The following is a 115343-nucleotide window of genomic DNA, read 5'->3' as shown; positions in this document are numbered from 1 at the left end:
GGCATGCCATTTTTAAAAGAGAGGGGAACTAAAATGTTTGTACAAATCCGTAAATGGATCGTAACAGAAGGCAACTCTGATAAAATTATTGAGCGCTTCAGCAAAAAACCAGGTCAAGGACCATCAATGCTTGAACAACGTGAAGGCTTTATTGGACGTGAACTGCTAGTAAAAAATGTTCGACGTGGTGAAGAGGAAGTTGTAATGATTATTCGTTGGGAATCAGAAGATGCATGGAAAGCCTGGGAAAAGAGCCCGGAGCATATTGCAGGCCATAAAGCGAAAATCAAAGAGCATGGCGGTAAACCACCAAAACCGGAATTCGTGATTTCGATGGAGCACGGAAATTATACAGTTGTGGAATAATGGATGCTTAAAGAGTAATCTACTTTGCAGTTTTTTTGCAAAGTGGATTTTTATTTTTTTGTCTATTACATATAATAATAGGGTAAGTAAAGTAACAGTTTGACTGAAGAAAGTAGGTGTTTATTTGAAAAAGGGATTTTCTATTTTGGCAGTTGTTACATTCATAATATTTATGATTATTGCACTGAATTTTGATACAGCAAGCTTTGAGGCATTCGATTTAAAAATCCGTTCATTATTATTTGGGAATAGTTTCGTTATTTTATTTCATAATTTAGGAGAAACAAAATTTATTATAGTGGCAACCGTCATTATACTGCTGTATTTAGCGATCTTTAAAAAAGATTTTCGCGGTGTGCTTTTTGTCCTACTTACAGTTGGTGTTGGAAATGGTCTAAACCAGCTTTTAAAGCGTATTTTTGCAAGACCACGTCCGGAAATTGAAGATCAGCTTTCGTCGTTTAGCTTTCCTTCCGGCCATGCGCAAATTAGTGTCATGTTTCTATTGACGCTGGCATACTTGATTTCGAAATGGCTGAAAAACAAGAGATGGGATTTTATTACATACACTATAATGCTGATTTTAATTTTTTTAGTAGGATTATCACGTATAGCGGAAGGGCGCCATTATGCAACAGATGTTTTAGCAGGATGGAGCATCGGGTATACTTGGTTTATGGTATGCGTATTATGGTATGAGTCAAAAAAACATAAATAGAAGTACCGGGATTCCTGATAATTAGGAATCCCTTTTTTAGTAATATTGATTTGGTTTCCTGCATAAGATGTTTCCTTATTGAAAAAAGTTGCGCAAAGGAAACATTGTGCGTATAATGTGAGAAAAGAATTATAAAGAAGGAGAATAGTATGGATGAGAATGTATTATTAGCGCTTGGCTTAACATTATTTGCAGGGCTTGCTACCGGTATTGGCAGCCTAATCGCATTTTTTACAACACGCACAAATAAGAAGTTTCTTTCGATTGCATTAGGATTTTCGGCGGGCGTTATGATTTATGTATCGCTTGTAGAAATTTTTGTGAAAGCGAAAGATGCTTTAGTAAACGTACATGGTGAAACAGTAGGGTATTGGTACACAATCATCGGCTTTTTCGGAGGGATGCTTGTAATTGCCTTAATTGACCGCTTTATTCCGAAAGGGAAAAATCCGCATGAAGTAAAGTCTGTAGAAGATGTTCAAAAGGCTCAACTGACCGGAAATGAAGATGTAGAAGCGGACCGCCTCATGAAAATGGGATTATTTACAGCGCTGGCAATCGCAATCCATAACTTTCCGGAAGGTATTGCAACATTCATGGCGGTACTTCAAGATCCGAATGTCGGAATAGCGATAGCAATTGCGGTAGCTATTCATAACATCCCGGAAGGTATTGCGGTAGCCATTCCTATTTTCTATGCAACAGGGAAGCGTATGAAGGCATTTAAATGGTCTTTCGCCTCTGGTTTGTCAGAGCCGTTAGGTGCATTGATTGCCTACTTAGTACTAATGCAATTTATGACAGATACATTGTTCGGTATAGTTTTTGCTGGTGTTGCAGGGATTATGGTATTTATTTCGATTGATGAACTGTTGCCCGCTGCTAAAAAATATGATGAAGCACACTCTTCTATTTACGGATTAATAGCAGGTATGGCAGTAATGGCCATCAGTTTAGTAATGTTAACTTGATTTCCTCACAAAAAAGCCAGCATCTCTCCTACAAGGGGCATGCTGGCCTTTTAGGTATTAAAGCTTCGGTGCCTATTGGCGGAATAGAAGCTTTAACCCTTTTTTATTAAGATGCGGCTGTTACATTTTCGGATGCAACAGTAAATGTTGTATTTGGATATTCACTTTTTTCGATTTCATCAAGCAATGCGACAGCAAAATCAGCATAACTGATATAACTGTTAAATTGCGAGTTTACTAAAATTTTCTCTTCGCCTTTAATATAATGGCCGGTACGTGGTCCATCTGAATCGAACATAGCAGACGGGATAGCAAAGGACCATTGAATTGAAGAATTTTCTAAATCACGCAGGTTCTGCAATTGAGCCTTTGCTGCGACAGCAAGGTCTTCTGGATAATCCTCGAGATCCATAAGACGAACTGTTTTTTCACGGTCAACAAAAAGGCAGCCTGAACTACCGATAACAAATAATTTTTTTTCTGTACCTTCCAATAAGGAAATTAAATGTTCACCGGCATCTACATGCAGATGTTCCTCTCCTGGTAGTGGAGCAAAAGCATTAATTAAAATATCGAAAGGAGCGATTTGTTCCTTTGTTAATTTAAATAGGTCGCTTTCAATGATATTAATATTATTTTCTTGGACTGTTGCTTTATTTTTTACAATCGCTGTCACATCGAACTTTCGCATGATTGCTTCTCGTAATATATGAGTCCCTGCCTTACCCGCAGCCCCAATAACTGCAATTTTCATAAACATTACCCCTTTCTAACAGTAGATTTATTAATATACCCATATTTAACGGGAATTATGCATAAAAGACAAAATTACATATAAAAAAACAAAAAATGTACGCTATTCGAAATTGAATAACGTACATTAACTATCATTATGAGCTTGTTATCTATAACTTTGTAAATTAATTAACTGTGACAGTTGAGCCCGATGGTGATGCAGTTGTTGCTACCACTTGGTGATCCGGGAATTGCTGTTGCATTGAAGCGACAAATTGTTCGGAAATAGCGGACGGAATCATCGAGATTAAAGTTGGCCCAGCACCGCTTAAAGCTGTTCCATATGCGCCAGCTTTTTTTGCTGCTTCGCGAATCTCATTATAAGAAGGAATAAGATTTGCTCGGAAAGGCTCATGGAAAAGATCTGCTTCCATATAACGCCCGATTCGTACATAATCCTTCGCAATAAGGGAAGCGGCGAGCATATTTGCATTGGCACTTGCCCGCACTGCATAACTTCGCTGCAGCTGTTCCGGTAAAACACCACGTGATGCCGCAGTTTTAAGTTCAACGTTCGGAATGAAGACAACGAATGCTGCATCCATTTCCCGAATATGAAGTGTATCGACAATTCCTGCTTCATCCATTGAAGAAATCGTCAATCCGCCTAAAACCGAAGCGGTCGCATTATCAGGATGACCTTCAATCTGAGAAGAAATATTCAGTTTATCCTGTTGCGATAATTTCAGATTTCCTAAAATATCGGCTAATTCTATAGCACCGACAATTGCAGCCGCACTGCTGCCGATTCCACGTGCAAGCGGGAGCTCACTCGTCATTTCAATTTTACATGGAGGCAGCACGGCATGATATTGCTGTGCCACTTGCTGCGCTATCGTATAAATTAAATGTGTTTCGACTGTCGTATCAGAGGGCACATTGTCACCAATATGCACAAATTCCCACTCGTCTTGTAATGTGACATCCAATGTTAAATAAAGTGAAAGTCCAAGACCGATGGAATCAAATCCAGGACCTAAATTTGCTGTACTGCCAGGAACTTTGATTTGCCACTTCTTACTCATAGACTAAATACGCCCTCGATGTAATTACGGATTTCCTGCTCATCATTTTGAAGTGAGACAAGGTCTACTGTCGAAACATTCATCGCTGTATCTGGGTCCTTTAAGCCGTTTCCGGTAAACACTGTAACAACACGACTGCCAGCAGCAATTTTACCTGCTTTTACAGATTTAATGACACCAGCTAATGATGCTGCCGAACCAGGTTCAACAAAGATCCCTTCTCTGTTGGCGATTAGTTTATAAGCATCTAAAATTTCATCATCAGTTACTGAGTCAATTAAACCGCCTGACTCATCACGGGCATTTTCAGCGAACTTCCAGCTTGCAGGGTTTCCGATACGAATCGCTGTTGCTACCGTTTCCGGGTCTGCAATTGGTGCTCCTTGCACGATAGCAGCGGCACCCTCTGCTTCAAAGCCGTACATTTTAGGAAGACCACTTTGTTTTGCTTCATTATATTCTTTGAAGCCTTTCCAGTAAGCTGTAATATTCCCCGCGTTCCCTACAGGAATACATAAGTAATCAGGAGCTTGACCTAGTTGATCAACAATTTCAAAAGCCGCTGTTTTTTGACCTTCAATACGATATGGGTTTACAGAGTTCACAAGTGCAATCGGAGTATTTTCACTGATTTTGCGCACAATATTTAATGCATCATCAAAGTTGCCGTCAATTTCAATAATTTTTGCACCATACATGCAAGCTTGTGCCAATTTACCGAGTGCTACTTTGCCTTTGGGAATGACAACGATTGACTGGATGCCTGCACGAGCAGCATATGCAGCCGCTGCCGCAGATGTATTGCCTGTCGATGCGCAAATGACAACTTTAGAGCCTTCTTCGATAGCTTTAGCAACAGCAAATACCATCCCGCGGTCTTTAAATGAACCGGTTGGGTTAGCGCCTTCAATTTTTCCGTATAACTCAATTCCAAGTTCTTTAGATAAATTTACTAATGGAATCAATGGTGTATTTCCTTCGTTTAGTGATAATGCAGGTGTATTTTCAGTAACAGGTAGGTACTGTTTATATTCTTCGATAAGACCTTTCCACATAGATAATAAACTCCTTCTGTTCTCGCTAGGTGAACATTTGTTTTTGTATACAAGACATTTTATACCTATGTGTTCCTTATTTCAATAGGAATTGTTAAATTGTCGGAACAATTCGTTAAGTTAAAAAAATGTTGTCACTTTTAAGAAATAAATGTATGATAGTAACGTTGTTAAGTCAAGTGTAAAGACACATGGAAGGTGGAAAAGTAATGTCGGTGGAAACAAAGGAACAAAAGCCCCTATCACGTAATAAACTTCTACGTATAGCAGGGGTTGGATGGATGTTCGATGCAATGGATGTCGGAATACTTTCTTTTATCATTGCAGCACTTGCCGTTGACTGGGGATTAAATAGCAGTCAAATGGGTTGGATTGCAAGTGTAAACTCGATCGGAATGGCTGTTGGTGCGTTGTTTTTTGGTGCACTCGCAGATAAAGTTGGACGTAAACAAATTTTTATGTGGACACTCATAATATTCTCCGTTGCGAGTGGTTTATCCGCATTTACAACAACTTTGACACTATTTTTAATTTTACGGTTCTTTGTTGGCATGGGGCTTGGCGGGGAATTACCTGTCGCATCAACACTTGTATCTGAAAGTGTAAAAGCTGAAGAACGCGGAAGAGTTGTCGTTTTACTAGAAAGTTTTTGGGCTGGAGGCTGGCTAATCGCCGCACTTATTGCCTATTTCGTTATACCGGCTGAATTTTGGCCAATTGAAGGATGGCGAGTTGCATTATTAATTACGGCAATCCCTGCATTTTATGCAATTTATATAAGAATAAAATTACCGGACTCTCCACAGTTCAGGGTAAAAGAAGAATCGAAAAAACGTTCAGTTTTTCAAAATATCGCCACATTATGGGAGAAAAAGTATGCACGTTCTACACTAATGCTTTGGATTTTATGGTTTGCAGTTGTATTTTCTTACTATGGCATGTTTTTATGGTTACCAAGTGTAATGGTTGGCAAGGGGTTTGATCTAATATCTAGTTTTAAATATGTATTAATCATGACTTTGGCCCAATTACCAGGTTATTTTACAGCTGCTTGGTTCATCGAAAGGTTTGGGCGCAAATTTGTATTGGTTACATATTTATTAGGAACGGCAGCAAGTGCATTTGTATTCGGTGGTGCAGAAACGATTGAAACATTATTAATTTCCGGTATGTTGCTTTCCTTCTTCAACTTAGGAGCATGGGGTGCCTTATATGCGTATACACCTGAGCAATATCCGGCAATTGTACGCGGGACAGGAGCTGGTATGGCGGCAGCAATAGGTCGTGTAGGAGGTATTTTCGGACCGTTATTAGTTGGGACACTGCTGACAAAAGGCTTTGATATTAGCTATATTTTCGCGATTTTCTGTGTAGCGATTGTCATTGGAGTGCTAGCTGTTATTTTTTTAGGAAAAGAAACGAAGCAAACAGAACTACTATAGTTGTAAATTATGCGTATTAAAATGCTTTTTATAATAATAAATAGGAACCTGTGCTAATAAACAGCGCAGGTCTTTTTTTATATCTGCAAGCTGTAAAAAAATACCTAATAGATAAATGAATATAACAGTTTTTTAATAAGAGTTTATTTATAAATTATAAATTTTACAAATGTATGTCAATTTCCTATCCGAATTTTTATATTCTTTAGTATGCTAAAGTTTTTTCAGAAAACTCGTTGAATTCTATTATTATTCATGATAATGTATTTTTTATTATTAAGAATTTAGCGCACGTAAAGTTACATGAATGAGTGAGGTATTATTTTAAAAAAAATATAAGAAAGGGAGATGGAGAGTTTGACTATTTGCGAAAATATTAAGAAGAAGTATATTCGTCTTTCTAAGGGGCAGCGAAAAGTTGCACAGTTTGTTATGGATAATCCGAATTTAGTTGGGACACATACCGCCTCCGAAGTAGGAAGGTTAGCAGATGTAAGTGAATCAACTGTAATCAGATTTTGCTATTCAATGGATTTAGCAGGTTTTAGTGAGCTCCAAGATAAATTGAAGGAATACTTAATGGAAAAAGGTGAAGCAACCGAATCTAAACAAGCGATGCCTGTAAAAAAAATCCGTAATCATATTGGAGCGGACATTGTAAAAAAAGATATCGCCAACATTTCAAAAACATTCAACCAGCTAAAAGAGCAGGATGTTGAAGAAGTCGTACATTTATTACATACAGCGAAGAAAATCCACTTTTTAGGTTTCAGACAATCGACACCAGCTGCATTTTGGATGTACAGCAATGTCAACAGATTGAGAAATCATGTTCATTTTATTCCCCATGAGGCAGATAAAATTGCACAACAACTGGCATATATGGACGAAGATTCATTGCTTTTCGTTATATCGCTTGATGAAGAGTATGAAGATATGGCAACAACAGTAGAAATCGCTAAAAGAAAAAATGTGAAAATTGTTGCAATCCGTAACGAAGAGCTTACATCTCAAGCGGAACCGGCTAACCCCGTACTTATTGTTCCAAATACAAAAGAAGACGGAGTTACATGTACAATTGCTATTTTCTCTCTTTTGCATATATTGGTAGAATCAATGGTAAGCCAAAACCCGCAGCAATATGAGCAATATACTAAAAAGACAAAAATCGCGGTCAGTGCGTCTAATTTAATAGCAATCAGCTAAAACTGTAATGGCTAACTCACAGCCGTTACAGTTTTCTTTTTGCTAAACAATATTGGTAAATCTTCTGTTTTTCACTTTCTGAACATTATGTTAAAATGAAGAGCGAAAAGCATTTAATAGGAGGCTCACTCATGAGTAAAACATTAGTTTTCGGACATAAAAATCCAGATACAGATACAATCACTTCAGCGATTGTTTATGCATACTTAAAACAACAATTAGGTGTAGATGCAGAAGCAGTTCGACTTGGTGAATTAAATAACGAAACAAAGTATGCACTAGAAAAATTCAACTTTGAAGCACCGCGTCTAATCGCTAACGTAAAAGATGAAGGAGCACAGGTAATTTTAGTGGATCATAATGAGTTCCAGCAATCAGCAGATGGAATCGAAGAAGTACAAATCACGGAAGTTATCGATCATCACCGAGTTGCAAACTTCCAAACAGCTGACCCGGTATATTTCCGTGCGGAGCCTGTAGGTTGTACAGCAACAATCTTAAATAAATTATATAAAGAAAATAACGTGGAAATTCCGGCTAATATTGCTGGTTTAATGCTTTCTGCGATTATTTCGGATACATTACTATTCAAATCGCCAACATGTACAGAGCAAGATGTGAAAGCTGGTGAAGAACTGGCGGCAATTGCAAATGTTGATACGGCACAATATGGTTTAGCTATGCTAAAAGCAGGTGCAGACCTTTCGGATAAATCATTGGAAGATTTATTATCATTGGACGCAAAAGGCTTTGAATTTGGTGAGTATAAAGCGACGGTTGCCCAAGTAAATGCGGTTGATATCGAAGACGTTCTTGGACGCCAGGAAGAGCTTGAAAACTTATTGAACAAAAATATAGCTGATAACGGCCTGGATTTATTCTTCTTTGTCGTAACAGATATTTTAAACAATGATTCAACAGCAGTTGCAGCTGGACAAGTTGCAGAAGAAGCTGCGAAAGCTTTCGGTGCAACAATTGTCAATGGCCGCATCAGCTTACCAGGCGTTGTATCACGTAAAAAACAAATCGTTCCCGTTTTAACTGAAAACTTAAAATAAAAAATGATCCGGTAACTCTTTTAAGAGTTACCGGATTTTTTCATTTTTAACGGGTAGACGGCAGGACCTTCAATAACCTCGCCTTTTGCGTTATAGCGTGATCCGTGGCAAGGGCAATCCCATGTATCATCTGCAACATTCCATCTTGTTTTACAGCCAAGATGTGTACATTTCGGTGCATCCGGTCTGTCGATATAGCCTTTTACAAGCTCTTTTCCAATCATCCCGCCCGTTTGCAGCATAAAGTAAAAGGTCTTCCCGAAATTCGAACGATTCGGTGAGTATAAAGCAGTTGCCGGGTTTGCAATTCTTTTAATAAGATCTGTAAGCAATGTTCCGGCAACAAGTGAAGAAGAAAGCCCCCATTTGTTGAAACCCGTTGCAATGTACAAACTGTCATCACTTGGGGATAGTTGGCCGATATATGGAATCTGATCTGCAGTCATAACATCCTGTGCACTCCAGCCGTATTCATATGGCGGAAGCTCAAAGTCTTTTGTTAGCTCATGCTGCAATGTTTCGTAAAACGGGTCTGTATCGCTCGTCGATCCGGCTGTATGTGATTGTCCGCCGTAGATGAAGTAGGGCTGATTATCGATCAGTGCTGTTCTGATAGTACGGCTTTGCGCATCGATACTTAAATATTGGCCTTCCAACAGCTGTGAATATTTAGTTGCTGTCAGGTAAGAACGTTTAATTTGCAGCTTCATCGAATAAAGCTGACGAATCGATTCAATCGGATAATGAGTGCATAAAATCAGCTTTTTATAATGCACAGTATGGTCATTGCTTGTATGAAGGCAATTTTTGGACATCTCTAATTTTGTAACCCTCGTATTTAAATAAAGTTGAGCTCCATGTTTTCTTGCTAAATGGACATACGTATTTGTGAACTGTACTGGATTGATCTGACCTTCATTTTTAATGCCGAGCGCAAGTTCTACAGGAACCGAAAGTTCGATTTCTTTTGTGGCTTCAAAGGGAATGCCGATTTTTTTATAGCTTTCCGCCTCATTTAACAGCTGCTCTTTCCCTTGTGGGGTAGCTGTATATACATAGGAAGTAGCACGGGAAAAGCTTGTGCTATTTTCGGAGGCGGCTTGTTCAATAGCTCGCTTATTCGCCTCGTAGTAAATTTTCCCGTCTTCTTCACTTAGTTTTGAGTAAATGAGGTTATGCTGCACTGTCAATTTTCCAGTCGAATAGCCGGTTGTTCCTTGTGCAAACTGAGGCATTGCTTCGATAAGAACGACACTAAGCCCCTCTTTAGCAAGCGAATAGGCAGTATAAATGCCACTAATCCCTCCTCCGATTATGCATATGTCGCAGTTGATCGATTCTTGAAGGGTAGGGGCAGCAAAATCTGAATGTGTTGGGAGCCAGAGCGATTGTTTCAAAATATCACCTTTTTATTTTTTAGCATTGGGCATTTGACGAGGATTTATTCAGGAGTTGTCACATATTAAATATTTCCGGGCCAGAGGGGTAGTTTCAAACATTGTACTTTTGTATTGTTGCTCGCTACAATACAAGACAAGGAGAGTGATTAGCATGAAAATCGAAGTATGGTCCGACTATGTATGTCCTTTTTGCTATATCGGCAAAAAACAATTGGAAATCGCATTAGATGAACTTGGGTATGGAGAGGCGATTGAAGTATCATATAAAAGCTATTTATTAGATCCTTCTACACCTGTTGATACAACAAGCTCTGTATACGAAGAATTGTCCCGAAAGTATCAAATTTCATTAGATGAAGTGAAGAAAATGACAGCAAATGTTACAGCACGTGCCAAAGAAGTTGGGCTTGAGTACAATTTTGATGATATGAAAAGTGCAAACACTGTAAAAGCGCACCGTTTAGCAAAATGGGCTGAAACGGAAGGGAAAGAACAGCAGTTCACAGAGCGCGTTTTAAAAGCCTACTTTTTAGAAGGTGAAGCAATTGGGCAAACTGATGTATTGCTGACATTGGCAAAAGAAGTCGGCTTATCTGCAGAAAAAGCGCGTCAAGTTATTGAAAGCGATGAGTATATGGAACAGGTACAGCAGGATATTGCGGTAGCTCAAAATCTTGGTGTACGCGGTGTACCTTTCTTTGTCATTGATAATAAGTATGGAATTTCAGGTGCACAGCCACAGGAAGTATTTGAACAAACAATTGAAAAGGCAGCGCAGGAAAGTGGTTTGCGTAAGCCCTTGAAAATGCAAGGGGTAGACGGGGCTGCGTGTACTGACGATTCTTGTGATATTTAACAGGAGTTCACGTGGTGTTAACGGGAAATTTTACCTAGATTCGTATTTTTATATAAAAGTGAAATAGGAATTCAGACTAAAGTATGAGGGCAATCTAATTGATTTTTTTAGGTTGTTCTTTTATTATATATAAGTACCTCGAATTTGAGATATTTTAAAACAAGATAAAAATATTCAAAAAATAAATAAGATTGAAATAGTAGGGAGAAATGAAAATGACAAACGTATTAGTAGTAAAAGCAAATAACCGTCCGGACGGCGTATCAACAAAAATGTATGAAACATTCATGGCGGAAGTAGCGAACGTTGAAGGTTTAAACGTAACATCTTTTGATGTATTTGAAGAAAATATGCCATATTTTGGCCAAGAACTATTCAATGCATTCGGTAAAGCACAAGCAGGCGAAGAATTATCAGCAATCGAAGCAGGTTCATTAGCTGCTTTCAATAAATCTCGTGAAGCATTAACAGCTGCAGATGTAGTAGTATTTGCATTCCCATTATGGAACTTAACAATTCCAGCAGCATTACAATCATTTATCGATTACACTTATGGCGCAGGTTATTCATTCAAATACAATGAACAAGGTCAATTAGTAAGCTTAATGACTGACAAAAAATATATCGTATTAAACGCTCGCGGCGGTATTTACTCAACACCACAAGCATCTGCTTCAGAAATGTCTGTAAACTACATTAATGCAGTTATCGGCGGCGTATATGGTATGGAAAAAATTGATGAAGTTATTATCGAAGGTCATGCTTCGAATCCAGCTGGTGCTGAACAAATTATTGCTGATGGCTTAGAAAAAGTAAAAGCTGCAGCGCAAAACTTGGCAAAAGTAACAGCTTAATTTAATTATTCATATAGTAGAGAAGGGTTGCTCACAAAGTTGTGGGCTCCCTTCTTTTTTTAGTCGGATAACAGCGTGTCTTAAGGTAAAATGTCACTTGGCAGTAAGCTACTTACTTTTCGTAATTAATGAGAAGTGGTAATATAATAAGTAGCAGTTAAATAAATTTAGTTTTAGAGTAGTGAATATGAGGTGAAGAAAATGAAAGAATCAGCACTATGTCCGCGCCTGTCAAAAGCAATGGAGCTTGTAGGAAAACGCTGGACAGCTTTAATTATTTATCAATTGTTGGAAGGGCCTCAACGTTTCAATGCAATCGAAGCAGCATTACCGATTAGTGGACGCTTACTGTCGGAGCGACTAAAGGAACTCGAAAAAGAAGGTATTGTTGAACGGAAAGTGTTTTCAGAAGTACCGGTTCGTGTTGAGTATAATTTAACCGATAAAGGGCGTTCACTTGAACAAACTGTGAGAGAAATTGAAATATGGGCGAAAACTTGGTTATAAATCTTGCTGTTTTACTTGTAAAAAGCGTTATAAAAACAGATACTTAAAAAGTACGTCAGCTTTACAGGAAAGGAAAATGTTTTTTATGACAATTCAACAGTGGGAAAATGATTTATTACAATGGATTCCTTCAACTAATATAAAAAAAAATGAAACATTAAAAAAATATACGATGACAAAACTTGGCGGTAAGGCAGATATTTTAGTACTGCCGAAAACTGAAGAGCAAGCAGCAGCAGTCGTTAAGTATGCATACGAAAATAATGTACCGCTACTCATGCTGGGGAACGGCTCCAATATGGTCGTACGTGATGGCGGGGTACGTGGTATCGTCCTGCATTTTGCTTTACTGGACGAAATTCGCATTGAAGGTGAAACGGTTTATGCTCAAAGTGGGGCATTGATAAAAGAAGTATCCAAACAAGTTGCAGCTCAAAGCTTAACCGGTTTTGAGTTTGCATGTGGTATTCCAGGTTCAATAGGCGGAGCAATGGCAATGAATGCAGGTGCGTACGGTGGTGAAGTTAAAGACATCGTCACATCATGTAAAGTATTGACACCGGAAGGAGAGGTTCTTGAGTTGAACAATGAGCAACTAGAACTTTCTTACCGTAAAAGCATCATTGCTAAAAAAGGCTATTTTGTACTGTCTGCTACGTTCCAATTAGCACATGGTGATCAAAAGCAAATCGATGAGAAAATTGCCGATTTAACATTCCAGCGTGAATCGAAGCAGCCGCTTGAATACCCTTCAGCAGGCAGTGTATTCAAGCGCCCGCCAGGTTATTTTGCAGGTAAGCTTATTCAGGATAGTGAATTGCAAGGTAAAGGTGTCGGAGGGGCAGAAGTTTCTACAAAGCATGCAGGATTTATCGTCAATAAAAACAATGCCACGGCAAAGGATTATATTGATACAATTCAAATGGTACAGCGTGTTGTAAAAGAGAAGTATGATATCGACTTGGAAATGGAAGTAAAAATTGTCGGTGAAGACTAATCTTGGATGATATAAAATGACTTCAACTCGTGCTAGTTTAGCGCGGGTTCTCTTTTTTTAATGGATAATTTTAATATGAGTTACATAAAGGGAGTAGGATAGATGAAATTTATTTCGTGGAATGTAAATGGGATTCGTGCATGTGTAAATAAAGGGTTTTTGGATTATTTCCGTGAAATGGATGCGGACTTTTTCTGTATCCAGGAAACAAAATGCCAGGTAGGACAGATTGATCTTCAACTGGAAGGATATTATCAATATTGGCACTCGGCAGTGAAAAAAGGTTACTCTGGTACAGCTGTCTTTACGAAACATGAACCGTTAGCAGTGTATTACGGTATCGAAAATGAAATAGCGGCAGATGAAGGACGTATCCTTACATTGGAATATGAAAATTTTTATTTAGTGAATACGTACACACCGAATGCCAAAAGGGATTTAACTCGTTTGGAAGAGCGGTTGCAATGGGAAGACCGTATGGCACTCTATTTGAAGGAACTTGATGCGAAAAAGCCCGTCATTTATTGTGGAGATTTAAATGTTGCACATAGCGAATTGGATATTAAAAATGTGAAATCCAATATCGGAAATTCCGGATTTACATATGAAGAGCGCGGGAAAATGACAGATTTGCTTGCAAGCGGTTTTACAGATTCGTTTCGGCATTTCCATCCGGACCTAACCGACCACTTCACATGGTGGAGTTATATGGCGAAAGTACGCGAAAGAAATATCGGCTGGCGCATTGACTATTTTATCATCTCCGACCGGCTTGTAGATAAGGTTGAGGAAGCATCCATACATTCAGAAATTTTAGGTAGCGATCATTGCCCTATCGTATTAAAATTAAAAACGGTGTAAGATGAATAGACTAATAGAAACAGAACTTTTGCAGCATATTAAAGCTTTGTGAAAAAGAGAAAAAAAGAGGTGGAATTTATGGCACAACAGGCGAAAAAGTCAAAATGGCGCAAATTTATAAACATCGCCATTTGGGCAGTCGGGATTTTAATTATTATAGGTGGTGCGGCGGTAGCAGGATTGCACTTATACGTATCCAATTCTAAACCTGTCATTGAAGGTGAACTTGCAGTATCCATTTTAGATGATGATGTGGAAGTTACGAGAGATGGTGTAGGAGTACCGCATATTGTGGCCAAGTCCGATGCAGATCTTTATCGTGCTCAAGGCTATGTCCAGGCACAGGATCGTTTATTCCAAATGGATTTGGCACGCCGTCAAGCAAGTGGTACTTTAGCTGAGGTAGTAGGGGAATCTGCGGTAAATACAGATAAGTTTTTCCGTACATTCAGTTTACGACAGGCTGCAGAGTTATCATGGGATGACTATGATGCACAGTCAAAACAAATTCTTGAATGGTATGCGGATGGGGTAAATGCTTTTATCGATGAAGTAAAAGGTACAAGCAAACTTTCATATGAATTCAAATTACTTGGGTATACACCTGAAGCTTGGTCACCGATTGATTCATTGACAATCGGAAAATACATGGCATATGACTTAGGCGGAAACTGGAATCAGCAGGCTTTCCGTTCATGGGCAATGCAGAATTATACAAAAGAACAAGCTGAAGAATTATTTGTAGAATACCCTGAAAACGCTCAATCAATTATTGAGGCAAATTTAAATCTTGAAACGGATATTGCAAGCGCCATTCCAACGGATTATTTGCCGTCAGAACATAACGGCAGTAATAACTGGGTTATAAGCGGTGACCTGACAAAATCAGGTAAACCATTACTTGCAGATGATCCGCATCTAGGATTAAGCACGCCATCTGTATGGTATCAAATGCATCTGCAATCACCTGAACAAAATGTTAGTGGTGTCATTTTTGCAGGGATTCCTGGAATTATTCTTGGACATAACGAAGAGATTGCATGGGGTGTAACAAATGTGAACCCGGATGTGCAAGATTTATATATTGAAACACCAAACCCGGAAAACCCGTATGAATTTGAGTATGACGGTGAATGGGAAGAGGCAACTGTACGACAAGAGCCGATCAAAGTAAAAGACGGTGAAACGGTTGACTTTGAAGTTGTGGAGACACGCCACGGTCCAGTCATCTCTAATATTATGCTGAAAGATACTGAGATGAAAGAGCAATTCTCTATGCAGTGGACAGCACTGCAATCAACACAGGAATTAAAAGCAGTTCTAGGCTTCAATAAAGCGACAAATTGGGAAGAGTTCGAAGTTGCACTAGAAGACTTTAAAGCACCGGCACAAAACTTTGTGTTTGCTTCAACTGATGGAACAATTGCATACAAAGCAAATGGTCTAGTACCAATCCGTAAACAAGGTACAGGTTCATTACCGGTACCAGGTAACTCTTCGGAATACGGCTGGGAAAGCTATATTCCATTTGATGAGCTGCCAACGGTTATTAATCCGGAAGAAGGCTTTATTGCAACAGCGAACAATCAAGTGGTAGGCGAGGAATACCCTTACCATATTTCGAATCTTTGGGCACAGCCTTATCGATATGAGCGAATCGTAGAGATGATTAAAACACCGATGTATGATGAGGAAACAGGTGAATTATTAAAGCTTTCTGTTGCGGAAATGAAAGGTATGCAAATGGATAAGAAGAATTTGCATGCAGTAGAATTTTTACCAGACTTGCTTGAAACGATTAAAGCTCAAGATCAAGATGGTAAGTACAAAAATGTCATTACGCTTCTGGAAGAATGGGAGTATTACGATGACAAAGACCAAGGCGCACCACTTGTGTACCATTTCTTAATCGAAAACATGGAAAAAGCATTGTTCCAGGATGCAATGCCGGAAGATGTGTATAAATTAATGCCTGGCAAATCGCAAATTACAGACCAAATGCTGCGTGATGCATATGCAGGTAATTCGGGTGTCTGGATTACAGAAGAAGGCGGACTGGATAAATTCGTATATACTGCCTTCGAGGATGCTGTAACGAAGATTAAAGGTAAATACGGGACATCCGTTTCAAAATGGAAATGGGGCAGCTATAATCAGCTTACATTTAAACATCCATTAGCAAGTGCGTCGGACTTTTTAGCGGACTATGTCAACCCTGAAAAACTGCCGGTTGGCGGGTCTAGTGTTACCGTACAGGCAGCTTCCGAAGATGGCAGCGGAAATGTAAATCACGGTGCATCGTGGCGTTTTGTTGCAGACTTGGATAATTTAAATACAGCACATCACATTGTAGGTCCAGGACAAAGTGGACATGTGAAGTCAAAATGGTACGACAACCAAGTTTCAAACTGGGTATACGGCCGTTACCATAAAACAAATATTAATGGCGATATTAATACGAAGTACGAGTTAATTTTAAAAGCCGAATAGAAGTAAAACACCCTTTTTCAACGAGAAAAAGGGTGTTTTAATTTCTGGATGCATTTTTTGCGCTTAATTTGATGAGTTTACTAAAGGCAGAAAGTAGTATACTGATATTTATAAAGTAAGCTAAAATATAGAGGTATAGTTTTTAATTCAAAAGTAAAAAAGTCACATATTCTAATCGAAATGTTTGAGTTAAATTACTTTGCGTTATATGATTATAGAAGAGAATCCAGTTTTATAAATGAGGCGAAAGATGACAATGTCAGGTATTATATTAGTAAATGTAACAGAAGAAATTGTAAAAGGGCTTGTAAGTTTTCTGCTGCATGGCGTTGAATATCAAACATTTTGTCATTGTGAACAATGTGAGATGGATGTGAATGCAATTGTTTTAAATGTATTGCCGGCTCGTTATGTTACTTCAAACGAAACGAGAGATGCTGTATTTAAACAAATGAGCACACCGGAAAATCTTGAGGAAATCAACAAACAGATTATCCGTGCCCTTCACATTGTTAAACAATATCCTAAACATCCATAAGAAATGATTCAATGCATTCTTTATGTATATAAGTAGTTACGAGCAAGTTTTATAAAAGGTAAAAGGAAGAGGTTATTCAATTAGGGGCATACTAATTGCAATAGCCTTTTTCTTTTAATGCCTTTTAGCGTAGGAAGCTGTTTGTATAAGCCGTAATTCACGGAAATGACGGACTAACCTGCTTCCTGTCTTGCGATAGCCGAATCGTTATGGAATGAGTCAATGTAATTTAAGCGTTTACTGTTTTCAGTTAACTTTTTGCGTGAAATTGTAGTAAACTGAAAGAAGCAATTGGAAAGAGAGGGAACAGCTATGCCAACACCTAGCATGGAGGACCACATTGAACAAATTTATCTACTAATTGAACATAAAGGGTATGCACGTGTGTCCGATATTGCTGAAGCTTTATCTGTTCTACCTTCCTCCGTTACAAAAATGGTGCAGAAATTGGATAAAGACGGCTATTTAATATATGAAAAATATAGAGGCTTAACATTAACGCCAAAAGGGCAAAAGTTAGGAAAGAGACTTGTTCAGCGACATGATTTGCTGGAACAATTTTTGCGTTTAATAGGGGTTGATGAAGAACGTATATATGAAGACGTTGAAGGTATTGAACATCACTTGAGCTGGAATTCCATTGATCGCATTGCAGATCTGGTCCAGCTTTTAGAAGAAGAGCCTCAATTGACCAAGAAGCTGGAAGAAATGAAATCAAATCATAGTATGTAATGATTGACTAGAAAAAGGAGAATATGATGAATCAATTAATAAAATCAGGACAAGTTGTGGAATTAACGGTATTGGAAGAGCAAGGGTCACGTTATATTTTAACGAATGGTGAGTTGGAAATTCCTTTAAATGCATCAGATGTAATAGAAGAAATTGCAATCGGCGATGTTTTAAAAGTTTTCCTTTATACGGACCGTCGTGGAGACCTTCAGGCAACGACAGCCATTCCGCATATTACAGAAGCGGATTATGGTTGGGCACGAGTGTTGAAAGTGACAAAAGAAGGGGCTTTCTGTGATATTGGTACTTCCCGCGAAGTATTAGTGCGTGCTGAAGACTTACCTGCAATTGAAGAAGTGTGGCCGGAAGCGGGAGATCATTTGTATATTACATTACGAACAGATCGCAACGGGGATTTATTCGGTCGTTTAATTACAGAAGAAAAGGTTAATGACATGTTTGAAGGCGCAGCAGAAGATATGTTCAATAAAAACATTACAGCTCGACCATACCGTCTATTACCGGTAGGTTCGTTTTTATTAGGCGTTGAAAACCCTTATCGTATTTTCGTACACGAATCGGAAATGAAAGCTGAGCCACGTCTAGGACAAGAAGTGCAAGTGCGCATTATTGATGTGAAGGAAGATGGCTCGTTGAACGGCTCATTCTTACCCCGAAAACATGAGCGTTTAGGTGATGATGCGGAAAAAATCTTCGCCTATTTGGAAAGTGTCGGTGGAAAGATGCCATTTGGCGATAAGTCAACACCAGAGGAAATATCCGAAATGTTCAATATGAGTAAAGGTTCGTTTAAACGTGCACTAGGTACTTTAATGAAAGCACGCAAAATTACGCAAAAAGACGGCTGGACAGAAATCGTTTAGATACAAATATAAGTAAAAGGGGAAATACATATGAAACCTTTTACTTTTTTTATTCGTATTATTTAAAGAATGTATAGCAAAGTTGGACAATATATACATTCGCAAAGGGGGATATACAAATGAGACAAAAATGGATGGCAGTCATCGCAGCATTCGCTTTATTGATTTCTTTCGTTTTACCAATGAGCGCTTCTGCGGCTACTACAGAACAAAAAAATCCAATCAATGAAAAGCTCGGTGTACCAATCGTTGTTTATGGAAGCAATTTATCTGCTGATGAAAAGGAATTAGTGAAAACTGCTTTACGTGTAGATCAGGAATCAGAAGTAGATGAAATTACAATTTCAGGACAGGATTTAGCTAAATATATAAAAGATAGTAACCCAAGTTCACGCATGTTTTCATCTGCTAAAATTACGCGTCAAGATGCTGGTAAAGGACTTACGATTAGTATCGTAACACCAGATAATATTACACAGGTAACATCGGAAATGTATGCAAATGCCATGTTAACAGCAGGTATTGAAGATGCGATTGTGGAAATTGCTGCACCAAAACCGGTAACAGGTCACTCGGCATTAGTCGGGATATACAAAGCATATGAAGCAAAAACAGGTGAGACATTAGATATCGAGCGTACAGATGTTGCAAATGACGAATTATCCGTTGCTACATCAATTGCTGAATCGGCAGGCGTTTCAGATGCACAAGTTTCTGAATTATTAACAGAAATTAAAAAAGCTATTGCAGAAAATAAACCGGGAACAAAAGAAGAAGTTCAGCAAATTGTTGAAGAACAATTGAACAAACTGCAAATCAATTTAAGTGAAAAAGACCGTCAGCTTTTAGTGGATTTAATGAACCGAATTAGTAATTTAAATATCGACTTCGGTAAATTATCATCACAGCTTTCGGATTTAACGGCAAAATTCGATGAAAAGTTCGGGGCGATATTAGAGGATGAAGGATTTTGGCAAAGCGTCAAAAACTTCTTCAATAATTTAATCAATACCATTTCATCCTGGTTCAAATAAAATAGTCGTTCAGTGAAAGCACTCATAAATTCGGGTGCTTTTATTTTTATTGAAAATTCAAATTATGGTATATTGTGAAGTACAGAAGGAGGGAGAAATATGGAATTTATTTATAAAGACAAAGGGAACAACTATGGTGCTTTGGAATATGAAAAGGACGGTCAACGTGTTGCTGAGATTACCTGGTTTTTACGTGATGGTGTCATGAATATGGATCATACGTATGTTTCTGATGTACTGCGCGGTCAAGGGGTAGCCAAAAAGCTTTTAGATGCTGCTGCGGATTATGCACGGGAAAACAATTACAAAATGAATGCCCTTTGTTCATATGTCGTTTCTTCATTCCAAAAAAGCGATGCGTATGACGATGTAAAAGTATAGCAATATACAAAAAACACGATTTTCTTTTTTTAGAAAATCGTGTTTTATTATGGAATTATAACTTTATTTTGTTTTAATAGCATGTTAATTAAAAACCTACAAATAATGAAATCAGAGCTGTAACTACTGCGGAAACACCGAGAAGCGAAAGGATTTCGGTACCTTTATATGTAATTTCTTTGTTGTGGAACATAGCGACCACTCCTTTATTTTTTTATTTATATATATTTATCCAATTCAGGTAGTTTTTAATCCTATAACACCGAATGTTTTAAAAGAATTTCGCAGGGTATATTAATTTATATGAAAAGGGAAATTAAATTCCGAAATAGGAGGTAATATTATTATGGCTAAATTAAAAGGTAAAGGCGTTGTAGTTGCAGGATTATTAGCGGGTGCCGCTTCATTTTTAAGTAAAAAGGAAAATCGTGATAAAGCAATGGATTATTTGAATAAAGCAAAAGGAAAAGTAAACGAAAGCGGTGGCGTGCAGGGCTTGATGGAGAAAGTTCAAGGCAAATCTGCTGGTTACAGTAATGAAGATGCACATCCATCATCAACTGGTGATTTGGATACAAATGTTGCGAAATCAGCTTCAGTCGGGAAAGATGATTACAAGAAAGAATCACTGGAGGAAGTTGCATCGACAGCTGGAGAAGTATCAGACCATACTTTAGAGGGTAACCAAATGGTTGAAGAAGGCGGTCAAACAACACTGGAATATTACAACCATGAACAGGACAAACGTGCATAAGCAGTCCGATCCTTTATATAAAAACAAGGCAGGCGGGAAATTAGCCGCCTTTTTTTATATTTTTTGTGGTTAGCAATTAAAAAGGGTTTGTCTTGAAACGTTAATAAATCGTTTCAGACAAACCCTTTAACATATATAAAGATTAAGCGTTAGCTGTTTCTTTTTTCATTGTTTTGTTTTTAGCAAGGTTAACGTGCCAAGATAAAGCTTCCTCTAAGATATGAGGAGTGTGCGCGCCGCCAGTTGCTTCGTAAGCGCGGTTATAGTAATCCCATAACTGCTCTTTGAAATCTGGGTGAGCACAGTTTTCGATGATTAATTTTACGCGCTCTTTTGGAGCAAGTCCACGTAAATCAGCGATACCTTGTTCAGTTACAATTACGTCTACATCGTGTTCAGTATGGTCTACGTGAGAAACCATTGGTACGATTGAAGAAATCGCGCCGCCTTTTGCGTATGATTTCGTTACGAAGATACCAAGACGAGCGTTACGTGCGAAGTCACCAGAACCGCCGATACCGTTCATCATTTTAGTACCTGAAACGTGTGTAGAGTTTACGTTACCATAAATATCTAACTCAAGAGCAGTGTTGATTGAGATTAAGCCCAAACGACGGATAAGCTCTGGGTGGTTAGAGATTTCTTGTGGACGTAAGCAAATTTTATCGGCATACTTTTCTAAGTTGCCGTAAACTTTTTTCTGTAATTCTTCTGTAAGTGTAATAGAAGTTGCAGCAGCAAAGCGTACTTTACCAGCATCAATTAAGTTGAATACTGCATCTTGTAAAACTTCAGAAGCAACTACCAAGTTTTCGAATTCTGCATCAGCAAAGCCGTCTAATACTGCGTTTGCTACAGAACCTACACCTGATTGTAATGGCATTAATTCATTTGTTAAACGACCCGCTTTGATTTCAGAACGGAAGAAGTCTAATAAAATGTTTGCCATTGTTTGTGTTTCCTCATCTGGAGGAACGATTAATGAAGGAGCGTCTGGCTCTTCAGAAATAACGATTGCTTTAATTTTAGCTGGATCAACTTTAATACCGATTTCACCGATACGTTGCTCAGCATTTGTCATTGGGATCGCGTCACGCTTACCTTGTTCACCTGGAACATAAATGTCGTGAATACCGATCAATGCTTCTGGATGAGAGATATTTAATTCGATAATAATATTCTCTGCATACTCAGCGAAGATAGGAGAGTTACCTACAGAGTTAGATGGGATAATTAAGCCATCTTCTGTAATAGCAACTGCTTCTAAAATTAAGTGTTTAATAGGACCGATAATTCCTTGACGTACTAACTCAGCGTTGTGAGAAAGGTGTGCGTCTACATAAGAAATTTCGTCTTTGTTAACTAAACCGCGCATTACCGCATCTCCTTGGAAAGGACCGCGTTTGTTAATAACGCCAGCAGCAGCCAGGTAGTTATCAACTTCAGGACCTAATGAAGCCCCTGTATATACATCAATTTTGAATTTTTCATTTTTAGCGCGCTCTACTAATGCCATTGGTACAACTTTAGCGTCACCTGCGCGAGTAAATCCTGACATCCCTACTACTGTGCCATCTTGGATTAAAGCAGCAGCTTCTTCAGCAGATACAACTTTATCTACTAATTGTTTTAAACCTAAACGTTTCTCAACTCGTGGATCCATTAATAAATCCTCCCCTAATAAGTTATTTAATCGTTTGATAAACAGAAAACTTTTTTAATTTTCTGTGTATTTTACCAGGTAGTAAACCGGCATTTATGCTAATATTATCATCAAATTGTCACATTTACTTCACGCCCAACATAAAAGCGCTTAAAAGGTGAATAATAGAGAAATTTAGTGTAAAAAAGAGATAAAAAAGATTGGTTGTGAAGTGTAGAGTAGAATTTGTTCAGCAAATTTGCACAATTAAAATCAGGGAAATAGGTCAAAAGACTAAATGGGGAAATGAAAAAGCGACTCGTGTATGTACGAGTCGCTTTTAAATGATTTTAGAACCCTAAAGAACGGCGGAAGTAGCTTGCATAGCGTTGGCTTACAGGAATACGCGTACCGTCTTTCATAATTAATAGGAAAGTTGAGTGTGAATCTGGTTGGATTTCATCGATATAATCGATATTTACAATGTAAGAACGGTGGCAGCGGATGAACGAATCAGGAGCTAAAAATAACTCTAGGTCACTTAAGTTCAAGCGGTGATACCCTTCACGGTGCATCGTTTTTACAAATGTTTTACGCAATTGTGTCTCCAAATAAATCACTTGGTTGTGTTTAATTGGATACCAGCAGTCATCAATTTTTACTGTGATATAATTTGTTAAAAATGGAGAAGGTTTTTGAGGGAAGATTGCTGTAATAGCACCTTTTGTTTCACCTTCTTCAATGAGAGGAATACTCATTCCGTAATACGGAACTCCGAATACGTCCGATTCAATGTATGAATTGATTTTTTGACCATACGTTAACGCTTTGTACGCAGCAGAACCTTCTTTGATCGGGTCACCTGCTTTGATTTTCAAGTCTACCTTTTTGCTTGGCTGGTAATATAAATACTCATTGGTATCTGAAATAGCAATTGATGTATTCTCAGGGAAAAATTCTTTAATGACTTCCATAATTTCTTCTATTTGTCTTGGATCCACTTTATAACACCTCTTTATAAGCATTTTATACAATTATGAACTATTTTACTACATATTTAAAGAAATTGGGTTGGGAAGATTTTTTAATTTGAAAAATATTTATTAGAGATAATAAAAGGAATTATTTTCATAAAAAATTTAGTGAAAAAATAGCGTGAAAATTACTATGCTAAAAGAGTATGATTAGGTGAAATATGCATTTTTTAAATTCCATTATTTCTATAATTGGAAGTAACCTAATAATTTTGTCCTAGAGTAATTGTTAAAATTAGGTTGAAAGCAAATCTTGTAATATGGTAATATTCACTATGGTTACTAATAAAATGTACTATTGTGCGGAAAACAATGCATATTATAATAGTATAAATAATTACTTTGCTTAATATAAGAAATTTCCTATGGACAATTCTTATGATTAATATAATGATATCACTTATTATGAAGTGCAGACTGGCTCGTGAAAGGTACATAACCAATCTGCGCAATTATGACAAATTCTTGTACATTTTGTATAAGGCTTGTTTTTTTAATAAGTAATAGAAGGTCATTCTGAAGAAAGATGGGGTAACTTATGCAACTACATCAATATTCAATCTCGGAAACAATTTCAAAACGATATTTTCAAGAGATTGACAATATCAATCAATATGCTGGTATCGAAGATTTTTTTGTTCTGGAATCTCGATTGATTTTTGAAGTCTATCATTTAGAAGTAGCGAAAGCAAAGAAGACATTACATGAAATTATAGACATATTATCCGCACGCTTCGGAAAACAAGTCATTAAAGTAGTGCGCTCGTACTTTGTTACGTTATCCTCAATTGTTGCGCGTAAGCTTTTAGATAATCAAGTTCCTTCTAAAAAAGCCTTTGCCTTCAATTTAGCATGTGCAGATATGATTGAAAACAAGATGAAGGATGCCGAGTTTCTGCAATTTGCAGATGACTTAATTGACTTTTATGTGTACTTTATTGCGGACCGTAAACAGCCAACGTTCCGTCACCAAACAGTAAACAAAGTAATTATGTACATAAATGATGAGCTGGAAAATGATTTGACAGTTGAAAGTATTGCAGCAAACTTCCATATTAGTACGAGTCATTTATCGCGTATATTCCGTGAGCATGTTGGTATCACGTTAGTGGAATACTTAAATGTTCGCCGTGTAGAGGAATCTCAATATTATTTACGTCATACGAATAAAAGTATTACGTCAATTTCAGATCAGTTCCATTTCTGTAATCAGAGTTATTTCACTAGAATCTTCAAGAAGTACACTGGTGTGACACCTAAACATTTCCGTGATGAGCTGCATCATGAATTTTTCCGATTTGAAATTCCGGAAGTCGAGTACGAAAGTGTTTAATATTATAAAGCTTGCGTATTCTTAAGTGTAGGGCAGATTGGTTAATTGTATTTCCTTATTCTTCTTACACCTGAAAGTTTCAGAAAAAAAAGAATAATATATGAAAACTCTGCATGGTATATATTATTACATGTAGAGTTTTTTATTTGGAATCTAGTTTATTCTAAAAGATTTTCAAAATTGCATTATCATTTACGCTAGTTTTATACTAAACAAGGATTGAAAATTAGATTGCTTTTACATGCAATCATCATGTAAGGAGAGAAAAATGAAAAAATACGAAAGAGCGATTTCACTCATTTTAGTTGCAGGGGCTAGTTTAACCGCACTATTTTTCATTGTGAAGCAAAATATGGAAGCGGCCATTTTAGCAATGACAATTATGTTTACGTTTACGAATTTTTTCCGTTCACGTACCTTCAAAGAAAAGGGACATGAAAAAGAAGCTAAATGGATGCAGAGGATGTCGATGATTTTTGCGGTTTTATCAGTAATTGTATTATTGATTATTGTCACAGGATAAAAATAGAAAAAGAAGGCGAAATGGAATGAACAGAAAAGCAAACAGAAAAAGTCCGATCGCAATGATTGTATCCATTTCAATTATTATTTTAATCGCGATCCTAGGATCTATTTATTATAAATTTGAAGTAGCACAAACAGCTACAGAAGAAAAATCTGTTGAACCAAATGAACTGGAAAATAAAGAGACACAAAATACAATAAACGAAAAAGAAGAACCATTGAAGCCACAAAGTGGAAATGGCGATGAACCGGATAGCGCTGAAGACCCTTCTTCAAGTTCGGAACAGCCAATTAAAGAACGGGCTAAAGAAACACCACCTGCTACAGAAGAGGTAGAGCTGGAAAATGGGTACATTGTTGGCCAAAAACCTGCAACAGAACCTACTTTTGTGAAAGGGGTTTTAATTGCGAATAAGAAAAATCCGCTCCCTGCCACATACAATAAGGGGGAAGATCCTAAAGCGCGTGCCGCTTTTGAAAAGATGGCAAAAGCTGCGAAGGAAAATGGGCTAGAGCTTGTTGCTTTTAGTGGTTTCCGTTCTTACGAATATCAACAAACGCTATATGACCGCTATGTGAAGCGAGACGGGAAAGAAGCGGCTGATCGCTATAGTGCAAGACCGGGATATTCCGAACATCAAACTGGACTTGCTTTTGATATAGGGGAAAAAGGTCGTGAAGAATTATGGCTGACAAATGAGTTCGGCGACACCGAAGCAGGGCAGTGGTTGGCGCAAAATGCCCATAAATACGGGTTCATTTTACGATATCCAAAAGGAAAAGAAGAAATCACAGGTTTCATGCATGAATCTTGGCACTTCCGCTATTTAGAAGGGGAATTGGCCACAAAGGTATATGAAGCAGGCGTAACGTTGGAAGAATATTTAGGGATTCAATAATATAGGGATCAAAAAAACCAATTTTCTCTCGGAAGAAAATTGGTTTTTTCTGTGCGCAAAAGGTTTTCAACTTCAGCTACTATTACATTCATTACCCTTTCTATAAAATTGGGGATAATAAACGTGAAATGGATTCTTTGAATTTAATGAAATTAGAACGGTTATTATACAGTTCATATGTGAGCTCTGAGCAGTCTAATATATCACGTTCGAATATTTCAGCAAGACTGTGTGCCAATTCCCCGTCATAAAGAAGGGCATTCACTTCAAAGTTTAAACTAAAGCTTCGGACATCGATATTAGCGGTACCGACTGAAGCGATTTCATCATCCACGACAATCATTTTTGCATGGATAAAGCCTTTCTCATATTGATACACTTTAGCTCCAGCTTCTACGAGTGGTCCTACATATGAATAGGTCGCCCAATAGACGAACATATGGTCAGGTTTATTTGGAATCATAATCCGAACGTCGATTCCGGATAGGGCAGCGATTCGAATCGCATCAAAAAACGATTCATCTGGAATGAAATACGGGGACTGTATGTACACGTATTTTTTTGCATTTGAGATTAAATGCAAATAGTTGTTTTTAATGACTTCCCATTCTGTATCAGGCCCGCTTGAAATAATTTGCAAAGCTGCCATTCCTTTTAGAGGAATAATCGGGAAGTAGCGTTCTGCATAGCAAATATCATTTTTGGCGCTTGCCTGATTCCAGTCCAAAATGAATCGAGTCTGTAATGGATGGACAGCACTCCCTTCAATACGCAAGTGGGTATCGCGCCAGTAGCCGAATCGATCCGATAAACTTAAGTATTCGTCCCCGACGTTAAATCCGCCGATATAGCCGACACGCCCGTCTATTATGGAAATTTTTCTGTGATTTCTAAAGTTTAGACGCGGATTGATAAGAGGTAAAATCGAAGGGAAAAAAACTTCTACTTCACCGCCTGCTTCGATCAGCTCTTTAAAATGCCGCTTCCGAACTCCGCGGGATCCCATTTCATCAAACAGTACACGTACTTTTACACCTTGTTTCGCCTTTTTTATTAAAGCATTTAAAATACGTTGCCCCAAATTATCCAGTTTAAAAATATAATATTGAATATGGATATGGTTTTTCGCATGTAGGATATCATTTATAAGTGCTTCGAACTTGTCACTGCCATCAACGAAAATTTTCACATCATTGTCCTGTGTCAAAACAGCGTTATTTGTTTTTAAATTCATATAAATAAGATGGTTATAATTTTTAATGTTTTCTGTACGCAGTTCCAGCTCATTACTTTCAATTGCTTCAATCTGATAATTAATCAGCTGTTCAATCCCGATATCTTTTCTGCCATCCCACCGGAATAAATGTTTTTTTCTCAATTGTCTTCCTAACAATAAATAGAGGAAAAATCCAACAAACGGTAAGAAAAAAAGAACGAGCAACCATGCCCAGGTCGATGAAGGCTTTTTGCGCTCTAAAAATATGACAGTCAGGGCAAATAGAATATTTATAAACATTATAAGTGGCACGAGTATGGAACTTTGGGTAATTGCGCTCAAAAGATTCACCTACTTTCTTTCTTATCATTATAGCCTATGGAAGCAAAACAAAAAAAGAAACACTACAAGCGAGTGCTTCTTGATGATTAATATTCCTCAACATGAAAGTAAATATCCGAGAAATCGCATTGTGCTAATTTTTTTGAGTTGATGAAGAAACTGATAATACCGCTATCTCCCCACATAATCTTTTGCTCATCGTTGGAAACGATTTGCAGTAATAATGTGTCGTAATGCTGCAAATAAGGTGAAGTTTTCCTGAAGTCCTGATGTATGAAATACGGATAGCCGCCGATTTTATGTTCCGCCGCTAAATAACATTCCAAATATACATCCTGAAATGAACGGTCATCCAACGTGATCGGTGCATCCATAATTTCGGGTTTGAAATAATTATTTAATCGGTAATCCGTTGCAGAAACCGGCTCAAATTGTGTTTTTGCAATGAGCTTCATCTCCTGCTGAATCGGGAAACTGCTGATGTTTACATCTTCTAAATAAGTGAAATCATGAATAAATTCATTATAGTGACCTTGATAAGGGATATACTGCACTTTAAAAGAGCGACATTCAGAATGTGACTTCTCCTTTTCGTAACATTGCTGCGGGATATAAAATTGCAATATTCCATCCTGCGGAAATGGGTGATCAAGCTGGATTTCCGCAAAATTAAGCTGCGCTAGAAAAAGCATATAGCGATTATGTTTATCTTTTGGATGTTCCATTTTATTTGTCAAAAAAGGAAGACCGGCAAATTTACTTTCATGTAAGAACGCAGGTTGTTTCACCGGTTGTAAAATGGCTGCTTGTTCAGCTGAGTGACTTAAACTTGTATGATAATGGATCAATTCTTTCGGTATATAAATATTTTTTTCTATATGTGGCATTTGAAGTTCCTCCTAATGAAGTAACATCTATATGAATGATGGATGAAAAAGCCCTTGTGGCTAAAATTTGTTTATTCTAAACGGAATTACTTCACAAAATGATTATGATATTTTCAATATTTCCACTTGTAATTTTTGTTAAACATAGTTGGAAATATAATGCAATTCATTTTGACTACAAGGAAAAATAAAATTATTAAATAACATGTATCCGAAAAGGATTATAAAGATTATTTCAAAAGTAATTATAAAATTTATAAGAAAAAAATTTCTCTAAATAATAGGTTTATTATTATTGATTAACGGTTAAGTTTAATTATGTTTTAGTTTTGTCACAAAACAGGAAAGAAAAATTAGCTTATACGTGGTAACATATGAAGTAGTAAAAGGTCTGACCTTATTAATTTGAAACTTTTAACATGAAAAAACGTTATATATATTAACAACGGAAAGTTTGAGGTGTAATCAAATGGCGAAAGAGATTGATTTAAAGCGTATTGTTACAAACTTATCAAAATTAGGTGTTACGGCGACAGTTACGAAATCTCGTCTTGAGCTTTTAAAAGTTTTAACACCACCAACACAAACTCCACAAACGCAAAATTAATGAAAATCAGGTGTGATGAAAACCCGTTCATCGTACCTTATTTTTATTTATAACAATAGGAAAAGGACCCGTGTCATATACGGGTCCTTTTGTATTATTCATCGTCCGGATCATTTGTTGTAAACATATACGTCCGGTAATGAAATTTCATACTATACACTAAACCGATCGCTAATGCATTCCCCATCATCGAACTACCTCCGTAGCTAATGAAAGGTAACGGAATCCCTGTAATCGGCAGAAGTTGGATTGTCATACCGATGTTTTCAAATACATGGAATGTAATCATGGCGATAATTCCTGCACATACATAAGTACAGAACGGATCTTTTAACATTAACGTCATTTTCGTTAAGTGATAGATTAATAGGAAATAAAGACAAATAACCGCGCTCGCACCGATAAAGCCCCATTCTTCGCCAATTACAGCAAAGATAAAGTCTGTATGGTTTTCTGCTACATATACTTCACGCGACATGAAACCTTTACCGAAAACCTCACCCGATCCAATTGCATTTAGTGAAGTAATTAAGTGGTAGCCGTCTGATGTTGCATACGAGTATGGATCAAGCCATGAATAAATACGAGCGAATTGATATGGCTGGAAACCAAATGTCTTTTCCAAAAAATCCTGCATATACAGTGCCATCCATAATAACGAACCGCCTATAACGACAGCCCCGCCGAACAGCGGTAAAATAATTTTCCACGTTACACCTGCCACAATCACAAGTGCAGCGGTAATGGCAAAGAATACTAGCGCAGAACCTAAGTCAGGCTGCAGCATAATGAAGCCAAGCGGCACGCCTAATGTTAGTGCTATTTTGCCGAGCAGCACTAAATCGGATTTTATCGTTTTGATCTGGTAAGTTTCATTGTGCTTACTAATTAAAAAGGCCGAAGCTAAAATGTAGAATGTCTTCATAAATTCGGCAGGCTGTATATTACCGATTGGTGTTTTATACCAGCTCTTTGCTCCGTTTGTTTCAACAGTTAAACCAGTTGAAGTCGGAATAATGACAAGGGCGATTAATAATAATATTCCGAAACCGTACAACGGCCAAGCCATTTTTTTATACTGATCAGGGTCAAAGTACATGACAAAGGCAACAATAAAAGCAAAAATAGCGTAGTTTAATATTTGCTTCGGTATGAAATTTATTCCATATTGACCTGAAGTTTGTGCAGATGCGATTGCAAGCACACTTACCCCTAAAAATATGAGGAGGATTGTAGTAAGTGGCCAGTCGAACCGTTTATTAAAATTATAATTGTTTGTATCCATTCGATTCACCTTAAATTATTAAATTTAACCCGTTCAAGGGCCAGAAGATACCAACAAATTGAAGGTTCTTTGAGCACAACATTTCCCGGTAAAAGAAGTGCAAATATAGGAAACTTTTCACGGGAACTGCCGTAATGTTTTAAGCTTTATTTACTTTATCATATTCTTATAAAAATTACTTTAGTAAGACTAATTTAAAAGTTGGACGAAACAGGTGAGAAAATGTTTCAAATTTGAATGAGAAGTCATATAATAATCATATTATTCATATTAAAGGGGCGTGCAAATCGTGGCGAAGAAAATGAAATCTGCTGAAGATTTTATGCATCATTTATATATTCATATGAACGATGTCGAACATTTTGTTATTTATAGTGGTCTTACACTGAAGGAGTTTATGGTTTCAGTCGAGCCAGTAAAAAATGTTCTGCTATTAAAGCACGCTTATGACAACGGCTCTTTTAATATGCATACACAATTTGATTTTGTAACAAATGAAGATATGCGCGATTTTTTGAAAAAGGAAAGCGACTTAAAGAAAGATTTATGCTGGGTAGATTTTACGACAGAAAAAAACGTCAATACGTTAACTCCCCTTGAACAGGCAGAACTCCTTTATTTTAGTCATAAGCGTGAACCGCTTGCATCGCCTTTTTTCGGCAAATTGCAAAATCGCTACGCTTATTACTCATCTGTAACTGACAAACTGACAAAAGTATATTATCGTTTTATAGGAGATTCTGAAATACTTGTTTCGAATCTATTTAATCAAATGATAAGAGATAAAGAAGGTGTTGGGAGCTTTTGGAGAAGAAAGAATAAAAATAACTCACCGACAATCGATCCTTCGACATTAAGACAATATCGGCCTTTTGCTAAGGAAGGTGCATTGCTGTCATTATATAAACTAGATAAACCAAATTCCCATTACGCAATCGAAGTTCGAGTGCTGAGTGATTATGATTATCCGGATGAAGTTTGGGATGATTTAGATGAAATATTAAAACAAGGCTATGATGAATTAATACAAATTAGTTAACACTCACAGCGAACAGGGCAGTGGGTGTTTTTTATCCGATGTCAGCATTTAGTGTATTCGTGATAAAATAAGGTTAGTGAAAACTGGAGGTCAAAAAAATGAAAAAAAGAATTGGTTTATTATATGGTGGTAAGTCAGCCGAGCATGAAGTGTCACTCTCAACTGCAAAGGCGGTAACGCAAGCAATGGATTTTAATGAGTTTGACGTTTTCCCTGTTTTTATAACATTGAAGGGTGAATGGCGTGTTGGACCTCAATTAACAGAACCCGCTCAAACAATTGAACAATTGCAGTTTACAACGACATCAGACCAGTCTGAAAATAATATTTCGCAATTTATTGCAAAACATATGGAAACTCCATTCGATGTAATCTTCCCTTTACTGCATGGTACGAATGGTGAAGATGGAACGGTACAGGGCTTTTTGGAAGTGCTGAACATTCCTTACGTAGGCAACGGTGTTCTTGGTTCAGCTGCAGGCATGGATAAAGTAGTAATGAAGCAGCTGTTTGAAATGGCAAACTTGCCGCAATTACCTTATGAATATTTCATTCGTAGTGAATGGGAACGTGAGAAAGAAGCTTGGATTAAAAAGTGCGAACAGTCTTTAGGTTATCCGATGTTTGTTAAGCCGGCTAACTTAGGATCAAGTGTAGGCATCAGCAAAGCAAACAATGCAGCGGAACTAGAAAAAGCTGTTCAATTTGCATTGCAGTACGACCGCAAAATCGTCATTGAACAAGGCGTAACGGCACGGGAAATTGAGCTTGCTGTATTAGGAAACGATACACCTAACGTTTCGGTAGCAGGTGAAATTAAGCCGATGACGGAGTTTTATGATTACGATTCAAAATATAAAGATGGCTCGACAGCATTAATTATTCCAGCACCATTAGAAAATAAGGTATATACGGACTTGGTAGATATGGCGAAAAAAGCATTTAAGGCGATTGACGGCGCAGGATTAGTGCGTGCAGATTTCTTCGTAACTGAAAACAACGAAATTTTCATCAATGAAGTCAATACAATGCCAGGATTTACACCAGTAAGCATGTATCCATTATTATGGCAGCATACGGATGTAACATATCCACAGCTAATTAAAGAGCTGATCGATTTTGCACTGGAACGTTATACAGAAAAACAACAGCTTCAATACAACAGAGATTGAGTGGGATAAAAAGTGAAAAAAAGTTTACAGCAAATTGCAGAATGGTTAACGATAGAAGATCAGTCATTTCCTGAAACGATTGTCACAGGTATTTCCATTGATACACGGACAATTGCAAAAGGGGATTTATTTATTCCTTTCCGTGGAGAAGCCGTAAATGGGCACCGTTTTGTTGAACAGGCATTTGAAAAAGGCGCGGCTGCTTCTTTATGGATGATTGATGAACCGAATCCGCCCGAACATTTGCCATTGATTTTCGTAAAGGATCCGGAACTTGCACTTCAAAAAATGGCGGAGTGTTACCGCAATGAGCATCAAGCGACATTTATCGGGATTACCGGCTCAAACGGGAAAACATCTTCAAAAGATATTTTGGCGGGAGCGCTTTCTCCATACTTTAAAGTACAAAAAACGATCGGGAACTTTAATAATCAGCTTGGTTTACCGATTACAATCCTGCAGCTTGATGAGGATACGGAGGTTTCCGTTTTGGAAATGGGGATGAGCGGCTTTGGTGAAATTGAATTTTTAACGAAGCTTGCAAGACCGCATTATGCCATTATTACAAATATCGGTGAAGCTCATATGCAAGACTTAGGATCACGTGAAGGGATTGCGAAGGCGAAGTTTGAAATTGTAAAAGGATTGTCTGAAGAAGGCGTTCTTTTCTTTGATGGTGATGAACCATTACTTCAAAACTTAGTTGCAAAAACACCGCAGTTAAAAACACAGGCATTTGGCTTTAGCGAAGCGCAGAGTTTGACAGCTTCCCAAATAGAAGCGACAGCACAAGGCAGCAGCTTCCATGTAGATGGACTGATCCAAGGTGATTTCTTCATTTCGGTTTTAGGCGAGCACCAGGTGAAAAATACATTAAGTGCAATGCTCGTAAGTAAGGCATTAGGATTGACTGATAAACAAATTCGCGAAGCATTAAAGAAAGTAGTTTTAACAGATATGCGGATGCAGCTTGTTCCGGTTGGTGACTTATTGTTTATAAATGATGCATACAATGCTGCGCCAACTTCGATGCATGCTGCCATCCAATTTGTCGAGCAAACAACAATCCGCAATGAAAAGTGGCTTGTCCTTGGGGATATGCTTGAGCTTGGAAACGATGAAAAGCAGATGCATGAAGGAATTGCGGCACATATCAATCCTGATGAAATCCGCTATGTTTGCTTATATGGCCCACGCATGAAGTGGCTCTATAATAAACTGCAAGAAACATTTGATGCTGAGCATTTAGTGTACTCCGAAAATGAGTACGCACCGATTATCGAGAAAATCCAATCTCATGCAACAGACGATTCCATCCTTTTAGTAAAAGGTTCTCGTGGAATGCAGTTGGAAAAAATTATTCATTCAATCGAGTTAGCCTAGTGCTAGCTCGTTTTTTTAGCGCAATAACTTTTTTCGACTTTAGATGTAGCTTATTATAGATACTAACAGTTTAATGGAAGCAGGTGATTGGTTGAAAATCGGTGTCCTGTTTTTACATGGATTTTCAGGTGGACCGTATGAAGTTGAGCCTTTTGCACAATATATAGAGCAACGAATAGATTGGGTCATAAGTATTCCGACATTCTCCGGTCACGGTGATGCAGAGCATTTGGCGATGAAAGGCTATAAAGCAGAACATTGGATGATGGAGGCGGAAATCGCATATCGGCAGTTGAAAAAGCAAGTCGATGAAGTCATAGTCGTTGGTTTTTCAATGGGTGGTGTCATTGCGATGTACTTATCTATACGTTACCCAGTAAAAAAATTGGTACTCCTAAGTGCTGCAGCAAAGTATGTGAGTCCTACGCAGTTAGTAAAAGATGTTCGCGCAATTGCCCAGGATATGGTGCATCAGAAGTTAGAAGAAAACGAATTGTTTGCACGGTACAAATTTAAATTTAAAAATGTTCCATTAACAGCGACGATTGAATTTATGAAGGTTGTGAAGAGAACAGAACCTTATATAAAGAATATTCAGTGTCCCACTTTTATTGTACAGGGGGAGCTGGATGGTATTGTGCCAAGTGCAACAGCACAAATTTTATTTGAACAGATTCAGTCGCAGAAAAAGCAAATGTATATTTCAGATTGTGGAAAACATCATATTTGTTACAGTGATGATTGTGAGCAATGGTTTGAGCAAGTGTATCAATTTTTATTGGAGTAATAAATTTCTGACTATTTTGATACAAAGCAATATCATTGCATACCGTTACAACCCGTGTTAGACTAATAAAAGCAATGGATACATTTTGTGCGAAGGCTCTTCAGACTTATAGGTGAAGAGTGCTTTTTTTTGATAAACGGTTTTATTCTATTTTTACAAAAGCAACAACCAATTAGAAACGGTAGAATTGAACCGCTCGGCAATGACCGGGCTTTCCTTTTCATATAAGAAACTCTGCCATGAAGCAGAGAGAATTTTTAAGTAACGGAAACGTTCCACATACAATGGCTCGAAATTTGCCGCCATTTCATCTGAAAATGTAACCATTTGTCAACTTATACAGGAAAAAGGAGAATGAAGAGTTTGACAAATTTTTCAGAATTAAACATTAGTGAATCGACATTACGTTCTATTAAGCGTATGGGGTTTGAAGAAGCAACACCAATCCAAGAAGGAACAGTTACATTTGCAATGGCTGGCCGTGACGTTTTAGGTCAAGCACAAACAGGTACTGGTAAAACAGCTGCGTTTGGTATTCCTTTAATCGAGAAAATCGATCCAAAAAACCCGAATATCCAAGCATTAGTAATTGCTCCGACTCGCGAATTAGCAATCCAAGTTTCAGAAGAACTTTATAAATTAGGTTATGACAAGCGCGTAAAATTATTATCAGTATACGGTGGTCAAGAAATCGGCCGTCAAATCCGTGCATTGAAAAATAAACCACAAATTATTGTTGGTACACCAGGTCGTATTCAAGACCATATTAACCGCCGTACATTACGTTTAGACGAAGTACAAACTTTAGTTTTAGACGAAGCGGACGAAATGTTAAACATGGGCTTCATCGATGATATTAATGCGATTTTAGAAAATGTACCATCTGATCGCCAAACATTACTATTTTCAGCGACAATGCCTCCAGCAATCCGTAAAATTGCAGAGACATTCATGAAAGATCCTGAAATCGTAAAAATTAAAGCGAAAGAATTAACAATGGAAAACATTGAGCAATTCTTCGTAAAAGCAACAGAGCGTGAAAAATTCGATGCGTTATCTCGTTTACTTGACGTTCAAAAACCAGAACTTGCAATCATCTTCGGCCGTACAAAACGTCGTGTTGATGAGTTAAGCCAAGCTTTAGGTTTACGTGGATTCTTAGCAGAAGGTATTCACGGTGACTTATCTCAAGCGAAACGTATTTCGGTTTTACGTCAGTTCAAAGAAGGTAAAATCGATATTTTAATCGCAACAGACGTAGCTGCTCGTGGATTGGATATTTCAGGTGTAACGCATGTTTACAACTTTGACATTCCACAAGATCCTGAGTCTTACGTTCACCGTATCGGTCGTACAGGCCGTGCAGGTAAATCTGGTGTTGCTGTAACATTCGTAACGCCTCGTGAAATGGGCTACTTACGTATCGTAGAAGAAACTACGAAAAAACGTATGACACCTTTACGTCCACCAACATCTGAAGAAGCATTAGTAGGCTTACAAGAAGATGCAGTGCAAACATTGGTGGAATTAGTTCAAAATAATGATTTAGGTACTTACCGCGAGTTAGCTGCTAAGTTATTGGAAAATAACGAAGCACTTGACTTAGTAGCAGCAGCACTTAAATCAATCACTAAAGAACCGGATGCTACACCGGTATCTTTATCAGAAGAGCGTCCATTACCAATGCGTCGTGACCGTTCACATGGTGGCGGAGGCCGCGGCCGTGGCGGTAATGACCGTAACCGTGGTGGCAACCGTGGCGGTGGTGACCGTCGCGGAGGAGATCGCCGTCGTGAAGGTGGCGGAAGCCGTTCTGGTAGCGGAAGCCGTGATGGAGGTCGTCGTGAAGGCGGTGCTCGTCGCGAAGGATCTCGTGATCGTCGTCCACGTCCACGTCGTGAAGACTAATATTATTTCTACACACCAACAATTTACTGTTGGTGTGTTTTTTTGTGGGGATTTTTATATAAATATATTTTCCGGGAAATAAATTTTTTATAAATTATTTAACAAATTTACCAATTAACTATACTATGAGGGAAGGGGAAAGTTTTAGGGCATCCCAGATTAAGCAGAATGAAACATTTAAACGTTTGATACGTATAGCATAATAGAGAGAAAGAGGTGTAAAGCTAATGAGAGATCAACCAAAATATCAGTTGCCTAAAAAAGCGCAAACAGTATGGCGACTATATGGAATCATTCAAACATTTATTATCGCTCTTTTAACAGGTGGTATCGTATTTTTAACAGTCCGGTTTGACTGGCCCCAATGGATTATGTGGATTGCCATTGCGCTTGTAGTGTTATCAATTGCGTTTTCGGTTATTGTTTTCCCGGGCATCCGCTGGAGAGTATGGCGCTATGAAGTGCGAGAACAGGAAATTGAAATTCAAAGCGGTCTTTTTGTCGTTAAACGAACATTAATTCCGATGGTGCGCGTACAGCATGTTGATACTGAGCAAGGACCGATTTTAAAGAAGTACATGCTGGCGAATATATCGATATCTTCTGCGGCGACAGTACATACGATTCCTATGCTGAAACTTGAAGATGCCGATGAATTGAGGACTAAAATTTCTGAACTTGCAAGGGTGGCGGAAGATGATGTCTAAAGAAAAATACAAACTTCATCCTGTTACGGCAATCATCAATGTTGTAAAAGCATTGAAAGATCTTCTAATACCGATCGTAATCATTGTTGCGGCGAACGGCTTTAATATTAATCTTGATTATCGTAGCGAAACTTTTTTCAGCGAAATGATCCCACTCTTCATTTTAGTAGTTGTCTTATCGATAACGGTCGTGAGCGGTTTAATTAAGTGGTGGACATTTGTTTATTGGTTTGAAGACAGTGAACTACGTGTGGAATATGGTCTGTTTGTAAAGAAAAAGCGTTACATTCCATTTGACCGCATACAAAATTTAAATTATAAAGAAGGTATTTTCCACAGGCTATTCAAGCTTGTACAAGTACAAGTAGAAACGGCGGGAAGTAAGGACGGTAAACCGGAAGCGGAATTGACAGCTGTAACGAAAGCTGCTGCTGACGAAGTGGAAATTCAAATGAAAAGGGCAAAGCAAAAGCAGCCTCTTGAAAGTGACCTGATACAACTGGCGGAAGAAGAACCAGAGGCGGATTCGGTAGTATTACACAAAATGAAAGTACCGGAACTGTTATTGTTAGCGACAACTTCCAGCGGTGTTGGGGTAGTAATTGCCGGGGTTTTTGCTGTCCTTTCACAATTTGCGGAGTTCATTCCATTTGATCTGATTTATGATGAATTGGCCTTTTTAGTGGAATACGGATATATTGTAGTCATGATTTTAATTGCTCTTGCGCTAATGTTGGCATGGACAATTTCGGTTGGTTTGACGTTTTTAAACTATTATAACTTTACGGTCAGCAAGCAGCATGACCGGCTCATTATTACGAGAGGGTTAATCGAAAAAAAACGTGTGACAATCCCGTTAAACCGGGTTCAGGCGATTAAATTGGCGGAAAACCCTTTCCAGCAGATGCTTGGTTTGGCATCTGTTGCGGTAGAAAGCGCTGGAGGAGGATTCAGCGGGGAGAATGATAAAAAGATCATCCTATTTCCGTTAATTGCAAAAAAAGAAGTGTTTTCACCATTGGCAGAACTGTTTCCGGACTATGATTTTCAAGTTACCCAACTTGTTCAGCCACCAAAAAAAGCACAGCCTTTTTTCTATCGGATTGATTTTGTATGGCTAGTCCCGTTAATCGGTGCCATATCATACTTTTTCTATCCATACGGATTATTGTCACTATTGCTAATCGTTCCAATCATTCTTCTTGGAAGATGGCAGTATAAAACGACAGGATATAAGGTGAAAGATCAGCAAATTACGATTGTCTCTCGCCTCATAAGCCGTGTAACCTTTTATGCTTTAAAAAAACGTGTACAAATTACGCAAGGCAGTCAAACCTACTTCCAGAAGCGACGGGATGTAGGCTCTGTAAAAATTGTAGTGATGTCAGGCATTGCTGGAGCTTCGGCGACAGCACGTCATATGGAACAACAGGAAGTGGAAAAAGTGCTATCCTGGTATGAACATTAAAAAACAGGGTCCGCGAGAAAAATTTCTTTTCGCGAACCCTGTTTTTATTTTACCCGTTTAATGGACTGTTTGCGCCAGCGTCCCATATTTTTAGGATTAAAGTATACAACCCCTAAAATAAAACCGGTTACTAAACCGCCTAAATGTGCAGCGATATTAATATTTGGCGTTAAAAATGTCATAATAATGCTAATCACGATTAAAGGCAATATAATTTGTCTTAACTGCGGGAATAGGTGTCTTGTGTAATAAACAAGTGCACCGAAAGCACCGAAAATTCCATACAGCGCTCCGCTTGCCCCAACACTTGCATAATAGGCATCCTGTGTTGCGTATGTAGCAGCGACACCAAAAATTCCGGCTAAAAAGTAAATTGTTAAAAAGCGCATTTTGCCGGCGATTTTCTCGAGCTCCGGACCAAACAGAAATAGGGAGAACATATTAAAAAGGACATGCATAAAACCGGCATGTAAAAACATGGACGTAATAATACGCCACCATTCACCGGCTGCAATGAGTCCATTAACGCTCATACCCGCATAAAGCAGCTCTTGGCCTAAACCCGGGACTAATGTTAGGACGAAAACAATGAGATTAATTGCTATAATTGACGATACGACCGGATATAACGCAATGTACTGTTTAAAATTTTCTCTACGAATAAACATGTTCCACCTCAATTAAGTCGATACAAAATAAAACGTATTTTTGTTCATTATACATTGGAGTAATGATTAAAAGAAAGGGAGAGCTATTAAATGATAAAAGGGATTGGCTTAGATTTAGTAGAATTGGACCGAATTGAAAAAATGTCAGGGCGATCAGCAAAATTTGCTCAAAGAATTTTAACGGAAAGAGAACTGGCCATTTTTGATACATTATCGGGATGGCGCCAAGTGGAATTTTTGGCAGGCCGTTTTGCAGCAAAGGAAGCCTACTCAAAAGCAAATGGTACAGGAATCGGTAAAGGCTGTGAACTTCATCAAATAGAAATTTTAAAAACAGAGCAAGGAAAACCTGTATTATACTTTGATGGCGAAGAGGTGAACGGGTTTATTTCCATTACTCATACACGGACAACGGCAGCTGCCCAAGTAATCTTAATGCAATAATACATACATGCACACCTTGGCTCATATAGTAATTTATCGAAATAGATAATCGAAAGGGTGAATCTTTGAAACTCCGACTGCTAGTAGTTGTCGTTTGTTGTCTCTTTTTGGCCGCGTGTGGAAAAGCTACAAAGGATGAAGTGATTGAGGATGTTAACAAGAAGTGGAATGACGCAAAAGGTTATGAATTAAGTGCTTCGATGGAAGTTCGGACAGGTGCAGAGCCACGAATTTACGATGTAAAAGTTTGGCATACAAAACCGGACTTTTACCGAGTGGCAGTTAATCCAAAAGGCGAGTCAGAACAACAGTTAATCGTTCGAAATGAAGAGGGAGTCTTTGTTGTTACACCATCATTACGTAAGACGCATAAATTCCAAAGTGAATGGCCAAAGCAAAATAGTCAAGCGTATATAATTGGTGCACTGGCTGAGGATTTAGTGGCAGATTCAAAAGCGGTCATGACTGAAGATGATGCAAGCTATACTTTTGAAGTTGCGACACGAAATGTTGACCAAACGGCATTACCGGTACAGCAAATTGTAGTTGATAAGAAAACGATGCTCCCAACAAAGGTAAGTGTTATGGATGAATCATTGCAAGAACAAGTGGTAATTACATTTGCAGATATTAAATTAGGCGTGCAGCATACTGCAGAAGAATATGCGGTAGAAAAATTCTCTGAAAAAGAGGAAAAGAAAGCCGCATCAGCCGAAGTGGTGGACACTGAGTTTAGCGTGTATTACCCGACGATTGACTGGGCACATACAAAGCTGACAGACGAATTTGAAGTACAGGAAGACGGAAACACACGTGTTATTCTGACATTCGAAGGGGAAAAGCCGTTTACACTAATGCAGCAGCCGATTCAATCTGATGAAACAATATTACCTGTATCAGGGGATCCGGCTGATTTAGGATATACAATAGGGGCGATTACTGATAATTCCATCCAGTGGGACAAAGATGGCATGACCTTCTTTATCGCTTCCACAAAATTAACGAAGGATGAATTACTGGAAGTAGCTGCAAGTGTACAGGAAAGCAGTATTAAGTAAAAACTCAATCAGCAGGGGTTCTATACCTCTGCTGATTTTTTATGAAATAAATTTAAATTATGTCTTTCTGAACTTGTTTTTAAATTGTATTTTATGGTTATATTTAATAAGAGACATCTTGCGCGTTCTTGCGCAAGATGGTTTCTTTCGTATACGGATTTGAAAATGATTGACTGAATATTACATAAATAACAATAAGTTTAAACTTAAAAAAAGAGGGTAAAAGTCGAATGGATACTCCAATATATTACAGACCAACAAAAGCAGTAATTGATCTGCAAGCAATCACGCATAACCTAACTTCGCTCCGAAACTATTTAGGACCGGATGTCCAAATAATTGCTGTAGTAAAAGCGAATGCATATGGTCATGGAGATGTGGAAGTTGCAAAAACGGCAATTGAGGCCGGAGCAACAATGCTTGCTGTCGCAACACCGGACGAAGCAGTACATATTAGAGAAAATTTTAAGGATATTGATATTTTAGTTTTAGGTGCTTCACCACATGCTTTTATTCCGTATGCATCTTCGGAAAATATTACCCTTACCGTCTTTTCGACAGAATGGCTGCAGGAAGCACAGCAGTATACGCCGCTTTTGAATCCGTTAAAACTTCATATCAAAGTGGATTCAGGTATGGGACGTATCGGTGTATCAGCTAAAGAAGAACTTTTGGAATTATATACAACGATTAATTCTTCCGAAAACTTTTTAGTGGATGGAATTTTTACGCATTTTGCTACTGCAGATGAAGAGGATTCGATGTACTTTGACAATCAGGCTACCCTATTCAAGGACTTTTTAGAGGCTTTGCCACAAAAGCCTCGTCTAGTTCATGTTGCCAATACAGCAACCGCATTAGTGAAAGATCCTTCTTTGCACTATGATGCGGTACGATTCGGTATTTCCATGTACGGATTATTGCCTTCGGATTATGTAGGCACAAAATTGCCTTTTCCGATTAAACCGGCATTATCTCTGCAGACAGAACTTGTACATATAAAAAAAATGCAAGCTGGTCAATCGGTAGGTTATGGGGCAACATTTACGACAGAAGAGGACTGCTACATCGGAACGATTCCGATCGGCTATGCAGATGGTATGATTCGTAAGCTTTCGGGTCAAGAAGTACTTGTTGGAGGAAAAAGGGCGAAAATTGTCGGAAGAATTTGTATGGATCAAAGTATGATTTTACTTCCGGAAGCATATAATGTTGGGGAAGAAGTTGTACTAATAGGCTGCCAACAGCAAGAGGAAATCACAATAGATGATTGGGCTCATAAACTCCAAACAATTAATTACGAAGTGCCATGTGTAATTACGGCTAGAGTTCCTAGGGTATATAAATAAATCGATGTAATATTACTGTAAATAACTTCAAATATACAAAACAAGTATGTCCATATTTATTCCTTTATTGCGAGAATTGTCAGTTTTTTAATTTTCCTGTCTTTTCATTGTAGGCAATCAATGATAGAATGAATGGGAAATGGGATGTTCGGTGGAGGTGCTTGTTTTGTACGCGAAGGAATTAGTAGAAGTAGAAGAAGTAGTAATTGACATACCAAATGAGCTAGTAACGCAATTCGAAAGAACGTTTGGGCGTAATACTGAGAATGGTTATATGATGGCGTATTTGGCGACTCAAAATTATACAAAGCATATGCAACCAAATCAAATACGGGAAGCTTTAATAAAGGGCTATGTGGAAATGTCGCAAATTAATCTGACAATTTGCAGTGAGTGCTTGCATGCAGAGTATGAAGCGGAACATATGGTGGAGCGTCTCGTAAGCGGGGGATGACAATTTGATTGTAAAACGTGGAGACGTTTTTTTTGCTGACCTATCGCCAGTGGTAGGTTCAGAACAGGGCGGGACTAGACCCGTTCTTATTATTCAAAATGATATTGGAAATCGCTTTAGTCCAACCGTCATAATAGCTGCAATTACTGCGCAAATTCAAAAAGCAAAGTTACCTACACATGTTGAAATTGATGCGAAAAAGTATGGTTTTGAACGTGATTCGGTAATTTTGCTTGAACAATTGCGTACAATTGATAAATCGCGATTAACAGATCGTATTACTCAGCTAGATGCAAAACTAATGCAAGAAGTAGATATTGCTCTAAATATTAGTTTAGGACTCGTAAAATTTTAATACATAAAAAAACATCGAAACAATCGTTTCGGTGTTTTTTATTATAATGAATCAAAGTCCCCTATAAATTTCAGGTAAATAGTAAACTATAATCATGCAATAATGTAATATTTTACTTAAAATGGTATATACAGCGAAAATATAGTTGAAAAATTAATCCAACTAAACTACAAGGATAACATATGGTATAATGTTGAAGATTAATAATTCAAAAAACTGATACTATACGTTAACTCCACAGAAAGAAAAAGTAGGAAATTGGGGGAGCTATGATGAATACGAAATCTACCGTAGAGATTGTAACAGAATGGGATATTGTAGCTGCACGTCAACTTGGACGTAACGAGGCGAAAGCAATTGGCTTTGGCGCGGTAGATCAAGCTCGAATTACGACAGCGATAAGTGAACTGGCCCGAAACATTTATTTATATGCCCGTGCCGGGGAGGTTACAATAGAGCGTATTAGTGATGAAGATAAAGTTGGCCTTCGCATAATAGCGGCAGATAAAGGACCAGGAATAAGTAATTTAAAAAAAGTAATGGAAGACGGCTATTCTACTTCAGGCGGGCTTGGAGCAGGCTTACCGGGAGTTAAAAGACTAATGGATACAATGGATATTCAATCCACTGTAGGAAATGGAACGACAATAGTTATCGAAAAATGGGTAAAGTAGGATGTGGTAAAATTTGAAAGAGCTGCAAACACAATATCAAAAGATCTTATCGGATTTTTTGGCAAACCAAACTGAGCGAAATTTATATATAGGGCAGAACTTTATTCGACAGTTAATTCAAAAAAAAGTAGCTCCAGAAGAGGTAATCAATATCCACAAATATGCGATAGAGCAAATTTATCCAGAACTACCAGAAGATATTTCGCATAGCTATGATTTTTTAATTGAGATTATGGTGCACTTTGGTTTAACTTTAAAGGAGCATCAAAGCTTACTTGAACAGCAGGAAGAACTGCGCATGGAGATGAATGTCGCTACAAAAATTCAGAATATGATTCTCAGAACAACAGTACCTGTGCTTGATCAGATTGATATTGGAATGCTTTCCGTACCTATCCGTAAAATGAATGGTGACTACGTTCATTTTTTAAATAACAATGATTCAGTTGTCAGTGTAGCTGTAACAGATGTTGTCGGAAAAGGTGTGCCTGCTGCTCTTTGTATGTCCATGGTTAAATATGGGCTTGATACACTCGAGTATGCAACAAAAGATCCGTCCTATATTTTGGAAGTATTAAATCGCATTATCGAAAAAAGTGTTGATGATAGTATGTTTGTCTCGATGTTTTACGGGACATATAATATTAAGGAAAGTAAATTTACATATGGGTCAGCTGGACATGAGCCTGCTATCTATTATAATGCCCGTGAAAAAACTTTCTTTGATTTGGAATCGAAAGGTTTATTGTTAGGTGTCATGCCGGAAGTGACATATCCGCAGCACGATATTTATTTGGAAGAAAATGATTTTATCATTATGATTACAGATGGTGTAACCGATTTCCGCAAACAAGGGGAATTGGATCCACGGGATGTGATCAAGAATTTGGCTTTGAGCTGTAATCATCTTTCGGCACAGGAAATGTGCGAGGAAATGTATACCTATTTAAAAAAATTGCCTGACTTCGAACTAGAAGATGATTTTACGGTCGTTATATTTAAGAAATAAAAAATAAAAATTTTATGTTTGAACTCCCGCGGATTCGGGAAAAGTAAGAAGGTTTATAACGGAGGTGTCTAATAATGAATGTTAATGTTCAATTTAGAGAAGATGGAGATGTATTAAAAGGCTATATCGAGGGTGAGATTGATACGTACACAGCCCCGATTTTACGCGAAGAGCTGGAGACTGTTCAAATTGTCGAGGGTCGAAAAATCGAATTGGATTTATCCAAAGTTAATTATATGGACAGTACAGGTTTAGGAATCTTTGTTGCATTTTATAAAAAAGTTACAAAGGAAAATGCATCATTAAAATTAGTAAACTTATCAAATCGTTTGGTAAGATTGTTTGAAATTACAGGATTAAGTGAATTAATGAGTATTGAGATTGATGAGGAATTGGAGTTGAAATAATGAGAGCATTTGACTATATTGAAATTCGAGTGCCTGCTAAATCGCAATATGTAAGTGTTATACGTCTAACAATTTCAGGATTAGCGATGCGAGTTGGGTTTACTTATGATGAGATTGAAGATTTAAAAATTGCTACGAGTGAAGCGGTGACAAATGTTGTTCACCATGCATATAAAGCAAACGAGGAAGGCGAAGTTGTAATCGGCTGTGCATTATTTGAGGACAAGATTGAAATAATGGTCGCAGATTACGGTGTCAGCTTTAACTTTGAAGAGATCAAATCAAAAGTTGGTCCATATCATGAAAATGAAAACGTAGCATTATTACGTGAAGGTGGATTAGGGATTTATTTAATGGAGACTTTAATGGACGAAGTTAAATTAAATAACGAAGGTGGCGTCACTGTTTTCATGACAAAGTATGTCTCGAGAGAGCAGGTGAAAGGAAATGTCGAAAGAATCACTACCTAAAAATACATCAAAAGAAGAAGTGCTAAATTGGATTGCAGAATATCAGGCAAACGGCTGTGAAGATTCACAAACAAATCTTGTGCTTCATTATCAGCAATTAGTTGAATCGATTGCACGCAAATATTCACATGGTAAATCTTATTATGATGATATTGTACAAGTAGGGATGCTTGGCTTATTAGGTGCGATCCGACGTTTTGACCCTTCTTTTGGCAGAAGCTTTGAGGCGTTTGCTGTTCCGACAATTGTCGGAGAAATAAAACGCTTTTTACGCGATAAAACTTGGGACGTACATGTTCCAAGACGTATTAAAGAACTGGGGCCTAGAATTAAAGCCGCTGTCGAAGCATTAACGACATCGTTACAACGTTCCCCATCCATTACGGAAATTGCAACATATTTAGAAGTACAGGATGAGGATGTATTGGAAGCGATGGAGATGGGTCGAAGCTATCAGGCGCTTTCGATGGACCATTCGATTGAATCGGATTCTGATGGTAGTACGGTAACGTTATTTGATGTAGTCGGTCGAGAAGATGCAGGCTTTGAAGTGACAAACCGCCGTATGATTGTAGCAGATGCGATGAGTGTATTAAATGAACGTGAGCGACAAATTATCCAATTAACTTATTTGGAACAACTTAGTCAAAAGGAAGCCGGAGAAAGACTCGGTATATCCCAAATGCACGTTTCGCGAATTCAGCGTAAAGCAATTAAAAAATTACAAGACGCCATTACAGCAAGTGGCGGCGTCTCATTATAAGTTTAAGAGTCTACTAGCCATAAATTAGTAGACTCTTTTTTCATGCATAAATTGAACGCTTTTTTGGGAAACAATACTAATGGAATGGTACACTAAAAGAAGTTCGAAATTTAAAGGAGTGGCATGATGGAGCAACAAAAAATGTTACAAATAATCGCAAAAGATGCGAAAGTAGAGCCGAAGCAAGCGAAAGCGGTTATTGGACTACTGGAAGAAGGTAACACAGTACCGTTCATCGCACGTTACCGAAAAGAAATGACAGGTTCACTTGATGAAGTTCAAATTAAGGCAGTGGAAGACCGCTACCATTACATACAACAGCTCGAAACAAGAAAGGAAGAAGTGCTGCGTCTAATCGATGAGCAAGGTAAATTAACGGAAGAACTGCAAACAGCAATCCAGGCATCGACAGTTCTTCAACGCGTCGAAGATTTATATCGACCGTTCAAACAAAAACGACGTACAAAAGCAACGATTGCCAAAGAACGAGGTTTGGAACCGTTAGCTGAAGAACTGTTAAAGTTTAAAAAGCGTACTTTGGAGGAAATGGCAGCGCCTTATATTAACGAAGAACAAGGTGTTACAGCAATTGAAGATGCATTGGCTGGCGCGCGTGATATTTTGGCAGAGCGTTTTGCCGATGATGCAGCGATTCGTGAAAAACTGCGTACTCTATCTTGGCGTGAAGGAAAACTTGTCACAACGGTAAAAAATGCCGAAAAAGATGAAAAGCAAGTATTTGAAATGTATTATGCATATGAAGAACCTGTACACCGGATTGCACCACACCGAATATTGGCTGTAAACCGCGGTGAAAAAGAAGAAGTGATCCGTGCAGCGATTGAAGTTCCAGTAGATAAAGCGACAACACAAATGGAAAATCATTTTATTCCTAGAAATTTTGTAGGTCCTTCTGTAAATGAAGTGAAGTTGGCAATTGCGGATAGCTATAAACGGTTAATTAAACCTTCTATTGAAAATGAACTGCGAGCAGAACTTTCATCAAAAGCAGAAACACAAGCAATTCATATTTTCTCGGAAAATCTCCGTAACTTATTATTACAGCCACCAATGCGCGGTAAAATGGTTCTTGGTGTAGACCCTGCCTATAGAACTGGCTGCAAATTAGCGGTAGTAGATGAAACAGGCAAGATGATTGAAGTTGGTGTTATCTATCCCCACACGACGTCGGATCCTTCAAAAGCGAAAGCAATAGTGAAGGCATTATTAAAGAAATATCCGATTAGTATTATTGCGATTGGAAACGGGACAGCCTCCCGTGAAACAGAGCAGTTTATTGCGGAACTGCTAAAAGAAGTAGAAGGCAACATTGCATATGTTATTGTCAACGAGGCAGGGGCTTCTGTATATTCTGCTTCAGAAGTAGCAAGAGCGGAGTTCCCGGATTTACAAGTAGAGCAACGGAGTGCTGTATCGATTGCCCGTCGTTTACAGGACCCATTATCAGAACTTGTAAAAATTGATCCGAAAGCCGTTGGTGTAGGGCAATATCAGCATGATGTTTCGCAAAAGCAGCTCGCAGAATCACTGACGTTCATTGTGGAAACCGCAGTAAACCAAGTTGGGGTGGATGTAAATACAGCTTCAGCCTCCCTTTTACAATATGTATCCGGCCTTTCAAAAACGGTTGCGGAAAATATTGTGGCGATGCGAAGTGAAAACGGTCAATTTACATCACGTGCACAACTGAAAAAAATTCCGCGATTAGGTGCTAAAACTTACGAGCAGGCAGTTGGTTTCTTACGTATAGCAGATGCCAAAAATCCGTTAGATGCTACAGGTATCCATCCGGAAAGCTATAAATTAGCCGAAGCTGTATTAGAGGCGGCGGGGTTAACGAAAAAGGATGTCGGAACGCCAAAAGCCGAAGAAGCAATCAGCAAGTTAAATTTAACAACATTGGGTGAATCTTTAGAAGTAGGGGAAGTTACATTGAAAGATATTGTCGATACATTAATGAAACCAACTCGTGACCCTCGTGATGCTTTCCCGCAACCATTGCTGAAAACGGACGTACTTAAAATGGATGATCTGCAAGTTGGAATGGAATTGCAAGGGGCGGTTCGAAATGTTGTTGATTTTGGCGCGTTTGTCGATATCGGGGTTAAGCAGGATGGACTTGTCCATATTTCCAAACTGCAAAAGGGACGGGTTAAGCATCCGTTAGATGTTGTATCCCTGGGCGATATCGTGACAGTTTGGGTAGAAAAAGTTGAAGCGAATAAAGGGCGTATTTCTTTAACGATGCTTTCTCCGGAAAATCAACAGAGCGTGTAAAGAGCAAGATTTTCAATTATAATAAAAAGCGCATAGCTGAATATGCGCTTTTTATTAATTTAAGGGGGTTAGCATATGACGGATGAACAAGCACAAAAATTAGTGGAACAGTTATCAAATGATTTCTTTAATCGGCCGTTTATTCATAAGGCTTATTTTAATAGTCGATTGAAAACGACGGGCGGTCGGTATATGTTAAACAGCCACAATATTGAACTTAATAAAAAACTATACGATCATTTCGGGATAGAGGAATTAAAGGGCATTATTTTACATGAACTTTGCCATTATCACCTTCATATTTTAGGAATGGGTTACAGGCATGGGGATGCAGATTTTCGGAATCTATTGAAAAAAGTAGGCGCGCCACGTTTTTGTTCTACATTGGAACAGCCAAGAGAAAAGCCTAAGCAAAAGACGATACATATATATAGCTGCACGAACTGCGGACAATTATATAAAAGAAAAAGAAAAATGGATGTAAAAAAATATTGCTGCAGTATGTGCAAAGGGAAAATTAAATTTCTACACAGTGAAAATAATTTTAAAAATGATGTTTAAAACTAAGTGAATAATGGTATACAGTAGTTATGTTGTTTTTTAGAGAAGATGATTTTTGCCCTATATATAGGAAGAGATTTTTTCTTTAAATTTTTTCAGGAAAAGTGTTGACGAAACGGAAATCGCTCTCTATAATAGTAAAAGTCGACAAGATGATGTCGCAACAAAGTAATTATTCCGAAGTAGCTCAGTTGGTAGAGCATCCGGCTGTTAACCGGCAGGTCGCAGGTTCGAGTCCTGCCTTCGGAGCCATTAATGGCCCGTTGGTCAAGTGGTTAAGACACCGCCCTTTCACGGCGGTAACACGGGTTCGAATCCCGTACGGGTCACCACTTATATTTTAATAATGAAGATTTACAATGGTCCCGTGGTGTAGCGGTTAACATGCCTGCCTGTCACGCAGGAGATCGCCGGTTCGATCCCGGTCGGGACCGCCATTTTTGGGGTATAGCCAAGCGGTAAGGCAACGGATTTTGATTCCGTCATGCCCTGGTTCGAATCCAGGTACCCCAGCCATTTAGAGCCATTAGCTCAGTTGGTAGAGCATCTGACTTTTAATCAGAGGGTCGAAGGTTCGAGTCCTTCATGGCTCACCAGTTTTCATATTGACAAATTATTTCAGAGATGTATAATAATTATTGTCGGATGAAGCGGTCGTGGCGGAATGGCAGACGCGCTAGGTTGAGGGCCTAGTGGGGGCAACCCCGTGGAGGTTCAAGTCCTCTCGGCCGCACCAAAAATTCCCGGCGCCCGTAGCTCAATTGGATAGAGCGTCTGACTACGGATCAGAAGGTTATGGGTTCGACTCCTGTCGGGCGCGCCATAATTTACTATAATATAATGCGGGTGTAGTTTAGTGGTAAAACCTCAGCCTTCCAAGCTGATGTTGTCGGTTCGATTCCGATCACCCGCTCCAGTTTTTATTTAAAAAAAGCTGTTGACATCTTAAACGAGATGTTATAAGGTATAAAAGTTGTCACTTGAGGCAACACAATGAACCTTGAAAACTGAACAAGCAACGTTAATGAAACAAGCTTCTTAAATGAAGCAAACAATAGATTTCAACTTCTAACGAAGTTGGATCGCTAGCAAAGCAAATGAGCTTTCAAACTACTTTTATGGAGAGTTTGATCCTGGCTCAGGACGAACGCTGGCGGCGTGCCTAATACATGCAAGTCGAGCGGAAATTTTATTGGTGCTTGCACCTTTAAAATTTTAGCGGCGGACGGGTGAGTAACACGTGGGTAACCTACCTTATAGATTGGGATAACTCCGGGAAACCGGGGCTAATACCGAATAACACTTTTTAACACATGTTTTGAAGTTGAAAGACGGTTTTGCTGTCACTATAAGATGGACCCGCGGCGCATTAGCTAGTTGGTGAGGTAACGGCTCACCAAGGCAACGATGCGTAGCCGACCTGAGAGGGTGATCGGCCACACTGGGACTGAGACACGGCCCAGACTCCTACGGGAGGCAGCAGTAGGGAATCTTCCACAATGGACGAAAGTCTGATGGAGCAACGCCGCGTGAGTGAAGAAGGATTTCGGTTCGTAAAACTCTGTTGCAAGGGAAGAACAAGTAGCGTAGTAACTGGCGCTACCTTGACGGTACCTTGTTAGAAAGCCACGGCTAACTACGTGCCAGCAGCCGCGGTAATACGTAGGTGGCAAGCGTTGTCCGGAATTATTGGGCGTAAAGCGCGCGCAGGTGGTTCCTTAAGTCTGATGTGAAAGCCCCCGGCTCAACCGGGGAGGGTCATTGGAAACTGGGGAACTTGAGTGCAGAAGAGGATAGTGGAATTCCAAGTGTAGCGGTGAAATGCGTAGAGATTTGGAGGAACACCAGTGGCGAAGGCGACTGTCTGGTCTGTAACTGACACTGAGGCGCGAAAGCGTGGGGAGCAAACAGGATTAGATACCCTGGTAGTCCACGCCGTAAACGATGAGTGCTAAGTGTTGGGGGGTTTCCGCCCCTCAGTGCTGCAGCTAACGCATTAAGCACTCCGCCTGGGGAGTACGGTCGCAAGACTGAAACTCAAAGGAATTGACGGGGGCCCGCACAAGCGGTGGAGCATGTGGTTTAATTCGAAGCAACGCGAAGAACCTTACCAGGTCTTGACATCCCGGTGACCACTATGGAGACATAGTTTCCCCTTCGGGGGCAACGGTGACAGGTGGTGCATGGTTGTCGTCAGCTCGTGTCGTGAGATGTTGGGTTAAGTCCCGCAACGAGCGCAACCCTTATTCTTAGTTGCCATCATTCAGTTGGGCACTCTAAGGAGACTGCCGGTGATAAACCGGAGGAAGGTGGGGATGACGTCAAATCATCATGCCCCTTATGACCTGGGCTACACACGTGCTACAATGGACGGTACAAACGGTTGCCAACCCGCGAGGGGGAGCTAATCCGATAAAACCGTTCTCAGTTCGGATTGTAGGCTGCAACTCGCCTACATGAAGCCGGAATCGCTAGTAATCGCGGATCAGCATGCCGCGGTGAATACGTTCCCGGGCCTTGTACACACCGCCCGTCACACCACGAGAGTTTGTAACACCCGAAGTCGGTGAGGTAACCTTTTGGAGCCAGCCGCCGAAGGTGGGATAGATGATTGGGGTGAAGTCGTAACAAGGTAGCCGTATCGGAAGGTGCGGCTGGATCACCTCCTTTCTAAGGATTTTTCGGAATCATTCCCTTGGGGAATGAAACATTAACGGTTGCTGTTCAGTTTTGAAGGTTCATTCTTAAATGAATGAAACACTTCAAAACCTTGCTCCTGACGCTTGCGCTTTCGTCGCAAAGCTGCATGAAGCAAAATCAGTGAAGCTTTGTCACGATGTGATTGAAGTCAGCTGCTTTGTTCTTTGAAAACTGGATAAAACGACATTGAAAGCAATAAATCAAATTTCTATTTTATAGATTTTTAAACAAGTCAAGCAATTGACGTGTAAACTTAAATCTTGGACTTGTTCCAAGTGTTAACTTTTGGTTAAGTTAATAAGGGCGCACGGTGGATGCCTTGGCACTAGGAGTCGATGAAGGACGGCACTAACACCGATATGCCTCGGGGAGCTGTAAGTAAGCTTTGATCCGGGGATTTCCGAATGGGGGAACCCACTATCTTTAATCGGATAGTATCTTCACGTGAATTCATAGCGTGTCGAAGACAGACGCAGAGAACTGAAACATCTAAGTACCTGCAGGAACAGAAAGAAAATTCGATTCCCTGAGTAGCGGCGAGCGAAACGGGAAGAGCCCAAACCAAAGAGCTTGCTCTTTGGGGTTGTAGGACACTCTATACGGAGTTACAAAAGAATGAACTAGACGAAGCGACTTGGAAAGGTCCGCGAAACGAGGTAAAAGCCCTGTAGTCAAAAGTTCATTCCCTCCAGAGTGGATCCTGAGTACGGCGGAACACGTGAAATTCCGTCGGAATCCGGGAGGACCATCTCCCAAGGCTAAATACTACCTAGTGACCGATAGTGAACCAGTACCGTGAGGGAAAGGTGAAAAGCACCCCGGAAGGGGAGTGAAATAGATCCTGAAACCGTGTGCCTACAAGTAGTTAGAGCCCGTTAATGGGTGATAGCGTGCCTTTTGTAGAATGAACCGGCGAGTTACGATTACGTGCGAGGTTAAGTTGAGAAGACGGAGCCGCAGCGAAAGCGAGTCTGAATAGGGCGAATTAGTACGTGGTCGTAGACCCGAAACCAGGTGATCTACCCATGTCCAGGGTGAAGGTGAGGTAACACTCACTGGAGGCCCGAACCCACGCACGTTGAAAAGTGCGGGGATGAGGTGTGGGTAGCGGAGAAATTCCAATCGAACCTGGAGATAGCTGGTTCTCTCCGAAATAGCTTTAGGGCTAGCCTCGTGATTGAGAATACCGGAGGTAGAGCACTGTTTGGACTAGGGGGGCATCTCGCTTTACCGAATTCAGACAAACTCCGAATGCCGGATATTTATACACGGGAGTCAGACTGCGAGTGATAAGATCCGTAGTCAAGAGGGAAACAGCCCAGACCACCAGCTAAGGTCCCCAAGTAATCGTTAAGTGGAAAAGGATGTGGCGTTGCTTAGACAACCAGGATGTTGGCTTAGAAGCAGCCATCATTTAAAGAGTGCGTAATAGCTCACTGGTCGAGTGACGCTGCGCCGAAAATGTATCGGGGCTAAACGATTCACCGAAGCTGTGGATGCATACTTTGAGTATGCGTGGTAGGAGAGCGTTCTAACAGCGTTGAAGTCAGACCGGAAGGACTGGTGGAGCGGTTAGAAGTGAGAATGCCGGTATGAGTAGCGAAACATGGGTGAGAATCCCATGCACCGTATGACTAAGGTTTCCTGAGGAAGGCTCGTCCGCTCAGGGTTAGTCGGGACCTAAGCCGAGGCCGATAGGCGTAGGCGATGGACAACAGGTTGATATTCCTGTACCACCTCCTCACCGTTTGAGAAATGGGGGGACGCAGTAGGATAGGGTAAGCACGCCGTTGGTTGCGCGTGTTCAAGCAGTAAGGCGTGTATGTAGGCAAATCCGCATACTCTAACGTTGAGCTGTGATGACGAGCTCGTATGAGCGAAGTTCCTGATTTCACACTGCCAAGAAAAGCCTCTATCGAGGTGAGAGGTGCCCGTACCGCAAACCGACACAGGTAGTCGAGGAGAGAATCCTAAGGTGTGCGAGAGAACTCTCGTTAAGGAACTCGGCAAAATGACCCCGTAACTTCGGGAGAAGGGGTGCTTCTTTGGGTGCATAGCCTAGAGAAGCCGCAGTGAATAGGCCCAGGCGACTGTTTAGCAAAAACACAGGTCTCTGCAAAACCGTAAGGTGACGTATAGGGGCTGACGCCTGCCCGGTGCTGGAAGGTTAAGAGGAGCGGTTAGCGCAAGCGAAGCTGTGAATTGAAGCCCCAGTAAACGGCGGCCGTAACTATAACGGTCCTAAGGTAGCGAAATTCCTTGTCGGGTAAGTTCCGACCCGCACGAAAGGCGTAACGATCTGGGCACTGTCTCAACGAGAGACTCGGTGAAATTATAGTACCTGTGAAGATGCAGGTTACCCGCGACAGGACGGAAAGACCCCGTGGAGCTTTACTGTAGCCTGATATTGAATTTTGGTACAACTTGTACAGGATAGGTAGGAGCCAGAGATCTCGGAGCGCCAGCTTCGAAGGAGGCGTCGGTGGGATACTACCCTGGTTGTATTGAACTTCTAACCCATGCCCCTTAGCGGGGTAGGAGACAGTGTCAGGCGGACAGTTTGACTGGGGCGGTCGCCTCCTAAAGAGTAACGGAGGCGCCCAAAGGTTCCCTCAGAATGGTTGGAAATCATTCGTAGAGTGTAAAGGCATAAGGGAGCTTGACTGCGAGACCTACAAGTCGAGCAGGGTCGAAAGACGGGCTTAGTGATCCGGTGGTTCCGCATGGAAGGGCCATCGCTCAACGGATAAAAGCTACCCCGGGGATAACAGGCTTATCTCCCCCAAGAGTCCACATCGACGGGGAGGTTTGGCACCTCGATGTCGGCTCATCGCATCCTGGGGCTGTAGTCGGTCCCAAGGGTTGGGCTGTTCGCCCATTAAAGCGGTACGCGAGCTGGGTTCAGAACGTCGTGAGACAGTTCGGTCCCTATCCGTCGTGGGCGTAGGAAATTTGAGAGGAGCTGTCCTTAGTACGAGAGGACCGGGATGGACATACCGCTGGTGTACCAGTTGTCTTGCCAAAGGCATCGCTGGGTAGCTATGTATGGACGGGATAAGTGCTGAAAGCATCTAAGCATGAAGCCCCCCTCAAGATGAGATTTCCCATTACGCAAGTAAGTAAGACCCCTGAAAGACGATCAGGTAGATAGGTTCGAGGTGGAAGTGCGGTGACGCATGCAGCTGACGAATACTAATCGGTCGAGGACTTAACCACATTTTATTGCACAAACTCAATGAAACGTTTATCCAGTTTTGAAAGAATGAAAAATTTTTTCAAGGGTTTCAAGACACAAGCTAGTCGAGGAAACGACTGAGTGATTGAAGGAGCGTACTCAAGTACGTGACTGAAAGAACGAAGGAAGTTGACGAAGGATAGCGCCGTGTATTGGAAGCCGTAATAGTGAAGTGATGATGGCAAAGAGGTCACACCCGTTCCCATACCGAACACGGAAGTTAAGCTCTTTAGCGCCGATGGTAGTTGGGGGCTTCCCCCTGTGAGAGTAGGACGTCGCTTCGCACACGCAAAACCACTGAGGAATCAGTGGTTTTTTTGTTGTTTATAAAATGGATATTTAAATTGAGGACCTCTAACTTGAAAATAAAATGCAGTTTCGTTAAAGTACTTACATAGCAAAAGGGAGGAATTGTAATGAAGGCACTTTTTGAAAAATTTAAATTGAGTGAAGAGGTTGAATTACGTAACCGTTTAGTTATGGCACCGATGACAACCTACTCTGCAAATGAAGATGATACCGTTTCCGATGAGGAAATCACATATTATAAAGAACGTGCTGAAGGAGCCGGGATGATCATTACAGCGTGCGCATATGTTGCAGCAAACGGTAAAGCATTCCCAGGGCAAATTGCCGCTCATGAAGACCGTTATATTCCAAGCTTGCGAAGAATTGCACAGGCTATACAACAAGGCGGTGCTAAAGCGGTATTACAAATTCATCATGGTGGCCGTCAATCGTATCAACAGTTAGTACCGAATGGAGATGTTGTAAGCGCGAGTACAGCTGTTACCATCGAGAAAAAAGAAGCACGTGCATTAACTCTTGAAGAAACTAAAGAAATGGTTAAAGCGTATGGAGAAGCGACAAGAAGAGCAATTGAAGCGGGATTTGACGGTGTTGAAATCCATGGTGCGAATACGTATTTAATTCAACAGTACTTCTCAGCCTTTACTAATAAAAGAACTGACGAATACGGCGGATCATTTGAAAATAGATTGCGTTTCCCATTACAAGTGGTAAATGAAGTCATTAAAGTAAGAAACACATATGCAGATGAAAAGTTTATTATCGGATACCGTTTCAGTCCGGAAGAGCCTGAAGAAGATGGTATTACAATGGATGATACAGTGAAGTTGGTGGATGAATTAGCGAGAACAGCGCTAACGTATTTGCATATTTCACTTGGTGATTACAAATCTGAAACACATCGTTATGTAGAAGGCCAACAAAACCGTATTTCTGTGATCCACGACTTATTAAATGGACGTAAACCATTAATTGGTGTCGGTTCAATTTATACTCGTGAAGAAGCAGAACAAGCGTTACAGTTAGGTGCAGATTTAGTAGCACTTGGTCGTGCCTTATTAATTGAGCCGCATTGGGTGGAAAAGGTACAAAACGGTGAAAACGTTGTAACATCTTATGATGAAAATATTGATACTGTAATCCCTGGTCCTTTAATGGAGAAAATTCTGTCAAGACCAGGATGGATTCCAGGTATATAATTTAATACTAGACATTAGAATATAAAAATCTAAGTTTATTAAATAAGGAGGATACGGATACGTTCGTATTCTCCTTTTCCTATTGGTAATGTTTGAACCGCTTAATTTCGGGAATGGTTTCATAAGGATATTGAGGGGGGATACAGATGAATAAAAAGGGATTTTATGTCTTCCTGTCTATTTGTCTCGTTATGTTGCTGACAATGTTAATATCAGCTTGTCAGGATGAAGTTTTAGAGATAGAAGAAAGTAATACATATGTTTGGCAAAAATACATGAATGAAGATGAGTATGAAAAAGTAAAAGAAGGGATGTCTTATTTAGACGTTGTGCGCATTTCTGGAGGTGCCGGACAGAAGATCAATAAAGATACTTATGAATGGAATGATGAAATTCTGCTGACGAAAGGATATCGCTTAAAATTTAACGATGAAGTATTGGTAAAAAAAGAAGTAGTGGAACGCAAAGGTAATTCAAAGCGTTAGGGATTCGCTAAAAACTAAATACAGAGTAATCAGGAACATTCACTTTTTTTTAAAAAATGAGTGTTTTCTTTTTTTTTCATAGCTACTTTATCTTATTGTATTTCAGTAAGAACCAATCCAAAAGTGATACATTTTGAACAATTGCTTCAGTTCAAGTAAACTAGAGATAATGGATTTTTTTTTGGAAGGAAGCAATCAGATGATATTTGAAAAAGATATAAATACGCTTGAAGAAACGCAAGCGCTTGCGATGAGATTGGCGGAATTAGTCGAGCCGCAGTATACGATTACACTTGAAGGTGATTTAGGTGCCGGCAAAACGACATTTACACAGAGCTTTGCAAAAGGGCTTGGCGTAAAAAGAACGGTCAATAGTCCAACATTTACGATTATGAAGCAATATGTAGGTCGTATCCCACTTAATCATCTTGATGTATATCGTCTGGAAGATAGCGATGAAGATTTAGGTTGGGAAGAAATTTTTTATGGGGATGCTGTAACAGTTGTGGAATGGGCACATCTTATACAGGAAGATTTGCCAGAAGAGCGTTTAGCAATTGAAATTACACGCATCGATGAAACGAAACGCAAATTTGTATTGAAACCGATAGGCGAAAAGTATGTTCGCCTTTGTGAGGAGTTATTAAAATGATTTGGTTAGGTATAGAGACAGCAAATGCACCGCTTTCTGTCGCCATCGTACAAGATAATAAAGTAATTGCAGAAGTTGTACAAAATATAAAATTAACACATTCAGTTGGTGCAATGCCGGCAATTGAGGAAGTTATAAAAAAGGCAGGTTTAACACCGGAACAAATTGATGCGGTTGCCGTTTCTGAAGGTCCAGGCTCTTACACAGGTGTCCGTATTGGTGTTACTCTTGCCAAAACCCTTGCCTGGTCTTTGCAAAAACCATTGGTAGGCGTATCAAGTTTGAAAGCACTGGCTGCTAATGCCCGTGTTGCGAACTATGCGATTTGTTCATTGATCGATGCCCGCCGTCAAAATGTATATGCAGGTGTTTATGAGACAGCTACTTTGGGGCCGATTGTTGAAGATCACCATGATCATATCGACGGGTTATTACATAAACTTCAGCAGTTAGAGCAGCCAATATTATTTGTCGGAACCGATGTCGATTTGTATATGGAAAAAATTCAGCAAGTGTTAGGTGATTTGGCTGTTCGCGCACCATTTACGATGGATCTGCCTCGTGCGTCCGAATTAATTGCTATAGCACAACAAATGCCATTACCAACAATAGAGGCTGTCCATAATTTTGTTCCCCAATACCGCCGTATTGCAGAAGCGGAAGCAAATTGGATAAAGGAACAGAAAAAGGAGAAACGTTAATGGTACAGTATCGCAGAATGACAATAGATGATGTTCAGGCTGTCCATAAAATTGAGCTTGCAACATTTCCTACACCATGGACATTGGATTCGTTTTATTACGAAATGACCGAAAACCAATATGCCCATTATTTAGTGGCGGAAGACGGAAACGGTGAAATTATTGGCTTCTGTGGAATTTGGCTTGTTATTGATGCAGCACAGATTACAAACGTAGCGGTTGTACAATCTGTACGTGGTCAAGGCATTGGTGAAACTCTTATGCGTGAAGCGATGCGGGTTGCAAAAGAAGCAAATATGGACGTTATGAGCTTAGAAGTACGTGTAACAAATACTGTTGCACAAAATTTATATCGCAAACTTGGTTTCCAAGATGGAGGTCTTCGTAAAGGCTACTATACGGATAACCAGGAAGACGCGTTAGTAATGTGGGTGAATTTATAATGGATAACTATATATTAGCAATTGAAACAAGTTGTGATGAAACAGCAGCAGCCATTATTAAAAATGGTACAGAGATTATTTCGAATGTTGTATCATCGCAAATCGACAGTCATAAGCGTTTCGGCGGGGTTGTCCCGGAAATCGCATCACGTCACCACGTTGAACAAATGACAATCGTTTTAGAAGAAGCATTAAAACAGGCAAATATGGAACCGAAAGAGTTAACAGCTGTTGCCGTAACTGAAGGACCAGGCTTAGTAGGTGCTTTGTTAATCGGTATTAATGCGGCTAAAGCGTTCGCATTTGTACACGGCTTGCCATTAATCGGGGCTCATCATATTGCAGGGCATATTTATGCGAACAATCTTGTACAACCAATGGAATTTCCGTTGCTGGCACTCGTTGTTTCAGGTGGACATACAGAGCTTGTCCTGATGCGTGAACATGGTTCGTTTGAAGTGATCGGTGAAACACGTGATGATGCTGCAGGTGAAGCATATGACAAAGTAGCGCGCGTATTGAATATGCCATATCCGGGTGGTCCACATATTGATCGCCTTGCACATGAAGCGACAGAAGCGGTTCCTTTCCCGCGAGTATGGCTGGAAGAAGATTCGTACGACTTTAGCTTCAGCGGCTTGAAATCGGCAGTCATTAACTATAAACATAATATGGATCAGCGCGGTGAAGAAATCATTGCCGAGCATGTTGCAAAAGGTTTCCAGGACAGTGTAGTGGAAGTATTGACAGGTAAAACAGTACGAGCAGCACGTGAATATCAGGTAAAACAAGTCATCGCAGCTGGCGGTGTATCCGCTAATAAAGGACTCCGCACATCATTGGAACAAGCGTTTAAAGAAGAAGGTATTCCATTTTATGTGCCGCCTTTGAAATTATGTACAGATAATGCAGCAATGATTGGTGCAGCTGCTTATGAAATGTATGAAGCAGGGGTTCGGGGTAATTTAGCTATGAATGGACGACCTGGAATGGAGCTTTTGAGCTGGAAATAGGGTATATAAGTATGGGGAAGAGATGTAGCAGTACATCCTTTACCCATGCTTTTTTTGTAGAGAAAACAAATTTTTCTTCATTTGTTTTCTTTCAATAATAAAAAAAGTCGAATCTAGTAATTTATGATGGATAAATCTCATTTATAACAAGTTTTTATCGACTGTTCAACTTTTCTGAAAATTATCCACAGATAAAGTTAAATACCTACAAAAAAACTTGCGAACATGCGTACTTATACACAAATTGTGCATAACTTGTGGGTAACATGTGATTTATCTATATATAGTAGTGTCTTTTTCACACAGCGATGTGCATAACTTTGATTTTAAATGTGGATAATGTGGAAAACTATGTTGATATGTTGATACTACTAGATTTGTATTGTGAATAAAATTGTGGAGAAATTTGTAGAAATTTGGCGTATTGACCTATATATATGATTATTATGTAGATAAGATGATAGAAAGCTTTAATATTATACAATAACAATCAAAAAAATATGTTCCTCGTAAAGCAGACTTGTGTATAGATATAAAAAAGGAGTGTCCATATGTTGCTGGACACTCCTTAATTATAGCTGTTCGAGCTCTTCATTCAGTTCAAGCCATTCCATTTCAAATGCTTCATGCTGTTCCTTTACATCATTCAGCTCAGATTGAATGGATAGCGTTTTTTCATGATCCGAAAAAATGTCAGGATCACATAATTGTTCTTCAAAGATGGCGATTTTTTCATCTAAAGCGCCCATCTGCTTTTCAATATCTTCAATTGCACGACGAATTTGGCGCTCTCTTTTTTTAGCATCCTTATCAATCGTCGATGTAGTCTTTGCTTGGACAGCCGGTTCAGTCGAATTCTTTTCAACTGCTGCGGCTTTCATTGCAGCTAATTCTTCAAGCTCCTGTTTCTTTTCCACATAATAATCGTAGTCGCCTAAATACTCGAATGAACCTGTGCCTGATAGTTCAACGACTTTAGTAGCAATACGATTGATGAAATAACGGTCATGAGATACGAATAGCAATGTTCCTGGATAATCGATTAAAGCATTTTCCAGTATTTCTTTACTGTCCAAGTCTAAATGGTTTGTCGGCTCATCGAGTACTAGAAAATTAGATTTTTGCATCATTAATTTCGCAAGTGCAAGTCGTGCCTTTTCTCCACCTGATAGGGAGTTTACCGTTTTTGATACGTCATCTCCACTAAACAGGAAGCGACCTAAAATATTCCGGATATCCTTTTCATTCAGTAACGGCCATTCATCCCAAAGCTCACTAAGAACCGATTTATTCGAATGAAGTTTCGCCTGCTCCTGATCATAATAGCCAATTTGAACATTTGTACCGTATCGAATGTCCCCGGCAAGTGCCTCAATATCTTGGACGATTGTTTTCAATAACGTAGATTTCCCAACACCGTTTGGACCGACAAGTGCAATACGATCTTCTCTAAAGACGCGCATTCCAATATTTTCGGAAATAGCTTTGTCCGTAAAGCCGATTTTTAAATTATCAATCGACAGCACGTCATTTCCACTTTGACGCTCAATCGTAAAGCCGAAGTTTGCACTCTTTTCATCGCCATCCGGAGATTCCATCCAACTTGTCTTTTCCAACACTTTACGACGTGACTGGGCCATTTTTGTAGTCGAAGCTCGGGCAAGATTCTTTTGGATAAATGTTTCGAGTTTCGCCTTTTCATCCATTTGACGCTCATACATTTTTAAATCGCGTTCATAGTTTTTCGCCTTTTCATCTAAATAATCACTGTAGTTGCCTACATACTTCGACACTTTCGTACGGGACACTTCGTAAACAATCGACACGACCTGATCTAAGAAATAACGGTCATGCGAAACGATTAAAATTGCGCCGTCATAACCTTTTAAATAGCCTTCCAGCCATGACAATGTTTCAATGTCCAGGTGGTTGGTCGGCTCATCTAAAATAAGGAGGTCGGGCTTGGACAAAAGAAGCTTTGCGAGTGCTAAGCGTGTTCGTTGTCCGCCGGATAGTGAACGAATCGGCTTTTGATAATCTTCAGGGAAAAATTGCATCCCATGCAGAACAGATCGGGTATCGGCTTCATACTGGTAACCGCCTGCATCTTTGAAGTCATGCTGCAACTGGTCATACTCTGCCATGATGCGGGCATATTGTTCGCTATCTTCATATATTGCAGGATCAGCCATTTGCTGTTCAAGTAGACGCAATGTTTGTTCCTGTTTTTGCAGATTTACGAAAATTGTCATCATTTCGTCCCATATCGAAAGTTCAGAGTCAATGCCTGCATGCTGCTCTAAATAACCGACTTGAATATCTTTTGGAATAATAATTTCACCGGAATCATAGCTCATTTGACCGGCAATTATTTTTAATAACGTTGACTTGCCGGCACCGTTTCGCCCTACTAATGCCACGCGATCACGGTGCTGTACTTCTAGTTTTACCCCGCTTAATATTTCATCTGTAATAAAGGATTTATATAATTGATTCACTTGTAAGACAATCATGTTTACACCTCAGTTTCTTCCTATTTAGTTTAATGTATGGGAACATTGTTCGCAACGATGGATACTTTACTTGTCGCTCCTTGTTTAGTAAGATTAACTTGCTTCTGCACAAAGAGTGAAGTTTATGATAAGTGTGTCATAACGCTTGGGGACAACTACGTGATACAATCATGTTGGTAAGCCCCGACAGGTTATATGGAGGCATTATTAGAAAAAGAGTTTGCAACTGTACATAGGAGGAGAATGTGTGAAACAAGAAGTAAAAATTCCACAAGCAACAACAAAAAGACTTCCTCTTTATTATCGATTTTTGAAAAACTTCGCAACTGAAGGTAAAAAGCGTATTTCTTCACAGGAATTAAGTGATGCGATGAAAATAGATTCGGCTACGATTCGACGGGACTTTTCCTATTTTGGAGCACTCGGTAAAAAGGGATATGGATATGATGTTCAGTATTTACTCGAATTTTTCCGTCAAACTTTGGATCAGGATGAGGCGATGAATGTTGCGCTTATAGGAGTCGGAAATCTGGGGAATGGCTTATTAAAATATAACTTCCAAAAAAATCATAATACGCGTATCGTTGTAGCATTTGATACGAAGGCACCGATGGAAGGAACAACGATTAGTGATATTCCAGTATTCCATCCAGATCGTTTGGAGGAAATGTATGAGGAGTTTGGCGCGGAGCTAGCAATTTTGACGGTTTCGTCCCGCTCAGCACAAATGATGACAGACCGACTCGTAAAAATAAATGCAAAAGGTATATTAAATTTCACTCCAGTAAGATTATCTGTTCCTGACACGATTAAAGTAATGAACATTGATCTATCGGTAGAATTACAGGCACTTACGTATTTAGTACGAAACTCAGGTAAGTAACAAAATGTTCATTACTATAAATAGCAAATTCTAGTTAATTAATGTAAAATATACATAATAATAGAGGAGGTGGCTATAGTGATTGTACATCTTAATGCGATTACACCTGTGAGCCTGATTATCATTGGACTGATTGCTTTGTTAATATTCGGTCCGAAAAAATTGCCATCATTAGGTCGTGCGATGGGGACAACTTTACGTGAATTCCGTAGCGCTACGAAGGGCCTGACGGATGACGATGACGATTTCGATACAAAGAAAAAAGTGATTGAACATAAAGAGAACGAAAAAAACGAAGTTAAGTAAAATAAGGATGTCTTGCTATGAATTCAAGAGAATTAACCGTAGTTGAACATATGGAAGAGCTTAGAAAACGTCTATTCTTCGTAGCAATTTTCTTCGTGATGGCTCTTTTCATCGGTTTCTATACGGCGAAACCACTTATTCGATACATTCAACGCAGTGATTTAGCTGCCAGTTTTTCGATGAACGCATTTAGTCCGGCAGATCCTTTAACCGTTTATTTACAAGTTACATTTATTGTAGCGGCCGTTATTGTATCGCCATTATTGCTGTACCAGCTATGGGCGTTTATAACACCTGGTTTGCATGAGGCTGAACGTAAGGCAACATTGAAATATATTCCGTATGCTTTTATATTGTGTATAGGGGGAATAGCCTTTGCTTATTTTGTGTTATTTCCATTTATAATGCGCTTTATGACGGACTTATCCAATGATTTGAATATTACGCAAACAATCGGTATTAATGAATTCTTCTCATTTTTAATTAAGTTAATCGTACCTTTTGCGCTGCTATTTCAGTTGCCTGTTGTGACACTGTTTCTTTCACGACTCGGAATCATCAATCCGAAGCTTATGGTGAAATTTCGGAAATATGCGTATTTTGTTTTAATTGTAATTTCGGTATTGCTGGCTCCGCCTGATCTAATATCGAATATTATTATAGCGATTCCATTATTTGTTTTATATGAATTAAGTATTGTCATAGCGCGTCTTGGTTATCGGAAGTATGAAGTTGCTGAAAAAGAGCGCATCTTAGCAGAAGAAGAGCGTGAACGTGAACTGCAAGTAGAGGAGCTGCTTGAAATGCAGCGTAAACAAATGGAACAGATGAATAATAGTTAATGACAACGCTATCGAAACCGGGTAGCGTTTTTTTATTTTCTATATATAAAAACCCGCTATATTACATAGCGGGCAATAGTTATATTTGAAACTTATCGGCATTCATTTGGATAAATGTGACGAAACCGTTCAATAGGACATGCGCGATAATCGGTGTGAGAAGACGCTTTGTTTTATGATATAAAAATGCGAAGATCATCCCGCAAATCGTATACAGTAAAATATGCGTAAAATCCATATGAATCGCAGCAAATACAATTGCACTGATTATGCTCGCAATCCAGAAATTATAGTTTTGTATAATCGATCCGAAAATGACACGGCGGAATACAAGCTCTTCCAAAATCGGTCCTAAAAATACAGTCGCAATAATCATAATCGGAGCTACCTTTGTGACACTCATAATTGCTTCGGTATTTTCAGAGCCCATATCAATTCCTAAAGCAAGCTCGATGTAGGCGCCGATTGTCTGCCCTAAAAAGACTAGGAAGAAACCGATGACACCCCAACCGATAGAAGCCCCAATTGAAGCCTTTTCCCCTTTAAATACATCCCAAAATTGCTTATTGCGTGAGATTAATATAAAACTCACAATAAAAGCAACTGCAAATGATATTGTTGACCACCAAGCAGATAACTTTATAAGTTTATCCTGCTCAGAAATACCAGAAAATAATTGTAAAAGGGAATCTTTTAAGCCTGGAATGAATATAAGTAATAAGACTGATAACTGACAAATGATATAAGTTATTAACACATAAAATGCGGTCTTCTGTGTTTTGAACTTATCTGATGGACGGGAAGCCACGAATGAAAAACCTTCTTTCTCTTACAGACTAGTAGAATTTCACACTCTCAAAATGCATGAGGAATGCCTTATCTTCTATTATAGAGTTTACTAGGGGCTCTTATGAATGCCCCACTGTTATATTTAACATCATTGTAGAGGAATTTGCCAATAAATCAAAATTTTTTGGTGCACATACTTGCAAAAAAATATGGAATTCTTTAAACTAATAAATGTGTTAGCACTCAGCCAACGAGAGTGCTAAAAATAGAAAAATTTTTAGGAGGTTGTTTCATTTGTTAAGACCATTAGGAGATCGCATCATTATCGAACTTGTTGAGGTAGAGGAAAAAACAGCATTTGGTATTGTTTTACCCGACTCAGCAAAAGAAAAACCACAAACTGGTAAAGTAGTGGCAGTAGGTACAGGTCGTGTTCTTGACAACGGCACTCGTCTTGAGCTTGACGTAAAAGAAGGCGACGAAATTATCTTCTCTAAATTCTCTGGTACGGAAGTTAAGTACGACGGCGTAGAATATTTAATTCTGCGTGAGAGCGATGTACTTGCAATTGTCGGATAATTACAAAATCAAAAGAACTGCAGCTAGTTATACATACTAAGCTTTGCTAGCTGCACAACTTCATAAACAATAAATTAAAAAATAGATCGTGAATATTAGGAGGAAAATGGATTATGTCAAAAGATATTAAATTTTCAGAAGAAGCACGTTCATTAATGGCGGCTGGTGTAGATAAATTAGCTAACGCTGTAAAAGTAACTTTAGGCCCTAAAGGACGTAATGTTGTTTTAGAGAAAAAATTCGGTTCTCCACTTATTACAAATGACGGTGTATCGATTGCAAAAGAAATTGAATTGGAAAACGCTTATGAAAATATGGGCGCTAAATTAGTAGCGGAAGTAGCTTCTAAAACGAACGAAATCGCAGGGGATGGTACAACTACAGCAACCGTACTTGCGCAAGCGATGATTCGTGAAGGACTTAAAAACGTAACAGCTGGTGCAAACCCAGTAGGTATTCGTAAAGGTATGGACAAAGCGGTTGCTGCTGCATTAACAGAGCTTCAAGCTATTTCACGTCCAGTTGAAAATAAAGAATCAATCGCACAAGTAGCGGCAATCTCTTCTGCAGATGATGAAATTGGCCAATACATTGCAGATGCGATGGAGCGCGTAGGAAACGACGGCGTTATTACAATTGAAGAGTCTAAAGGTTTTACAACAGAATTAGATGTAGTAGAAGGTATGCAATTCGACCGTGGTTATGCATCACACTACATGGTAACGGATACAGATAAAATGGAAGCGGTTCTTGATAACCCATTCATTTTAATTACAGACAAAAAAATCTCAAACATTCAGGAGATTTTACCGGTATTAGAACAAGTGGTTCAACAAGGACGTCCAATTTTAATTATTGCTGAAGATGTTGAAGGCGAAGCGCTTGCGACATTAGTAGTAAATAAATTACGTGGTACATTCAACGCAGTGGCAGTAAAAGCTCCAGGTTTCGGTGATCGTCGTAAAGCAATGTTAGAGGATATTGCTGTATTGACTGGTGGTCAAGTAATTACACAAGATCTTGGTTTAGATTTAAAATCAGCTGATTTATCATCACTAGGTCGTGCTGCAAAAGTTATCGTATCAAAAGATAACACAACAATTGTTGAAGGTGCTGGTAACACAGATGCAGTAGCTGGTCGCGTGAACCAAATCCGTGCACAACTTGCTGAAACAGCATCAGAATTCGATAAAGAAAAATTACAAGAGCGCTTAGCTAAATTAGCTGGTGGTGTTGCAGTTATTAAAGTTGGTGCTGCAACAGAAACAGAATTAAAAGAGCGCAAATTACGTATTGAAGATGCATTAAACTCAACTCGTGCAGCAGTAGAAGAAGGTATCGTATCAGGTGGTGGTACAGCACTTCTAAACGTATACGCGGCTGTTGAAAAAGTATTGGATCAAGTGGAAGGCGATGTAGCAACGGGTGTACGCATTATTTTACGTGCATTAGAAGAGCCGGTTCGTCAAATTGCTGAAAACGCTGGTCTAGAAGGTTCAATTATCGTTGATCGTTTAAAACGTGAAGAGATTGGTATTGGCTTCAACGCGGCAACAGGCGAGTGGGTAAACATGGTCGATGCAGGCGTAGTAGACCCAGCAAAAGTTACACGTTCAGCATTACAAAATGCAGCATCAGTAGCTTCACTATTCTTAACAACAGAAGCAGTAGTTGCAGACATTCCAGAACCAGCAGGCAGCGGTATGCCAGACATGGGCGGCATGGGTATGCCAGGAATGATGTAATTCCATTAAGTAACTTTAATCATTTTTTATAATATAATCGGTTGTTTTGTTTATTAGCAAAACAACCGATTTTTTTACATTATTTTGTATTTTAATAATCGGTAAATTATAATATGGAAAGGTTCCAAAATAAGGGGGAATTGGATGAAGAAGTTTACAGTTTTACTGACATTAGTACTCGTTTTACAACTCGTTTTACCATTAACAACTATAGTGCAGGCCGAAAGTGAGAGTAATGAGCTTTATTATGTAGCTCTTGGTGACTCGCTGGCAGCGGGAATGAATGAAAAAGGTGAGATAGGTTTTGGTTATGCAGACCTGCTTGCTAAAAATTATCAAGAGCAGAAAAGTGAAGTAATGTTTAATAAAGGGTTCTCTTACCCAGGATTTACAACCGTTGACGTGTTAAAGGAAATCGAAGAAAACGTCACGAAACCTATTTACGACTTAAATGGTGTTTCGCAAAAGACTATGGCAATCAAGGATGCAATTGGGCAGGCAGACCTCATAACATTGAGTGTTGGAGCAAATGATATTTTAAAAAAGATAAATCGCTCTGAATCTGGCGAATTTAGCTTTGAAACTGCAGACATTATTAAAAGCATTCAGGATGTATCGTTAAATTATAATAAGATTTTCGAAAGCATTTATAAAATTAATCCGGACGTTGATATAATCGTCATGGGTCTTTACAATCCGTTTCCTTATATAGAGGATCCGGCAGTTCAAAAACAATTAAGCTTGCTAGTAACTACTTTGAATAATTCAATGAAAAATATTGTAGAAAATAATGGTGGCATATTTACTGAAGTAGCTGCACAAATCGCAACGGATGCAAAAACTTATTTACCGAACCCTCAAAATATCCATTTAAGTGAAGCGGGTTATCAAGTTGTAGCTGATGCGATGTTGAAAAATTATTTGGAGGCATTGATCAGAGAAGAGGATAATACGGAAGGCGAGATTGTGAAAGCACCGTTTACTGATATTCAAAACCATTGGAGCAAAGATTATATTGATGTTGCCTATGCAAAAGGAATTATGAATGGTTATGAGGATGGTACATTCCAGCCGAATGCCAATATGACGCGTGCTCAAGCGATCTCTGTTATTTCACGGGCTTTTGGTTTAACTGCAAAAAACAAGGCCCCTTTTAAAGATATTAGTCATTATGCACCGCAAACTCAAAATGCAATTGCCGCTGCATATGAAGCTGGCTTGATTAAAGATAATAACGGGGAATTTAATCCTCAAGGTAAAATTACACGTTCACAGTTAGCATTGATTTTAATGCGTCTTTCTACTGTTCAAACTGGGCAGCAATATATTCCTGCAAAACAGGCACCTTTCCATGATATTGCAAACTATAACGATGAAGCGCAGTTAGCAATTACTTTTTTATATGATACGGGTCTAGTCCAGGGATCAAGTGCTACAACGTTTTCACCTCAAGGCAATGTAACACGTGCTCAAGCAGCGAAAATTTTAGTGCTTGCAATAAATGAAAAATAAAAAACAAGCGTTAAATGGACGGGGATCCATTTAACGCTCGTTTTTTGCTGACGAGTAAACAAATGCAAACTCGTCTATATCATTGCAAAAACGGGGATTTTTGCAAGGGGACACAATGTTGTTTATAAGCTGAAGCGGGTGTGAAAATTATTCTTTCCACTTTAACCCTTCAAAGAAACGATAAATTTCTTCAAACACTAATTCGCGTTCTTTACCTAATGTTAATATATGTCCGGAATTAATGAAAGTTTTAACTGATTTAATTCGTGAATTGACTGAACTATAGATAAGATCGGCACTTTCACAATAATATTCATCATCTTCCAAACCACGTAAAATGTGGACTGGTGTTTGAATAACATTTAGTTTTTCACTTGTTTCATTAATCATATTTTGTAAATAATTTAATGAAGGCATTTTTACAAGTTCAGCTATTTTATTACGGCTATCCACTGTTTCGTCATAAGTGCCTGATAACTTTTTATAGTTAATAGCATAGTCAATAATTCGATTTTGTAAACTATCTGTTGATTTTGCTGTTGCTGGAGCAGACATTGTAACAATCGCTTTTGTCGGACGTTCCTCACCAAGCTTTAAAGAGAAAATGCCGCCAAGAGAAACACCTGCTACTGCAATTTCATCATAACCACGTTTACGCAATTCATCGTAGCCTTCTATAACACTGTCCCACCATTCTGCGGGTTGTGATTGAATTAATAAATCTGGGCCACCACCATGGCCTTTATATAATGGTGCATGTACTGTATAGTTACGATCCGCTAAATACTTTCCTAAACGTTTTACATCATTTGTATTTCCGGTAAAGCCATGCAGTAATAAAACAGCACGTTTTCCGGATTCAATTGTAAAAGGTTTCGGCGCGATGAGTTTCATTGTCAATTAGACCCCTTTTTTTTATGTCAATTTTATAAAACTTCAAAAAAATGCTTGAAATCTTAAAATAATTTTGTTATGAAAAGCTGTTGCTATCGATTATTATAAAGGTATTAATATATAAGTACAATTTATTATTTTTATTGTTTTGATGCAAAAAAGTTATGAATGATGTGAGGTGTTAAAAATGGAGATTGAACAGCTTCAATATTTCAAAACCGTTGCTACAATGCAACATATGACACGTGCGGCAGAAGTTTTGGCGATTTCCCAACCGGCGTTAAGTAAGTCGATTGCGAACATCGAACAGAATTTAGGAGTACCGCTTTTTAACCGCGAAGGAAGATCTATTTATCTGAACCGTTTTGGCGAGCTTTTTTTGCAAAGTGTCAATGTCATTTTGGATGAATACGATCGGATTAAAGAAGAATTTGAAGATATTATTAAACCTGGTTCGGGAGAAGTGTCCTTTGGTTTTATTCATACACTTGGCATGGAAATTGTGCCGGAACTGATTGCTTCAACAAGTGAGGCATTTCCGAATATGCAATTTTCTTTAACACAGGCGACATCGTTAAGCTTATTAAAGCGCCTTGAAGAAGGTGCCATCGACCTGTGCCTATCCCAAAAAATCGAATCAAAAGTAATTGAAATAGAGACAGAAGAATTATTTGAGGAAGAGCTGTTTGTCATTGTCCCGACAACTCATCCATTGGCTAAGCAAGACGCCGTTAAATTTGAGGAAGTAAAAAATGAACCATTTATCGCAATTAAAAAGGGAAATTCACTTCGTCAATTAGTGGATGAGCTTTTTTTAGAGCGGGGGATTGCTCTAAATACTACATTTGCCGCTGAAGAAATGCATACAGTAGCAGGGTTTGTCGGTGCAGGAATGGGTATATCCGTAATACCGAATATTAAAGGGCTTGACCATTATAAAGTAAAACGTTTGAAGCTAGATCCGCCTTGCTATCGTTCCGTCTGTGTATCATGGGCGAAAAATCGTTATTTGCCTCCAGCAGTGTCCGAGTTTAAACAATATTTACTGGATTATTTTCAGCAAAGAGAAGAGTGAATTAAATGGAGCATAATCAATTTAAAGCCTTGCTTAATCTACATGAAATCGATCATGAGGACAAGTGGCTGAAGCAATTTGATTTGGCAATTAAAGGGGACGGGCAGGCAATCGTTAATATTGCCATGTTATTTAAAGAATATGGACAATATGACGAAATGTACGACTTGTTAGATAAGGCGAGTGAACAGCAAAACAGAGAAGCTATGTATGAACTGGGGAATTGTTATTTTGAGGAGCTTGGCGAAAAAGGAAGCGAGCAGCAGGCGTTTTCACTCTATAAAAAAGCTGCACAATTAGGCCACCCTGATGCAATGAATAATTTAGCGGATATGTATTTGAACGGTGAAGGAACAGCGGTAGACGAGCAACAGGCACTCAATTGGTTTAAGAAAGCGGCAGGATTAGGTGTCCCTGAAGCGATGTTTACCCTCGGAATGATGTATGAACAAGGATTGGGAACCGAATGTGATGAATCGCAGGCCTTTGCCTTTTATTCGCAAAGTGCCGAACAGCATGATGTCGAGGCGATGTATCGCATCGGTATGATCTATTTTTCAGGAGAACTTGGGCAACAGCAGGATTATGAAAAAGCGTTGGAATGGTTTTTAAAAGCGAGCGAACAGTTTCATGTCGATGCAACATACAATATCGCCTACTGTTATGAATACGGTTATGGAATTACTCAGGATAAAGAAAAGGCAATCCATTACTATAAAAAAGCAAGTTTACTTGGAGACTTGGAAGCGACAAAAAAAGTTGTCAGCTACTATGAGATGACGGACGCAGTTGAAGCATCCAAGTGGCGGGAAAAGCTATTAGTTCTAAATAAAGATATATATGAATAATAATATGATAGATACAGTAAAAGGTTCAATTTCCTGTCTCTCTGTCATAATTTAGACCCATTTCATGGAGAAAAATAGGTTTAAATTCCGTGAAAAATAGGAAATATATTATAAGGGGAAAGTATTAAGAAGGGGGAATTTTTATGTTTATGTTTGCAGTCCACCAATTCTCTTCTGAACACAATGAGGATAGTATTCAAAAACTACAACAAATGCTATTAGAACAGCGGGAGAATTTGACGACGCTATGTACAATCGTTGAATATTTAAAAAGTTATGTCCAAACAGGACTAGATCATAAAGATGTTGTTAAATACAAGCAAAAAATCCAAATGATGACGGATAAACAAGAAAAACGTTACAATCAAATTGATGAGCTTATCAATACTAATATTTTGGAATTGAAGAAGGGCAAAACAGCAGATAATACCGCACTTATTTATGGCAAGGAAGTTCGGAAAATTGAATCTGGTGTCCGTACCTTAAAACTGTTTGCGAGTGATGCAGTAAATATGTTAGATCTAAACAAACATTTAGAAAATCGCAGTATTGAACGTATCCGTTATTTTGATAAACGCTCTACATCTTTGGAGGCAGAAATTATTTCCCTAACAAAGCAACTATCTTATAAATAAACAAGAAGCCATCCTACCATATTTTTAAGTAGGGTGGCTTTTCTTATGAAGTTCTGAAAAATGTGATACCCAGCAGACCATATTTAATATAAAAAAGTTTATACTTATAAAAAGAGAAGCGAACGAAATAGGAGAGAATGGATATGAAAACAGTAGTAGTTGTAGGTGGCGGGATTACCGGGCTATGTACGATGCATTATTTGAAAAATAAAATGTACGAGCAAAATGTGGAAGCGCGGTTAATATTAATTGAAAAGAACGCATATTTAGGTGGGAAAATTCATTCCGAAAAGGATAAAGGTTTTATTATGGAAACGGGGGCTGACTCAATTGTAGCTCGTCATCCAGGGGTTTTGGAGCTTGTAAAGGCGCTTGATTTTGAATCAGAGCTTGTCTATAACGAAACAGGTATTTCCTACATTCATACGAATAATGAGCTTCATGCAATCCCGGCAGGCTCGACATTCGGTATTCCGATGAGTGTAGAATCACTTATGTCGAGTACGCTAATTTCTGAAGAAGGTAAAAAGAGAGCACTGCAAGATTTGGAAATTCCGAACACTACATTTACAAAAGAAAGCTCTATCGGAACGTTTTTGGAGTACTTTTTAGGGGAGGAAATTGTCCGCAAACAAATTGCCCCCGTATTAGCGGGTGTTTATTCGGGTGATTTATATCAATTGAGCCTGGCATCCACTTTGCCTTATTTAGTGGACTATAAAAATAAATACGGATCGATTATTAAAGGATTCGAAGCACATCGGGAACAATTCGAAAAAGCAGCGAATAAGAAATTTATCTCTTTCCGTTCGGGTTTATCGGCATTGATCGATCGTTTAGAGGAACAGCTGCCGGAAGTTGAATTCATGAAAAATACGGTAACAAAGCAAATCTCAAAAAAAGAAGAGCAATATGAAGTCGTGCTGGAAGATGAAACGATTTTGGCCGATGTTGTTGTACTCGCAGTTCCAAATGAAACAGTGCGTCATGTCATACAGGATGAATTATTGGAAGAGCAGCTGAAAAAGTTCACGACTGCATCTGCTTTAACGATGTATGTGGGCTTTGATGTGCCTGATGATGTTTTACCAGCTGATGGAACAGGCTTTATCGTCTCCCATAATAGCGATTTAGTTTGCAATGCGTCGACATGGACAAGCCGTAAATGGAAACATACGTCGGCAGAGGGTAATTTACTCGTTCGCCTGTTTTATAAAAATATTAACCCGCGTTATGAAGAGTTGGCAGCCATGTCTGATGAAGAGCTGACAAAAGTAGCATTGGAAGATATTCGTCTCAGCTTAGGTGTTGAAGCGGAGCCGACGGTTGTTAATGTAACAAAGTGGATTGACCAGATGCCCCGCTATGATTTGGCGCATAATGAAGCATTATCGGAAGTTATGAAGCAACTGGAAGAGGCTTACCCGAATGTTCTATTAGCGGGATGTGCCTATTTCGGTGTAGGAATCGGTGCCTGTATTTTAAACGGTAAAAAAACGGCTGAACAGATTATTAGTCGAATTATGTAAAGAAATACTTCATTCAGCTAAAGGGTATTGACGTAATTATTAGATAACGTTATGATTCATTTAATTATTTTAAAAATTCATATTATTTTCTTATCAAGAGAAGTCGAGGGACTGGCCCGATGAAACTTCAGCAACCAACGTTAAGTCAGGTGCTAAATCCAGTGGCAAATGCCAGAAGATGAGAAGGGATTAAGTTGATCACTACTAAGCCTTCTTTTATTTAATGAAAGAAGGTTTTTTTATATCGTTAATATACTGAAAATACTGTAAATGATGGAGTGAAGGCAATGGGTTTACTTGAAGAATTACAAACGCGGGTTTTAACAGCAGACGGGGCAATCGGAACACTTCTTTATTCATATGGATTGGATTATTGTCATGAAGAAATGAATATTGCACGTCCTGATATTATAGAGAAAATTCATGGTGAATATATTGCGGCGGGTGCAGATATTATCCAAACAAATACATATGGGGCAAACCGGATAAAGCTTGCACGATATGGCTATGAAAATCGTGTCTTTGAATTTAATGAAGCTGCATTAAAAATCGCAAAGCGTGCTGCCTCCCTTGATGGACAATATGTTCTGGCGACAATTGGCGGTATTCGCGGAATCCGAAAAAGTGATGCGACATTAGACGAAATTTTAGCTGCATTCCAAGAGCAGGCTGAAGTATTACTAGCTGGAGAACCGGACGGATTTTTACTTGAAACGTATTATGATTTTGAAGAACTATCCCATTGTGTCCATCTATTACGTTCAATGACCGATTTACCGATCATTGCCCAAGTCACAATGCAGGAACCGGGTGTCCTTCAAAATTTGATGTCTTTAAATGAAGCTTTTCATGATTTGGAAAGATTAGGTGCAGATATTGTTGGGAGTAACTGCCGATTAGGTCCTTTCCATACAATCCAGGCGTTTGAAGGAGTCAATTTACCGGATAAGGCATTTTTATCGGCATACCCAAATGCATCATTACTGGATATTGAAGATGGTCGTGTTGTCTATGAGTCGGAAACCGATTATTTTGCACGTGCCGCTGTCGAACTCGTAAATCAGGGAGTCCGTTTAATTGGCGGTTGCTGCGGAACAACACCGAAGCATATTGCAGCAGTAAAAAAACGTTTGGCGAATATGGAGCCGGTCGATACAAAAGAAGCCAAACCTGGGCAAACACAATTTGTCCGTATTCCAGAACCGCGTAAGCAAGAGCCGCTTCACGAAAAAGCAAAACGTGAACGCTCTGTTATTGTGGAACTTGATACACCGCGTCATCTGGAAATTGACGGGTTTGTCGAAGGGGCAAAACAGCTGGCAAAAGCGGGCGCAGACGTCATTATGATGGCGGATAACTCACTTGCTTCACCGCGTATTAGTAATATCGCGATGGCCGCTATTTTAAAAGAGCATGGGATTCGCTCATTGCCGCATTTAACATGCCGTGACCGCAACTTAATTGGGCTTCAGTCACATTTGATGGGGCTGGATGCGCTGGAACTTCACGATATTCTTGTCATTACAGGGGACCCGACAAAAGTGGGAGATTTCCCGGGTGCGACAAGCGTCTATGATGTTTCATCAATGGAGCTTATTTCCTTAATTAAGCAGTTAAATAAGGGTGGTTCTTTTACAGGGAAATCGTTACGAAAACAGGCGAACTTCTCTGTGGCCGCTGCCTTTAATCCGAATGTCCGTGTTTTGGACCGTGCTGTTGCCCGTTTAGAGAAGAAAATCGAGCATGGTGCAGATTACTTTATTTCGCAGCCGGTCTATACGAAAGAGAAAATCGTCGAAATCTATGAGGCGACTAAACACTTGGAAACACCAATCTATATCGGAATTATGCCGTTGACGTCATCGCGCAGCGCGGAATTTTTACATCATGAAGTACCGGGAATTAAGTTATCAGATGAAGTACTTGCGCGTATGGCTGCTTGCGGGGATGACAAGGAAGCAGCGACAGCAGAAGGCATCGCGATTGCGAAAGAGCTACTCGATACGGCTTGCAAATACTTTAACGGGATTTATTTAATTACACCGTTTTTACGCTATGATATGACGCTGGAATTAATGGACTATGTAAAACTATATGATGCGCAAAGTAAAGGAGTTCAGTCGAATGTATAATCACCCAATTCATGAGCAATTACAAAAAAGAATACTTATCATCGATGGTGCCATGGGGACGATGCTTCAGGCAGAAAATCTAACATATGAAGATTTTGGCGGAGAAGATTTAGACGGTTGTAACGAAAACCTCGTGCTGACAAGACCGGATGTATTGGGCAAAATCCACCGTGAATATTTAGCTGCAGGCGCTGATATTATTTGTACAAATACATTTGGCGGAACACCGCTCGTACTGGATGAATATGACTTAGGTGACAAGGCGGTTGAAATTAATAAGCGGGCGGTTGAGATTGCACTGGAAGCGGCGAAAGAGTTTTCGACACCGGAATGGCCACGCTTTGTTGCAGGTGCAATCGGACCAACGACAAAAACATTGTCGGTAACAGGCGGTATTACATTTGAAGAGCTAGAAGAAAACTTTTATATACAGGCGAAAGCGTTAATCGAAGCTGGGGCGGATTTAATCTTAATGGAAACTTCCCAGGATATGCTGAATGTTAAAGCAGGAACGATTGCGATTCACCGTGCATTTGAAGAGCTTGGCAAAGAGCTGCCTGTTATGATTTCAGGGACAATTGAGCCAATGGGAACAACGCTTGCCGGGCAATCAATCGAAGCATTTTATATTTCGATAGAACATATTAAACCGTTGTCTGTCGGACTGAACTGTGCGACAGGTCCGGAATTTATGACCGATCATATCCGTTCATTGGCGGAGCTTTCGAATGGTTATATTAGCTGTTATCCGAATGCCGGTTTACCGGACGAGGAAGGCTGCTACCATGAAACACCGGATTCATTATCAAAAAAACTGCAAGGCTTTGCAGAAAAAGGCTGGCTGAATATCGTCGGCGGCTGCTGTGGTACAACGCCGGCACATATTGCGGCGATCCGTGAAGCGGTAGATGGCTATAAACCGCGTGAGCCGAAAGATGTAACACATGGACATGTCGTATCAGGTATCGAGCCATTGCAATACGATGAATCAATGCGCCCGTTATTTATCGGGGAGCGTACGAATGTTATCGGCTCTCGTAAATTCAAAAACCTGATCGTTGACGGCAAATTTGAAGAAGCAGCGGAAATTGCACGTGCACAAGTTAAAAACGGAGCACATGTCATCGATATTTGTTTAGCAAACCCTGACCGTGATGAAGTGGAAGATATGAAAAACTTCATGCAGGAAGTTGTGAAAAAAGTTAAAGTGCCGCTTGTTATTGACTCTACAGATGAAAAAGTAATGGAAGTCGCCCTGAAGTTTTCACAGGGGAAGGCCATTATTAACTCCATTAACCTTGAAGATGGCGAAGAACGTTTTGATGCGGTAATGCCACTTGTGAAAAAATATGGGGCTTCACTTGTTGTCGGTACAATCGATGAAACGGGAATGGCTATTACACGTGAGCAAAAGCTTGAAGTGGCGAAACGTTCATATAAGCTCTTAACAGAAAAATGGGGCATGTCAGCTGAAGATATTATCTTTGACCCGTTAATGTTCCCGGTCGGTACAGGCGATGAGCAATATATCGGAGCCGCTGAGGAAACAATTGAAGGAATTCGCCTGATTAAAGAACATTTACCTGGCTGCTTAACAGTGCTTGGTGTAAGTAATGTTTCGTTCGGTCTGCCGCCTGTAGGACGTGAAGTGTTGAATGCGGTGTACTTATATCACTGTACACAAGCAGGCTTGGACTATGCGATTGTAAATACGGAAAAGCTGGAGCGCTATGCATCGATTCCTGAAGAGGAAATCAAGCTGGCGAATGATCTGATCTTCAATACAAATGATGAAACACTCGCTGTATTCACTGACTTTTACCGTGATAAAAAGAAAGATGCAGTCGTGAAAGAATTGCCGGCGACAGTGGAAGAACGCCTTGCGTATTACATATTGGAAGGTACGAAGGAAGGGTTAATTGACGATTTAAATGCAGCTCTTGAAAAGTTCGATACACCGCTAGATATTATTAACGGACCATTGATGGCAGGGATGGCAGAAGTCGGCAAACTGTTTAATGAAAACCAGCTGATTGTAGCAGAAGTACTACAAAGTGCCGGTGTCATGAAGGCAGCGGTCGCTCATTTAGAGCAGTTCATGGAAAAGGGCGATACGAGTGCCAATAAAGGGACAATGGTATTGGCGACAGTAAAAGGCGATGTTCATGATATCGGCAAAAACCTGGTCGATATTATTTTAAGCAATAATGGCTATCGTGTTATAGATTTAGGGATTAAAGTGACACCTGCACAGCTGATTGAAACAATCCGAAGAGAAAAACCGGACTTTATCGGCTTATCAGGCTTACTCGTAAAATCAGCCCAGCAAATGGTCATTACGGCACAGGACTTTAAAGAAGCAGGTATTGATATTCCGATATTAGTAGGGGGCGCGGCATTGTCACGTCGCTTTACTGAGACGAAAATTGCAGATCAGTATGATGGACCGGTAATCTATTCAAAAGATGCGATGCAAGGTTTGGAACAGGCAAATCGCTTAATGAATACAAACGAACGGGAAGTATTAATAGAAGAATTGCGTGATGCGCGGGAAAAACGTCTCGAATCGGATGCGAAGCGTGCGGCACGTCCTGCAGTGGCAGTACTTGAAAAACCGGTTCGAACAGTGGGAGATGCCGCTGTTTGGAAGCCAAAAGATTTAGTGCCGCATATTAAACCGGATTATTCGGTTGCCCACTTACATCCGTATGTGAATATGCGTACATTGATCGGGCATCATTTAGGGCTTAAAGGGAACTTGGAACAATTGCTTGCGGATCAGGATGACCGTGCAGTTTTATTGAATGATTTAGTAAATGGCTATTTAACGGGCGGTGGATTGAGTGCTTCAGGAATGTATCAGTTCTTCCCGGCCCAATCCGATGGCGATGATGTTGTTGTGTACAGTCGGGAAGATGCAAAAACGGAAATCAAACGCTTCACATTCCCGCGCCAGCAAGTAGCACCTTATTTATGTTTATCTGATTATTTAAAGCCGGTTGATAGCGGTGAGATGGACTATATTGCATTAATGGTTGTAACGGCAGGTAAAGGGGTAAGCGAAAAGGCAAATGAGCTGAAACAAGCAGGCAAGTTCCTGGAGAGTCATGCACTACAGGCGACTGCACTTGAGCTTGCGGAAGGATTTGCGGAACGTATTCATCAGGAAATCCGTGACCAATGGGGCTTCCCGGACGCAACGGACTTTACGATGCGTGACCGATTTGCAGCGAAGTACCAAGGACAACGATTCAGCTTTGGCTATCCGGCCTGTCCGAATCTGGAAGACCAGGAGAAACTGTTCGCTCTATTGAAACCGGAAAAGATTGGCGTACATTTAACGGAAGGCTTTATGATGGAGCCGGAAGCAAGTGTATCGGCAATAGTATTTGCTCATCCGGATGCACGTTATTTTAATGTATAATTGATTTAAAAATACCGCTTTGCCTTTTTGGAGGTAAGGCGGTTTTGCGACCTTTAGGAGGGAAAAGTATGATTCGACGCGCAACAAAAGAAGATATACCAATGATTTTGGAAATATTTAATGATAATATTCGAAATTCCACAGCGATTTACATGTACGAGGAGCAAACTTTGGAAAATCGTTTGCGATGGTTTGAACAAAAGCAGGCTGCAGATTATTCGCTATTTGTATTTGATGAAGACGGGGAAGTAGCGGGTTATGCAACGTACGGAAGTTTCCGAGATTATCCAGCTAACCGATATACTGTAGAGCATTCGGTATATGTGCATAAAGATCATTATAAAAAAGGGATTGCAAGTAAACTGATGAACGCAATTATAGAGGAAGCAAATGCAAAAGGTATAAAAACGATGGTTGGCTGTATTGATAAAGAAAATATCGCCAGTATTAAAATCCATGAGAAATTCGGGTTTTTATATAGCGGAACAATCCGAAATGCGGGTTATAAATTCGGGAAATGGCTGGATTTAGTGTTTTACCAATTAGATTTGGATGGTCCGAAAAATTCCCGGGATAATTAAAGAGAATACTGGTTGTTACTAGGTCATATGACATCTGTCATAAAAAATATGTGATGTTTGAGCGTTTTATCATGTTTCCTCTTTTTATATGATGATATTAACAATTTTTGTGGAAAGAGGGATCGACACATGGTAAGCACACATGCAGATAAAACAAAGCAGCTGAGAAAAGATGTTGCACCGTTCGCAAAATCAGAAACGCGACTTAGTATTCAACAAATATTAAATACGCTTGTACCACTTGTATTAATTTGGGGGGCGGGTTATGTATTGCTCCAGTATTCTCCGTGGTATACGGCGTTATGTAGTATCCTAGCTTCAGGATTTGTTATTCGTGCATTTATTATTTTCCATGACTGTACACACGGTTCATTCTTCAAAAGCAAAAAGGCGAATGCCATTATCGGAAATATTACAGGTATTGTGACATCTTTCCCTTATGAAAAGTGGAAACGCGAGCATACGATTCACCACGCGACAAGTTCAAACTTGGATAAGCGCGGGATTGGCGATATCGATATGCTGACAGTTGATGAATATCTTGAAAAGTCAAAATTAGGTCGTTTAGGTTATCGTTTATACCGTAACCCGATTGTCATGTTTGGTTTAGGACCGCTATTTATGGTACTTATACTGAACCGGTTCAATCGTAAAGATGCAAAGCGTAAAGAGCGCTTAAACACGTATTTCAATAACATCGCATTGTTAGTTATTTGTACAACCCTTATTTTAATATTTGGTTGGTCTACGTTCTTATTAGTGCACGGTTTAACATTGTTTGTTGCAGGTTCATTAGGGATTTGGCTGTTCTATATTCAGCATACTTACGAAGATTCATACTTTGAAGTCGATTCGGAGTGGGATTATGTAAAAGCTGCGGTAGAAGGAAGCTCATACTACAAATTACCGAAAGTACTGCAATGGATTACAGGCAATATCGGATTCCATCACGTACACCATTTGTCACCGCGTGTACCGAACTATAAGCTGGAAGACGCGCATGAGTCGATCAAGCCTCTTCAACAGGCAACAACGATTACATTAAAGACAAGCTTAGAATCAATTCGCTATAAATTATATGATGCCGACAATTACCGCTTTATTACATTTAAAGAAGCGGCCGAACTTGAGGCAACGCGTGATCGAACTGTTGCGAACTAACTTTATACGAAAATTAAGGTACCTCAATTTATAGCTTGAGGTACCTGTTTTATTATAGAATGTAAGTAAAAAGAGAAACGAGGCAATTATGCAAACTTGGTATAGTATCATCCCGAAAAGTCCGATGTTGAGTATTTATATATGGATAATCTTTTGTATTATGCCATTTTTCTTCATTATACAGTCGTTCACATTATGGCAGATCATGTTGGGGATCACTTTAATTTTAAGTTATTTTTTATGTCATTATTTTTCATTCAGTGCTAAACCCGGGCTGAAATATATGTGGATCAGCTTCCAAATGCTGCTGAATATTGCCATGACACTTGTATTTGGCTACGTGTATTTGGCGCTGTTTACTGCGTTTTTTATCGGCAATATTAAACAGCCGGTTGGATTTTATATAATGTATGGCTTACATATAGGCTTTACCGTTCTTTCGATTGTCGGAGGATATTTCATCTTCCTTGATTTATTTTTATCACAAACGCCATTTATCATTATTAATATGCTAGGTGTAGTGCTATTGCCGTTTACACTCTTCTCGAAAACACGACGTGAAAACTTGGAAGGTGAGCTGGAGACAGCGCGGGAACGTATTTCTGAACTGACGGTGATTGAAGAACGTCAGCGTATCGCACGTGATTTACACGATACACTCGGTCAGAAACTTTCGATGATCGGATTAAAAAGTGACCTGGCAGCACGACTGATTGAAAAAAATCCGGAACAAGCCATTATAGAAATTAAGGATATTCGTCAAACTGCGAGTGTCGCATTAAAAGAAGTGCGTGAGCTTGTAGCCGATATGCGGACGGTGAGAGTGGAAGAAGAGCTGCACCGTGTAGAGCAGATTTTAAAAGCCGCACAGATTAAACTGCGGTTAAATGGAGATAAAAGTGAAATTAAAATGCCGATTTTAGCGGAAAATGTAATTAGTATGTGCTTAAAGGAAGCAGTTACAAATATCGTCAAACATAGTAAAGCGACGATTTGCCGTATCAGCTTTTATCAAAGTGATGATGAATTCAAAATGACGATTCAGGATAATGGGGTTGGCTTTGAACGCACGGATACATTACTCGGTGGAAATGGTTTAAAAGGGATGCAGGAGCGTATTGAATTTATCAACGGTTCACTTGAAATAGAGAGCGATGAAGGGACGACGGTCGTGCTGAAAATACCGTTGGCGATCACGCATCAAAAGGGAGAGAACATGAAATGATTCGAATTGTAATTGCGGAAGATCAAGGAATGCTGCTTGGAGCGATGAAATCATTGCTCGGTATGGAAGACGATATGGAAGTAATCGGCCTTGCCAAAAACGGGGAAGAGGCCATTGAAATGGTAACAGAACTAAACCCGGACATTTGTATTATGGATATCGAAATGCCGATCAAAACGGGATTGGATGCTGCCGAAGCATTAAGAGGTAGCGAGTGCAAAATCATTATTTTAACGACGTTTGCACGACCAGGTTATTTTGAACGTGCAAGAAAAGCGGGAGTGCGCGGCTATTTATTGAAGGATAGTCCGATTGAGGAGCTCGTCAATTCCATACGGATTATTATGGATGGGCGTCGCATTTATGCACCCGAGCTAGTGGATTTTGTATATGAAGATGATAGTGAAAATCCGCTGACGGAACGGGAAAGCCAGGTGCTGGAACTTGTTGCGGAAGGGAAGACGACAAAGGAAATTGCCGCAGAGCTCTATTTATCGGCAGGTACAGTACGAAATTATATTTCGGTCATACTTGATAAGCTTGGTGTCGGCAATCGAATTGAAGCAATCGCACGCTTTAAAGAAAAAGGCTGGAATAAAAAGAAGATGTGATTGATAAAGAACCTGACTAATAACTTTACTATTAAATAAATCCCCTCATTTTGTCTGTGAACAAAATGAGGGGATTTTTAGTTGACGAAAAGACTTATTTCTTTTTCGATAATCGTCCGAGGAGATATGCTCCTGCTGCTACTGCCAGTAAAGTATTTGTCTTTTTATTGAATACTTGTTTAGTGACAAGACTGATGTTTTGTGGACGTTCCGCTAAGCGGCGCATGAAATACCCGTACCAGTCCTTGCCGTATGGGACATATACACATACTTGATACCCTTCACGTGCAAGTTCCAGCTGCAAGTCTTTACGGAATCCGTAAAGCATTTGGAACTCGAATTTTTCTTTTGGAATATCATATTCCTCAACAAAATACTTCACATGTTTAATAATATTATGGTCATGTGTGGCGATTGAAGTAAACTGTCCGTGCGCCAAATGATATTCGATCAGCTCGATAAAGTTGATATCGATATCAAGTTTATCCTGGTAGGCTACTTCTTCTGATTCTTTATAGGCACCCTTTACAACCCGTAGACGGTAGTCCTTGAAGTTCTCAATATCATCCTTTGCGCGGTGGAAGTATGCTTGAATGACTGTTCCGACATTATCGAATGATTTTGCAAGTTCCTCCAACATATCGAATGATGGCTGAAGTCGCTTATAATCCTCCATATCAAAATTAACGAAGATCCCGTATTCATGTGCACGTTCCACAATTTCGAATAAATTGTCATAACAGAAGTCGATGTCGATATCCAACCCTAGTTGTGAAGGCTTTAAGGAAATGTGGGCATCCAGTTCTTCCACTTGAATGGCTTCAATCATAGCTAAAATTTCTTCTTTCGCTTTCGTTGCTTCAGATTCATCAGTAACATATTCGCCTAAATTATCAACCGTGCAAGAAATTCCTTGCTCGTTTAATTTACGAATACTTTCGATTACTTCTTCAATCGTTGTTCCTGCAACAACGCTTTGTGCGCCCAATTTTAAGCCGTATTGCTGCGCTGCATTGTTAAGAGTTTGATTTTCGGATAATGAAATGAAAAAATCACGTAATGCCATAAAAAACATCTCCTTAAAATTCATCATTTTCTTAAAATTATACCATAGCGTTATTTTTGTAGATTAAGAACAGCCATCTTAATTAATACCCATTTTAATCTTCTGCATGCGGTTAGGAAATAAATTAAATAATGTAGGGTGGAGAACAATTGATTAATTTCCTCCAAATGCTACATTGTTGTAGAGAAGAGCTTGTTCTATCATATGTTGTTACTTCACTATCAATTGCTATAGATTAGGATATCCTATTGATTGAAGAAAGCAAAATAACAAGGAGCTGTCTGAAAAACTTTTCAGAACAGCTCCTTGTTCAGTTCATAATTTATTGAAAGAATGGTTCGAAAATGTGTGGGGGAAGGGGGCACACATTTCGCTTTAGCTCTTCGAAGAGCTTAAAGAATTCGGGAACCCTGCTTTAGTTTTAGACCCGCTGTCTTGTACATTAGTAGGAGTAGGAACTTTTCCTAAGTTCGTTAGACGTTGGGCAAAACTGTCATTTGATTTTGTAAGACCTTTAAATGTTTCCTGCATTTCATAAGCATATGCGCCATGCTCCGCAATATCCAAACCTTGGACTTCTTCTTCATGTGTAACACGCAGAGGGATAAATGCTTTAATAATATATGTTGCAATGGCAACAGTACTTGCAGTCCATGCAATTACTGCAACAACACCTAATGCCTGCACCCCTAGTAACTGAGCACCACCGCCGTAGAATAGACCGCCGCCTGCAGTATCGAATAATCCTACTGCCAATGTACCCCAAATACCAGCAACACCGTGTACAGCAACAGCGCCAACCGGATCATCCACTTTTAATTTATGTTCAATAAAGCGGACCGCTTCTACTAACACAACGCCACCAATAGCACCTGCAATAATAGATCCGACAATGCTTAAGTTGGCAGCACCCGCAGTAATACTTACTAAACCAGCTAAAGCACCGTTTAATGTTAAAGAACCATCGATAAAACCGTAACGAAGACGTGTATAAAATGCAGTAGCAATGACACCGGCAGATGCAGATAAGAAAGTATTTGCAATAACGCCAGGAACTAATGCCGGATCTGCTGCTAATGTTGATGCACCATTAAAGCCGTACCAACCTAACCAAAGGATGAAAACCCCTAGTGCTCCAAGTGGAATGGAATGACCAGGAATAACGTTTACAACACCTTTCGCATATTTCCCGAAACGCGGACCAATGATTGCTGCGACAACTACAGCTCCAACAGCACCAGTTAAATGTACAACAGTTGAGCCTGCAAAATCTACGAAGCCTAAAGCAGTTAACCAGCCATCACCTTGCCATACCCAATGGCCCACAACCGGATAAATAACAGCTGTCATGACAACGACCAATGCAATATAAGCCATAAGATTTGTACGTTCAGCAACAGCGCCTGAAATGATTGTTGCACATGTTGCAGCAAACATTGCCTGGAATACGAAGAATGCGATATCATCTACACCGCTTAATGCAAAACCTGTAGAACCGATCAATCCGCCTGAACTTTCACCGAACATAATGGCATATCCGACTGCGAAGTAGACAAGACCTCCGATTGAAATTGTTAAAATGTTTTTCATTAAAATATTGACGGCATTTTTAGAGCGTGTAAACCCTGCTTCTACCATCGCGAATCCCGCGTGCATGAAGAATACGAAAAACGCCCCAAGCATTACCCAAACTAAATTAATCGATAATTCCAATGCTTCATTTGTCATTAGAAACTCCTCCTTTTAGGAAATTTTTTAGTCAATTGCAATTGAGCCGAGCTCTTTTGTACGTATACGAATCGCCTGCTCTACAGGATAAATAAAGATTTTACCGTCACCAACTTCACCTGTAGATGCTTCACGCAATAATACATCAATGATCGGTTGTACTTTTGCGTTGTCAACTACCATTTCGAGCTTGAGCTTTTGCGAAAATTCCATTGAGAAAGAGTTTCCGCGAAACAGTCCGATTTTTCCTTCTTGTCGCCCAGCTCCGGCAATCTCGGAAATACTTAATCCATCAATTCCTTCAAGAGCTAACCCCTCTCGAACTTGTGCAAACACCTCAGGTCGAATAATCGCTTCAATTTTTTTCATGCTCAACAACTCCTTGTGTTATGTTATCTAACATGATAAATTGAATTTCTAGATAAATCAATAACTAATGTTAGGAAAATTAACATGTATTTTCGATTGATTTAATCGCATTGTGAGATAATGTAAAAATTAGGAAGGGTGATGGCACGTAACAACAAGGTGAAATACAGGAAGTGGTTGCCCGGCAAAAGTTTCAAAACGTTTTTTATTTAGTCAATTGGGGAAAACTATAGAACCAGCACAGCAAAATGAACTTCCATGTAAAAGTAGGTAACATGGAAGAAAGAATCTTCATACTTCGAAATAATTGAAGATGGTGTATACTATGACTAAATTATGTTTTGGAAGAAGGGGAACTCACGATGAACGAAAAGTATGTAGATGATAGTTTTGCTTTGCATACCGATTTATATCAAATTAATATGGCAGAAAGCTATTGGGCAGATGGAATGCATAACCGGAAAGCTGTATTTGAGTTGTATTTCAGACAATTGCCATTCGGAAACGGCTATGCAATTTTTGCTGGATTAGAGCGCATGCTGAATTATTTAAAAGATTTCCGATTCAGTGAAACCGATATCGCATATTTACGAGATGAACTTCATTATAAAGAGGATTTTATCGAATACTTAAAAACAATTCGTTTTACAGGTTCCGTGTATTCGATGGAGGAAGGTGAACTTGTTTTCGCGAATGAACCGATTGTCCGAATTGAAGCGCCGCTAGTGGAAGCACAGCTGATTGAAACAGCGCTATTGAACATCGTAAACTATCAAACGCTGATTGCGACAAAAGCCAGTCGTATTAAGCAAGTTGTCCAAAAGGAAATTGCGATGGAATTCGGTACACGCCGAGCACAAGAAATGGATGCAGCGGTTTGGGGAGCTCGTGCCGCAGTAATTGGCGGTTTCGAATCCACTTCAAATGTACGTGCCGGAAAGCTGTTTAATATTCCTGTATCGGGTACACATGCACATGCATTGGTTCAAGCATATAAAAACGACTATGATGCATTCCATTCCTATGCAAAGCGTCATAAAGACTGTGTATTTTTAGTTGATACGTACAATACGTTAAAATCAGGTGTGCCGACAGCGATTCAAGTAGCAAAAGAGCTTGGCGATAAAATCAATTTTATCGGAATTCGTTTAGACAGCGGAGATATTGCCTTTCTTTCAAAAGAGTCACGCCGGATGCTTGATGAAGCAGGTTTCCCGAACGCGAAAATTATCGTATCGAATGATTTGGACGAATATACAATCCTGAACTTAAAAGCGCAAGGTGCCCGAGTGGATATGTGGGGAATTGGTACAAAGCTCATTACGGCATATGATCAACCTGCCTTAGGTGCTGTCTATAAAATGGTATCAATCGAAAATGATCACGGTGAAATGGAAGATACGATTAAAATTTCTGCCAACGCCGAAAAAGTAACGACACCTGGGTTAAAGAAAGTTTACCGGATTATAAATAAAAAAAGCGGGAAATCAGAAGGGGACTATATCGCTATGGCTGATGAAAATCCTGCTGCTGAAGAACGAATTAAAATGTTCCATCCGGTGCATACATTTATCTCAAAATTCGTAACGAACTTTGAAGCGAAAGAATTGCACCGAAAAGTGATTGACAATGGTGAGATTGTTTATAAAAACCCAACATTAATGGAGATTCGCCAATATGCGTTCGACAATTTGGAATTGCTTTGGGATGAATATAAACGTTCGTTAAATCCTGAAGAATATCCGGTCGATTTAAGTCAAAAGTGTTGGGATAACAAAATGCGCAATATCCAGGAAGTGCGCGATATGGTGATAGAACTCGAAGAACGATAAGGAGTGAGAACATTGTCTATGTTGCAACAACAAATTATTGAAGAGTTGAAAGTACAGCCGACAATCGATGTCGAACAGGAAATCCGTAAGTCTATTGATTTTTTAAAGGAATACGCAAAGTATCATCCGTTCTTGAAAGGATTTGTACTCGGTATTAGCGGTGGGCAAGACTCAACGTTAACAGGTAAGCTTGCTCAAATGGCTGTCGATGAACTAAATGAAGAAGTGGGAGAATCTAAATATTCATTTTGGGCTGTAAGATTACCTTATGGAAAGCAATTCGATGAAAAAGATTGCCAAGATGCACTCGATTTCATAAAGCCTACTAAAGTGTATACGGTTAATATTAAAAATGCTGTCGATGCAAGTGTAAATGCACTTTTGGAAACAGGAATCACATTGAGTGATTTCGCAAAAGGTAATGAAAAAGCTCGTGAACGAATGAAAGTACAATATTCGATTGCGGCAGCAAATGATGGTGTCGTACTTGGTACAGATCATGCTGCGGAAGCTGTTACAGGCTTTTATACTAAGTATGGCGATGGCGGCACGGATTTAATGCCGATCTTCCGTTTAAACAAACGCCAAGGCCGAGCGATTTTAAAACATTTAAATTGTCCTGTACATTTATATGAAAAAATTCCGACTGCCGATTTAGAGGAAGACCGTCCTGCATTGCCGGATGAAGTGGCGCTTGGTGTTACGTATGAGCAAATTGATGATTATTTGGAAGGTAAGGAAATCCCGGGAGAAGCACGTGAAAAGCTTGAAGGACATTACTTGCGTTCTATGCATAAACGTCATATGCCGATTACAATTTTCGATGATTTCTGGAAACAATAGTATACGTTAGTACGTGATAAATCACCTTACTTCTTTTTGATGAAGTGGGGTGATTTTCCATTTTAAAGGGAAACTAGTTGTGCTCGCATTTTGTTTTCGTTATGCTTAAACTACATGCCAAAGATGCAACGATTACAGGTGGGAGGACAATTCATGAATGAACAGATCGAAGGAATAATCAGAAACATCGAGAAAGTTATGATAGGAAAAAGAGAGATTGCCGAGCTAAGTATTGTTTCATTATTAGCAGGAGGGCATGTATTACTGGAAGACGTACCGGGCGTTGGGAAAACGATGATGGTACGTGCGCTATCGAAGTCTTTAGGTGCAAGTTTTAAACGTATTCAATTTACACCGGATTTATTGCCGTCCGATGTAATTGGCGTTTCAATATATAATCCGAAATCATTGCAGTTTGAGTTCCGTCCTGGGCCGATTGTCGGCAATATTGTATTGGCGGATGAAATTAACCGTACATCACCAAAAACACAGGCCGCTTTATTGGAAAGTATGGAAGAGGGGTCGATTACGGTAGATGGTGAAACGATTCAACTGCCAAAACCGTTTTTTGTAATGGCGACACAAAATCCGATTGAATATGAAGGGACATACCCGCTTCCGGAAGCTCAGCTGGACCGATTTTTACTGAAAATAAAAATGGGTTATCCGACGAAGGAAGAGGAAATTGAAGTGTTGAACCGTGCTGAAAGATCAGTTCCGATTGATGACCTTTTCCCTGTATTAACAATTGAGCAATTGAACGATTTAAGAGAACAAGTAAAACAAGTCCATGTTGAAAATAATATTAAAGAATATATCGTGTCGATCGCACAACATACACGTCACCACGAAAATGTGTATTTAGGTGTAAGTCCCCGTGCTTCCATCGCATTAATGCGTGCCGCGCAAAGCTATGCCTTTATGAAAGGGAGAGACTATGTCATCCCTGACGATATTCAATATTTAGCGAAATTCGTTTTCGGCCACCGGATTATTTTAAAACCAGAAACCCGCTATGAAGGAATTACGGAAGAAAAGGTGATTGAAAGTGTTCTTCGTTACGTCCATGTTCCTGTAAAAAGGTATGCACAGTAATGAAGGGAATCAAGCAGTTTCTGAAGCATGGCGGACGTTTAATTACCGTTGTTTCATTGCTTATCATTACGTATTGCTATGCAATGTTCCAAGGGGGCTTTGTTAGCTGGTTCGTTTTCTTCACGATTCTACCGTTTTTGGTCTATTCGATATTATTGGCGGTTATACCAATCCGTTTTAAAGAAATATCCAGGACTTTATCGAAAGAACGAATTGAACGTGGGAGCAATGTACAAGTTAACGTAACATTCCGAAACACGAGCTGGTTTCCATTTGTTTTCATGATGGTCAGGGAACTGCCGATGAGAGAGGAACATTTTGAGAAACCGAACGGAAATGTAACAAAACTATTTTTGGTTGGGTGGAAACGGGAGTTTAAGTGGACATATGAATTGAAAGAGTTAAAGCGCGGAGAGCATCATTTTAGAGGATTGCTGTTTACATGTACGGACTTTTTTGGATGGACAGTGCGGAATGTAGTAATGAATCACCCGCAGCTGTTTTTAGTATATCCAAAAGTATCCGACGTCAAATTAATGCCGATTGGTATGCAATATGATCAAGGTACAAGTCAATCGCGCTATTCTTTGATCAAAGATACAACGGTTGCCACAGGTGTGCGCGAATATGTACCAGGTGACCGGTTTTCCTGGATTCACTGGAAGTCATTTGCGAAAAATGGTGAACTGCGCACAAAGGAATTTGAAGATCAAAAATCACAAAATACATTTGTGCTCATCGATCGTGCAGTACAGAAAAACTTTGAAGATGTTGTTGATTACACAGCGTCTTATATAAAGAAAATTGTAAAAAAACAGGGCGACGTTTCATTTCTTAGTGTTGGCGTTGACCGGTATTTTACGCCGATCATTAAAACCGGCAAACAATATGAAAAAGTGCTGCAGCATTTGGCGACAGTCGAACCGGATGCGCAGTTTGGTGTCGAGCGTCTGCTATATGAAGAACAGAAAATGATGAGCCGCTCTGTTGTTGTTATCATAACAGGTGAAATGACCCCTCAGCTGCAGGAAGTACTGAATGCCGGAACGAAATATGCACGTAAAATTATATGCTTTGTCGTAAGTAATCAAAAAGAACCGGTACAGCATATGAGCCAAAATAATGAAGTACATTATATTGGCATGAACGAATTGCAGCGAACGTATTCGGAGGTGAAGCACGCATGAGACGCAGCGCAGCCGAAAAAATAGAACTCGCGATTTTTTATTTTATTATTTTCCTGATTTTACGAGAATGGCTAGTACCGGTTATGGAATTGACGGATACCGGCTACTTTACACAGTTTGTTTTATTCATAGGACTTTGTTTAATTCTCGGGATCTTTTCTCTGCCGTTTATTATAAACTGGTTCATTAAACTGGTGTACATTACATGGTTTATAGTCAGTGTATATAAAGATGAGACATTGACGACAGTGCAATTTTTATCGGAAGAATTGAAATATAATTTGGATATACTGTTTGCAGGAGAGTGGATTTATGTAAGTGATCCTTTCCGGACAAGTCTGTTTTTTATACTGATCTGGATGCTGATCTATTTAATTCAGCATTGGGTAAGTGTGCGCTATAGCATCTACTATTTCCTGCTGCTTACAGTATTCTTCATCGGGACACTCGATACTTTTACAGAATACGATGGCACAGCAGCGATCATAAAAGTAATGCTGTTAGGTCTTGTGCTTACATCATTACTGTTTATAAAACGTCTTATGCAGGCTGCGGAAATGCAGAAAGACTGGATGAACTACCTGAAGTATGCAACACCGATCATTATTTTCGTCATGATGGCAGGTATTGTTGCGACAATTATGCCGAAAGCAGAGCCACAATGGTCGGATCCAGTGCCGTATGTGAAAAACATTGCAGGTATTGGAGGCAACGGGAGTCAATCGGTTGCAACAGTTGGCTATGGAGAAAATGATGAGCGATTGGGCGGCCCGTTTGCTGGGGACAATACACTTGTCTATGAAATAAAAACACCGATCCGTCAATATTGGCGAGTGGAAACGAAGGATGTTTATACGTCTAAAGGCTGGGAACAATCGAGTGATGAGGCAGTGCAGCAAACGCTCCAGCTTTCAGATCCACTGCCGCTTTCGATCACACCTGGAAATGAAGAACCCGAATCGGTGGAAGTACAGGCTGTAAATGAAGAATATTTATTTCTATTACAGGCTTATGGAGTGACATCCTATGCTTTGGACGGGATGCATACCGGGTTAAGATATAATACTGGAAATGAGAAAATTTTACCGCTTATTAACAGTGATGTGATTGCACCTGCCTCATATGAAATGACTTTCCAACAGCCGCAATATAGTTACGTAGCTCTGAAGGAAACGTTATCTTCAACTGAAAATAATCCGCGCTATTTGCAGCTGCCGAATAATTTGCCGCAGCGTGTAACGGATTTAGCCTATGAAATTACGGATATGTATGACAGTGTATATGACAAAGCGCGGGCGATTGAAGGTTATTTTGCGCGCAGCGGCTTCCAATATGAAACGACAAATGTACAAGTACCATCGGCGGACCAAGATTATGTAGACCAGTTTTTGTTTGAAACAAGACTTGGCTATTGCGATAACTTCTCTACTTCGATGGTCGTCATGCTCCGTTCAATAGGAATTCAGGCACGCTGGGTAAAAGGTTTTTCAAGCGGAGAACGGATCGATTCACAAGATGGTATGTTTACGTACCAAGTGACGAATAATGATGCCCATTCATGGGTTGAAGCGTATATTGACGGCATTGGCTGGATGCCGTTTGAGCCGACAATTGGGTTTAGCAATCCGATGAATATTAACTATGATGTGGATTTCGAAGCTCCGGAAGAAGAGCAATTACCTGAAATGGAAGAACCGGAAGCGCCAAAGCCGGAGTTGGAAGAGCAAGATACAGCGAAGCAATCAACGAACGGTACAAGTGGTATGGACTGGTCGAAATTCAAATGGGTGCTGTACGTATTATTGGCAGTTGTTGCAATTGGTTTAATTATTGCTTGGAAAAAGCGCGGGCAATGGCAACCGAAACTTGCTGTCCAAATGAACCGTTCAAAATTAGAGAAGGCGGCAACATTTGAAGAAGCTTACTTTGTGTTGTTAAAACAATTGGAGCGTATTCATTTAAAACGAGGGCAGGATGAAACGCTGCAACAGTTTGCAATGCGTGTCGACCGACAGTTGGAAACAACGAAAATGAGTGAGTTGACGGCGTTTTATGAGCGTCTTATTTACGCAAAACAAACCGATCAAATAAATACAAATGAAATGAAAGAAATTTGGGAATATTTAATCAATCGCACGAGTGGTTGATTTTAAGTCGGCGAAAGAGTAAAATTTAGAAAAATAAATAGTATTGTGCCTTCATATAAGTCTGGTAATATGGTCCAGATGTTTCTACTAAGTTACCCTAAATAACTTATCTATGACGGTGGGTCTCACTATACCCTTATAAGGGATAGTTATACCCACTTGAAGAAGAGATGAAATATGAACGCGTAGAAATTATTTTCTTACGCGTTTTTTTTCTTAATATAGGCCGCAAAAAATTAGAAGAGGTGGAAATAGTGTCAACTCCTATGTTAAAAGAGCAAGAAAAGATTGTCGTTCTTGATTTCGGTAGTCAGTTCAACCAATTAATCACTCGTCGTATTCGTGAATTCGGTGTATTCTCGGAATTACATCCACATACGATTACTGCTGAAGAAATTAAAGAAATGAATGCTGTAGGTATCGTATTCTCAGGTGGTCCAAACTCTGTATATGATGAATCTGCATTCCGTGTAGATCCAGCAATTTTCGAGTTAGGTTTACCAATTTTAGGTATTTGCTACGGCATGCAATTAATGGCCTATACACATGGTGGTAAAGTGGAAGGCGCGGCAACTCGTGAATACGGAAAAGCTGAAATTAACATTACTTCGGATAATAAATTATTTGCGGATTTACCAAAAGATCAAGTTGTATGGATGAGCCATGGTGACCATGTAACAGCGGTTCCAGAAGGTTTTGAAGTAATTGCGACAAGCCCGGCATGTTCGATCGCGGCAATGGCTGATGCTTCTCGTAAGTTTTATGCAGTACAATTCCACCCGGAAGTACGCCACTCCGTATACGGAAATGACTTACTGAAAAACTTCGTATTCAATGTTTGTGAAGCAAAAGGCGACTGGTCTATGGCAAACTTCATTGAAATCGAAATTGCAAAAATCCGTGAGCAGGTTGGAGACAAGCAAGTACTTTGTGCATTATCAGGCGGAGTTGATTCATCTGTAGTAGCAGTGTTAATCCACAAAGCAATCGGTGACCAATTAACTTGTATGTTCGTGGATCACAACTTAAACCGTAAAGGCGAAGTTGAGCAAGTTATGAAAACTTTCACAGAAGACTTCGATATGAAACTGATCAAAATCGATGCGCGTGAACGTTTCATGAATAAACTTGCAGGTGTTTCTGACCCTGAACAAAAACGTAAAATTATCGGTAACGAGTTCATTTATGTATTTGATGAAGAATCATCAAAGCTAAAAGATATGGACTTCTTAGCGCAAGGTACGCTTTACACAGATATTATTGAGTCTGGTACAGCTACTGCCCAAACAATTAAATCACACCATAATGTTGGTGGTTTACCGGAAGATATGAAGTTCGAATTAATCGAACCATTAAATACACTGTTCAAAGACGAAGTACGCGCTTTAGGTCTTGAATTAGGTCTACCTGAAGAGGTAGTATGGCGTCAGCCTTTCCCAGGTCCTGGATTAGGTATTCGTGTACTTGGTGAAGTAACAGAAGAAAAATTGGAAATCGTTCGTGAAGCAGATTATATTCTTCGTGAAGAAATCAAAAAAGCTGGACTTGAACGCGACATTTGGCAATACTTCGCTGTATTACCTGACATCCGTTCAGTAGGTGTAATGGGCGATGGCCGTACGTACGATTACGCAGTCGGTATCCGCGGTGTAACATCAATCGACGGCATGACATCTGACTGGGCACGTATCCCATATGACGTATTAGAAAAAATCTCAGTACGTATCGTAAACGAAGTAAAACACGTAAACCGCGTGCTGTATGACATTACTTCTAAGCCACCAGCAACGATTGAGTGGGAATAGTACTGAATAACATTTAACTATTTATACTCTCTTTTAGTTATTGTAAAAATAACTGAAAGGGAGCTTTTAATTTTGCGGAAATTGGATTGGTGAAATTCGAGATACACTAATTTGAGGTTTACTTCAGTAAAATGAGGTATATTATATATTGAATAGGTTCTCTGTGTAGACAGGAAAAGTAGGTGACCAAAATGGGAAAATATCAATTGGATAGTAAAGGCAAGGCAGCTGTTGCGAAGTATCATGAAAAAAACAAGCCTGCCCAATTCGATAAAAAGCAGCAACTTGAAAAATTGCGTGCGCAGTATTTGGAAAAGAAACAACAACAAAACGATAAATAAATTGAAGTGAAACATGGAAGGAGTAATATCTTTCTATGTTTTTTTATTTGGCTTCACTTTTCGTGCTTATCCAATTAATAATAAAATATTGTCATAGCGGTGTTTCATTTTCTTTCATTTTTATTACAGAATATTAAATATATCAACCTCAAGTTTATTATTTAGGAGAAAAGGTATTGTATAGTATGCCAAATCAAGCATAGACAGTCGGTATAAAAAACTAATTAAATTAAACTGGAGGAATGAAACATGGAAACACGTGATAACAAATTATATGGTATTTATGACAATGAAGCAGAATTACAGGCAGAAATGGATCGCCTTCGTGCACAAGGTTACGGCGAGGAAGATATGTACATCGTATCCAACCGCAATGATCAATTATCAATGTATCGAAACTCAAAAGGTTACAGCACTAACACGGATGGTTATGACGCGGATCATAAAGAAGGTTCTTGGTGGGACCGCTTTAAAGCATTCATGATGGGTGAAGATCTAGTACGCGATCAGCACTTTAATCAAATGGGGATCTCAGAAGATGAACGAAATCGTTATTATGATGAATTACAGGCAGGAAAATATTTATTGTATGTAGATAGAGACTACGGTACTTATTTTGATGAAGGGACAAAAAATTATGGCATGAATGATAATGTTGGTGTGAATAATCATTATGAGCGTGATTATGAAAAAACGGATGAAGAACGTTTAGCACTTCATGAAGAACGCCTGCAAGTAGATAAAAAACGTGTGCAAACTGGTGAGGTACAAGTCGACAAACATGTAGTCGAAGAGCAGCAAAATATTGAAGTGCCAGTTGAACATGAAGAAGTTTATGTAGAAAGACGTCCTGTTAATGAGGACACAACTCTTAATGCAAACGGAAAACTTCAAGATGGTGTCACTCATGCCTATGAAGAACAGGGCAAAATTCATATCCCGGTTACAGAAGAACAAGTGGATGTTACGAAGAAAGATGTCGTAACGGAAGAAATCGTAGTCGGTAAACGAAAAGTAACGGATACGGAAACTGTGTCGGACACGGTTCGTCGTGAAGAGGCAGATATCAAAGATACGACTAATACTACGAATCATTTAAATGACTATGACAATTTGGATGATGATCCGTTAAAACGTACAAACCGTGGATTATAAAATAATTATAAAAAATAGGAAGCCTGTATTATGCAGGCTTCCTTGTTTTATATGTTAGTTATAATCTAGTTTGTAGTTTTGAGCTGAAATTATTCTTCAACAGTGGCTTTTTCACGAGTTTTCCACTCGATTCCACTAGTAACACATCCGAATGTAACGATTATTAAAAGTACAAATAATGTGTTATGTAACCAGTAGGGCATTTAAACCCCTCCTTTAATAGTCTGTGTTTCGTTTTATTATTTTAACATATTAAAGGGTAATACTCTCAGTTTTAGATAGTGAGATATAATTATTTTTCATGTTTTTGAACAAAAAATGTCACAATTATAAAGAAGAAAAATGCGATTAATAAAATAGAACCCCCTACAATGAAGAACACCATGTTCAGTGTTTCGTTTGTATCAAGCGGATTTAAATTATACAGCCACATGCCAATACATAAACCAAAAGCACCGATCATGCCTAAAATACTTTGAATTTTAACGAAAATCAACTTGCGGATTGGTACTGAATAATAGAAAATCCCCCAAGCAAAAACGGATAACCAACCGACCAATACAAAGTGTGCGTGGATTGGGCGTAATGAATAGTTCATCTCACCACTCATAATTGATCCGATTAATACACCGATAAAGCCCGAAATAGCAGCAAAGCGAATTAAAAGTAATGCCCATTTTCGTTGTTGTTGCAAAAAAAATCCCCCCTCTATTTGTTCAAACTTCACTATAGAGGAACAATATAACATTTCTATAAACTTTCACTAATTAATTATGAATCTAGCAAATCTAACACTTTATGCTGCTGGAAATCTGTAATAATTTCTTTGGGTAATAATTTGTAAAGTTCATCTTTTGTCGCCCACAAATAGTTGAGGTGTTCATCGGATAAAGTGATTTGCTCCTCTTCTGTATCGCATAAAAACGTGAGCAGGACAATTTGACGTGTTTTACTCGTGTGGAATGTTGTGGAAAACAGCTGATTTTTTACAGTGATATTCAATCCAACTTCTTCTAAAAACTCCCTCATAAGTGCTTCTTTAAATGATTCACCAAACTGCAGGTTTCCACCGACTGTCTCCCATGTGCCTGCCCCAACCGTTTCAATTTGTGAACGCTGAACGATCAGTATTTTATTATTTTTAACAAGAACTCCTTTTACAACTACCTTAATTTCATTCATTTTGATTTCCTCGATTCAGTATAAATTTAATGAAAATAGAATAGAATTTTTTGTTTTCCAAGCTTAATAATAACAAAAAGGAAAAGAGAAATAGAAGTAAATGAATATTTTATGGATGTTTTCACGAACTATGAATTAAAATATATAAAAAATGTTCGGAAATAGCTTGTAATTTGAAAATTGAAATGATATATTACAAACGTAAATTAAATACGTCGTCGTATAATGTCGGGAATAAGGCCCGTAAGTTTCTACCGAATCACCGTAAATGATTCGACTACGATTTATAAATAAGTAATCTCACTTCTATAATAAGAGTGGAATATGCTTATTTTCCTTAAATCGTGGACATGCGGCATTTATGCTTTGCGTGTCTTTTTTGTTTTTAAGGTTAAGTGTTCTTTAGATGTTGAAGACGACAACACGGAGGAAAGTTTTATTATGAAAAAGTATTTCGAGTTCGATAAACTTGGAACTAATTATCGCCGAGAGATTTTAGGTGGTTTTACAACATTCTTGGCAATGGCTTACATTTTAGTAGTAAACCCTAGCATTTTAACGCTATCGGATATTGAAGGTTTACCAGATGCACTACGCATGGATTACGGTGCGGTATTTGTGGCAACAGCTGTTTCAGCAGCAATTGGATGTTTCATCATGGGGATTGTTGCAAGGTACCCATTAGCTTTAGCGCCAGGTCTTGGGTTAAACGCATTCTTTGCTTATACGGTTGTCTTAACAAATGGAAGCCCTTGGCAACATGCTTTGGCTGCAGTTTTTGTATCAGGTGTATTCTTCTTACTTTTAACGATTACAGGATTACGTGAAAAATTAATCAACGCTATCCCAATGGAACTTAAAATTGCCGTTGGTGCTGGTATCGGATTATTCGTATCATTCATCGGTTTAAAAAATGCTGGCATTATTGTTGCGAGTGATGCGACAGTTGTCGGTTTAGGTAACTTACATGATGGTGAAGTTTTATTAGCGATTTTTGGTATTCTTCTAACAGTAATTTTCCTAGTGCGCGGAATGAAAGCTGGCGTATTCATTGCAATGGCCATTACTGCAATCGTAGGTATGTTTATTGGTCTAGTGGATTTACCATCACAAGTTGTATCGGCACCACCAAGTGTTGAACCAACTTTCGGTAAACTATTCTCGGCATTCACTGATCCTGAGTTCTACTCGCTAACAATGGTATCGGTTATTCTATCATTCCTGTTCGTAGACTTCTTTGACAACGCAGGTACTTTAATGGCTGTTGCCAACCAAGCAGGATTTGTTAAAAATAATAAATTACCTCGTGCAGGTAAAGCATTAATCTCGGATTCAATCGCATCGATTTCAGGTTCGATCTTTGGTACATCAACAGTAACATCTTATGTAGAATCTTCTGCAGGGGTTGGAGCTGGCGCACGTACAGGTTTCGCTTCAATTGTTACAGGTATCTGTTTCTTATTGGCTCTATTCTTATCACCAGTATTAAGTGTTGTAACAAACGCTGTTACTGCACCGGCATTAATCGTTGTAGGTATTTTAATGGTATCTTCACTTGGACAAATCGAGTGGAATAAATTCGAAGTAGCTGTACCAGCATTCTTCACAATGTTAATGATGCCATTAACATCATCTATTGCAACAGGTCTTGCAGTAGGTTTCGTATTCTACCCGTTAACAATGGTGTTAAAAGGTAAAGCAAAAGAAGTAAGTCCGATTATGTATATTTTCGCAGTGCTCTTCCTGATTTATTTAGGTACTGTCGGTTCAATGTAAAATCATTTACCAGTCAACTATTGTTGGCTGTTTTTTTATTTTTGCAGGAAAATATAATTGGGGAATCGAATTGAATAGTAAGGGGGGGGAGTTTAATGGTTATCCAAATTGAAGAAGCAAAGGAACATCACTATATAGAAGTAGATTAGTAAAGCAATGGCATGATGATCATGTGCAAGGGGATGGTACGGTTTTTCGCGAAGTGGAGGCTGTTATGCCGAAAGAATATTATATGGAATTGCTTGAGCAAGAGCACAGTACAGTATTAGTTGCGCAGGAGGAAAGTAAAATAATAGGCTTTGCTGTCATTAGTATAGAAGGTTCTCCGGATTATCCTTCGTTAGTTCAAAGGAAGTTTGCCTACATTCATGATTTTGGTGTTGACCAGTCATCAAAACGGCAAGGGATTGGCTCACTGCTTTTTGAAGCTTGTCTAAAGTGGGCTAAAGAAAGGAATGTGAATGAGGTGGAGTTAAATGTTTGGGAATTCAATGAAGAGGCCATCGCTTTCTATAGAAAACACTCTATGAAAACAATCAGCAGAAAAATGAGACTGGCTATTCAGTAGTTATTTCTTTAGTGAAAGTAATTATTTTTATAGTGACAAGTAAATTAACTTTACTACATATATAATAGGAAGAAACTCAATTCAGTTCCGGGATTAAAAATCAGAAAATTTTTTCTTTAAATAAAGGGTTGCGTAATCCCTTGTAACGGGTGTATAGTTAATCACGTTGCTGCGGAACAAACGCAAACAACACAAATGAAAAAATAAATTTTAATAAAGTTGTTGACAAGAACAAGCAACGCTGTTAAAATTTAAAACAGTCGCACAAACGACTGACACAATGAACCTTGAAAACTGAACAAGCAACGTTAATGAAACAAGCTTCTTAAATGAAGCAAACAATAGATTTCAACTTCTAACGAAGTTGGATCGCTAGCAAAGCAAATGAGCTTTCAAACTACTTTTATGGAGAGTTTGATCCTGGCTCAGGACGAACGCTGGCGGCGTGCCTAATACATGCAAGTCGAGCGGAAATTTTATTGGTGCTTGCACCTTTAAAATTTTAGCGGCGGACGGGTGAGTAACACGTGGGTAACCTACCTTATAGATTGGGATAACTCCGGGAAACCGGGGCTAATACCGAATAATACTTTTTAACACATGTTTTAAAGTTGAAAGACGGTTTCGGCTGTCACTATAAGATGGACCCGCGGCGCATTAGCTAGTTGGTGAGGTAACGGCTCACCAAGGCAACGATGCGTAGCCGACCTGAGAGGGTGATCGGCCACACTGGGACTGAGACACGGCCCAGACTCCTACGGGAGGCAGCAGTAGGGAATCTTCCACAATGGACGAAAGTCTGATGGAGCAACGCCGCGTGAGTGAAGAAGGATTTCGGTTCGTAAAACTCTGTTGCAAGGGAAGAACAAGTAGCGTAGTAACTGGCGCTACCTTGACGGTACCTTGTTAGAAAGCCACGGCTAACTACGTGCCAGCAGCCGCGGTAATACGTAGGTGGCAAGCGTTGTCCGGAATTATTGGGCGTAAAGCGCGCGCAGGTGGTTCCTTAAGTCTGATGTGAAAGCCCCCGGCTCAACCGGGGAGGGTCATTGGAAACTGGGGAACTTGAGTGCAGAAGAGGATAGTGGAATTCCAAGTGTAGCGGTGAAATGCGTAGAGATTTGGAGGAACACCAGTGGCGAAGGCGACTGTCTGGTCTGTAACTGACACTGAGGCGCGAAAGCGTGGGGAGCAAACAGGATTAGATACCCTGGTAGTCCACGCCGTAAACGATGAGTGCTAAGTGTTGGGGGGTTTCCGCCCCTCAGTGCTGCAGCTAACGCATTAAGCACTCCGCCTGGGGAGTACGGTCGCAAGACTGAAACTCAAAGGAATTGACGGGGGCCCGCACAAGCGGTGGAGCATGTGGTTTAATTCGAAGCAACGCGAAGAACCTTACCAGGTCTTGACATCCCGGTGACCACTATGGAGACATAGTTTCCCCTTCGGGGGCAACGGTGACAGGTGGTGCATGGTTGTCGTCAGCTCGTGTCGTGAGATGTTGGGTTAAGTCCCGCAACGAGCGCAACCCTTATTCTTAGTTGCCATCATTCAGTTGGGCACTCTAAGGAGACTGCCGGTGATAAACCGGAGGAAGGTGGGGATGACGTCAAATCATCATGCCCCTTATGACCTGGGCTACACACGTGCTACAATGGACGGTACAAACGGTTGCCAACCCGCGAGGGGGAGCTAATCCGATAAAACCGTTCTCAGTTCGGATTGTAGGCTGCAACTCGCCTACATGAAGCCGGAATCGCTAGTAATCGCGGATCAGCATGCCGCGGTGAATACGTTCCCGGGCCTTGTACACACCGCCCGTCACACCACGAGAGTTTGTAACACCCGAAGTCGGTGAGGTAACCTTTTGGAGCCAGCCGCCGAAGGTGGGATAGATGATTGGGGTGAAGTCGTAACAAGGTAGCCGTATCGGAAGGTGCGGCTGGATCACCTCCTTTCTAAGGATTTTTCGGAATCATTCCCTTGGGGAATGAAACATTAACGTTTGCTGTTCAGTTTTGAAGGTTCATTCTTAAGTGAATGAAACACTTCAAAACATTTGTTCTTTGAAAACTGGATAAAACGACATTGAAAGCAATAAATCAAATTTCTATTTTATAGATTTTTAAACAAGTCAAGCAATTGACGTGTAAACTTAAATCTTGGACTTGTTCCAAGTGTTAACTTTTGGTTAAGTTAATAAGGGCGCACGGTGGATGCCTTGGCACTAGGAGTCGATGAAGGACGGCACTAACACCGATATGCCTCGGGGAGCTGTAAGTAAGCTTTGATCCGGGGATTTCCGAATGGGGGAACCCACTATCTTTAATCGGATAGTATCTTCACGTGAATTCATAGCGTGTCGAAGACAGACGCAGAGAACTGAAACATCTAAGTACCTGCAGGAACAGAAAGAAAATTCGATTCCCTGAGTAGCGGCGAGCGAAACGGGAAGAGCCCAAACCAAAGAGCTTGCTCTTTGGGGTTGTAGGACACTCTATACGGAGTTACAAAAGAATGAACTAGACGAAGCGACTTGGAAAGGTCCGCGAAACGAGGTAAAAGCCCTGTAGTCAAAAGTTCATTCCCTCCAGAGTGGATCCTGAGTACGGCGGAACACGTGAAATTCCGTCGGAATCCGGGAGGACCATCTCCCAAGGCTAAATACTACCTAGTGACCGATAGTGAACCAGTACCGTGAGGGAAAGGTGAAAAGCACCCCGGAAGGGGAGTGAAATAGATCCTGAAACCGTGTGCCTACAAGTAGTTAGAGCCCGTTAATGGGTGATAGCGTGCCTTTTGTAGAATGAACCGGCGAGTTACGATTACGTGCGAGGTTAAGTTGAGAAGACGGAGCCGCAGCGAAAGCGAGTCTGAATAGGGCGAATTAGTACGTGGTCGTAGACCCGAAACCAGGTGATCTACCCATGTCCAGGGTGAAGGTGAGGTAACACTCACTGGAGGCCCGAACCCACGCACGTTGAAAAGTGCGGGGATGAGGTGTGGGTAGCGGAGAAATTCCAATCGAACCTGGAGATAGCTGGTTCTCTCCGAAATAGCTTTAGGGCTAGCCTCGTGATTGAGAATACCGGAGGTAGAGCACTGTTTGGACTAGGGGGGCATCTCGCTTTACCGAATTCAGACAAACTCCGAATGCCGGATATTTATACACGGGAGTCAGACTGCGAGTGATAAGATCCGTAGTCAAGAGGGAAACAGCCCAGACCACCAGCTAAGGTCCCCAAGTAATCGTTAAGTGGAAAAGGATGTGGCGTTGCTTAGACAACCAGGATGTTGGCTTAGAAGCAGCCATCATTTAAAGAGTGCGTAATAGCTCACTGGTCGAGTGACGCTGCGCCGAAAATGTATCGGGGCTAAACGATTCACCGAAGCTGTGGATGCATACTTTGAGTATGCGTGGTAGGAGAGCGTTCTAACAGCGTTGAAGTCAGACCGGAAGGACTGGTGGAGCGGTTAGAAGTGAGAATGCCGGTATGAGTAGCGAAACATGGGTGAGAATCCCATGCACCGTATGACTAAGGTTTCCTGAGGAAGGCTCGTCCGCTCAGGGTTAGTCGGGACCTAAGCCGAGGCCGATAGGCGTAGGCGATGGACAACAGGTTGATATTCCTGTACCACCTCCTCACCGTTTGAGAAATGGGGGGACGCAGTAGGATAGGGTAAGCACGCCGTTGGTTGCGCGTGTTCAAGCAGTAAGGCGTGTATGTAGGCAAATCCGCATACTATAACGTTGAGCTGTGATGACGAGCTCGTATGAGCGAAGTTCCTGATTTCACACTGCCAAGAAAAGCCTCTATCGAGGTGAGAGGTGCCCGTACCGCAAACCGACACAGGTAGTCGAGGAGAGAATCCTAAGGTGTGCGAGAGAACTCTCGTTAAGGAACTCGGCAAAATGACCCCGTAACTTCGGGAGAAGGGGTGCTTCTTTGGGTGCATAGCCTAGAGAAGCCGCAGTGAATAGGCCCAGGCGACTGTTTAGCAAAAACACAGGTCTCTGCAAAACCGTAAGGTGACGTATAGGGGCTGACGCCTGCCCGGTGCTGGAAGGTTAAGAGGAGCGGTTAGCGCAAGCGAAGCTGTGAATTGAAGCCCCAGTAAACGGCGGCCGTAACTATAACGGTCCTAAGGTAGCGAAATTCCTTGTCGGGTAAGTTCCGACCCGCACGAAAGGCGTAACGATCTGGGCACTGTCTCAACGAGAGACTCGGTGAAATTATAGTACCTGTGAAGATGCAGGTTACCCGCGACAGGACGGAAAGACCCCGTGGAGCTTTACTGTAGCCTGATATTGAATTTTGGTACAACTTGTACAGGATAGGTAGGAGCCAGAGATCTCGGAGCGCCAGCTTCGAAGGAGGCGTCGGTGGGATACTACCCTGGTTGTATTGAACTTCTAACCCATGCCCCTTAGCGGGGTAGGAGACAGTGTCAGGCGGACAGTTTGACTGGGGCGGTCGCCTCCTAAAGAGTAACGGAGGCGCCCAAAGGTTCCCTCAGAATGGTTGGAAATCATTCGTAGAGTGTAAAGGCATAAGGGAGCTTGACTGCGAGACCTACAAGTCGAGCAGGGTCGAAAGACGGGCTTAGTGATCCGGTGGTTCCGCATGGAAGGGCCATCGCTCAACGGATAAAAGCTACCCCGGGGATAACAGGCTTATCTCCCCCAAGAGTCCACATCGACGGGGAGGTTTGGCACCTCGATGTCGGCTCATCGCATCCTGGGGCTGTAGTCGGTCCCAAGGGTTGGGCTGTTCGCCCATTAAAGCGGTACGCGAGCTGGGTTCAGAACGTCGTGAGACAGTTCGGTCCCTATCCGTCGTGGGCGTAGGAAATTTGAGAGGAGCTGTCCTTAGTACGAGAGGACCGGGATGGACATACCGCTGGTGTACCAGTTGTCTTGCCAAAGGCATCGCTGGGTAGCTATGTATGGACGGGATAAGTGCTGAAAGCATCTAAGCATGAAGCCCCCCTCAAGATGAGATTTCCCATTACGCAAGTAAGTAAGACCCCTGAAAGACGATCAGGTAGATAGGTTCGAGGTGGAAGTGCGGTGACGCATGCAGCTGACGAATACTAATCGGTCGAGGACTTAACCACATTTTATTGCACAAACTCAATGAAACGTTTATCCAGTTTTGAAAGAATGAAAATTCTTTTCAAGGGTTTCAAGACACAAGCTAGTCGAGGAAACGACTGAGTGATTGAAGGAGCGTACTCAAGTACGTGACTGAAAGAACGAAGGAAGTTGACGAAGGATAGCGCCGTGTATTGGAAGCCGTAATAGTGAAGTGATGATGGCAAAGAGGTCACACCCGTTCCCATACCGAACACGGAAGTTAAGCTCTTTAGCGCCGATGGTAGTTGGGGGCTTCCCCCTGTGAGAGTAGGACGTCGCTTCGCACACGCAAAACCACTGAGGAATCAGTGGTTTTTTTGTTGTTCTAAATAGATATATATAGGCTGATTATTTTCTAACCATCGTCATGAATTTTGTAACATCATTGCTAAATTCATTTTCTTTAACAAAACCAAGCTTTTTATAAAGGCGAATGGCTCTTTCATTAAACATTGCTACGGTCAGTCTCAGTGGTTTACTTGGAGAATTATCCTCGATGAATTTTATAACACCCCTACAAAACTCATACCCCTTGCCTTGACCGACCAGATTTGGATGCATTCCAACCCCCATATCAATAAAATCCTCCTTATAAACATTAAACTTATTTCCGCTTGGTATTCGAGCGCTTTCCCCAGTACAGAAAAACCCAATTACCTCATTATTTTTATTAACTGTGTAGTAGGAACCTTCCATTAATTCCTCTAAAGCTTCCACTGTCTGTTCATTATTGTAAAAATTGTAAGGCTCCTCATATGTCCAACCGAGAATTGCAGTGGCCTTCTCACAGTCCATCTTTTCAAAAAAGACTTCCATTTTTTTATGACACCTCTTTTATTGTAATACGTTAAGATTAACATAAATATCCATCTCATAATGGCCGCCTTTACGGACAAAGGGAACTTTGGCTATCTTTTAACAGGCGGTACAAAGTAAGATTAAATATAAAGGATTTATAAAGTTACAATGATCGAAGAAATTACTTGCTATAGTGATCGTAGGAGGCGTACTTGATGGCACAACAAATTCTTTTAGTGGAAGATGACCGCGAAATTGCTCGCATTATTAAAGACACTTTAATAAAGGAAGGCTATGCAGTAACATGGGCAACGACAGGAATTGAAGGGCTGGAGGATTTTTCTTCCGGAAACTATGATTTAATACTTGTTGATTGGATGATGCCTGAAATGGATGGGTTATCTATGATTGAACATATTCGACTGCAAAGCGATGTCCCAATCATAATGATCAGTGCAAAAAGCAATGAAACGGATAAAGTTACAGGGTTACAAGATGCCGATGATTATTTGGCAAAGCCGTTTTCTTTAGAAGAATTAAAAGCGCGTGTTCGGTCTCAATTAAGGCGATGGCAGCGATATAATAAAGTTTTTGCAACAGAAGAAACAATTTCATATGCACAAGGATTAAAAATCGATTGGCTAAAAGAACGTGTTTATATTGAAGAGGCTGAAGTTAATTTGACGCAAAAAGAGTTTGCGTTACTGAAAGTATTGGCACAAAATCCATTCGAGCTATTTACAAAGGAAGCGTTGTATACACATGTATGGCATCAAGTGGAGCTGGACCAGACACACACGGTTACTGTGCACATTAAAGCATTGCGTGAGAAGCTGAACGATCCTGTCAAATCACCTAACTATATACAGACTGTATGGGGAAAGGGCTACCGATTTATAGGTGAACAAATATGAAGATTAAATCATGGCTTCTACTGACGTATTTGCTTGTCATGATATTGCCGTTGCTTGCATTGTATGGTCTTTATGTAACGATTAACGCGTACTACCAAGATAAAAACGTTGATGAATATTTAGAAAAGTGGGCAGTTGTGACAGATTTAAAAGACCAGTTGGATCATCCATCGCTTTACAATATGAATGCGAATTATAAAGGAATCGAGAAACTGACTTCCGATCAGTTAATGATTACATTATATAATCCAAATGGGAAGATCTATTATTCTTCAAATTTAATTAATCCTTTCAGCAGCTTTGAGTCGAAAAGTTACGTTTATAAAAATCTGTATGAGTTTGAACAAAACTATAAGACATTTATTTATAAAGAACCTGTTTATGAAGACGGGAAAATAAAAGGTATATACAAAATTACGCTCGTTCGTTCTGAATGGCTGGAACAAGTAAATACAAAATCACTATTTGTCATTATTAGTTTAATCATAGTAATGCTGCTCCTATACGCGGCGGTTGTCTATTTGCTGAACAGACGCCTCAATAAGCCGGCAAAACGCCTAATGGAACAAATGCATGCTTTTGCCAAGGATGAAGAAACAAATCCGCTGCCAGTAACAAAGGATGAAATCGGGAAATTAACCGAGAGCTTTCAATTAATGCAACAGGAAATAACTGCGACCCGAAAAAATCTTGCAGTGGAACAGCAGCAAAAGGAATTTATGATTGCGAGTCTGTCACATGACTTGAAAACGCCTCTTACATCAATTCAAGCATACGCAGAAAGTTTACGGCACGGGAGCCATTCCGAAAAGGAACAGCACGAGTATTTGCAGGTCATTCAGTCCAAAGCCGACTATATGAAGCAGTTGCTTGATGACTTAATGATGTTGACATTATTGCAGTCCCCGACCTATGAATTGGAACTAGTAAAGGTCGATGGTGAAGAGTTTTTTGAAATGCTGCTTAGTGATTATGAACAGATCAGCAGGGAAAAAGGGTTCGAAGCGAAAACAACAGTCAATGTAGAAGGAAGTTATTTTGTAAATCCGAAGCAACTGATGCGTGTTGTCGACAATGTTGTCGCAAATGCCTGGACGTATACAAATCCTGGAGGAACAATTGGTATATCGGCATTTGAATCACCGAATATTCCTTCGTGGAGTTTTGGGAAATTAGCAGAAAGCTTTACAGAAAAGGGCATTTATATTGTTGTAAAAAACAGCGGCGCAACATTATCGGAACAGCAATGTAAAGAAATGTTTGATCCCCTGTATCAAATTGATGATTCCCGGAGCCATATTGGCGAACGGGGGGCTGGTCTCGGTTTAAGTATTGCAAAGCAAATAATGGCTAAACATGATGGAACGATTACAGCTATAGCGCAGCAAAATCAACTAGCGATTTTCATATGGCTACCATCAATTGAAGAAGAGAGGAATGGGTAAAATGAAAAAGTGGATTTATTCAGCAGCAGTAGTTTTAACGCTATCTTTGGCGGCATGCAGCAATGAGGAAAGTTATTCACCCCAGGAAATATTGAATCAGGCAATGCAGGAGACGTCTGAGCTAGATTCCTATTATGGAGAATATAAAATGATAATGGATGACGGTACGGAAATTCTTTCAAAGCAATGGGAGAAAAACGGAAAGACTCGTGTAGAAATGGTTGACTCCACAGGAGAGGAATCGATTGCAGTAAATGACGGTAAAACAGTATCTTCCTATTCAAAAACAACAAATGAAGCGATTATTTTTGAACTTGGACCGGACGTTGAAAATTCAGTACGACCAACGTTAAAAGAGCAGGCATTACGTACATTGGAACAAATAAAAAATTCCCATGACATTACGATTGGTGAAGAAGAAAAGATCGCCGGTCACGAAACATACCATTTAATCGCAAAAGTGAAAAAGAAAAATACGCTTATTGGAGATATGGAAGTATGGGTAGATAAAAAAACATGGATGACATTAAAGACGATTTCGGCAAATGGTGATATGAAATTAACTTCTGAATTCACAAAATTTGAACCAAACAGTAAAATTGATGATTCCAAATTTACGCTGGATATACCGGAAGATGCTGATGTGAAATATGAGTCTTATCAGCCAATCGAACAACTAACAGAGGAAGAAGCTGTCGAGAAGCTGGGCACATTTTTAATCTTCCCCGAATCACTTGGTTACACATTGGAAGGTATTGAAGATATGGGGATGGCAGAAACCGGAGAAATCGCTTTAACATATTCCAAAAACGGTGAGCAGCAATTTTCGCTTTCAATCTTCAAGCCAATGGAATCCATCGGTGAAGATGAAGAAATCATTGAAGTACGTGGGCAAAAAGGATCTAAAATTGATTTGGAGACTTTCAAATTACTTCAATGGGATGAAGAAGGTTTGCGCTATAATATAATTATTGAAAATCTTGATTTGACATTTGAGGAAATACTGGAGTTAACAGAACAAATGGAGTATATAAAATAAAAGTGCAGGAGCAATCATAGTAAAACTTTGATTGCTCTGTTTTATTTTCCAGTTGTGACAAATCGTTCACAAAATAAAGCTTTTCTATTAGAAAGTACTAAAAATATCGTGGTATAGTTAGAGCGATATTTTACATGTGGAAGGATGACATTTTTGGGTAAAAAGCAAGTGTGGTATGAAGTAGAAGAAAATGAAACAATCGAGCAATGCCTTGAAAGAATGAAGAAAGATGGCTATATGCCCTTTGGACGAAGAGAGGAACCGGTATTTGAAGAGGTAAATGGCGAGCCTGTTTACTTACGTCAAAAGATACAATTTAAAGGTTTATTAATAGAAGATTAACGGATGATTTGTTTAAAAGACGAACAATATCTTTTACTTTAAAAATATTGTTCGCATTTTTGCATTGATTTTATACGTAACCCTTGTTAAAATGTGTACAGGAAAAACATTTAATCCCTCATATATGCTAGAGAATATGGCTCTAGTGTCTCTACCCGGCACCGTAAATACCGGACTATGTGGGAAAGCAACTTCAGGTGTGATGAATAAAGGGTGTGGATCACAATGCAATTATCTACATATACTTTTAATGCTCAATCCTCAAGTAGATTGCTTTCTCATGCGTAGAGCGTAGAGAGCAGTTTATTTGAGGATTTTTACATTGATTTTTAACAAGTGGAGAAGATGTTTAAAGGAGCGAAATTCATGAATCCGAAAATTGGCGTTATTATGGGAAGTTCTAGCGATTGGGAAACGATGAAGCATGCTTGTGACATTTTGGACGAGCTGCAGGTACCTTATGAAAAGAAAGTCGTTTCAGCACATCGCACACCAGATTTAATGTTTGAATATGCGGAAGCGGCACGTGGACGCGGTATTCAAGTAATTATTGCAGGGGCTGGTGGAGCGGCTCATTTACCAGGTATGGTAGCAGCAAAAACGACATTACCTGTAATCGGCGTACCTGTACAGTCACGAGCATTGAACGGACTTGATTCACTACTATCGATTGTGCAGATGCCAGGTGGCGTACCTGTAGCAACTGTAGCAATCGGCAAGGCTGGAGCAACAAATGCTGGTCTCCTTGCAGCGCAAATTTTAGGAGCGTTTGATCAGGAACTTGCTGCAAAGCTTGAGGCACGACGTGAAGCGACGAAAGCGCAAGTTTTGGAAAGCACAGGTGACTTGACGTGAAGAAAATGATTTACCCTGGACAAACAATCGGTATTATCGGCGGCGGTCAGCTAGGTCGTATGATGGCTGTTGCGGCAAAGGAAGCCGGCTATAAAATCGCAGTACTGGAGCCAACGATGGATTCTCCTTGTGGACAAGTGGCAGACATACGAATCGTCGCAGCCTATGATGACGAAGCAGCATTGGAAGAGCTTGCGGAAGTTAGTGATGTCATAACATATGAGTTTGAAAACATCGATTACGATGGCTTAAAGCGATTAACACAAATGGCATATGTTCCTCAAGGTGCAGAACTTGTGCGCATTACACAAAATCGCGTTACAGAAAAGCAAATGATCGTTGATGCAGGCTGTCCGGTTGCGCCGTATATTGTCGCTTCTACATATGACGAGCTTCAAGAAAAAATCGGAGAAATCGGCTTCCCCTGTATCGTAAAAACAGCTCGGGGCGGTTATGACGGGAAAGGTCAGCAGTTATTGAAATCTGCTGAGGACTTACCCTTAGCAAAAGAGTTATTTGCACATTCACAATGCATTGCAGAAGGTTTTGTACCGTTTACGAAAGAGATTTCAGTCATCGTTCAACGCAATGGAGATGGTGAAACATACTGCTTGCCCGTTGGAGAAAACATTCATATAAATCATATTTTACATGAAACGATTGTGCCGGCCCGTATCGAAAGGTCTACAGCTCAATTAGCTGAAGAAGCTGCTCTAAAAATTGCGGATTCCCTACAACTGATTGGAACATTGGCGGTTGAAATGTTCGTCCTTGAAGATGGCAGTATCGTAATTAACGAATGCGCACCACGTCCGCATAACTCAGGCCATTATTCGATTGAGGCATGCAATATTTCACAGTTCACTCAGCATATCCGTGCAGTATGCGGTTGGCCGCTACGTAAACCAAAACTGTGGGGACCATCAATTATGGTAAATGTACTTGGTCAGCATGTCGTTCCATTAACAAATTCAATTTCGAAGTTTCCTGGCTGGTCAGTACATTTGTACGGGAAATCAGAAGCAAAGGTAAATCGAAAAATGGGTCATGTCACAATCATGACAGATGATATAAATACAGCATTACAACAAATTACAGACTCTGGTATTTGGCCGGAGTAAAAGGAGAAGATTTATGATAGAACGCTATACACGTCCTGAAATGGGTGCAATTTGGACTGAAGAAAACAAATTTAAAGCATGGCTTGAAGTAGAGATTTTAGCTTGTGAAGCTTGGGCTGAAATCGGCGAAATTCCTAAAGAAGATGTAGCGAAATTACGTGCAAATGCATCATTTAATATCGATCGTATTTATGAAATTGAGCAGGAAACACGTCATGATGTCGTAGCATTTACACGAGCTGTTTCGGAAACACCTGCACTTGGTGAGGAAAAGAAATGGGTGCACTACGGTTTAACTTCAACGGACGTTGTAGATACAGCACTATCATATTTAATCAAACAGGCGAATGAAATTTTACGAAAAGACTTACATCAATTCATCGCTATTCTGACTGAAAAAGCAAAAGAGCATAAATTTACAGTAATGATGGGACGTACGCACGGTGTGCATGCAGAACCGACAACATTTGGTTTAAAGCTGGCATTATGGCTTGAAGAGATGCGCCGTAACTTAGTACGTTTTGAAGAAGCCGCAAAAGTAATAGAAACAGGTAAAATGAGCGGTGCTGTCGGAACATATGCCAATATTAACCCACGTGTTGAAAGCTATGTATGTGAACATCTTGGATTAGCAGCTGCACCAATTTCTACACAGACATTGCAGCGTGACCGTCATGCACAATACTTTTCTACACTGGCTTTGATCGCTACATCAATTGAAAAGTTTGCGACAGAAATCCGCGGACTGCAAAAATCCGAAACACGTGAAGTGGAAGAAGGATTTGCGAAAGGGCAAAAAGGTTCATCTGCTATGCCGCATAAGCGAAATCCAATCGGCTCTGAAAATATGACAGGTATGGCACGATTAATGCGCGGCTATATGCTGACAGCTTATGAAAATGTGGCTTTATGGCATGAACGTGATATCTCACATTCTTCAGCTGAACGTGTCATTATTCCGGATGCCACAATTACATTAAATTATATGTTAAATCGTTTCGGTAATATTTTGAAAAACTTAACTGTATTCCCTGACAATATGAAACGCAATATGGAGCGTACATTTGGTCTGATCTACTCACAGCGTATTTTACTTGCGTTAATCGACAAAGGATTATCACGTGAGGAAGCGTACGATACGGTTCAGCCATTAACAGCACGTGCTTGGGATGAGCAAACACAATTCCGTCCGCTTGTGGAAGCTAGTGAAAAAATCACAGCGTATCTATCACCGGAAGAGATTGCAGACTGCTTTGACTACAACTACCATATTCAGAATGTTGATTTGATTTTCGAACGTTTAGGACTTAACTAACTAATCATTAATCAGGAGGAATACGTCATGAATAAAGGGCAGCTTTTATATGAAGGGAAAGCAAAACGACTTTATACAACAGAAGATACTGAAATACTTTTTGTTGAATACAAAGATAGTGCAACAGCATTTAATGGCGAGAAAAAAGCCGAGATTGCTGGCAAGGGAAATTTAAACAATCAAATTACGACATTGCTTTTTGAGAAGTTACAAGAAAACGGAATTGAATCACATTTCGTAAAAAGACTTTCAGCAAACGAACAGCTTGTACGTAAAGTCGAAATTATTCCAATCGAAGTTGTTACACGCAATATTGCTGCAGGCAGCCTTGCTAAACGTCTAGGCTTGGATGAGGGCACATTGCTTAAGCGTCCGATCGTCGAATTTTACTATAAAGATGATGCATTAGGTGATCCGATGATTACAACAGAGCATATTGAAGTGCTGGATATCGCAACACCAAAGGAAGTAGAACAGCTATATAATGCGGCACTGCATGTGAATGAAGTGCTGCGTCCAATCTTTACTGCTGTTGGTGTAACGTTAGTCGACTTCAAACTGGAATTTGGTCGTGATAAAGACGGCAATATTTTACTTGCCGATGAAATTTCTCCTGACACTTGTCGTTTATGGGACTCTAATACAAAGCAAAAACTTGATAAAGACGTATTCCGCCGCGATTTAGGCAATCTTACGGAAGTATATGAGATTATATTACAAAAACTTGGAGGCAACTAACTCATGAAGAAAGTTAAAATATATGTAACATTAAAAGAAAGCATCCTGGATCCTCAAGGTTCTGCAGTTCAAGGCTCACTGCAAAAAATCGGTTATGGTGAAGTTTCTGGCGTACGTATTGGCAAGTATTTGGAAGTTACAATCGAAGATACTGACCGTGATATTGACACAATCGTTAAAGAAATGTGCGAAAAAGTATTAACGAACACGGTGATTGAAAAGTACCGTTACGAAGTTGAGGAGGCATAATACGATGAAATTTGCAGTACTCGTTTTCCCGGGGTCTAACTGTGATATCGACATGTTTCATGCGATTAAGGACGAGCTAGGTGAAGAAGTAGAATATGTTTGGCATACAGCTACAAGTCTAGACGGATTTGACGGGGCATTAGTGCCTGGCGGTTTCTCATATGGAGACTATTTACGTTGTGGCGCAATGGCAAACCAATCAAACATTATGTCAGCTTTAAAAGAATTTGCTGCACAAGGCAAACCCGTGTTAGGTGTTTGTAACGGATTCCAGATTTTAACGGAAGCTGGGCTGTTACCAGGAGCTCTTATCCGCAATAAAAACCTGAAATTCATGTGCCGTACAGTACAGCTAAAAGTTGAAAACAACCGCACATTATTTACTAATGGATATGAAGAAGGAGAAGTCATCAATATACCGATCGCACACGGTGAAGGCAACTACTACTGTGATGACGAAACATTAGCTTCTTTACAAGCGAATAAACAGATTGTCTTCACATATGAAGGTGAAAATCCGAACGGATCTTTAGCGGATATTGCTGGAATCATCAACAAAGAAGGCAATGTACTCGGAATGATGCCGCATCCTGAACGTGCCGCAAAT

General features: G+C 39.7%; 103 protein-coding genes, 8 tRNA genes, 6 rRNA genes and 4 riboswitches (1 of these 121 only partly in view). Of the genes, 97 read left to right on the top strand and 20 right to left on the bottom strand.

Going from position 1 to position 115343, the window contains the following annotated elements; all coding sequences use genetic code 11:
- The first annotated feature begins 33 nt into the window (after positions 1 to 33).
- The 3 genes from MKY27_RS16510 (at position 34) to zupT (ending at position 2055) form a co-directional block, all read left to right on the top strand.
- A complete protein-coding gene (locus MKY27_RS16510) occupies positions 34 to 366 on the top strand; it encodes an antibiotic biosynthesis monooxygenase (RefSeq protein ID WP_339196389.1) in 333 nt (110 codons plus the stop codon).
- A 124-nt stretch (positions 367 to 490) separates the two neighbouring features.
- Positions 491 to 1084: a phosphatase PAP2 family protein gene (locus MKY27_RS16505; RefSeq protein ID WP_339196387.1), complete on the top strand. Its 594-nt coding sequence runs from the start codon at positions 491 to 493 to the stop codon at positions 1082 to 1084.
- Positions 1085 to 1233: 149 nt separating this feature from the next.
- On the top strand, positions 1234 to 2055 hold the full coding sequence (gene zupT, locus MKY27_RS16500) for a zinc transporter ZupT (protein ID WP_339196385.1): 822 nt from the start codon (positions 1234 to 1236) through the stop codon (positions 2053 to 2055).
- 106 nt (positions 2056 to 2161) lie between these two features.
- Here the strand turns inward: zupT and MKY27_RS16495 are convergent, their stop codons facing one another.
- The 3 genes from MKY27_RS16495 to thrC form a co-directional block, all read right to left on the bottom strand.
- Positions 2162 to 2809: an NAD(P)H-binding protein gene (locus tag MKY27_RS16495; protein ID WP_339196383.1), complete on the bottom strand. Its 648-nt coding sequence runs from the start codon at positions 2807 to 2809 to the stop codon at positions 2162 to 2164.
- Positions 2810 to 2975: 166 nt separating this feature from the next.
- The gene (gene thrB / locus MKY27_RS16490; protein ID WP_339196381.1) at positions 2976 to 3875 is read right to left on the bottom strand and encodes a homoserine kinase; all 900 of its coding nucleotides are present in this window, start codon (positions 3873 to 3875) and stop codon (positions 2976 to 2978) included.
- Positions 3872 to 4930 carry a threonine synthase gene (gene thrC / locus MKY27_RS16485; protein WP_339196379.1) on the bottom strand — a complete coding sequence of 353 codons (1059 nt, stop codon included), beginning with the start codon at positions 4928 to 4930 and terminating at the stop codon, positions 3872 to 3874. Before thrC ends, thrB begins: the two co-directional genes overlap by 4 nt.
- A 209-nt stretch (positions 4931 to 5139) precedes the next feature.
- Between thrC and MKY27_RS16480 the strand changes: the two genes are divergently transcribed.
- The 3 genes from MKY27_RS16480 to MKY27_RS16470 all read left to right on the top strand — a co-directional run bounded on the left by MKY27_RS16480 (position 5140) and on the right by MKY27_RS16470 (position 8636).
- Complete coding sequence (locus MKY27_RS16480; RefSeq protein WP_339196376.1) at positions 5140 to 6372, top strand: MFS transporter; 1233 nt, start codon at positions 5140 to 5142, stop codon at positions 6370 to 6372.
- 357 nt (positions 6373 to 6729) lie between these two features.
- A complete protein-coding gene (locus tag MKY27_RS16475; RefSeq protein ID WP_339196374.1) occupies positions 6730 to 7578 on the top strand; it encodes a MurR/RpiR family transcriptional regulator in 849 nt (282 codons plus the stop codon).
- Positions 7579 to 7709: 131 nt separating this feature from the next.
- Positions 7710 to 8636, top strand: a complete 927-nt coding sequence (locus MKY27_RS16470) for a manganese-dependent inorganic pyrophosphatase (RefSeq protein ID WP_339196372.1) — start codon at positions 7710 to 7712, stop codon at positions 8634 to 8636.
- Positions 8637 to 8656: 20 nt separating this feature from the next.
- On the opposite strand, the gene MKY27_RS16465 is transcribed toward MKY27_RS16470, so the two are convergent.
- The gene (locus MKY27_RS16465) at positions 8657 to 10033 is read right to left on the bottom strand and encodes an FAD-dependent oxidoreductase (RefSeq protein ID WP_339196369.1); all 1377 of its coding nucleotides are present in this window, start codon (positions 10031 to 10033) and stop codon (positions 8657 to 8659) included.
- A gap of 154 nt (positions 10034 to 10187) precedes the next feature.
- Between MKY27_RS16465 and MKY27_RS16460 the strand changes: the two genes are divergently transcribed.
- The 12 genes from MKY27_RS16460 to MKY27_RS16405 all read left to right on the top strand — a co-directional run bounded on the left by MKY27_RS16460 (position 10188) and on the right by MKY27_RS16405 (position 20924).
- Complete coding sequence (locus MKY27_RS16460; RefSeq protein WP_339196366.1) at positions 10188 to 10892, top strand: DsbA family oxidoreductase; 705 nt, start codon at positions 10188 to 10190, stop codon at positions 10890 to 10892.
- A 215-nt stretch (positions 10893 to 11107) separates the two neighbouring features.
- Positions 11108 to 11746 carry an FMN-dependent NADH-azoreductase gene (locus MKY27_RS16455; RefSeq protein ID WP_339174101.1) on the top strand — a complete coding sequence of 213 codons (639 nt, stop codon included), beginning with the start codon at positions 11108 to 11110 and terminating at the stop codon, positions 11744 to 11746.
- Positions 11747 to 11947: 201 nt separating this feature from the next.
- Positions 11948 to 12253 (top strand): helix-turn-helix domain-containing protein, encoded by a 306-nt coding sequence (locus tag MKY27_RS16450; RefSeq protein WP_339174098.1) that lies wholly within the window; start codon positions 11948 to 11950, stop codon positions 12251 to 12253.
- Between the two features lie 85 nt (positions 12254 to 12338).
- A complete protein-coding gene (gene murB / locus MKY27_RS16445) occupies positions 12339 to 13250 on the top strand; it encodes a UDP-N-acetylmuramate dehydrogenase (protein WP_339174095.1) in 912 nt (303 codons plus the stop codon).
- 102 nt (positions 13251 to 13352) lie between these two features.
- Positions 13353 to 14111, top strand: a complete 759-nt coding sequence (locus MKY27_RS16440; RefSeq protein ID WP_339196364.1) for an exodeoxyribonuclease III — start codon at positions 13353 to 13355, stop codon at positions 14109 to 14111.
- 78 nt (positions 14112 to 14189) lie between these two features.
- Positions 14190 to 16601, top strand: coding sequence for a penicillin acylase family protein (locus MKY27_RS16435; protein WP_339174090.1), 2412 nt, complete (start codon positions 14190 to 14192; stop codon positions 16599 to 16601).
- A gap of 256 nt (positions 16602 to 16857) precedes the next feature.
- Positions 16858 to 17139 (top strand): late competence development ComFB family protein, encoded by a 282-nt coding sequence (locus MKY27_RS16430; protein WP_339199768.1) that lies wholly within the window; start codon positions 16858 to 16860, stop codon positions 17137 to 17139.
- A gap of 312 nt (positions 17140 to 17451) precedes the next feature.
- Positions 17452 to 17871: a transcriptional regulator MntR gene (gene mntR / locus MKY27_RS16425; RefSeq protein WP_339174086.1), complete on the top strand. Its 420-nt coding sequence runs from the start codon at positions 17452 to 17454 to the stop codon at positions 17869 to 17871.
- Between the two features lie 26 nt (positions 17872 to 17897).
- Positions 17898 to 18755, top strand: coding sequence for a S1-like domain-containing RNA-binding protein (locus MKY27_RS16420; protein ID WP_339174083.1), 858 nt, complete (start codon positions 17898 to 17900; stop codon positions 18753 to 18755).
- Between the two features lie 119 nt (positions 18756 to 18874).
- A complete protein-coding gene (locus tag MKY27_RS16415) occupies positions 18875 to 19789 on the top strand; it encodes a DUF1002 domain-containing protein (protein ID WP_339174080.1) in 915 nt (304 codons plus the stop codon).
- A 99-nt stretch (positions 19790 to 19888) separates the two neighbouring features.
- Positions 19889 to 20170 (top strand): GNAT family N-acetyltransferase, encoded by a 282-nt coding sequence (locus MKY27_RS16410; RefSeq protein WP_339174078.1) that lies wholly within the window; start codon positions 19889 to 19891, stop codon positions 20168 to 20170.
- A gap of 346 nt (positions 20171 to 20516) precedes the next feature.
- A complete protein-coding gene (locus MKY27_RS16405) occupies positions 20517 to 20924 on the top strand; it encodes a 3-oxoacyl-ACP reductase (RefSeq protein WP_339174076.1) in 408 nt (135 codons plus the stop codon).
- Between the two features lie 142 nt (positions 20925 to 21066).
- Here MKY27_RS16405 and MKY27_RS16400 read toward each other — a convergent pair whose 3' ends face one another.
- Positions 21067 to 22587: a succinate CoA transferase gene (locus tag MKY27_RS16400; RefSeq protein ID WP_339174073.1), complete on the bottom strand. Its 1521-nt coding sequence runs from the start codon at positions 22585 to 22587 to the stop codon at positions 21067 to 21069.
- Positions 22588 to 22916: 329 nt separating this feature from the next.
- The gene (locus tag MKY27_RS16395) at positions 22917 to 23567 is read right to left on the bottom strand and encodes a LytTR family DNA-binding domain-containing protein (protein WP_339174070.1); all 651 of its coding nucleotides are present in this window, start codon (positions 23565 to 23567) and stop codon (positions 22917 to 22919) included.
- A 571-nt stretch (positions 23568 to 24138) separates the two neighbouring features.
- Here MKY27_RS16395 and MKY27_RS16390 point away from each other — a divergent pair.
- The 3 genes from MKY27_RS16390 (at position 24139) to MKY27_RS16380 (ending at position 26357) form a co-directional block, all read left to right on the top strand.
- Positions 24139 to 24933, top strand: coding sequence for a helix-turn-helix transcriptional regulator (locus MKY27_RS16390; RefSeq protein WP_339174067.1), 795 nt, complete (start codon positions 24139 to 24141; stop codon positions 24931 to 24933).
- Between the two features lie 268 nt (positions 24934 to 25201).
- Entirely contained in the window at positions 25202 to 25456 is a 255-nt protein-coding gene (locus tag MKY27_RS16385; RefSeq protein ID WP_339174064.1) for a hypothetical protein, read from the top strand.
- A gap of 25 nt (positions 25457 to 25481) precedes the next feature.
- Positions 25482 to 26357 carry a M15 family metallopeptidase gene (locus MKY27_RS16380; protein ID WP_339196362.1) on the top strand — a complete coding sequence of 292 codons (876 nt, stop codon included), beginning with the start codon at positions 25482 to 25484 and terminating at the stop codon, positions 26355 to 26357.
- A gap of 100 nt (positions 26358 to 26457) precedes the next feature.
- Here MKY27_RS16380 and cls read toward each other — a convergent pair whose 3' ends face one another.
- Positions 26458 to 27924, bottom strand: a complete 1467-nt coding sequence (gene cls / locus MKY27_RS16375; protein WP_339174059.1) for a cardiolipin synthase — start codon at positions 27922 to 27924, stop codon at positions 26458 to 26460.
- A gap of 77 nt (positions 27925 to 28001) precedes the next feature.
- The gene (locus tag MKY27_RS16370; RefSeq protein ID WP_339174056.1) at positions 28002 to 28802 is read right to left on the bottom strand and encodes a YwqG family protein; all 801 of its coding nucleotides are present in this window, start codon (positions 28800 to 28802) and stop codon (positions 28002 to 28004) included.
- A gap of 469 nt (positions 28803 to 29271) precedes the next feature.
- Here MKY27_RS16370 and MKY27_RS16365 point away from each other — a divergent pair, with 469 nt between their 5' ends.
- Positions 29272 to 29409, top strand: coding sequence for an Lmo0850 family protein (locus MKY27_RS16365; RefSeq protein ID WP_176141992.1), 138 nt, complete (start codon positions 29272 to 29274; stop codon positions 29407 to 29409).
- 94 nt (positions 29410 to 29503) lie between these two features.
- Here MKY27_RS16365 and MKY27_RS16360 read toward each other — a convergent pair whose 3' ends face one another.
- Positions 29504 to 30694, bottom strand: a complete 1191-nt coding sequence (locus MKY27_RS16360; RefSeq protein WP_339174054.1) for an FtsW/RodA/SpoVE family cell cycle protein — start codon at positions 30692 to 30694, stop codon at positions 29504 to 29506.
- Between the two features lie 289 nt (positions 30695 to 30983).
- On the opposite strand from MKY27_RS16360, the gene MKY27_RS16355 reads away from it, so the two are divergent.
- From MKY27_RS16355 to MKY27_RS16340, 4 genes are all read left to right on the top strand, one after another.
- Entirely contained in the window at positions 30984 to 31733 is a 750-nt protein-coding gene (locus MKY27_RS16355; RefSeq protein ID WP_339174051.1) for a hypothetical protein, read from the top strand.
- A gap of 98 nt (positions 31734 to 31831) precedes the next feature.
- On the top strand, positions 31832 to 32905 hold the full coding sequence (locus tag MKY27_RS16350) for a D-alanine--D-alanine ligase (protein ID WP_339174050.1): 1074 nt from the start codon (positions 31832 to 31834) through the stop codon (positions 32903 to 32905).
- Between the two features lie 12 nt (positions 32906 to 32917).
- Positions 32918 to 34288, top strand: coding sequence for a UDP-N-acetylmuramoyl-tripeptide--D-alanyl-D-alanine ligase (gene murF / locus MKY27_RS16345; protein WP_339196358.1), 1371 nt, complete (start codon positions 32918 to 32920; stop codon positions 34286 to 34288).
- Positions 34289 to 34379: 91 nt separating this feature from the next.
- Complete coding sequence (locus MKY27_RS16340) at positions 34380 to 35075, top strand: alpha/beta fold hydrolase (RefSeq protein ID WP_339196355.1); 696 nt, start codon at positions 34380 to 34382, stop codon at positions 35073 to 35075.
- Between the two features lie 153 nt (positions 35076 to 35228).
- On the opposite strand, the gene MKY27_RS16335 is transcribed toward MKY27_RS16340, so the two are convergent.
- The gene (locus tag MKY27_RS16335) at positions 35229 to 35402 is read right to left on the bottom strand and encodes a hypothetical protein (RefSeq protein WP_339196353.1); all 174 of its coding nucleotides are present in this window, start codon (positions 35400 to 35402) and stop codon (positions 35229 to 35231) included.
- A gap of 36 nt (positions 35403 to 35438) precedes the next feature.
- Here MKY27_RS16335 and MKY27_RS16330 point away from each other — a divergent pair, with 36 nt between their 5' ends.
- The 3 genes from MKY27_RS16330 (at position 35439) to MKY27_RS16320 (ending at position 39158) form a co-directional block, all read left to right on the top strand.
- Positions 35439 to 36983, top strand: a complete 1545-nt coding sequence (locus tag MKY27_RS16330; RefSeq protein ID WP_339196351.1) for a DEAD/DEAH box helicase — start codon at positions 35439 to 35441, stop codon at positions 36981 to 36983.
- A gap of 227 nt (positions 36984 to 37210) precedes the next feature.
- Positions 37211 to 37690, top strand: coding sequence for a PH domain-containing protein (locus MKY27_RS16325; RefSeq protein WP_339174037.1), 480 nt, complete (start codon positions 37211 to 37213; stop codon positions 37688 to 37690).
- On the top strand, positions 37680 to 39158 hold the full coding sequence (locus MKY27_RS16320) for a PH domain-containing protein (protein ID WP_339196349.1): 1479 nt from the start codon (positions 37680 to 37682) through the stop codon (positions 39156 to 39158). Before MKY27_RS16325 ends, MKY27_RS16320 begins: the two co-directional genes overlap by 11 nt.
- A gap of 44 nt (positions 39159 to 39202) precedes the next feature.
- On the opposite strand, the gene MKY27_RS16315 is transcribed toward MKY27_RS16320, so the two are convergent.
- Positions 39203 to 39826 carry a rhomboid family intramembrane serine protease gene (locus tag MKY27_RS16315; protein ID WP_339174033.1) on the bottom strand — a complete coding sequence of 208 codons (624 nt, stop codon included), beginning with the start codon at positions 39824 to 39826 and terminating at the stop codon, positions 39203 to 39205.
- Positions 39827 to 39916: 90 nt separating this feature from the next.
- Between MKY27_RS16315 and acpS the strand changes: the two genes are divergently transcribed.
- The 29 genes from acpS to tsaD all read left to right on the top strand — a co-directional run bounded on the left by acpS (position 39917) and on the right by tsaD (position 60405).
- On the top strand, positions 39917 to 40270 hold the full coding sequence (gene acpS / locus MKY27_RS16310) for a holo-ACP synthase (protein WP_339196346.1): 354 nt from the start codon (positions 39917 to 39919) through the stop codon (positions 40268 to 40270).
- A gap of 65 nt (positions 40271 to 40335) precedes the next feature.
- Positions 40336 to 41328, top strand: a complete 993-nt coding sequence (locus MKY27_RS16305; protein WP_339196344.1) for an outer membrane lipoprotein carrier protein LolA — start codon at positions 40336 to 40338, stop codon at positions 41326 to 41328.
- Between the two features lie 230 nt (positions 41329 to 41558).
- Complete coding sequence (alr, locus tag MKY27_RS16300) at positions 41559 to 42677, top strand: alanine racemase (protein ID WP_339196342.1); 1119 nt, start codon at positions 41559 to 41561, stop codon at positions 42675 to 42677.
- A 166-nt stretch (positions 42678 to 42843) separates the two neighbouring features.
- A complete protein-coding gene (locus tag MKY27_RS16295; protein ID WP_008405780.1) occupies positions 42844 to 43131 on the top strand; it encodes a hypothetical protein in 288 nt (95 codons plus the stop codon).
- 4 nt (positions 43132 to 43135) lie between these two features.
- Positions 43136 to 43486 (top strand): type II toxin-antitoxin system PemK/MazF family toxin, encoded by a 351-nt coding sequence (locus MKY27_RS16290; RefSeq protein ID WP_008405778.1) that lies wholly within the window; start codon positions 43136 to 43138, stop codon positions 43484 to 43486.
- Between the two features lie 272 nt (positions 43487 to 43758).
- On the top strand, positions 43759 to 44160 hold the full coding sequence (locus tag MKY27_RS16285; RefSeq protein ID WP_339174024.1) for an anti-sigma regulatory factor: 402 nt from the start codon (positions 43759 to 43761) through the stop codon (positions 44158 to 44160).
- 13 nt (positions 44161 to 44173) lie between these two features.
- Positions 44174 to 45169: a PP2C family protein-serine/threonine phosphatase gene (locus MKY27_RS16280; protein ID WP_339196340.1), complete on the top strand. Its 996-nt coding sequence runs from the start codon at positions 44174 to 44176 to the stop codon at positions 45167 to 45169.
- A gap of 74 nt (positions 45170 to 45243) precedes the next feature.
- Entirely contained in the window at positions 45244 to 45576 is a 333-nt protein-coding gene (locus tag MKY27_RS16275; RefSeq protein ID WP_339174019.1) for an STAS domain-containing protein, read from the top strand.
- Positions 45576 to 46046, top strand: coding sequence for an anti-sigma B factor RsbW (gene rsbW / locus MKY27_RS16270; protein ID WP_014822539.1), 471 nt, complete (start codon positions 45576 to 45578; stop codon positions 46044 to 46046). The genes MKY27_RS16275 and rsbW overlap by 1 nt, the downstream gene beginning before the upstream one ends.
- Entirely contained in the window at positions 46024 to 46809 is a 786-nt protein-coding gene (gene sigB / locus MKY27_RS16265) for an RNA polymerase sigma factor SigB (RefSeq protein WP_339196338.1), read from the top strand. Before rsbW ends, sigB begins: the two co-directional genes overlap by 23 nt.
- Positions 46810 to 46935: 126 nt before the next feature.
- Positions 46936 to 49107: a Tex family protein gene (locus tag MKY27_RS16260; RefSeq protein ID WP_339196336.1), complete on the top strand. Its 2172-nt coding sequence runs from the start codon at positions 46936 to 46938 to the stop codon at positions 49105 to 49107.
- Positions 49108 to 49182: 75 nt separating this feature from the next.
- The gene (locus MKY27_RS16255; protein WP_339174011.1) at positions 49183 to 49668 is read left to right on the top strand and encodes a SprT family protein; all 486 of its coding nucleotides are present in this window, start codon (positions 49183 to 49185) and stop codon (positions 49666 to 49668) included.
- Between the two features lie 176 nt (positions 49669 to 49844).
- Positions 49845 to 49920 (top strand) — tRNA-Asn (locus MKY27_RS16250).
- A gap of 5 nt (positions 49921 to 49925) precedes the next feature.
- A tRNA-Glu gene (locus MKY27_RS16245) sits at positions 49926 to 50000 on the top strand.
- 29 nt (positions 50001 to 50029) lie between these two features.
- Positions 50030 to 50105: transfer RNA gene (locus MKY27_RS16240), tRNA-Asp, on the top strand.
- Positions 50106 to 50109: 4 nt separating this feature from the next.
- A tRNA-Gln gene (locus MKY27_RS16235) sits at positions 50110 to 50184 on the top strand.
- Positions 50185 to 50188: 4 nt separating this feature from the next.
- Positions 50189 to 50264, top strand: a tRNA-Lys gene (locus MKY27_RS16230).
- Between the two features lie 54 nt (positions 50265 to 50318).
- Positions 50319 to 50404, top strand: a tRNA-Leu gene (locus tag MKY27_RS16225).
- Between the two features lie 10 nt (positions 50405 to 50414).
- A tRNA-Arg gene (locus MKY27_RS16220) sits at positions 50415 to 50491 on the top strand.
- A gap of 19 nt (positions 50492 to 50510) precedes the next feature.
- Positions 50511 to 50584, top strand: a tRNA-Gly gene (locus tag MKY27_RS16215).
- A gap of 199 nt (positions 50585 to 50783) precedes the next feature.
- Positions 50784 to 52338 (top strand): 16S ribosomal RNA (locus tag MKY27_RS16210).
- Positions 52339 to 52655: 317 nt separating this feature from the next.
- A 23S ribosomal RNA gene (locus MKY27_RS16205) occupies positions 52656 to 55584 on the top strand.
- Between the two features lie 187 nt (positions 55585 to 55771).
- Positions 55772 to 55887: ribosomal RNA gene (rrf, locus tag MKY27_RS16200) — 5S ribosomal RNA — on the top strand.
- The 16S, 23S and 5S rRNA genes sit together here with 8 tRNA genes alongside, the layout of an rRNA operon.
- 132 nt (positions 55888 to 56019) lie before the next feature.
- Positions 56020 to 57111 carry an NADH-dependent flavin oxidoreductase gene (locus tag MKY27_RS16195; RefSeq protein ID WP_339196333.1) on the top strand — a complete coding sequence of 364 codons (1092 nt, stop codon included), beginning with the start codon at positions 56020 to 56022 and terminating at the stop codon, positions 57109 to 57111.
- Between the two features lie 146 nt (positions 57112 to 57257).
- Positions 57258 to 57596: a hypothetical protein gene (locus MKY27_RS16190; protein ID WP_339196330.1), complete on the top strand. Its 339-nt coding sequence runs from the start codon at positions 57258 to 57260 to the stop codon at positions 57594 to 57596.
- 199 nt (positions 57597 to 57795) lie between these two features.
- The gene (gene tsaE, locus MKY27_RS16185; protein ID WP_339174004.1) at positions 57796 to 58248 is read left to right on the top strand and encodes a tRNA (adenosine(37)-N6)-threonylcarbamoyltransferase complex ATPase subunit type 1 TsaE; all 453 of its coding nucleotides are present in this window, start codon (positions 57796 to 57798) and stop codon (positions 58246 to 58248) included.
- Positions 58245 to 58949: a tRNA (adenosine(37)-N6)-threonylcarbamoyltransferase complex dimerization subunit type 1 TsaB gene (tsaB, locus tag MKY27_RS16180; protein ID WP_339196327.1), complete on the top strand. Its 705-nt coding sequence runs from the start codon at positions 58245 to 58247 to the stop codon at positions 58947 to 58949. The genes tsaE and tsaB overlap by 4 nt, the downstream gene beginning before the upstream one ends.
- Positions 58949 to 59392: a ribosomal protein S18-alanine N-acetyltransferase gene (gene rimI / locus MKY27_RS16175; protein ID WP_339174001.1), complete on the top strand. Its 444-nt coding sequence runs from the start codon at positions 58949 to 58951 to the stop codon at positions 59390 to 59392. Before tsaB ends, rimI begins: the two co-directional genes overlap by 1 nt.
- Positions 59392 to 60405, top strand: a complete 1014-nt coding sequence (gene tsaD, locus MKY27_RS16170) for a tRNA (adenosine(37)-N6)-threonylcarbamoyltransferase complex transferase subunit TsaD (protein ID WP_339196324.1) — start codon at positions 59392 to 59394, stop codon at positions 60403 to 60405. Before rimI ends, tsaD begins: the two co-directional genes overlap by 1 nt.
- A gap of 572 nt (positions 60406 to 60977) precedes the next feature.
- Here the strand turns inward: tsaD and MKY27_RS16165 are convergent.
- Complete coding sequence (locus MKY27_RS16165; protein WP_339196322.1) at positions 60978 to 62918, bottom strand: ABC-F family ATP-binding cassette domain-containing protein; 1941 nt, start codon at positions 62916 to 62918, stop codon at positions 60978 to 60980.
- Positions 62919 to 63165: 247 nt separating this feature from the next.
- Between MKY27_RS16165 and MKY27_RS16160 the strand changes: the two genes are divergently transcribed.
- The 3 genes from MKY27_RS16160 to tatC all read left to right on the top strand — a co-directional run bounded on the left by MKY27_RS16160 (position 63166) and on the right by tatC (position 64949).
- Positions 63166 to 63801, top strand: coding sequence for a redox-sensing transcriptional repressor Rex (locus MKY27_RS16160; protein ID WP_079523189.1), 636 nt, complete (start codon positions 63166 to 63168; stop codon positions 63799 to 63801).
- A 78-nt stretch (positions 63802 to 63879) separates the two neighbouring features.
- A complete protein-coding gene (tatA, locus tag MKY27_RS16155) occupies positions 63880 to 64107 on the top strand; it encodes a twin-arginine translocase TatA/TatE family subunit (protein ID WP_008408483.1) in 228 nt (75 codons plus the stop codon).
- Between the two features lie 17 nt (positions 64108 to 64124).
- Positions 64125 to 64949 carry a twin-arginine translocase subunit TatC gene (gene tatC / locus MKY27_RS16150; protein WP_339196320.1) on the top strand — a complete coding sequence of 275 codons (825 nt, stop codon included), beginning with the start codon at positions 64125 to 64127 and terminating at the stop codon, positions 64947 to 64949.
- Between the two features lie 79 nt (positions 64950 to 65028).
- Here the strand turns inward: tatC and MKY27_RS16145 are convergent, their stop codons facing one another.
- Positions 65029 to 65757: a type II CAAX endopeptidase family protein gene (locus tag MKY27_RS16145; RefSeq protein WP_339196318.1), complete on the bottom strand. Its 729-nt coding sequence runs from the start codon at positions 65755 to 65757 to the stop codon at positions 65029 to 65031.
- A gap of 275 nt (positions 65758 to 66032) precedes the next feature.
- Between MKY27_RS16145 and groES the strand changes: the two genes are divergently transcribed.
- The 3 genes from groES (at position 66033) to MKY27_RS16130 (ending at position 69574) form a co-directional block, all read left to right on the top strand.
- Positions 66033 to 66317, top strand: a complete 285-nt coding sequence (gene groES / locus MKY27_RS16140) for a co-chaperone GroES (RefSeq protein ID WP_008408486.1) — start codon at positions 66033 to 66035, stop codon at positions 66315 to 66317.
- Positions 66318 to 66430: 113 nt separating this feature from the next.
- Entirely contained in the window at positions 66431 to 68062 is a 1632-nt protein-coding gene (groL, locus tag MKY27_RS16135; protein ID WP_339173985.1) for a chaperonin GroEL, read from the top strand.
- 144 nt (positions 68063 to 68206) lie between these two features.
- Positions 68207 to 69574 carry an S-layer homology domain-containing protein gene (locus MKY27_RS16130; RefSeq protein WP_339196315.1) on the top strand — a complete coding sequence of 456 codons (1368 nt, stop codon included), beginning with the start codon at positions 68207 to 68209 and terminating at the stop codon, positions 69572 to 69574.
- Between the two features lie 147 nt (positions 69575 to 69721).
- Here MKY27_RS16130 and MKY27_RS16125 read toward each other — a convergent pair whose 3' ends face one another.
- Entirely contained in the window at positions 69722 to 70468 is a 747-nt protein-coding gene (locus MKY27_RS16125; RefSeq protein WP_339173981.1) for an alpha/beta fold hydrolase, read from the bottom strand.
- Between the two features lie 187 nt (positions 70469 to 70655).
- Between MKY27_RS16125 and MKY27_RS16120 the strand changes: the two genes are divergently transcribed.
- The 10 genes from MKY27_RS16120 (at position 70656) to MKY27_RS16075 (ending at position 83689) form a co-directional block, all read left to right on the top strand.
- Positions 70656 to 71543 (top strand): LysR family transcriptional regulator, encoded by an 888-nt coding sequence (locus tag MKY27_RS16120; RefSeq protein ID WP_339196312.1) that lies wholly within the window; start codon positions 70656 to 70658, stop codon positions 71541 to 71543.
- A gap of 5 nt (positions 71544 to 71548) precedes the next feature.
- A complete protein-coding gene (locus MKY27_RS16115; protein WP_339196310.1) occupies positions 71549 to 72391 on the top strand; it encodes a tetratricopeptide repeat protein in 843 nt (280 codons plus the stop codon).
- Positions 72392 to 72534: 143 nt separating this feature from the next.
- Positions 72535 to 73026 (top strand): chemotaxis protein, encoded by a 492-nt coding sequence (locus MKY27_RS16110; RefSeq protein WP_339173972.1) that lies wholly within the window; start codon positions 72535 to 72537, stop codon positions 73024 to 73026.
- Between the two features lie 143 nt (positions 73027 to 73169).
- On the top strand, positions 73170 to 74555 hold the full coding sequence (gene hemG, locus MKY27_RS16105) for a protoporphyrinogen oxidase (protein ID WP_339196308.1): 1386 nt from the start codon (positions 73170 to 73172) through the stop codon (positions 74553 to 74555).
- 87 nt (positions 74556 to 74642) lie between these two features.
- Positions 74643 to 74740, top strand: a riboswitch (SAM riboswitch).
- 102 nt (positions 74741 to 74842) lie between these two features.
- Positions 74843 to 76687 (top strand): bifunctional homocysteine S-methyltransferase/methylenetetrahydrofolate reductase, encoded by a 1845-nt coding sequence (locus MKY27_RS16100; protein WP_339196305.1) that lies wholly within the window; start codon positions 74843 to 74845, stop codon positions 76685 to 76687.
- Positions 76680 to 80111, top strand: a complete 3432-nt coding sequence (gene metH, locus MKY27_RS16095) for a methionine synthase (RefSeq protein ID WP_339196303.1) — start codon at positions 76680 to 76682, stop codon at positions 80109 to 80111. The genes MKY27_RS16100 and metH overlap by 8 nt, the downstream gene beginning before the upstream one ends.
- Positions 80112 to 80179: 68 nt before the next feature.
- Positions 80180 to 80692 carry an N-acetyltransferase family protein gene (locus MKY27_RS16090; RefSeq protein WP_339196301.1) on the top strand — a complete coding sequence of 171 codons (513 nt, stop codon included), beginning with the start codon at positions 80180 to 80182 and terminating at the stop codon, positions 80690 to 80692.
- 129 nt (positions 80693 to 80821) lie between these two features.
- A complete protein-coding gene (locus MKY27_RS16085; protein ID WP_339196298.1) occupies positions 80822 to 81853 on the top strand; it encodes a fatty acid desaturase in 1032 nt (343 codons plus the stop codon).
- 88 nt (positions 81854 to 81941) lie between these two features.
- Positions 81942 to 83078 (top strand): sensor histidine kinase, encoded by a 1137-nt coding sequence (locus MKY27_RS16080; RefSeq protein ID WP_339196296.1) that lies wholly within the window; start codon positions 81942 to 81944, stop codon positions 83076 to 83078.
- Positions 83075 to 83689, top strand: coding sequence for a response regulator transcription factor (locus MKY27_RS16075; RefSeq protein ID WP_339196295.1), 615 nt, complete (start codon positions 83075 to 83077; stop codon positions 83687 to 83689). Before MKY27_RS16080 ends, MKY27_RS16075 begins: the two co-directional genes overlap by 4 nt.
- 94 nt (positions 83690 to 83783) lie before the next feature.
- Here MKY27_RS16075 and MKY27_RS16070 read toward each other — a convergent pair whose 3' ends face one another.
- The 3 genes from MKY27_RS16070 to MKY27_RS16060 all read right to left on the bottom strand — a co-directional run bounded on the left by MKY27_RS16070 (position 83784) and on the right by MKY27_RS16060 (position 86852).
- Positions 83784 to 84755 (bottom strand): proline dehydrogenase family protein, encoded by a 972-nt coding sequence (locus MKY27_RS16070; protein WP_339196293.1) that lies wholly within the window; start codon positions 84753 to 84755, stop codon positions 83784 to 83786.
- Positions 84756 to 85130: 375 nt separating this feature from the next.
- A complete protein-coding gene (locus tag MKY27_RS16065) occupies positions 85131 to 86483 on the bottom strand; it encodes an ammonium transporter (protein ID WP_339196291.1) in 1353 nt (450 codons plus the stop codon).
- A gap of 27 nt (positions 86484 to 86510) precedes the next feature.
- Entirely contained in the window at positions 86511 to 86852 is a 342-nt protein-coding gene (locus tag MKY27_RS16060) for a P-II family nitrogen regulator (protein WP_079523171.1), read from the bottom strand.
- A gap of 362 nt (positions 86853 to 87214) precedes the next feature.
- On the opposite strand from MKY27_RS16060, the gene MKY27_RS16055 reads away from it, so the two are divergent.
- From MKY27_RS16055 to MKY27_RS16020, 8 genes are all read left to right on the top strand, one after another.
- Positions 87215 to 88684, top strand: coding sequence for a nicotinate phosphoribosyltransferase (locus MKY27_RS16055; RefSeq protein WP_339173952.1), 1470 nt, complete (start codon positions 87215 to 87217; stop codon positions 88682 to 88684).
- Positions 88685 to 88702: 18 nt separating this feature from the next.
- Entirely contained in the window at positions 88703 to 89527 is an 825-nt protein-coding gene (gene nadE / locus MKY27_RS16050; protein ID WP_339199765.1) for an ammonia-dependent NAD(+) synthetase, read from the top strand.
- Between the two features lie 153 nt (positions 89528 to 89680).
- A complete protein-coding gene (locus MKY27_RS16045; RefSeq protein ID WP_339173950.1) occupies positions 89681 to 90622 on the top strand; it encodes a MoxR family ATPase in 942 nt (313 codons plus the stop codon).
- Positions 90622 to 91809 (top strand): DUF58 domain-containing protein, encoded by a 1188-nt coding sequence (locus tag MKY27_RS16040; protein WP_339196289.1) that lies wholly within the window; start codon positions 90622 to 90624, stop codon positions 91807 to 91809. Before MKY27_RS16045 ends, MKY27_RS16040 begins: the two co-directional genes overlap by 1 nt.
- A complete protein-coding gene (locus MKY27_RS16035; RefSeq protein ID WP_339196288.1) occupies positions 91806 to 93956 on the top strand; it encodes a transglutaminaseTgpA domain-containing protein in 2151 nt (716 codons plus the stop codon). Before MKY27_RS16040 ends, MKY27_RS16035 begins: the two co-directional genes overlap by 4 nt.
- Before the next feature lie 31 nt (positions 93957 to 93987).
- A riboswitch (purine riboswitch) is annotated at positions 93988 to 94089 on the top strand.
- 118 nt (positions 94090 to 94207) lie between these two features.
- Complete coding sequence (guaA, locus tag MKY27_RS16030) at positions 94208 to 95761, top strand: glutamine-hydrolyzing GMP synthase (RefSeq protein ID WP_339176661.1); 1554 nt, start codon at positions 94208 to 94210, stop codon at positions 95759 to 95761.
- Between the two features lie 191 nt (positions 95762 to 95952).
- Positions 95953 to 96102 (top strand): hypothetical protein, encoded by a 150-nt coding sequence (locus MKY27_RS16025; protein WP_339173936.1) that lies wholly within the window; start codon positions 95953 to 95955, stop codon positions 96100 to 96102.
- Between the two features lie 249 nt (positions 96103 to 96351).
- Positions 96352 to 97257 carry a DUF2382 domain-containing protein gene (locus MKY27_RS16020; protein ID WP_339173934.1) on the top strand — a complete coding sequence of 302 codons (906 nt, stop codon included), beginning with the start codon at positions 96352 to 96354 and terminating at the stop codon, positions 97255 to 97257.
- A 292-nt stretch (positions 97258 to 97549) separates the two neighbouring features.
- Here the strand turns inward: MKY27_RS16020 and MKY27_RS16015 are convergent, their stop codons facing one another.
- A complete protein-coding gene (locus tag MKY27_RS16015; protein WP_339173932.1) occupies positions 97550 to 97951 on the bottom strand; it encodes a hypothetical protein in 402 nt (133 codons plus the stop codon).
- Positions 97952 to 98028: 77 nt separating this feature from the next.
- A complete protein-coding gene (locus MKY27_RS16010; RefSeq protein WP_339196287.1) occupies positions 98029 to 98439 on the bottom strand; it encodes an NUDIX domain-containing protein in 411 nt (136 codons plus the stop codon).
- 198 nt (positions 98440 to 98637) lie between these two features.
- Positions 98638 to 98739, top strand: a riboswitch (purine riboswitch).
- A gap of 141 nt (positions 98740 to 98880) precedes the next feature.
- Between MKY27_RS16010 and MKY27_RS16005 the strand changes: the two genes are divergently transcribed.
- The 5 genes from MKY27_RS16005 to rrf (MKY27_RS15985) all read left to right on the top strand — a co-directional run bounded on the left by MKY27_RS16005 (position 98881) and on the right by rrf (MKY27_RS15985) (position 106204).
- A complete protein-coding gene (locus MKY27_RS16005; RefSeq protein WP_339173928.1) occupies positions 98881 to 100215 on the top strand; it encodes an NCS2 family permease in 1335 nt (444 codons plus the stop codon).
- 214 nt (positions 100216 to 100429) lie between these two features.
- Positions 100430 to 100783 carry a GNAT family N-acetyltransferase gene (locus tag MKY27_RS16000; RefSeq protein ID WP_339196286.1) on the top strand — a complete coding sequence of 118 codons (354 nt, stop codon included), beginning with the start codon at positions 100430 to 100432 and terminating at the stop codon, positions 100781 to 100783.
- Positions 100784 to 101185: 402 nt separating this feature from the next.
- Positions 101186 to 102741, top strand: a 16S ribosomal RNA gene (locus tag MKY27_RS15995).
- A 231-nt stretch (positions 102742 to 102972) separates the two neighbouring features.
- Positions 102973 to 105901, top strand: a 23S ribosomal RNA gene (locus MKY27_RS15990).
- Between the two features lie 187 nt (positions 105902 to 106088).
- A 5S ribosomal RNA gene (rrf, locus tag MKY27_RS15985) occupies positions 106089 to 106204 on the top strand.
- A gap of 64 nt (positions 106205 to 106268) precedes the next feature.
- Here the strand turns inward: rrf (MKY27_RS15985) and MKY27_RS15980 are convergent.
- Positions 106269 to 106736 carry a GNAT family protein gene (locus tag MKY27_RS15980; RefSeq protein WP_339196284.1) on the bottom strand — a complete coding sequence of 156 codons (468 nt, stop codon included), beginning with the start codon at positions 106734 to 106736 and terminating at the stop codon, positions 106269 to 106271.
- 197 nt (positions 106737 to 106933) lie between these two features.
- Between MKY27_RS15980 and MKY27_RS15975 the strand changes: the two genes are divergently transcribed.
- The 10 genes from MKY27_RS15975 to purQ form a co-directional block, all read left to right on the top strand.
- Positions 106934 to 107632 (top strand): response regulator transcription factor, encoded by a 699-nt coding sequence (locus MKY27_RS15975; RefSeq protein ID WP_339196282.1) that lies wholly within the window; start codon positions 106934 to 106936, stop codon positions 107630 to 107632.
- Positions 107629 to 109077 carry a histidine kinase dimerization/phospho-acceptor domain-containing protein gene (locus MKY27_RS15970; protein ID WP_339196280.1) on the top strand — a complete coding sequence of 483 codons (1449 nt, stop codon included), beginning with the start codon at positions 107629 to 107631 and terminating at the stop codon, positions 109075 to 109077. The genes MKY27_RS15975 and MKY27_RS15970 overlap by 4 nt, the downstream gene beginning before the upstream one ends.
- A 1-nt stretch (position 109078) precedes the next feature.
- Positions 109079 to 110116 (top strand): outer membrane lipoprotein carrier protein LolA, encoded by a 1038-nt coding sequence (locus MKY27_RS15965; RefSeq protein ID WP_339196278.1) that lies wholly within the window; start codon positions 109079 to 109081, stop codon positions 110114 to 110116.
- Between the two features lie 153 nt (positions 110117 to 110269).
- Complete coding sequence (locus MKY27_RS15960; protein ID WP_339173914.1) at positions 110270 to 110458, top strand: NETI motif-containing protein; 189 nt, start codon at positions 110270 to 110272, stop codon at positions 110456 to 110458.
- 98 nt (positions 110459 to 110556) lie between these two features.
- Positions 110557 to 110656, top strand: a riboswitch (purine riboswitch).
- Between the two features lie 168 nt (positions 110657 to 110824).
- Positions 110825 to 111313 carry a 5-(carboxyamino)imidazole ribonucleotide mutase gene (purE, locus tag MKY27_RS15955; protein ID WP_339173912.1) on the top strand — a complete coding sequence of 163 codons (489 nt, stop codon included), beginning with the start codon at positions 110825 to 110827 and terminating at the stop codon, positions 111311 to 111313.
- The gene (purK, locus tag MKY27_RS15950; protein WP_339196276.1) at positions 111310 to 112434 is read left to right on the top strand and encodes a 5-(carboxyamino)imidazole ribonucleotide synthase; all 1125 of its coding nucleotides are present in this window, start codon (positions 111310 to 111312) and stop codon (positions 112432 to 112434) included. The genes purE and purK overlap by 4 nt, the downstream gene beginning before the upstream one ends.
- A gap of 13 nt (positions 112435 to 112447) precedes the next feature.
- Positions 112448 to 113749 carry an adenylosuccinate lyase gene (gene purB / locus MKY27_RS15945; RefSeq protein WP_339196275.1) on the top strand — a complete coding sequence of 434 codons (1302 nt, stop codon included), beginning with the start codon at positions 112448 to 112450 and terminating at the stop codon, positions 113747 to 113749.
- Between the two features lie 27 nt (positions 113750 to 113776).
- Positions 113777 to 114487, top strand: coding sequence for a phosphoribosylaminoimidazolesuccinocarboxamide synthase (gene purC / locus MKY27_RS15940; protein ID WP_339196273.1), 711 nt, complete (start codon positions 113777 to 113779; stop codon positions 114485 to 114487).
- 3 nt (positions 114488 to 114490) lie between these two features.
- Positions 114491 to 114736, top strand: a complete 246-nt coding sequence (gene purS, locus MKY27_RS15935) for a phosphoribosylformylglycinamidine synthase subunit PurS (RefSeq protein ID WP_339196271.1) — start codon at positions 114491 to 114493, stop codon at positions 114734 to 114736.
- A gap of 4 nt (positions 114737 to 114740) precedes the next feature.
- Positions 114741 to 115343, top strand: partial view of a phosphoribosylformylglycinamidine synthase subunit PurQ gene (purQ, locus tag MKY27_RS15930; RefSeq protein ID WP_339196270.1) — the 5' portion only. Its footprint extends 81 nt past the window's final position; the window shows 603 of its 684 coding nt (coding positions 1-603); its start codon is at positions 114741 to 114743; the stop codon falls past the right edge of the window.

This window comes from Solibacillus sp. FSL R5-0449 (assembly GCF_037975215.1).
Classification (GTDB): Bacteria; Bacillota; Bacilli; order Bacillales_A; family Planococcaceae; genus Solibacillus.
The sequence above is the reverse complement of the archived record's forward strand: the minus strand, read 5'-3'. Positions and strand labels throughout refer to the sequence as shown.

Coding starts and splice junctions, on each gene's coding strand:
- MKY27_RS16090 (WP_339196301.1), top strand. CDS start 80,180: ATGATTCGACGCGCAACAAAAGAAGATATACCAATGATTTTGGAAATA.
- acpS (WP_339196346.1), top strand. CDS start 39,917: ATGATAAAAGGGATTGGCTTAGATTTAGTAGAATTGGACCGAATTGAA.
- MKY27_RS16370 (WP_339174056.1), bottom strand. CDS start 28,802: ATGCCACATATAGAAAAAAATATTTATATACCGAAAGAATTGATCCAT.
- tsaB (WP_339196327.1), top strand. CDS start 58,245: ATGATTTGGTTAGGTATAGAGACAGCAAATGCACCGCTTTCTGTCGCC.
- thrC (WP_339196379.1), bottom strand. CDS start 4,930: ATGTGGAAAGGTCTTATCGAAGAATATAAACAGTACCTACCTGTTACT.
- MKY27_RS16260 (WP_339196336.1), top strand. CDS start 46,936: ATGGAGCAACAAAAAATGTTACAAATAATCGCAAAAGATGCGAAAGTA.
- MKY27_RS16410 (WP_339174078.1), top strand. CDS start 19,889: ATGGAATTTATTTATAAAGACAAAGGGAACAACTATGGTGCTTTGGAA.
- metH (WP_339196303.1), top strand. CDS start 76,680: ATGTATAATCACCCAATTCATGAGCAATTACAAAAAAGAATACTTATC.
- MKY27_RS16350 (WP_339174050.1), top strand. CDS start 31,832: ATGAAAAAAAGAATTGGTTTATTATATGGTGGTAAGTCAGCCGAGCAT.
- tatC (WP_339196320.1), top strand. CDS start 64,125: ATGAATTCAAGAGAATTAACCGTAGTTGAACATATGGAAGAGCTTAGA.
- purE (WP_339173912.1), top strand. CDS start 110,825: ATGAATCCGAAAATTGGCGTTATTATGGGAAGTTCTAGCGATTGGGAA.
- MKY27_RS15975 (WP_339196282.1), top strand. CDS start 106,934: ATGGCACAACAAATTCTTTTAGTGGAAGATGACCGCGAAATTGCTCGC.
- MKY27_RS16380 (WP_339196362.1), top strand. CDS start 25,482: ATGAACAGAAAAGCAAACAGAAAAAGTCCGATCGCAATGATTGTATCC.
- sigB (WP_339196338.1), top strand. CDS start 46,024: ATGTCGAAAGAATCACTACCTAAAAATACATCAAAAGAAGAAGTGCTA.
- MKY27_RS16130 (WP_339196315.1), top strand. CDS start 68,207: ATGAAGAAGTTTACAGTTTTACTGACATTAGTACTCGTTTTACAACTC.
- mntR (WP_339174086.1), top strand. CDS start 17,452: ATGCCAACACCTAGCATGGAGGACCACATTGAACAAATTTATCTACTA.
- MKY27_RS16470 (WP_339196372.1), top strand. CDS start 7,710: ATGAGTAAAACATTAGTTTTCGGACATAAAAATCCAGATACAGATACA.
- MKY27_RS16010 (WP_339196287.1), bottom strand. CDS start 98,439: ATGAATGAAATTAAGGTAGTTGTAAAAGGAGTTCTTGTTAAAAATAAT.
- murB (WP_339174095.1), top strand. CDS start 12,339: ATGACAATTCAACAGTGGGAAAATGATTTATTACAATGGATTCCTTCA.
- purS (WP_339196271.1), top strand. CDS start 114,491: ATGAAGAAAGTTAAAATATATGTAACATTAAAAGAAAGCATCCTGGAT.
- rimI (WP_339174001.1), top strand. CDS start 58,949: ATGGTACAGTATCGCAGAATGACAATAGATGATGTTCAGGCTGTCCAT.
- MKY27_RS16415 (WP_339174080.1), top strand. CDS start 18,875: ATGAGACAAAAATGGATGGCAGTCATCGCAGCATTCGCTTTATTGATT.
- MKY27_RS16190 (WP_339196330.1), top strand. CDS start 57,258: ATGAATAAAAAGGGATTTTATGTCTTCCTGTCTATTTGTCTCGTTATG.
- MKY27_RS16390 (WP_339174067.1), top strand. CDS start 24,139: ATGCAACTACATCAATATTCAATCTCGGAAACAATTTCAAAACGATAT.
- tsaD (WP_339196324.1), top strand. CDS start 59,392: ATGGATAACTATATATTAGCAATTGAAACAAGTTGTGATGAAACAGCA.
- MKY27_RS16165 (WP_339196322.1), bottom strand. CDS start 62,918: ATGATTGTCTTACAAGTGAATCAATTATATAAATCCTTTATTACAGAT.
- thrB (WP_339196381.1), bottom strand. CDS start 3,875: ATGAGTAAGAAGTGGCAAATCAAAGTTCCTGGCAGTACAGCAAATTTA.
- MKY27_RS16510 (WP_339196389.1), top strand. CDS start 34: ATGTTTGTACAAATCCGTAAATGGATCGTAACAGAAGGCAACTCTGAT.
- MKY27_RS16080 (WP_339196296.1), top strand. CDS start 81,942: ATGCAAACTTGGTATAGTATCATCCCGAAAAGTCCGATGTTGAGTATT.
- MKY27_RS16450 (WP_339174098.1), top strand. CDS start 11,948: ATGAAAGAATCAGCACTATGTCCGCGCCTGTCAAAAGCAATGGAGCTT.
- MKY27_RS16440 (WP_339196364.1), top strand. CDS start 13,353: ATGAAATTTATTTCGTGGAATGTAAATGGGATTCGTGCATGTGTAAAT.
- MKY27_RS16255 (WP_339174011.1), top strand. CDS start 49,183: ATGACGGATGAACAAGCACAAAAATTAGTGGAACAGTTATCAAATGAT.
- MKY27_RS16335 (WP_339196353.1), bottom strand. CDS start 35,402: ATGGTTACATTTTCAGATGAAATGGCGGCAAATTTCGAGCCATTGTAT.
- groL (WP_339173985.1), top strand. CDS start 66,431: ATGTCAAAAGATATTAAATTTTCAGAAGAAGCACGTTCATTAATGGCG.
- MKY27_RS16025 (WP_339173936.1), top strand. CDS start 95,953: ATGGGAAAATATCAATTGGATAGTAAAGGCAAGGCAGCTGTTGCGAAG.
- MKY27_RS16100 (WP_339196305.1), top strand. CDS start 74,843: ATGGGTTTACTTGAAGAATTACAAACGCGGGTTTTAACAGCAGACGGG.
- MKY27_RS16020 (WP_339173934.1), top strand. CDS start 96,352: ATGGAAACACGTGATAACAAATTATATGGTATTTATGACAATGAAGCA.
- purB (WP_339196275.1), top strand. CDS start 112,448: ATGATAGAACGCTATACACGTCCTGAAATGGGTGCAATTTGGACTGAA.
- MKY27_RS16320 (WP_339196349.1), top strand. CDS start 37,680: ATGATGTCTAAAGAAAAATACAAACTTCATCCTGTTACGGCAATCATC.
- MKY27_RS16070 (WP_339196293.1), bottom strand. CDS start 84,755: ATGGCATTACGTGATTTTTTCATTTCATTATCCGAAAATCAAACTCTT.
- MKY27_RS15970 (WP_339196280.1), top strand. CDS start 107,629: ATGAAGATTAAATCATGGCTTCTACTGACGTATTTGCTTGTCATGATA.
- MKY27_RS15965 (WP_339196278.1), top strand. CDS start 109,079: ATGAAAAAGTGGATTTATTCAGCAGCAGTAGTTTTAACGCTATCTTTG.
- MKY27_RS16000 (WP_339196286.1), top strand. CDS start 100,430: ATGCCGAAAGAATATTATATGGAATTGCTTGAGCAAGAGCACAGTACA.
- MKY27_RS16420 (WP_339174083.1), top strand. CDS start 17,898: ATGAATCAATTAATAAAATCAGGACAAGTTGTGGAATTAACGGTATTG.
- MKY27_RS16035 (WP_339196288.1), top strand. CDS start 91,806: ATGAGACGCAGCGCAGCCGAAAAAATAGAACTCGCGATTTTTTATTTT.
- MKY27_RS16075 (WP_339196295.1), top strand. CDS start 83,075: ATGATTCGAATTGTAATTGCGGAAGATCAAGGAATGCTGCTTGGAGCG.
- MKY27_RS16040 (WP_339196289.1), top strand. CDS start 90,622: ATGAAGGGAATCAAGCAGTTTCTGAAGCATGGCGGACGTTTAATTACC.
- MKY27_RS16110 (WP_339173972.1), top strand. CDS start 72,535: ATGTTTATGTTTGCAGTCCACCAATTCTCTTCTGAACACAATGAGGAT.
- hemG (WP_339196308.1), top strand. CDS start 73,170: ATGAAAACAGTAGTAGTTGTAGGTGGCGGGATTACCGGGCTATGTACG.
- purC (WP_339196273.1), top strand. CDS start 113,777: ATGAATAAAGGGCAGCTTTTATATGAAGGGAAAGCAAAACGACTTTAT.
- MKY27_RS16115 (WP_339196310.1), top strand. CDS start 71,549: ATGGAGCATAATCAATTTAAAGCCTTGCTTAATCTACATGAAATCGAT.
- MKY27_RS16480 (WP_339196376.1), top strand. CDS start 5,140: ATGTCGGTGGAAACAAAGGAACAAAAGCCCCTATCACGTAATAAACTT.
- MKY27_RS16085 (WP_339196298.1), top strand. CDS start 80,822: ATGGTAAGCACACATGCAGATAAAACAAAGCAGCTGAGAAAAGATGTT.
- MKY27_RS16400 (WP_339174073.1), bottom strand. CDS start 22,587: ATGGATCCACGAGTTGAGAAACGTTTAGGTTTAAAACAATTAGTAGAT.
- MKY27_RS16120 (WP_339196312.1), top strand. CDS start 70,656: ATGGAGATTGAACAGCTTCAATATTTCAAAACCGTTGCTACAATGCAA.
- MKY27_RS16285 (WP_339174024.1), top strand. CDS start 43,759: ATGAATACGAAATCTACCGTAGAGATTGTAACAGAATGGGATATTGTA.
- nadE (WP_339199765.1), top strand. CDS start 88,703: ATGTTGCAACAACAAATTATTGAAGAGTTGAAAGTACAGCCGACAATC.
- MKY27_RS16495 (WP_339196383.1), bottom strand. CDS start 2,809: ATGAAAATTGCAGTTATTGGGGCTGCGGGTAAGGCAGGGACTCATATA.
- MKY27_RS16045 (WP_339173950.1), top strand. CDS start 89,681: ATGAATGAACAGATCGAAGGAATAATCAGAAACATCGAGAAAGTTATG.
- MKY27_RS16325 (WP_339174037.1), top strand. CDS start 37,211: ATGAGAGATCAACCAAAATATCAGTTGCCTAAAAAAGCGCAAACAGTA.
- alr (WP_339196342.1), top strand. CDS start 41,559: ATGGATACTCCAATATATTACAGACCAACAAAAGCAGTAATTGATCTG.
- MKY27_RS16275 (WP_339174019.1), top strand. CDS start 45,244: ATGAATGTTAATGTTCAATTTAGAGAAGATGGAGATGTATTAAAAGGC.
- MKY27_RS15980 (WP_339196284.1), bottom strand. CDS start 106,736: ATGGAAGTCTTTTTTGAAAAGATGGACTGTGAGAAGGCCACTGCAATT.
- zupT (WP_339196385.1), top strand. CDS start 1,234: ATGGATGAGAATGTATTATTAGCGCTTGGCTTAACATTATTTGCAGGG.
- MKY27_RS16435 (WP_339174090.1), top strand. CDS start 14,190: ATGGCACAACAGGCGAAAAAGTCAAAATGGCGCAAATTTATAAACATC.
- MKY27_RS16005 (WP_339173928.1), top strand. CDS start 98,881: ATGAAAAAGTATTTCGAGTTCGATAAACTTGGAACTAATTATCGCCGA.
- MKY27_RS16405 (WP_339174076.1), top strand. CDS start 20,517: ATGGCTAAATTAAAAGGTAAAGGCGTTGTAGTTGCAGGATTATTAGCG.
- MKY27_RS16060 (WP_079523171.1), bottom strand. CDS start 86,852: ATGAAAAAAATTGAAGCGATTATTCGACCTGAGGTGTTTGCACAAGTT.
- MKY27_RS16195 (WP_339196333.1), top strand. CDS start 56,020: ATGAAGGCACTTTTTGAAAAATTTAAATTGAGTGAAGAGGTTGAATTA.
- rsbW (WP_014822539.1), top strand. CDS start 45,576: ATGAGAGCATTTGACTATATTGAAATTCGAGTGCCTGCTAAATCGCAA.
- MKY27_RS16055 (WP_339173952.1), top strand. CDS start 87,215: ATGAACGAAAAGTATGTAGATGATAGTTTTGCTTTGCATACCGATTTA.
- MKY27_RS16385 (WP_339174064.1), top strand. CDS start 25,202: ATGAAAAAATACGAAAGAGCGATTTCACTCATTTTAGTTGCAGGGGCT.
- MKY27_RS16360 (WP_339174054.1), bottom strand. CDS start 30,694: ATGGATACAAACAATTATAATTTTAATAAACGGTTCGACTGGCCACTT.
- MKY27_RS16315 (WP_339174033.1), bottom strand. CDS start 39,826: ATGTTTATTCGTAGAGAAAATTTTAAACAGTACATTGCGTTATATCCG.
- MKY27_RS16460 (WP_339196366.1), top strand. CDS start 10,188: ATGAAAATCGAAGTATGGTCCGACTATGTATGTCCTTTTTGCTATATC.
- MKY27_RS16065 (WP_339196291.1), bottom strand. CDS start 86,483: ATGACAAATGAAGCATTGGAATTATCGATTAATTTAGTTTGGGTAATG.
- tsaE (WP_339174004.1), top strand. CDS start 57,796: ATGATATTTGAAAAAGATATAAATACGCTTGAAGAAACGCAAGCGCTT.
- MKY27_RS16430 (WP_339199768.1), top strand. CDS start 16,858: ATGTCAGGTATTATATTAGTAAATGTAACAGAAGAAATTGTAAAAGGG.
- MKY27_RS16455 (WP_339174101.1), top strand. CDS start 11,108: ATGACAAACGTATTAGTAGTAAAAGCAAATAACCGTCCGGACGGCGTA.
- MKY27_RS16125 (WP_339173981.1), bottom strand. CDS start 70,468: ATGAAACTCATCGCGCCGAAACCTTTTACAATTGAATCCGGAAAACGT.
- MKY27_RS16365 (WP_176141992.1), top strand. CDS start 29,272: ATGGCGAAAGAGATTGATTTAAAGCGTATTGTTACAAACTTATCAAAA.